Source organism: Streptomyces sp. NPDC059092, assembly GCF_042756365.1.
Classification (GTDB): domain Bacteria; phylum Actinomycetota; class Actinomycetes; order Streptomycetales; family Streptomycetaceae; genus Streptomyces.
Genome location: NZ_JBHZEJ010000017.1, coordinates 1 through 115,343, shown reverse-complemented (window position 1 = coordinate 115,343; position 115,343 = coordinate 1). Strand labels below are relative to the sequence as shown.

Below are 115,343 nucleotides of genomic sequence, written 5' to 3'. Positions count from 1 at the left end.
GGACTTGAGGCGACGCTCCACTACAAGAGCGTCCCCGGCACCGACGTGATCCTGCGCTGGACCGAGCTGGTCTGCACCGGGCCGGACGAACTGCGCCTGGAACGCTTCGACTCGGCCGCCGTGAACATCCCCGTGACGGCCGGCGCCCGGCTCACGTACCTCACCGGCCAGTGGGCCCAGGAGTTCCAGCGCACCCAGCTCGAACTGACCCGTGGCCGCTTCGAGATGGCCTCCACCCAGGCCGTGCCCGGCCACGCGTACGCCCCCTGGCTCGCCGTCCAGGACGCCGCGCACCCTGACGGGACCACCGGCGTCCCCACCTACGGTGTCGCCCTGGAGTGGCCGGGGAACTGGCACATCACCACCGACGCCGAGCCCGGCGGCGCGGTCCGCGTGCGTGCCGGACGGCTGCCCCACGAGGGCGCGGTACGGCTCGCCCCCGGCGCCTCCCTCACCACCCCGAAGCTCGCCTGCGCCTTCAGCGCGGACGGCCTCGACGGTCTCGCCAGGGTCTGGCACCGCTACGAGCGCGGGCTCACCGGCGAGCGGACGCGCCGTACCCGCAAGGTCCTCTACAACTCGTGGGAGGCCACCGGCTTCGACGTCGACGCCGACAGCCAGCTCGAACTGGCCAGGATCGCCGCCGACATGGGCGCCGAGCTCTTCGTCGTCGACGACGGCTGGTTCCCCGGACGTGCCGACGACACGGGCGGCCTCGGCGACTGGCGCCCCGACCCGGTGTCCTTCCCCGCCGGGTTCGACGACTTCGTCGGGCAGGTCCGGGCCCTCGGCATGGACTTCGGCCTCTGGGTGGAGCCCGAGTGCGTCAGCCCGCGCTCCGAGCTGTACGCCGAACACCCCGAGTGGGTCTACCGGGTGGAAGGCCGCCCCGCCCGCCTCGTCCGCAACCAGCTCCTGCTCGACCTCGGCCGCGAGGACGTCCAGGAGTTCGTCCTCGCCACCTTCGACCGGCTCCTCGGCGACCACGCGATCAGCTATCTCAAGTGGGACATGAACCGCCCGCCGACCGAACGCGGCCGGCCCGGCGGCGGACCCGCCGAGGAACTGGACCTCGACGCCGCCCACGTCGCCGGCTATCTGCGCGTCCTCGACCACCTCCGCGCCCGCCATCCGCACGTCACCGTCGAGGGCTGTTCGGCGGGCGGCGGCCGGATCGAGCACGCCACCCTCGCCCGTACGGACGTGGTGTGGCCCAGCGACAACACGGCGCCGCTCGACCGGCTCGCCATCCAGTACGGCTATCTGCACGCGCACGCGCCGCACACCATGAGTTCCTGGGTCACCGACTCGCCCGGCGTCTTCGACCCGCGCCCCCGCTCGCTCGCCTTCCGCTTCGTCAACGCGAGCGCCGGTGTCCTCGGGATCGGCGCGGACATCCGCACCTGGAGCGCGGAGCGGCGCGCCGAGGCCGCGCGCTGGGTCGCCCGTTACAAGGAGGTCAGGGAGGTCGTCCACCACGGCGAGGCGCGGCTGCTGAACACCCCCGCCGACGCCACCTGCGGCATCCAGTACGAGGAGCCCGGCGGCGGCCGGATCGTCGTCACCGCCCTCAGCACCGGACGGCTCGACGGGGCGCCCCTGGTCCCCGGCCGTCCGGCCAGGCTCCGGCTGCGCGGCGTGGACCCGACGGCCCGGTACACCGACGCCGCGTCGGGCGAGACGTACGGCGGGGCCCATCTGACGCACTACGGGCTGCCGTTCGCGTGGACCGCGGAGTACGACGCCGAACTCGTCGTGCTGGTAAGGCAGTAGCCGGCGGGCACCACCGGGGCGCGCGTACCCGAGGTCGTAACCTCGGCAGGACAGAGACCGTCGTCCTCGAAGGCCAAGGAGTCGTACCGTCCCATGCGCCCCACGAACGGAACCGCACGCTTCACCGACCGGGTCGCCGTGGTCACCGGCGCCGCCTCGGGCATCGGCGCCGCCACGGCCGGCCGCCTCGCCGCCGAGGGCGCCTCGGTCGTCCTCGCCGACACCGACGCGGAGCGCGGTGTGCCCACCGCCGCGCGGATCCGCGAGGAGGGCGGGCGGGCCGCGTTCGTGCTGGCCGACGTCGCCGAGGAGGACGGCTGGGACCGTGTCGTCACCGCCGCCCACACCTTCGGACCCGTGGACGTCCTGGTCAGCAACGCGTACACCGTGGAGGTCACGGCGGCGCACGAGATGACCCTCGCCTCCTGGGAACGGCAGCTCGCCGTCAACCTCACCGGCGGGTTCCTCGGCTTCAAGGCGGTCCTGCCCGACCTGCGCGCCCGGCACGGAGCCGTGGTGCTGACCTCGTCCGTCCACGCACACCGGGGCGTGCCCGGCCACCCCGCCTATGCCGCCTCCAAGGGCGCCCTGCTCTCCCTCTGCGCCCAACTCGCCGTGGAGTACGGTCCTGAGGTACGGGTCAACGCGGTCCTGCCGGGCCCGATCCTCACCGCGGCCTGGGACGGGGTCCCCGAGGAGGAGCGGGCGCGCAGCGCCGCCGGGACCGCGGCGGGCCGCTTCGGAACCCCCGAGGAGGTCGCCGCCGCGATCGCCTTCCTCGCCGCCCGGGAAGCCTCGTACATCACCGGATCGAGCCTGCTCGTGGACGGCGGGTGGAGCGTCGTGAAGGCATCCGCCTGAGGCTCGCCGCGCCGTCCACGCGAGCCGCCGAACCGCTACCCGCGCTGCCGCGCCGGACGCTGCGCGGGCACCGTACCCGTACTTCCACCCGCCCCCGTACCGCCGTCCGCCCACGCGGGCGCCGTTCCGGTGAGCTGGCAGACCATCAGGTAGAAGGGGATCGGCGGGGTGTACGGGGTGGGCGCCTGCGGCCAGTGGATCAGCTTGGGGTGGACGGCAGGCACGGTCGTACCCCTGATGTAACGCGCCGGGGACGGCCAGGTCAGATCGAGGTCGGAGCCCGCCGGGACGATCCACCACCACCAGTCGGTGTCCGCGAAGACGCAGCCCGTCCTCGGCAGCCGGCCCATCAGCCGGAAGCCGTGCTCCGCGGGCACGCCCACGGCGTCGCACCCCAGGGAGGCCGGCAGCGTGGCCGGCACGGGCAGCTCGACCCCGCGCGGGGTGGTGTCACGCAGGCCGCGGGCCAGTCGATGGAGCGCGTTCCTCAGCACGGCGGCTCCGTTCCGCGCGGTGCCTCCGTCGCGCGCGCGGGACGGGCGCCGTGCGGCAGCGGCCGGCCGGCGCCGTGCGGCGCGGAGCCCGCGTGCGGCAGTTCGGCCCAGACGACGCGCCCGGGACCGTAACCCGATGTGTCGTGGGCTCCCCAACCGCTGCACATCGAGTCGACGAGGAATAGCCCCCGACCGCCCTCGCCCTCCGCCTCCCCCTCGGCCGTGCGGTGGAGCTGGGGCCCGGTGGGGCCGTATCCCTGGTCCTCCACCGCTATCCGCAGGCGTCCCTCGTCCTCGCGTATCTCGCAGATGACGCGGCTGCCCGCGGCGTGCACGATCGCGTTGGTCACCAGCTCGGACACGACGAGGACCGCGGTGTCGCGGGTCTCCTCGTCGAGGTCCCAGAGGGCGAGGCGGGCCTGTATGAGCTGTCTGGCGCGTCCGACGGACTCCGCGTGGGCCGGCAACCGGAACCCGTAGCGGCGGACTGCGTTGCCAGGGCACAGGGCGGTGAGCTGGGGGGTGAGCGCGTTACCAGGTGCCACGACCGATTCCTAACGGTGGGGGAGCAGCGGATGCGTGCAAGACCTCTCCCATGGCAGAGCGCGACAACCGCGTGAACTGGTTCACCGGTCCACTGTCCACCCGCCGAGGACACTTGGCAAGTAGCACTCTGAAAAATTCAGAGTGGCATGTTCTTCGTCCGGGCGGCATGGCAGACTGCTGGTAACCGTGCGTGGGAAGGACCCGAAAGTGAGTGAACCGCGGTCGGCCCCGACCGTGGGCCAGGTCGTACTCGGCAGACGTCTGCAGGACCTGCGCGAGCGCCGCGGCCTGAGACGCGAGGAGGCCGCCAAGCTCCTGCGGGTGGCTCCGGCCACGATCCGCCGGATGGAGACGGCCGAGGTCGCGCTCAAGGTCCCTTACGTACAGTTACTGCTCAGGGCGTACGGAGTGCCCGAGGAGGAGGCGGAGGCCTTCGTCGAGCTGACGGAGGAGGCGAACAAGCCCGGCTGGTGGCAGCGGTTCCACGACATCCTGCCGGACTGGTTCAGCATGTACGTCTCCCTGGAGGGCGCGGCGTCCCTCCTACGGGCGTACGAACCCCATTTCGTTCCCGGGCTGCTCCAGACCGAGGAGTACGCGCGGGCCGTCATGCACGCGGGGGCCGTGGGGCAGGCTCAGCCGGAGGAGATCGAACGGCATGTGGCGCTCCGCATGGAACGCCAGTCGCTCCTGACACGTACCGACGCACCCAGATTCTGGGTGATCATGGACGAGACCGTGCTGCGCCGCCCCGTCGGGGAGGATCCGCAGGTCATGCGGGCACAGATCGACAGGCTTCTGGAAGCCTCCGAGATGACCAACGTGACCCTTCAGATCGCGGAGTTCTCCAGCGGACACCACCCGGGCACCTACGGGCCGTTCGTACTTTTCCGTTTTGCCGTGCCGGAGCTGCCTGACATGGTCTACAGCGAGTACCTGACGGGTGCCGTCTACCTCGACGCACGTCCCGAAGTGGCCACCCACCTCGAGGTCATGGACCGGATGGCGGCCCAGGCAGCAACTGCACAACGCACGAAGGAGATCCTCAAGGATGTCCGCAAGGAGCTGTGAATGGACCCCATATACAACGGCATGCCCGCCGGCGACCTCGGCAGCGAAGGCTGGCACAAGCCGTGGAGCGGCGGCAACGGCGGCAACTGCGTCGAGGCCATGAAGCTGGCCGACGGCCGGGTCGCCGTGCGTCAGTCCGCCGATCCCGGCGGGCCGGCGCTGATCTACACCACGAGTGAGATCGCCGCCTTCATCCAGGGCGCCAAGTCGGGACAGGCGGACTTCCTGCTCACGTGACCCGCCGCCGTACCGGGAAGGCCGGCGGCGGCACCCAAGCTGTCACTGAATCACGGGGAGCGCGGCGTCGCAGCACTTTCAGGTGCGCTGCGGCGCCGCGCTGTATTGAGGGGGGTCAGGCGCCCACCCTGCGCTTGTTCCAGACGTCGAAGCCCACCGCGGCCAGCAGCACGAGGCCCTTGATGACCTGCTGGTAGTCGGTGCCGATACCGACCAGCGACATCCCGTTGTTCAGGACGCCCAGCACCAGACCGCCGATGATCGCGCCGAAGACCGTGCCGACCCCGCCGCTCATCGACGCGCCGCCGATGAACGCGGCGGCGATGGCCTCCAGTTCGAAGTTGATGCCGGCCTGCGGCACCCCCGCGTTGAGCCGCGCCGCGTAGACGACACCGGCGAGCGCCGCCAGTACACCCATGTTGACGAAGACCAGGAAGGTGACGCGCTTGTCCTTGACGCCGGACAGCTTCGCCGCAGCCTGGTTGCCGCCGAGCGCGTACACATGGCGCCCGACGACCGCGTTGCGCATGACGTAGCCGAAGCCGATCAGCAGCGCCGCCAGCAGCAGCAGGACCACCGGCACACCCCGGTAGCTGGCCAGCGTCATGGTGAAGGCCAGCACCGCGGCCGCCAGCGCCACCAGCTTGACGACGAACAGGTTGAGGGGCAGGACCTCCAGGTCGTACGCCTGCTGCCGGCGCCGGTCCCGGAACTCCTGGAAGAGCGCGAACGCCAGCAGCGCCAGCCCCAGCAGCAGCGTCAGGTTGTGGTAGTTGGTGGAAGGGCCGACCTCCGGGAGATAGCCGGTGGAGATCTTCTGGAAGCCCTCGGGGAACGGTCCGAGCGAGCGCGACCCCAGGAAGATCTGCGTGGCGCCGCGGAAGATCAGCATGCCGGCGAGGGTGACGATGAACGACGGGATGCCGACGTACGCGATCCAGAACCCCTGCCAGGCCCCGGCGACCGCGCCGATCAGCAGCCCCAGGATCAGGGCGGGGACCCAGGGCATGTCGTGTTCGACCATCATCACCGCGCAGGCCGCGGAGACGAACGCCGCCAGCGAGCCGACCGACAGGTCGATGTGGCCCGCGATGATCACGATCATCATGCCGATGGCCAGGACCAGGATGTAGCTGTTCTGGAGGACCAGGTTGGTGACGTTGTTCGGCTTGAGGAGGACGCCGTCCGTCCATATCTGGAACAGGACGACGATCAGGCCGAGCGCGACGAGCATGCCGTACTGCCGCATGTTGCGGCGTGCGGCCTCCATGAGCAGCGCCCCCGTCGCGGAGCGCCCGGAGGGAGGCGTCGGTGGGGCGTCCTTCGGTGTGTCGCCTTTCGGCGTGTCGGTGGTGACCGGGCCCATGTCGACTACCTCGTGTTCTTGGTCATGTGGCGCATCAGTACTTCCTGGGTCGCTTCCGCCCGCGGGATCTCACCGGTGAGCCGGCCGGCCGCCATCGTGTAGATGCGGTCGCACATGCCGAGCAGCTCGGGGAGTTCGGAGGAGATGAAGACGACCGCCTTGCCCTCCGCGGCGAGCTGGTCGATGACGGTGTAGATCTCGTACTTCGCACCGACGTCGATGCCGCGGGTGGGCTCGTCGAGAATCAGCACATCGGGACCCGCGAAGATCCATTTGCTGAGCACGACTTTCTGCTGGTTGCCGCCGGAGAGCCGTCCGACCTGCTCGAACACCGTCGGCGTCTTGATGTTCATGCTCTTGCGGTACGACTCGGCGACCCGGCTCTCCTCGTGCTCGTCGACGATCCCGCGCCGGGCCACCTTGGACAGCGCGCCCAGGGTGATGTTCCGGCCGACGGTGTCGATGAGGTTGAGGCCGTACTGCTTGCGGTCCTCGGTGACGTACGCGATCCCGTGGCCGACGGCCTCGGGCACCGTCCTCGTCCGGATCTCCGTGCCGTCCTTGAGGACCGTCCCGCTGATGTTGCGGCCGTAACTGCGGCCGAACACGCTCATCGCCAGCTCGGTGCGCCCGGCGCCCATCAGCCCCGCGATACCGACGATCTCGCCCCGGCGGACCTCGACCGAGACCCCGTCCACGACCTTGCGCTGCTGGTCGATGGGGTGGTGCACGGTCCAGTCCCGGACCTCCAGGGCGGGCCGCGCCTCCGGATCGCCCTCGTACGGGGTGCGTTCGGGGAAGCGGTGGTCGAGATCGCGGCCGACCATGCCCCGGATGATCCGGTCCTCGGTGGTCGACTCCGCGCCCACGTCGAGCGTCTCGATGGTCCTGCCGTCCCGCAGGATGGTGACGGAGTCCGCCACCTCGGAGATCTCGTTCAGTTTGTGCGAGATGATGATCGAGGTGATGCCCTGATCCCTCAACTCCTTGATGAGCCGCAGGAGCTGGGCGCTGTCGCTGTCGTTGAGCGCGGCCGTCGGCTCGTCCAGGATCAGCAGCTTGACCCGCTTGGCGAGCGCCTTGGCGATCTCCACCAGCTGCTGCTTGCCCACGCCGATGTCGGAGACCCGGGTCTGCGGGTGCTCGTCCAGACCCACCCGCTTGAGCAGCTCGGCGGCGTGCCTGAGCGTGTCGTTCCAGCTGATGAAGCCCCGGCTGGCGTGCTCGTTGCCCAGGAAGATGTTCTCCGCGATCGACAGATAGGGGATGAGGGCGAGTTCCTGATGGATGATGACGATGCCCTGGGCCTCGCTGGCCCTGATGTCCTTGAAGGCGCAGGCGGAGCCCTCGAAGAGGATCTCCCCCTCGTAACTCCCGTGCGGGTGGACCCCGCTGAGCACCTTCATGAGCGTCGACTTGCCCGCGCCGTTCTCGCCGCAGATCGCGTGCACTTCGCCCGGGGCCACGGTCAGGGTGACATCGGAGAGCGCCTTGACCCCGGGGAAGGTCTTGATGATGGAACGCATCTCCAGGACGGGGGCCGCCGCACCGGCCGCCCCCGCCGTACCGACTGGAAGGGTCACTTCAGGTCCTCGGCCTTGAGGTAGCCGGAGTCCACCAGTTCCTTCTGGTAGTTGGACTTGTCGACGCCGACCGGCTCCAGCAGGAACGCCGGGACGACCTTGGACTTGTTGTCGTACGACTTCTCGTCGTTGACCTCGACCTTCTTGTCCTTCAGCATCGCGTCCGTCATCTGGGCGGCGGTCTTCGCCAGCAGGCGGATGTCCTTGTAGACCGTCATGGTCTGCTGGCCGGCGACGATCGACTTCACCGAGGCGACCTCGGCGTCCTGCCCGGTGACCAGCGGATACGGCTTCGCCTTCGTCCCGTAGCCGTCGGACCTGAGCGACGACAGGATGCCGATGGAGATTCCGTCGTACGGGGAGAGGACCGCGTCCACGTCCTGGGAGCCGTACGCCCTGGTGAGCAGGTCGTCCATCCGCCGCTGTGCCGTGCCGCCGTCCCAGCGCAGGGTGGTGACCTGATTCAGCTTGGTCTGTCCGCTGCGGACGACGAGCTGCTTGTCGTCGAGGAACGGCTTGAGGGTCTTCATCGCGCCGTTGAAGAAGTACTGGGTGTTGTTGTCGTCGGGGGAACCGGCGAACAGCTCGATGTTGAACGGGCCCTTCTTGCCGCCCTCCTTCAGGCCCAGCTTGTCGATCAGGTAGGTGGCCTGGAGGACGCCGACCTTCTCGTTGTCGAACGACGCGTAGTAGTCGACGTTCTTGGTGCCGAGGATCAGCCGGTCGTACGAGATGACCTTGATCTTCTGATCGGCGGCCTGCTGGAGCACATCGCTCAGGGCGCTGCCGTCGATGGCCGCGACGATCAGGACGTCCACGCCCTTGGTGATCATGTTCTCGATCTGTGCGACCTGTTGGGCGACATTGTCCTCGCCGTACTGGAGGTCGGTCTTGTAGCCGAGCTTCTTCAGTTCGGTGACGACGTTGTTGCCGTCCGCGATCCAGCGCTCGGACGACTTGGTCGGCATCGCGATGCCGACGGTGGAGCCCTTGCCGCCCTTGGTGTCGTCCTTGCTGCCGCCCTCACCGCTCTGCCCGCAGGCGGCGAGTGAGAGCACCAGGGAGAACGCGGTGACGGCGAGTGCGGCTCGGCGAGTTCGCATGGGTACATCAGTCCTTGTCGTCGGTCAGCGGAAAGCGGTTGAGCGGGCCCGGCAGCCGGGAGCCGAGCGGCGACATGCCGCCGTCGGCGCCGTGGCGGCCGAGCAGATCGAGGACGAGCCTGCCGCGCCGTACCCGTTCCCGGGCGCTGCTGAGGGCGGTCTCGCGGAGTTGGGCGCCGAAGGGGTAGATACCCGGGGACTTCGACAGGCCGAACTTGAGGTACAGCGGGGCGCCGCGCCGGATCAGCTCCGCCGCCTCGTACATCCGGACGTAGCCGCCGAGGTCGTCGGGGGCCTCGATGTAGAGGTCCATGGGGGCGCGGCTGACCCGGCGGATCTCGGTGAAGTGCGCGAGCGCGAGGTCCGAGGGGATGTTGACCGAGTCGGCCCCGAGACGCTCGAAGACCGCGTACGCCGCCGGGTTGACGGGCCCGATCAGCGCCGACACCTTGAACGTGGTGTCGGCGGGCAGCACGCCCCGCTCACGCAGCCCGTGAAGGGTCCACAGCACGCCCTCGTCGGCGACGAGCAGGCACTTCACCCCGAGTCCGGTGGCGCGCAGCGCGTCCTCGACACAGCCGGCCAGCGCGTCGTGGCCCCGGGCGCGCAGCCCCGCCCCGCCGGAGTCCGTACGGGTCGAGCCGCCGATGTCCCAGGTGCCGCGCGGCCCGGTGAACAGGCACAGTTCGATGGAGCGTGAGGCGCAGGCGTCGACCATCTCGGTGATCTCGGCGTCGGTGAGCATCCACACGCCACTGCCCTGGCTGACGCGGTGGACGGGCACATCGAGCCGGTCGGACTCCTTGAGGACCTCGGCCAGGCTCTCGGGGCCTTCGACGGAGGGGATCTCGGTCCGCCACAGCCCCCCGTCGGGGAAGGCGTGCGCGGAGGCGTCCGCGGGGCTGAGGGCGGGCGCGGCCAGGCCGAGCGTGGCGAGCGCCTGCTCGCCTGGACGGCGGGGGGCGGGGGCTGATGCTTCGGTCACGGACGAGTCCTTCGGTTCGGTCCTACGCGTCGGTCGTGCGCGTCGGGCGTGTGCGGTGTGCTCGGTGGTACGAGGGGTGGGCACGGGCCGGTGGTGCGGCGGTGCCCCGCGAGTGGTGCCGAACGCCCGGTCATGGCCGCAGCAGCACCTTCCCGGTACCCGGATCGCCCCCGCCGACCAGCGCCACGGCCTCGCCGAAACGCTCCAGCGGGAACTCGTGGGTGATCAGCGGCCCCGGGTCGAGCACCCCGGAGGTGAAGGCCCGTACGGCGAAGGCCCAGGCGGCGGACGGCGCCCCGAAGACGCCGTGCACGGTGAGTTGACCGAGCGTCAGCAGGGCCGGGTCGATCCCGGTCGCGCCGGGCGCGAACATCCCGGTGAGCACCACCCGGCCGCCGCGCCGCGCCAGCAGACAGGCCGCGGCGGCGGTGCTCGGCGCCCCGGCGGTCTCCACGACGAGGTCGTAACGCCCGTGCGCCTCCTTGGCCTCCTCCGGCGTGCCGGAGTCCGCCGCCCCGAACTGCCTTGCGGCAGCCCCGCGTTCGGCCCGGGGATCGATGACCGTCAGCTCGGCGGGGGAGGTGGCGGCCAGCAGCTGGACGGCGAGCAGCCCCAGCGTTCCCGCCCCGACCACGGCGATCCGCTCGCCCGGCTCGGGACGGCAGGTCCGCACCGCCGCCGCCACCACCGCGGCCGGCTCCAGCAGGGCGGCGGCCCGCAGGTTGGCATCGTTGTCAAGGAGGTGCAACAGGCGGGCCGGAACGACGACATGGTCGGCGAACGCGCCCGGCACGGTGAAGCCCGTCTCCTCGTACCCACCGGTGCACAGCGAGGTCTCGCCCGTGCGGCAGCGCGCACAGGTCCCGCAGGCGCGGAACCCCTCGGCGACGGTCCTGCGCCCAGCCAACTCCGGTGCCACACCGGGGCCGACCGCCTCGACGGTTCCCGACCACTCGTGCCCCGGCGTCACCGGGTAGCGCACGTAGGCCGGGTCGCGGTGGCCGTCGTACACCTCCCGGTCGCTCATGCAGATACCGGCCGCCGCCACGCGTACCCGTACCTCGCCGGGTCCTGGTACGGGCACCGGGCCGGTCACCAGGCGGTGGGCACCGGGGCGGTCGACGACGACCGATCTGCCGGTCGCCGCCGGCCCGGCGGACGTGTCTCGGCCCGCCGGGGACCGGTCGTTCATCGGGGCTCCTTCGGGTCGCGCTTCTCCCAGCCCTCGGCCCAGAGGTCGAACCGCGCCTGCTGCTGCGGGAATTCGGCCGCCGCGTCGACGTCGAACTCTACGCCCAGACCCGGCGCGTGCGAGATCTCGAAGCAGCCCGTCTCCGGGTCGACCTGCGGGGCGCCCTTCACGACCTTCTTGATCTCCGCGTCGGCGAAGTCGTTGAAGTGCTCAAGGATCTTGAAGTTCGGGGTGCAGGCGGCCACTTGAAGGCTCGCGGCGGTCAGCACCGAGCCGCCGACGTTGTGCGGCGCGATCAGCGTGTAGTGCGTCTCCGCGGTCGCCGCCAGCTTCCGCGTCTCCAGGATGCCACCGATGTGACCGACGTCCGGCTGGATGATGTCGGCGGCCTGCGACTCGAAGAGCTCCCTGAACTCGATCCGGTCGTGGATGCGTTCACCGGTCGCGATCGGCAGGTCGACCTTCTCGGCGACCTTGCTCAGCGCCTTCAGGTTCTCCGGCGGCACCGGCTCCTCCAGCCAGGCCGGGGCGTACGGCGCCAGTTCGCGCGCCAGCCGTACGGCCGTCGAGGGGCTGAACCGGCCGTGCATCTCCAGCATCAGCTCGGACTCGGGCCCGATCGCGTCCCGTACGGCCTCGATCAGCGCCACGGCCTCGTTGCTCGCCGCCCGGTCCAGCTCGAAGTGGCCGGTGCCGAACGGGTCGATCTTCAGGGCCCGGTAGCCGCGCGCGATCACGGCCTGGGCCGCCTTGTGGTAGGCGTCCGGGGTGCGCTCGGTGGTGTACCAGCCGTTGGCGTACGCCTTGACCCGGTCGGTGACCTTCCCGCCGAGGAGCTGCCACACCGGCACGCCCAGCGCCTTGCCCTTGATGTCCCAGCAGGCCATCTCGACGACCGCGATGCCCGACATCACGATCTCACCGGCGCGTCCGTAGTCGCCGTACTTCATCCGGCGTACGAGATCCTCTACCGCGAAGGGATCCGATCCACGAAGATGGTTGGCCTCGGCCTCACGCAGATAGCCGATGAGGGCGTCCGTCCTGCCGAGCATTCTCGTCTCGCCGACGCCGGTGAGACCTTCGTCGGTATGGACGAGGACGTAGGTGAGGTTACGCCACGGCGTACCGACGACGTGCGTGCTGATTCCCGTGATGCGCAAGACAGGTCCCCAGGGTGTGTTCGGTATTTCGTCACACGTTCGAAATCGTGGCGTGACGGTATTCAGACCCTCCGAGGGGTGTCAATGGGTAGCGCGGCGGTTAGCCTGTGTTCGTCATTCCGGCCGCTGGCCGAAGTACCGAACGAGACGGATGGGTGGTCGGCCATGGGACGGCTCGTTCCCGCGGTGACGCGGGCCCTGGACATTCTCGAACTGTTCCTGGAGGGCGACGGGACGCTCTCCGCGCCCGATGTCATCCGCAAACTCCAACTGCCGCGCACCACCGTGCACGAGCTGATCACCACACTCGCCGCCCGCTCCTACCTGGCACCCGTCCCAGGACAGCCCGGCCGCTACCGGCTCGGCGTGCGCTCCTACCAGCTCGGCAGCCGGTACGCGGAGCAGCTCGACCTCGCGGCCGAGGGGCGGCAGGTCGCCCGCGAGGTCGCCGAGACCTGCGACGAGACCGTCCACGTGGCGATCCTGGAGGAGACCGACGTCATCTACATCGCGAAGGTGGACTCCACGCACGCGGTCCGGATGGTCTCTGCCGCCGGGCGCAGACTGCCCGCGCACTGCACCTCGGTCGGCAAGATGCTGCTCGCCTCGCTCTCCGAGAGCGAGCTGGCGGCCCGTATCGACGGCCACGCGTTCATCGCGATGACCCCGGACAGCATCACCGATCCCGAGGCGCTGCACGCGGAGCTGGCGGGCATCAGGGAGCGGGGTGTCGCCGTCGAACACCGCGAGTCGAACCCGGACGTGAGCTGCGTGGCCGCGCCGGTACGGGACCGGGCGGGCCGGGTCGTCGCGGCCCTGTCCATCTCCGTACCGATGATCCGCTGGAGCGACGAGCGCGAGGAGGAGCTCTCACAGCTCGCGGTGAAGGGCGCGGGCGCGCTCTCCGTACGCCTCGGACACCGGGGCCGGCCCTGACGGCGGAGCACGACAGGTGAGCGCGGGGCGCAGCCGGGCGAGGCGGTGAGGTGGGAGGGCCGGAAGCGGGCGCGGGCGGAGTGCGCGGGAAGTCCCCTATTGTCACAACAATCTGACGTCGGAGGTGCCTGTCACCCTTACGGCGGATATTCTCGCCCCGTGAACACCCCTGATCCCACGGCCCTCAAACTCTCGGTGAACCGGTCGAGTCCGGTGCCGCTCTACTACCAGCTCGCCCAGCAGCTGGAGAGCGCCATCGAGCACGGCAGGCTCTCCCCGGGCAGCCTGCTCGGCAATGAGATCGAGCTGGCCGGACGGCTCGGGCTCTCCCGCCCCACCGTCCGGCACGCCATCCAGACCCTGGTCGACAAGGGTCTGCTGGTCCGCCGCCGGGGCATCGGGACGCAGGTCGTGCACAGCCAGGTCAAGCGCCCGCTGGAGCTGAGCAGCCTCTACGACGACCTGAGGGCGGCCGGCCAGAGCCCCACCACGCGCGTCCTGCGCAACGCGACGGAGCCCGCCTCCGCCGAGGTCGCCGCCGCGCTCGGGGTCGCCGAGGACAGCGAGGTCGTCGTCCTGGAGCGGCTGCGGCTGAGCCACGCCGAGCCGATGGCGTACCTGCGTAACTTCCTGCCTCCGGGGCTGGTACGCCTGGACACCGAGGAGTTGGAGGAGACCGGCCTCTACCGTCTGATGCGGGCCGTCGGGATCACCCTGCACAGCGCCCGGCAGACGGTCGGCGCGCGCAACGCCACCGCGCCGGAGGGTGAGAGCCTGGACGAGGCCGAGGGCGCCGCACTGCTGACGATGCAGCGCACGACGTACGACGACACGGGCCGCGCCGTCGAGTACGGCACCCACATCTACCGGGCCTCGCGGTACGCCTTCGAGTTCCAGCTCCTCGTCCAGTCCTGACCGTCCGGTGGGCCGTATCCGTCCCGGGTGCGGTCCCGCACGGTCGGGGGCGACGGCCCTCCGTCAGCCGGCCGGCAGCGCCGCCACGGCCGCGAGCAGCGTGTCGGCGGCGGCCTGGAGCCCTTCGAGCCGGCCCAGTTCCAGATCCTCGTGCTCGATGTTGACGGCCATGTCCGGGTCGATCCGGCGCAGCGCGGCCAGGAACTCCGTCCAGTACGCGGTGGAGTGGCCCCGTCCGACCGCGACGAACTGCCACGGGGCGTCCGCGGGGAACTCGTTGAGCAGATAGCGCCCGCCGAGACCGATGAGGCCCACCCTGCCCGGCGCCTCCGGAGTGGGCGTACGGAACCGGTCGTCGAGGACCCCGTGCAGCTTGACGTGGTCCTCGTTGATCCGTACGTCCTTGGCCGCCGCGTGGAAGACCCGGTCGCCCAGGTACGCGATGGCGACCAGCGGCTCCATGCCCTGCCAGAAGAGGTGGCTCGGGTCCATCTCGGCGCCGATGTGGGTGGATCCCACCCGCTCGATCAGCCGCATCAGGGTGACGGGGTTGTAGACGAGGTTGTGCGGGTGCATCTCGATGGCCACCCGCACGTCCGCGCGCCGGGCCAGCTCCTCGATCTCCTTCCAGAACGGGACGGCCACCTCGTTCCACTGGTAGTCGAGGACCTCCGTGGCCCCGCTGTGCCACGGCTCCACCGTCCAGGCGGGGGTGAGCCCGCCCGGGTGCGCCTGGGGCTGGCCGGACATGGTGATCACGTGGCGTACGCCCAGCAGCCCGGCCAGCTCGATCGCGGTGCGCAGATCGCGGGCGTGCTTGGTGCCGACCTCCGGGTCGGGGTGCAGGGGGTTGCCGTTGACGTTCAGCGCGGTCAGCTCCACGCCCGCCGCGTCGAGCCGCGCCAGGAACTCCTTACGGGCCCGCTTACTGGCGAGCAGGGCGTCGACGGGGACGTGAGGGGCGGGAAGGAAGCCGCCGGCGTTCAACTCGACGGCGGTCAGACCCAGTTCGCGGACCACTTCAAGGACCTCGTCGAGGGTCCTGTCGTGCAGGCAGGCGGTGTAGGCGCCGAGTTTCATGGGGCGTTCTCCGTATCGGTGGAAGGCTCGAAGAGGGGTTCGCTCGACACTGGATCGATCCAGTAGCGACTATGTGGCGGCCCGCCGCCCGCTGTCAAGAAGTCGCGGCGCGCGGTTCCCGTTCCGGAGCGTCCCGGTCCCGGCTCAGCCGGCCGTACGGGGGCGCGCGGTGCTCGCCCGTACCACCAGGTGCGGGCTGATCACCACGTCCCGGGGCTTGCCGCGTCCGCCGTCCAGCCGCTCCACCGCCGCCTGGACGGCGAGTTCGGCCATGCGCTCGGCGTCCTGGGAGAGCGTGGTGAGGCTGATGTGGGCCAGGCGTGCCAGCGAACTGTCGTCGCAGCCGACGACGGAGACATCGGCCGGCACCCGTACCCCGGCCCGCAGGAAGGCGTCGAGGAGACCGGTGGCGCAGCGGTCGTTGTAGGCGATCACGGCGGTGGGCAGGGTGCCCCCGGCCAGCAGCGTACGGGCCGCTTCGGCGCCGGAGGTCTCGTTGTGGTCGCCGGGGATCACCCGGATCTCCTCGGCCAGCCCGCGCCGCCGCATGGCCTGGCGGTAGCCCCTGCGCCGCTCGACCGCCATCGACGCCCGGCCGCCGTCGATATGGACGATGGCGCGGTGCCCGAGGCCGACGAGGTGGTCGACGGACTGGCGCGCGCCGTCCATCTCCGCGATGTGCACGGAGTCGACGGTCTCCGCCGTGGCGCCACGGCCGATCGTGACCACCGGGATCCGCCGGCCGAGCTCCGACAGCTCCTCAGCGGTGGTCTCGGGGCCGAGCAGGATCAGCGCCTCGCTGCGGTAGGCGATCAGCCGCTCGACGGCCTTGCGTTCGTCGCGGGTGGGGGCCAGGGCGCTCAGTGAGACCTCGTAACCGGTCTCCTCGGCCGACGCGTAGATCCCGTCCACGAGGTCGGCGTGGAAGGCGTTGCGGGTGTCGAGCACGACGCCGAGCAGCCGGCTGCGGCTGCTGCGGAGCAGGCGCGCGGTGGGGTCGAGACGGTAGCCGATCTCGTCCGCGGCCCGCAGCACCTTGTCCCGGGTCCCGGGGCTGGCGCCCGGCTCGCCGCGGAAGACCAGGGAGACCAGCGACCGTGACACTCCCGCCCGCGCCGCCACGTCCCGCATCGTGGCGCGCCTGCCCCGGCCGCCCCCGGTCCGCTCCACGCGGCCTCCCGCCTCTGTCGTCACCCGGCTCTTGACACTGATGGTGACACAACCCCATGGTCGGGATCTGGATCGATCCACCTGCCAAGCAACCCGCTCCGGGGCCGACAGGGCCTGTCGAGGGGTGACGTCACCGTGGCCTTCCCGCACCTCGGTGCACCTCGACGTTATCGTGCCGTTACGTCCGGATGAAGTGTTGTCCTGACAAACCATTGACACCGGGCCCCCGCTGGAGTTTGCTCCAGTCCAGTCAACGGCGACGTTTCCGGCCCTGGCCGAAAACACCGAACGGGCCTCTGTGCCGTATCCCTCCGCCGCGGTCCGGTGGGCTCGTGCCCTCCTCTCCGCCCACTCACTCCGTGAGGTGCAGGACGATGAATCGCACTATCCGTTCCCGACGCTCCCGCAGAACCGTCGCCGCGGCGGCCGTCGGTATGACGGCGGTCCTCCTGGCCGCGGGCTGTTCCAGCGGGTCCGGTGGCAAGAAGGCCCAGGAGGACCAGAACACCGCCACGTCGGGCAAGGCGACCACCGCCCGTATGAAGATCGCCATGGTCACCCACGCACCGCCCGGCGACACCTTCTGGGACATCGTCCGCAAGGGCGCCCAGGCCGCGGCGGCCAAGGACAACGTCGAACTCGTCTACTCCAGCGACGAGAAGGCCGCCGACCAGGCCAACCTGATCCAGAACGCCATCGACCAGAAGGTCGACGGGATCGCGGTCACCGCGGCCAAGCCCGAGGCGATGAAGGAGGTGCTCGCCAAGGCGGAGCGGGCCGGTATCCCCGTCGTCGGCTTCAACGCCGGTCTCGACGACTGGAAGGAGCTCGGGCTCCGGTCGTACTTCGGGCAGGACGAGCGCGTCGCGGGCGAGGCGTTCGGCAACCGCCTCAACGAGGTGGGCGCCAAGCATGACATCTGTGTCATCCAGGACCAGGGGCATGTCGCCCTGGAGGCCCGCTGCGCGGGTGTGAAGAAGACGTTCAAGGGCAAGACCGAGACCCTCTACGTCAACGGAAAGGACATGCCGTCGGTGAAGTCGACCATCGAGGCCAAGCTCCAGCAGGACAGGTCGATCGACTACGTCGTCACCCTCGGCGCCCCGTTCGCGCTCACCGCGGTCCAGTCCGCGAAGGACGCCGGCGGCAAGGCGAAGGTGGCCACGTTCGACCTGAACAAGGAACTGGTCGGCGCACTCAAGGACGGTGACGTGGCCTTCGCGGTCGACCAACAGCCCTATCTCCAGGGCTATCTGGCGGTCGACGGCCTCTGGCTGTACAAGAACAACGGCAACTTCAGCGGAGGCGGCGCCGAACCGGTCCTGACCGGACCCGCGTTCGTGGACGAGACGAACATCGACAGGATCGCGGAGTTCGCCGAGAAGGGAACCCGGTGATGAGTGTGGAGTCCGCGGTGGGCCCGGCGGCGGATCCGGCCCCGGCGGCGACGCCGGGACCGCCCCCACCGCCGGGCGGTGGGCAGGACGGCCGCACGGCCCGGCGCTCGCCGGTGCACCGGCTGCTGGGCCGGCCCGAGATCGGCGCGCTGATCGGCGCCGTCGTCGTCTACGTCTTCTTCTTCTCCGTCGCGCCGACCTTCCGGCAGTTCGACTCGCTGAACACCGTGCTCTACCAGGCGTCGACCATCGGGATCATGGCGCTGGCCGTGGCGCTGCTGATGATCGGCGGGGAGTTCGACCTGTCGGCCGGTGTCGCCGTGGTCACCTCCGCGCTCACCGCCTCCATGTTCGCCTTCCAGCTCTCCATGAACGTCTGGGTCGGCGTGGTCTTCGCGCTGGTGGTCTCCCTCGCCGTCGGGGCGTTCAACGGATTCCTGCTCGTCAGGACCGGTCTGCCCAGCTTCCTGGTCACCCTCGGTACGTTCCTGATGCTCCAGGGCGCCAACCTCGCGGTCACCAAGCTGATCACCGGCAATGTCGCCACCGACTCCATCCGCGACATGGACGGCTTCGACCAGGCGCGCAAGGTCTTCTCCTCCGAGATAGCCGTCGGCGGGACCGATGTCCGGATCACCGTGGTGTGGTGGGTGGTCTTCGGTGTTCTGGCCACCTGGGTGCTGCTGCGGACCAAGTACGGCAACTGGATCTTCGCGGTCGGCGGCAATCAGGACAGCGCGCGCGCCGTCGGTGTCCCGGTGACCTTCACCAAGATCACCCTCTTCATGATCGTCGGTTTCGCGGCCTGGTTCGTCGGTATGCACCAGCTCTTCGCGTTCAACACCGTCCAGTCGGGCGAGGGCATCGGCAACGAACTCCTCTACATCGCCGCCGCGGTGATCGGCGGCTGCGTACTGACCGGCGGTTACGGCTCGGCCTTCGGCCCGATGGTCGGCGCGTTCATGTTCGGCATGGTCACCCAGGGCATCGTCTACGCCAACTGGAACCCCGACTGGTTCACCTTCTTCCTCGGCGCGATGCTGCTCGTCGCCGTCCTCCTCAATCTGTGGGTACGCAAGCAGGCGACCCGGAGGTGAACCCCATGGCAACCACCACGACAGCCCAGGGCGAGAGCACCGGCCGCGGCGGCGACGAGCCGATCGTCGAACTGCGCGGTGTCGGCAAGAGTTACGGGAACGTCCGCGCCCTGCACGGCGTCGACCTGACCGTCAGGCCCGGCCGGGTGACCTGCGTACTCGGCGACAACGGCGCCGGCAAGTCCACCCTGATCAAGGTCATATCAGGGCTCCACCAGCACACCGAGGGTGAATTCCGCATCGACGGCGAGCCGGTCCGGCTGACCACCCCGCGTGAGGCCCTGGGCCACGGCATCGCCACCGTCTACCAGGACCTCGCCACCGTACCGATGATGCCGGTGTGGCGGAACTTCTTCCTCGGCTCCGAGCTGACCCGGGGCCGCTGGCCGGCCAGGATGCTCGACATCCCGAGGATGAAGAGCGTCACCGACCGGGAGCTGCGCAACATGGGCATCGTGCTCGACGATCTCGACCAGCCCGTCGGCTCGCTCTCCGGCGGCCAGCGGCAGTCCGTGGCCATCGCCCGCGCCGTCCACTTCGGCGCCCGGGTGCTGATCCTGGACGAGCCGACCGCCGCGCTCGGCGTCAAGCAGTCCGGGGTCGTACTCAAATACATCGCCGCCGCCCGGGAACGCGGTCTGGGCGTCATCTTCATCACCCACAACCCGCACCACGCCTACATGGTCGGCGACCACTTCACGGTGCTGCGGCTCGGCACCCTCGAACTCAGCTCCGCGCGCAGCGAGGTCAGCCTGGAGGCACTCACCAACCACATGGCGGGCGGCGCCGAACTCGCCGCGCTCAAGCACGAGTTGGCGCAGGTGTCCGGGGTGGACGTGGAAGGGCTGCCGGAAGCCGCCGGAGCGGATGACGGCACGCGGTGACACGACGGACCGCACGCGGGACGCCCGGGGCGGCCTAGGCTGTGCACCGACGGGTGGCGGCTCGGCAGGCCGAGCGGCCCGGCCACCCGGCACCGAACGCCCGTCTCGTCCCGTCCTGTCCTGGAGCACAGCACCACATGGCCCGACGCCCCGCACGCACCCGTCGCCCCGGCCGATCCGTCCCGCCCGCGGGGGCGGGGCCACGCGTCACCGACGCCTCGCCCTGCCCCTGCGGAGCCGGCGCCGCGTACGGCGCGTGCTGCGGGCGGTTCCACACCGGATCAGGGACGCGGCCCCCCGCCGCGGCGCCCACCGCCGAGCTGCTGATGCGCTCCCGCTACAGCGCCTTCGCCGTACTCGACGCGTCGTACCTGCTCAGGACCTGGGACCCCGCCACCCGCCCGGCCCGCCTCGACCTCGACCCCGCCACGCGCTGGCAGGGGCTGGAGATCCTGGCGACCACCGACGGCAGCGCCTTCCACACCACCGGCACGGTCACCTTCCGCGCCCGCTTCACCGACGCGGGCGGGCCGGGCGAGCTGCGTGAGTGCAGCCGGTTCGCGCGGCACGACGGCGCCTGGGTCTATGTGGACGGCACCTTCTAGGGCCGCGCCGTCGAGAGCGTGGAGCCGGCGGGGACGGCCGCCCGGCCGGACAGGTCCTGTGCCAGGTCCTCGGCCAGCAGCCGCTTCGCGATCGCGTCGACCGCGCGCCGCAGCTCGGTGCCGCTGGGGCGGCCCCGGTCTGCGTCGAGCTGTTCGTTGAGCCAGTGGGCCCACGCGGTATTGATCACGGCGGCCTCCCGGGCGCCCGCCTCCGTGTGGGCGAGCATGTTCCCGGTCCGGCTCAGATAGCCCTCCTCGACCATCCGGTCGAAGACCGGGAACACCACCTCGGGCGGCAGCCGGTGGCGCTCCGCGATCAGCCCCAGACCGGCGTGGCCGACCATGCGGGTGAACAGCTCGACCTGCATCACGGCCCACGCCCCCGCGATGTCCAGCCGGGTGTCCGCGGAGAGCATGATCCGCCGCGCGGTGTCCCGCCGCGTGGAGCGCAGGATCTTCGCGACGGACAGCTCCAGCAGCCGCTCCGAGTCACCGGAGCTGACGGGCGAGCCGAACCCCTCACCCATGTCGGTGGAGGCCGCCCGCGCCGAGTCCCGTAGCTTCACCTGCTTGAGGAAGAGCGCCACGACGAAGCCGAGGAGCGCCACCGGCACCGTCCACAGGAACACCGTCTGCAACGCGTCCGTGTACGCCCTCACGATCGGCCCGGCCTGCGCGGACGGCAGTGCGTGCAGCCCCTCCGGGCTCCCCGCCGCCTTCGCGACGGCCGCGGGGTCCGCCCCGGGGCCCGCCGCCCGTACCGCCCCGGCGATGCCCGTCCGGAGGTTCGGTCCGAGGGCGTTGGCGTAGATCGTGCCGAAGACCGCCGCGCCGAAGGCGCTGCCGAGCGTACGGAAGAAGGTCACCCCGGACGTGGCCGTGCCGAGGTCCGCGTACTCGACGGTGTTCTGCACCGCGATCGTCAGCACCTGCATGACCAGCCCGATCCCCAGGCCGAGCACCAGCATCGCCCCCGACTCCCGCCACACCCCCGAGTCGGGCCCCATCCGCGACAGGAGGTAGAGCCCCGCGGCCATCACCAGCGAGCCGACGATCGGGAAGATCCGGTACGCGCCCGTCCTGCTGACCACGTTGCCGCTGAGGACCGAGGCGATCAGCAGGCCGAAGACCATCGGCAGCGTACGGACGCCCGAGATGATCGCCGAGTCGCCGTCCACGTACTGGAGATACGTCGGCAGGAAGGTCATCGCCCCGAGCATCGCGAAGCCCACGATGAAGCTCAGGACCGAGCAGACCGTGAAGACCGGGTTGCGGAACAGCCGCATCGGCAGCATCGGTTCGGCCGCGCGCGTCTCCACCAGGCAGAACAGCGCGAGCGCGACGACACCGCCGACGAACAGCCCGAGGATCACCGGGGAGCCCCAGCCGTACTGGTTGCCGCCCCAACTCGTCGCCAGGATCAGGGAGCCGGCCCCGATCGCCACCAGCGCGATGCCCGGGTAGTCGATGACGGGGCGGGAGACGGCCTTGACGGACGGGATGGTCCGGGCCGCCGCGACGACCACGCCGATCGCGATCGGCACATTGATGTAGAAGGCCCAGCGCCAGGTCAGGTTGTCCGTGAACACCCCGCCGAGCAGCGGGCCGATGACCGTCGACACCCCGAAGACCGCGCCGATCGCCCCCTGGTACTTGCCGCGTTCGCGCAGCGGGATGACGTCCGCGATCAGCGCCATCGCGGTGACCATCAGCCCGCCGGCGCCGATGCCCTGGAGAGCGCGCCAGGAGATCAGCAGCGTCATGTCGGTGGCGAGACCGCAGAGGAACGAACCGGTGATGAAGACGATCGCGGAGATCTGGAAGACCAGCTTCCGGCCGAAGAGATCACCGAACTTGCCGACCAGGACCGTGGAGACCGTCTCGGCGAGCAGATACGAGGTGACCACCCAGGACATGTGGGCGGCGCCGCCCAGGTCCGAGACGATCGTCGGCAGGGCCGTGCCGACGATCGTCTGGTCGAGCGCCGCGAGCAGCACACCGAGCATGATCGTGGCGAAGACGATGTTCCGCTGCCGCCCGTCGAGCACGGGCGGCGTGGGGGCGGACCCCCGCGCCTGCTTCGTCGCCGGAGGTCCGGTCTCGCTGGCTGAGGTCACCCCTGCACGGTCACACCGCTGCCGTACGGACGCATGCGGGGTAGGCCAGACCGGTGAGAACCCCGGCCCCGGCCGCGACGGCGGCTCACCGCCCCGCCAGCACCTCCGACAGGTCGTACCGCACCGGCTCCTCCAACTGCGCGTACGTACAGCTCGCGGGGGTACGGTCCGGGCGCCACCGGCGGAACCGCGTGGTGTGCCGGAACCGGTCGCCCTCCATGTGGTCGTACGCCACCTCGCACACCCGCTCGGGCCGCAGGGGGAGCCACGACAGGTCCTTCGTCCCGGACCAGCGGCTCGGCCCGCCGGGCAGCCGGGCGCTCTCGTGCGCGGACTCCTCCGTCCACGCCGCCCACGGATGGCCGTCGGCGCTCTCCATGCGCAGCGGCGCCAGCTCCGCCGCCAGCTCGGCGCGGCGCCGCATGGGGAACGCGGCGCAGACCCCGACGTGCTGGAGCGCGCCCGCGGCGTCGTACAGGCCGAGGAGCAGCGAACCGACCACAGGACCGCTCTTGTGCTCCCGGTAGCCGGCCACGACGGCGTCCGCGGTCCGCTCGTGCTTGATCTTGTACATGGACCGGGTGTCGGGGCGGTACGGCAGGTCGAGGGGCTTGGCCACCACCCCGTCCAGACCGGCCCCCTCGTACCGATCGAACCACTCACGCGCCACGTCGATCTCGGTGGTGGCGGGCGCGAGATGGAGGGGCGGACGCGCGGGGGAGAGCACCGCCTCCAGCGCCTCCCTGCGGCGTGCCTGGTCCAGGTCGAGCAGCGAGGCGTCGCCGAGCGCCAGCAGATCGAAGGCGACGAAGCTCGCCGGGGTGCGCTCGGCGAGCAGGTCCACCCGGGACTTGGCCGGATGGATCCGCTCCGTGAGCTGTTCGAAGTCGAGCCGGTCGCCGTGCACGATCACGATCTCGCCGTCGACGACACACCGCTCGGGCAGCTCGGCGAGCAGGGCCGTGACCAGCTCGGGGAAGTAGCGGGCGAGCGATTTCCCGGTCCTGCTGCCGATGACGAGGTCGGCGCCGTCGCGGTGCACGATCGCCCGGAAGCCGTCCCATTTGGCCTCGTACTGCATACCGGGCGGGATACGGGCCACGGACTTGGCGAGCATCGGTTTGACGGGTGGCATCACCGGCAGGTCCATGGAGCGATTGTCGGCCAGAACCTCCCGGGGCGCCCGACATGTCCGTGTGGCGCCGCCCGGGATGTCCCGGGCGGCACCACACGGCACGTTCCGTGTGGCGCCGCCCGGCGTGTTCCGCGTGGGGCCCTCCCGTGATGCGCTCCACGCGCCCCCGTCCTACCGTGGCTCCATGGGCGCGGTGGTGGAGCTGGAGGCGGACGGCAGGACCGTACGGCTGTCCAGCCCCGACAAGGTGTACTTCCCGGAGCGCGGCTTCACCAAGCTGGACGTGGCGCGCTACTTCCTGGCCGTGGCGCCCGGGATCACCCGCGCGCTGCGCGACCGCCCGACCACCCTGCAACGCTTCCCCGAGGGGGTCGACGGTGAGTCCTTCTTCCAGAAGCGGGCCCCGAAGAACCTCCCCGACTGGATCCCCACCGCACGCATCGAGTTCCCCAGCGGGCGCTCGGCCGACGAGATCTGTCCGACGGAGCCGGCCGCCGTCCTCTGGGCGGCGAACCTCGGCTGTCTCACCTTCCACCCCTGGCCGGTACGGCGGGACGCCACCGACCACCCCGACGAGCTGCGCATCGACCTCGATCCGCAGCCGGGCACCGACTTCAAGGACGCGGTCGGAGCCGCCCACGAACTCCACGCGTTCCTGTCCGAGCAGGGGCTGCACGGCTGGCCCAAGACCTCCGGCGGCCGGGGCCTGCACGTCTTCGTGCCGATCGAGCCGCGCTGGACGTTCACCGAGGTACGGCGGTGTGCCATCGCCGTCGGCCATGAACTGGAGCGGCGGATGCCGGGCCGGGTGACCACCGCGTGGTGGAAGGAGGAGCGCGGCGAGCGGATCTTCGTCGACTACAACCAGACCGCGCGCGACCGCACCATCGCCTCCGCCTACTCCGTACGCCCGCGGCCGCACGCCCCGGTCTCCGCGCCGCTGCGCTGGGCGGAGCTGGACGACGTGGCGCCGGACGACTTCGACCTGGCGACGATGCCGGTGCGCTACGCCGAAGTGGGCGATGTGCACGCGGAGATGGCGGACCGGCCGCACCGCCTGGACGGGCTGCTGGAGCTGGCCGACCGGTACGAACGGGACCACGGGCTGGGGGACATGCCGTACCCGCCGGACTATCCGAAGATGCCGGGGGAGCCGAAGCGGGTCCAGCCGAGCCGCGCCAGGCACGAGGAGACGTAGTACCCGGACACAGAGGTGTGTCCCCTCTCCGCCGAGAGGGGACACACCGTCAGCGGGCCGCGATCGCGGTCGTCACTCCTTCGCGGTCACAGCTCCTTGATGCGGATGTCGCGGTACGAGATGACGTCCGTCGTGCCGTGGACCTGGAGCCCGACATGACCGGTGGCGTACCGCCGGCCGTCCGTGCCCGGGTCACCCGCGCGTTCCGGGTAGAAGGTCTGCCCGCCCACGTTGTCGAACTCGTTGATCAGCACACCGTTGCGCAGGATCGTGTAGTGCTGGCCCTCCACCCGGATCTCGTAGTCGTTCCAGGTGCCCTTCGGGGTGACGCCCGCGCCGCCCAGCCCCACACGGTCGAAGCCGTAGACCGAGCCGGTCTTGTACAGGTCGCCGTCCGGGCGGTCGAGGATCTGGATCTCGTGCCCGTAGTTGATGGCGACCCACTCGGGCCGGGACTCCTCCGGGTGGTTGTGGACGTTCGGGAAGCGGACGAAGACACCGCCGTTGGCGTTGCCGTTGCCCGGGGCGTCGTCGCGGAACTGCAGCTTCAGCGAGAAGTCGCCGTAGGTGCGCTGCGGGAACCACAGCATGCCCATGCCCTCGACGGTGGTGCTGCTGGTGATGGCACCGTCGCCGCTCAGCGCGAACTTGCCGCCGCCGACCTGCTCCCACTTGGCCAGGGAGCCGGCCGTTCCGTCGAAGAGAGCGCGGTAGCCCTCGGTCTGCCCGGGGGTGCCGATCTTCGACTGCTTGGCGGCCTTGGTGATCTTCTTGAACTCGCGGTCGTCGATGACGTTGTCGGACAGCAGCTTGTCGAGCACGCTGTCGACGTGCTTGAGGAAGAGGGCCTGCGAGGTCCACTCCTTCTCGTCCTCGATCAGCTCGTTGACCGTGCACCGGTTACGGGTCAGCCGGTTCGGCACGCCCGAGTCGACCGTGCCCACGATGACCGTCAACCGCTCGTCGAACTCCGGGCAGTTGGGCGCCGGGACGCCGCCGCTCTGCGCGACGGTGAAGGAGAGCTGTTTGGCCTGCGCGGTGTTGCCCGCCTTGTCGGTCGCCCGGTAGGAGAGCGCGTGGTAGCCGACGCGGTCGACGACGACGGGCGTGGTGTACGCGAGGTAGGGGCCACTGTCGAGCGAGTACTCGATCCGGTCCACCCCCGACTCGGCGTCGGTCGCCGTGACCGTCACCTTCGCGCTGGTGATGTAGGCGCCGTTGGAGTTCTTGTCGCCCGTCACCACCGCTCCGGTCACCGGCGGGGTGGTGTCCTTGACCGGCGGTGCCACCACCGAGAACGACACCGACTTGGCCGCCGCCGCGTTGCCCGCCTTGTCGGTGGCGCGGTAGCGGACCGTGTGCGTACCGACCTGGTGCACCATCACCGGGGCGGTGTACGGCTGCCAGGCGCCGTCCGCCCCGAGCGCGTACTCGATGGTGTTGACGCCGGAACCGGTGTCGGAGGCGGTGACGGTGACCGTGGCCATCGACAGGTAGTTGCCCGCCCCGTCCCGGTCCCCGCTCACGGTCGCCGAGGTCTCCGGCGCGGTGGTGTCGTCGGTCGGCGGGGCGACCACGGTGAACGCGACGGACTTCTCCTCGGCCGCGTTGCCCGCCTTGTCGGTGGCGCGGTATCTGAGGGTGTGTTCGCCGACCTGGTCGACCACCACCGGGGTGGTGTACGGCTGCCACGGCCCGTCCGCGCCGACCGCGTACTCGGTGGTCGCCACTCCGGACCCGTCGTCGGTCGCCTTCACGGACACCGTCGCGGAACCGACGTACGCGCCGTCGGCGTTCTGCTGGCCCTCGACCTTGGCCGAGGTGGTGGGAGCGGTGGTGTCGTCACCGCCTCCTCCCTCGGTCACGGTGAGCACGCCGGTCATCGTGAGGTGCCCCGGGATGACGCAGTGGAAGCGGTACTTGCCCGGGGTCAGGTTGACCTCGGTGGTGTGCTTGCCGCCTTTGGCGTCCCCCGGGTTGGCCAGGATGTCCAGCGTCACGTCGTTGTTGTACTCGGGATCGAACGTGTCGAAGGTGAGGGTGTGCGGCATCCCGGTGGTGTTGCCGGTGGCCGTGCTGTTCTCGAAGACGATCGTGGTCGGCCCGGCCACCGCGGTGGTCGGGAAGCTCAGGTACTTGTCGATGGGGTCGCCCGCGGTCCAGGTCAGTACCTGGGCCGCCGCCGTACTCGCACCGGCGCGCCCCTCGTCGCCGGGGCCGGCGGGCCGCCCGTACGCGGCCGTGGAGGTCAGTCCCAGCACCATCAGGAACGCGCCCACCAGGGCCGTCCACAGGCGTGGCGACCGGTGTGCCCACAGGCGGCGCCCCGGTCGGTGTCTCAACTCGCGTCTCACTGCGCCGCCTTCCGTGCGAGGTCACCGGCGGCCGGGGTCGGCTCGCCGCCCTTGTAGGTCACGCGCCACAGCGCGGACTGGGAGTCCGAGGTGAAGAAGCCGCGCCCGTAGTCCAGGACGTACAGCGAGCCGTCCGGGGCGAACTTCCAGTCCATCAGGTTGCGGATGCCGCCCTGACCGACCGGGATGATCTTCTTCAGGGACTCGGCGTGCACCGGCAGCCCGCCCTTGCCCCCGGTCTTCGGATCGGTCACCACCGCGTGACGCGGGCTGTCCGCCGCGTCGTAGAAGTCACCGACGAACCACTTGCCGTCCCAGTACTCCGGCCACTTCGCGGCGCTCGTGCTCTGCGCGTCGTACCGGTACACCGGGCCGTTCATGGTCGCCTGGCCGCCGCCCTTGAGCCACGGCAGGAGGAAGGTGGACTCGCTCGCCTTGTAGCTGGGGACGCCGTTCGCGTCGCGCGGGAAGTCCGGGGCACCACCCTGCGGCGAGTACCAGATGGTGTTGCCGGTGATGGGCGGCAGGTTCACCAGGCCGTCGTTGTTGGGGGACTCGTTCTTCGGGGCGGCGCAGTTGTACCACCCCAGCGGCTTGGACGGATCGGGCAGATTGCGGTCCCGGTAGGGCTGGTTGTTGCCCATGCAGAACGGCCAGCCGTGGTTGCCCGCCTTGGTGATCATGGAGAAGGTGTCGTACTTCGCCGGACCCCAGGTGGTGCTCGGCGCGCCGGCGTCAGGACCGACCCAGCCCGCGTACAGGGTGTCGGTCTTCCGGTCGACGGAGATCCGGGACGGGTTGCGCACGCCCATCACGTAGATCTCGCCGCGGGTCTTGCCGCCGCCCTCGGCCTGCTCCTTGCCGGTGAAGAGGTTCCCCTCCGGCAGGGTGTACGTGCCGTCAGCCTCCGGGTGGACGCGCAGGATCTTGCCGTTGAGGTTGTTGGTGTTGCCCGCGGTACGGCGCGCGTCCGCGAAGGAGACGCCCTTGTACGAGGGCTGCGGGTTGTTGCCGGAGTAACCGTCGCTGAAGCCGGAGGAGTTGTTGTCGCCGGTCGCGATGTAGAGGTTCCCCTTCGAGTCCCAGGCCATCCCGCCGCCGGAGTGGCAGCAACTGTGCACCTGCACCGGCCACTTCAGCAGGACCTTCTCGGAGGCGAGGTCCAGCTTGGCCGTCGCGCGGTCCAGGGTGAAGCGCGAGACGCGCCGCTCGGCGATCTGCGTGTCACGGTTGAGCTGCGCGTGCGGTGTGTAGTGCAGGTACACCCAGCCGTTGGTCTCGAAGGCGGGGTCCAGCTCGATCCCGAGCAGCCCCTCCTCGACCTTGACCAGCTCGTCGCCGCCGCCCTTGTTGCCGAAGACGCTGAGGGAGCCCGCGAGCGTCACCTTCTTGGTCTTCGGGTCGTAGACGTGGATCTGCCCCTGGCCCTTGCCGATGTCCGGGTTGTTCCAGTCGGTCACCACCGGGGCCGCGTTGTCACCGCCGCCGCGCCCGATGTACAGCACGCGCCCGTCGGGTGCGACGACCATGCCGTGCGGCTCGCCGATCTGGTCCTGCTGACCGGCCTGGTTGGGCTGGGTGACGCGCTCCGCCGTGTAGTTGGAGTCGATCGTCGCCTTGCAGTCGGCGCGTGAGATCCGCGTCGTCCAGTTGAGGGCGCCCCGCAGGTGGTCGCGGAAGTCCGTCTCCGCGTACGAGTCGGCCGTACCGCCCATGCCGGTGTAGAAGGACCGGCCGCCGGCGTAGTCACGGCACCAGGAGATCGGGTGGTCGGCGCCGTTGGCCCCGGTCGCCGGCTTGTAGCTGGCCTCCCTGACCCGGGCGACCGTGTGCACCTTGCCGGTGGGGTTCGCCGACCAGTTGAACCACTTGTCGGGCCGCTTCCACTCCAGCGGAAGGTTCTTGGTGGCGGGATTCAGCCGGTCACCGATCTCGACCGTCGCACGCTGGACGGTGCTCGGGGCACCCGTCGGCCGGGCCCCGATCAGCCCCGTGAACCAGTCCGAGTACGGCTCGGTACGGGCCGCCTCGTGGATCCCGAGGAAGCCGCCGCCCGCGTTCATGAACGCTTCGAGGCCCGCCTCCTGCGCGGGGTCGAGCACATCGCCGCCGCCCGTGAGGAAGACGACCGCGTTGTACTTGCCGAGCTTGGTGGCGTTGGTGAAGACGGAGGGGTCGTCCGTGGCCACGGTCTTGAACCGTTCGGCCGCGGGACCCGACAGGCCGATCGACTCGATGGCCTCGATACCGGCGTTGACGACCGGTGACTCCTCGGTGGCCGAGGCGTGGAAGACGAGCACCCTCACGTTCTCGCCGCCGGGCGGCGACGGAAGGGACAACGTTGTCGGCGCCGGTTCGGGATACGGCCTGGCGGTCGCGGTGTTGGAGCCGAGCAGCGACGCCGCCAGGGCGCCTGCCGCCAGGGCCGCGGCCACGCCACGTCTTGATCTCCTGGACCTCTTCGGACTCGTGGCTCTCGGGAATCTCGACCGGTGATGCGGTGCAGGCTGCATGTGTTCACCCACCCCTCTCTGGTCACAGTCTTGGGACACGGTCGTGCGGGCATGTCGTGCGGGCACAGCAACAGCGCCTGAAACTAGACCTCTTTCGTCGGCGCGCCAATAGGTACGACCGCAATCCCACCAACTTTGTCCTGAGTGTGGATAAACAAAGTTCCCTGGACTACCGTGTGGCCGTCCCCGGGGCCTCATGCGCCCCGCAAACGTCCGTACGGCACTGGGGAGTTCACGATGGCCATGGACCGAAGGAGCTTCAACCGGCGCCTGCTCGCGGGAGGCGCGGTCGCCGCGACCGGGGCGACCTCCCTGTCGGTCGCCGCCGCGTCGGCCCCCGCCGCGACGGCGGCGGACACCCCGCCCAGAACCGCTCCGGCGGGCGGCCAGGTGCGCCGTATCAGCCTGTACGCCGAGAATCTGCCCAACGGCCAGATGGGGTACGGCTTCGAGAAGGGCAAGGCCACCATCCCGGGGCCGCTGATCGAGCTGAACGAGGGCGACACCCTCCACATCGACTTCGAGAACAACTGCGATGTCGACGTCAGTCTCCACCCGCACGGCGTGGACTACGACATCGCCAACGACGGCACCCGGATGAGCCGCAGCCATGTCGAGCCCGGCGGTACCCGTACGTACACCTGGCGCACCCACGCCCCCGGCAACCGCAAGGACGGCACCTGGCAGCCGGGCAGCGCGGGCTACTGGCACTACCACGACCACGTCGTGGGCACGGACCACGGCACGGGCGGCATCCGCAAGGGGCTGTACGGTCCCGTCGTGGTCCGCAGGAAGGGTGACATCCTGCCGGACAAGCAGTTCACCATCGTCTTCAACGACATGACGATCAACAACAAGCCTGGTGCCCAGAGCCCCAACTTCGAGGCCACGGTCGGCGATCGCGTCGAGGTCATCATGATCACGCACGGCGAGTTCTACCACACGTTCCATATGCACGGGCACCGCTGGGCGGACAACAGGACGGGCCTGCTCACCGGCCCCGACGACCCCAGCCGGGTGATCGACAACAAGATCACGGGCCCGGCGGACTCCTTCGGCTTCCAGGTCATCGCGGGCGAACGCGGGGGCGCGGGCGCCTGGATGTACCACTGCCATGTCCAGAGCCACTCCGACATGGGCATGGCCGGCCTGCTGCTGGTCGCCAAGCCGGACGGCACGATCCCCGGGTACGAGCCGCACCACCCGGCGGCCTCCGGCGACGCGAAGGCGGACCACGCGGGCCACTGACACCCGCCCGCAGGGCACGGCGCGCGCCACCCGTCCAGGAGGCGGGGACGTCCCCGCAGGGGGAGACTCGGAAGGAGAGCACGGGACCTCACGAAGGAGCGCGCGCCATGCTCACGTCCCCCTATGTCAACGGCTCCCCGGTCTGGGCCGACCTCGGCACCCCGGACATCGACGGCGCGGCCGCCTTCTACCGAGGGCTCTTCGGCTGGGAATTCCGGCCCGCGGGGCCCGGTACGGGCGGCTACGGCATGTTCCAGCTCGGTGACCGGACCGCGGCGGGCGGCATGCCCATGACGGCCGAGCAGGGCCCGCCGTCCTGGTCGCTGTACTTCCGTACGTCCGACGCCGACGCCACCGCCAAGTCCGTACAGGACAACGGCGGTTCCGTCGTCGCCGGGCCCATGGACGTCATGGACATCGGCAGGATGGCCGTCCTCGCCGACCCGGGCGGCGCCGCCTTCTCGATCTGGCAGCCCGGCACCAACCATGGCCTGGATGTCGTCAACGAGCCGGGCAGCCTCTGCTGGGCCGAGCTGTACACCGCCGACGAGCCCACCGCGTACGCCTTCTACCAGGCCGTCTTCGGCTGGGAGTCCTCCGGTATGCCGCTGCCCGACGGGAGCGGCACGTACCGCATGGTCCATCCGGCAGGGCAGGGCCCGGACGGCATGTTCGGCGGGTTCGTGACGCTCGGCTCGGATCCCAGCGAATCGGGCGGCGCGCCGCACTGGCAACTGTACTTCGCGGTCACCGAATGCGACGCTACGGTGACGGCGGGCCGGGAGCTCGGCGCCACGGTGCGGATGGCACCGACCGACATCGAGGGCGTCGGACGGTTCGCCAAGCTGGCCGACCCCGCCGGGGCGCGGTTCGCGATCCTCCAGGGCGTGGCCCGGGACGCCTGATCAACAGAGCCCGTCCGCTGGGTCGTTGAGGGTTCGTCCATCATTCGTTTATCGCGGACGGGCAACCTGTGCGGCATGCCGATCAACATCATCACCAGCACCACCCCGACCGATGAACTCTCCTGGCAGGAGAGCGCGTTGTGCGCCCAGACGGGGCCCGAGTTCTTCTTCCCCGCCCCCGGCTCCTCCACCCGTGAGGCCAAACGGCTGTGCGGCGCCTGCGAGGGGCGGGTGGCCTGCCTCCAGTACGCCCTCAACCACGACGAGCGGTTCGGGGTCTGGGGCGGGCTCTCCGAGAAGGAGCGGCAGAATCTGCGGCGCCGGAGCGGCTGACCGCGTCCGGCGCGCTCGGGCGCCGCACGCCGCCCCTCCGGCACCGGCCGGTCGCACCGTGCTGACCGGTCACACCGCGTCGATGCGGAACGCCTCTCCGTACACCTGCCAGCGCAGCGGCAGCCGCAGGTCCATGTTGCCGTCGCCCAGGAAGACCCGCTGTGCGGTGTCGATGCGGGAGGAGTCCCGCTGCGCAGTGACGGGCTTCGTCCTGATCACGGCCTTGCTCGCGTCGAGGAAGGTGCCGAGGTACGCCTTCTCGTCGCCGCCCTCGGCCGCTGTCTTCGCCTTCTTCATGGCCGCCTGCCGGATGCCGTAGAAGCCGTGCGCGTCGAGCCCCGGGCCGTGCAGGACCATCGCGTCGTAGTAGATGAACTGACCGAGCGTGCCGAGGCCGTCCATCTTGGCCAGCCGGACGGCCGGGTCGAAGTACAGCGTGTCCCGGGTCCGGTCCTGCGCGACGCGGAAGTCCTCGGACTTCGCGGCCTCGGCCCAGGCGTCCCGGAAGCCGGGGTCCAGGCCCTCGTGCGAGTCGGTGCCGTCCACCGCGCGCAGCGCCGGGAGGTAGGGCGCGAGCGGATTGTCCGGGTGGGACTTCGTGTACGACTCCACGAGTTGCCGCATGTCGTTGGTGCCGGAGCAGAAGCCGATGATCCCGGCCGTGTAGCCGTTGCCGTCCCCGAGGTCCTCGATGGCGCCGTACTGGCCGCGCCAGTCGAGCGTGGAGTTCTCCGCGCTGGCCACGAGGCGTGCGGCGATCTCCTTCTGCGCGGGAGCCGCGAGTCCTGGCGGCAGCTTCTCGATGTGCTCCTCCCGCTTCTCCCGCTCCTCCGTGTCGCCCGAGAGAAGCGGGTTGGGGGCGCCGCTCTGTCCGGGGAACTCCGGTGGATGGTCGGCGAGCACCCCCGAGTCGCCGTCGCCGCCGCCGAAGAGGACGACGGCGGCGACCAGGACGGGGGCGCCTATGAGGAAGAGGCGCGTAACAGGCTTCATCCGGCACAGCGTACGGCGCACGGGCGCGCGGTCCGAACCGTACGCCCCCTTACGTGCCGCGCGCCCCCTCGTCCGCCCGCGTGCTCGCTTCCGTCCGCGCTGTCAGCCTGCGGCGCGCGCTGCCATCCGGGCCTTGCGGGTGGCGAGCTTCTCGTCGAACTTGCTCGCCTCGGCGTCCAAACCGCCCATGTACAGGCCCAGTTCCTCCTGGGCCTTGAGGCCCTCGGAGCCGAGACCGCTTATGTCCATGACCTTCAGGTAGCGCAGCACGGGCTGGAGCACGTCGTCGTGGTGGATGCGCATGTTGTAGATCTCGCCGATGGCCATCTGCGCGGCGGCGCGCTCGAAGCCGGGCATGCCGTGTCCGGGCATCCGGAACTGCGTGACCACGTCGCGGACGGACATCATCGTCAGGTCCGGGGCGATCTCGAAGGCGGCGCCCAGCAGGTTCCGGTAGAAGACCATGTGCAGGTTCTCGTCGGTGGCGATGCGCGCCAGCATCCGGTCACAGACCGGATCGCCCGACTGGTGGCCGGTGTTGCGGTGCGAGACGCGGGTCGCCAGTTCCTGGAAGGCGACGTACGCGACGGAGTGCAGCATCGAGTGGCGGTTGTCGGACTCGAAGCCCTCCGCCATGTGCGCCATCCGGAACTGCTCCAGCTTGTCCGGGTCGACGGCGCGCGAGGCGAGCAGGTAGTCGCGCATCACGATGCCGTGCCGGCCCTCCTCCGCGGTCCAGCGGTGCACCCAGGTGCCCCAGGCGCCGTCGCGGCCGAAGAGGCTGGCGATCTCGTGGTGGTAGCTGGGGAGATTGTCCTCGGTCAGCAGATTGACCACGAGCGCGATCTTGCCGATGTCGGTGACCTTCGACTGCGCCGGCTCCCAGGCCTCGCCGTTCTCGAAGATGCCGGGGAAGTTGCGGCCGTCGGACCAGGGCACGTACTCGTGCGGCATCCAGTCCTTGGCGACTTTGAGATGGCGGTTGAGTTCCTTCTCCACCACCTCTTCCAGCGCGTACAGCAGTCGGGCGTCGGTCCACGCGTCCGAACTGCCGAGGTGGGGAGAGGTGATCGACACGGGTGCTCCAGGGGGACGGGAGTTTTACCTACGGGTTCGTAGGTTACGACACCGTAGGTTAAGGCCCGAGTAAGGGAGAGGCCAAGCCCGCTCCCTGGATCACCTCACGATCGCCTCGGATCGCACACCGGTCACGGGCCTGTCACCTGGAGTGAACCCCCAGGTCAGCAGTGGTTGCCCGACGGTACGCGGGTGCGGCGTAGCGGCTCGCGCTCCTCAGGCGTACAACTCCCGCAGCCGCACCGAGAGACAGGTCACGCACCCTTCGAGCTTCTCGAACTCACTGATGTCGACCGGCACCGGCTCATGGCCGAGGTCCGAGAGCAGTGCGGCGGTCCGCGGCGCGCTCGCCGAGATCAGCAGCTTCCCGCCGCCGAGCAGCACGACGTGCCCGCCCGACTCCTCCGGTACGGAGAGCCGCCGGGGGAAGAGCGACCAGGCGTCCAGCAGCGGTTCGAAGCCGATGACGGTGGAGTCGGGCAGCGCCGTCACCGCGGACTTGAGATGCAGCACCTTGGTGACGGGTACGGCCACCACCCGCGCCCCGAGCGGTTCGAAGGCCGCGCGGAGCTGCCGTACCCCCGCCGCGTTCGTCCGGCCGCCCTGCCCGACGTAGACCGTGTCGCCCGTCTTCAGGACGTCGCCGCCGTCGAGGGTGCCGGGCTCCCGGATCCGGTTGACCGAGCAGCCGAGCCGGACCAGCTCCGCCTCCACGGCGGCGGTCTCGGGGCGGCGCGAGAGGGCGCCGGGCCGGGAGATCAGCGCGACGTTGCGGAACATGACGACGGTGTCCTCCACGAACACCCCGTCCGGGCAGTCGTCGGCCGGATCCACCTCGACCGTCTCCCAGCCGTGCGCGCGCAGTGTCGCGCCGTACCGTTCCCACTGCTCGACCGCGAGCGCGGTGTCGACCGGGGTCCGTCTCAGATGGGTGACCAGCCCCTCGGCGAGGCGCGGGCCAGGGCGTCGGATCAGGGCTTTCCTGCTGGGCACGATCGTTTCTCCACATCGTCCGGGGCGGGTGGCCGGCCGGGGCGGTACGAGGCCGGCCACCCGCCCATCATCACCCGTGCCCGGCCGCCCGCACCTCCTCCGCGTCGGTGTCCCGCAGCGCGCCGTCGAGCAGCAGCCAGCGGGTGATGCCGATCGACTCCAGGAACGGCACGTCGTGGCTCGCCACGATCAGCGCGCCCTGGTACGACTCCAGCGCCGCGGTGAGCCGGCGGACGGACGCCATGTCCAGGTTGTTCGTCGGCTCGTCGAGCAGCAGCAGCCGCGGCGCCGGTTCCGCGAGCAGCAGCGCGGCGAGCGAGGCCCGGAACCGCTCACCGCCCGAGAGGGTCCCGGCCGACCGGTCGGCCCGCGCGCCCTTGAAGAGGAAGCGCGCCAGCCGGGACCTGATCTGGTTGTTGGTCGCCTCGGGCGCGAGACGGGCGACGTTCTGCGCCACGGTGAGCGTGTCGTCCAGCACATCGAGCCGCTGCGGCAGAAAGCGCAGTGGCACATGGGTCAGCGCCTCGCCGGACTCCGGCGCCAACTCCCCGGCGACGGTGCGCAGCAGGGTCGTCTTGCCCGCTCCGTTCCGGCCGACCAGCGCGATCCGCTCGGGGCCGTGGATCGCGTACTCGCCGCTGACCTCGGCCCCGTACCGCAGCCGCAGGTCGCGCAGGGTCAGCACGCCGCGCCCGGGATGGACGACGGTGTGCGGCAGTTCGATACCGACCTCGTCGTCGTCCCGTACCGCGTCCACCGCCTCGTCCAGCCGCTCCTTCGCGTCGGCGAGCCGCTCGGCGTGCAGGATGCGATGCTTGCCCGCGGATTCCTGGGCCGCCCGCTTGCGCCCGTTCATGACGATCCTCGGTTCACGCTTGGTGTCGGACATCTTCTGTCCGAATCGCTTACGCCGGGCCAACTTCACTTGTGCCTCGGCGAGTTCGCGCTTCTGGCGCTGCACGTCGGCCTCCGCGACCCGCACCGTACGGGCCGCCGCCTCCTGTTCCTGGGCGAGTGCCTCCTCGTAGGCGGAGAAGCCGCCGCCGTACCAGCGGACCTCGCCGTCGCGCAGATCGGCGATCTGGTCGACGCGCTCCAGCAGTTCGCGGTCGTGGCTGACCACGACCAGGACACCGGACCAGGAGTCGACGGCGTCGTACAGCCGCCGCCGGGCGTGCAGATCGAGGTTGTTGGTCGGCTCGTCCAGCAGCAGGACGGCGGGCCGGGCGAGCAGCAGCGCGGCCAGGCCGAGCAGGACGCACTCGCCGCCCGACATCTCACCGACCGTCCGGTCGAGACCGAGCCGGCCGAGGCCGAGGTGGCCGAGGGTGGCGTGGGCCCGTTCCTCCACGTCCCAGTCGTCACCGACGGCGGTGAAGTGCTCCTCGCTCGCGTCGCCCGCCTCGATGGCGTGCAGCGCGGCGCGGGTCGCGGCGATACCGAGGGCTTCGTCCACCCGCAGAGCGGTGTCGAGCGCCACGGTCTGGGGGAGGAAGCCGACCTCGCCGGCGATCCCGACCCGGCCGGCGGCCGGGGTGAGGTCACCCGAGATCAGCTTCAACAGGGTTGATTTACCGGACCCGTTGAGGCCGATGAGCCCGGTCCTGCCGGGCCCGATCGCGAGCTGGAAGCCGTCGAACACCTCCGTCCCGTCGGGCCAGGCGAACGAGAGGGCGGTGCAGGTGATGTGGGCGGGGGCAGCGGACATACGCGTCTCCGGTTGCTGCGAAGGTTCAGGGGTCAGGGCAACGGATGGAGACACCGCGAGAAGGAGGGAAGTCCAGGTCGAGGGGACGGCTCGGCAGCCGAGGTCACACACGGGGCGGACAGCCGGAAGGAAAGCACGGCTGTGCGGCACGGTGTCTCAGGACCTCAGATGCGCAACGGTCCACTCCGATCGACGACAACAGGACCGCGGGACACGCTACGGAGCCGGCCGGCGCCGGTCAAAGGAATTGAAGGAATCAAAGGTCGAAGGAGCGCGAGGGAGGAGCCGGTGGAGCGGGCAGGGCAGGACGCTTCCGGGCAGGACGGTGCCGGGCGTGGCGCGGGCGCCGTCAGCGCGCGTCGCGCAGCAGTTCGGTCAGATCGTGGTCCAGGTCGAGATAGAGATGCTCACGGCCGGCCGGGACCAGGCCCTGCGAGCGCTCCAGGAAACGGCGCAGCTCCGAGGTGCGCAGATGGACCATCGCGGTCCCCTCGGGCGCGTGGAACTCCAGGACCGTGCGGCCGTAGCCGAAGGGCCGCACCCGCACGTCGCCGACGCCCACCGCCTCGGTCATCCCCGTGGCCAGCAGCTCACGGGAGAACTCCCAGGTGACTTCGGTGCCTTCGAGCGTCGCCGGGGGCGGGAACTCCATCCGTACGGCGAACGGATCGGCCCGGTCGTAACAGAGCGTCGCGGGGACGGTCTCCATCCGGGGAGTGGGCGAGACCAGCCGGGCCTGCACGGCCTGTTCGATGACGGGCGACATGTCCTGCTCCCCTTCGTCGGATCCGGACTGCGCCGGGCTCATCCGTACGGGTCCGGCACCGACGTCGCACCGCTTCGTACGGGAGAGGGACCGGGTGCGGCCCTCTCCTACAGGGAAAGACGGCGGAGCCGCTCAATACGTGCTCCGAATCGGGAGTGAGCTGTGTCACCGTACGGTGATCTGCGTCACACTCCCCGGTGAGTGGCGGCCGGGTGCCCCGACCTGAGGACGGCGCGCCGCCACCCGGACCCCACCCGGCGCGCGCCGCTCGCCCGGGGCGCCGTGCCGCGAACTCCGGCCCTACGCCTGCTCCTCACGGTAGGGGGCCAGCTCGGGCGCGGTCTTCGTCGCCGTGAACTCGGTGATCCGGTACGTGCAGACGTCGCCGGTCACGAACGGGTCGGCCGCCACCAGCCGTTCGACCGCGGCCCGGTCGTCCCCGACCGCCAGGATCACCCCGCCGTCGCGCGGGACCTTGCGGCCGGAGGCGATGAAGACACCCGTCGCGTACGACGCGTCCAGCCAGGAGACATGCGCGCCGAGGAGCGATTCGACGCGTTCGACGGGGGCGGTGTAGGTCAATTCCAGTACGAACATGATCGTCAGGTTAGCCAGGGTGACCGCCACGTAGGCTGTCGCCACCATGGAAACGATCAGGACACCCGCCGACGAGGCCGAGGCGCGCGCCGTCCAGGACGCACTGCGCGGGCGCGTCGTGCTCGGCGAAGCCGGCCCGCCGCCCGGTACGGGTCTGGTGACCGGCGTGGACGTGGCCTACGACGACGAGCGGGACATCGTCGCCGCCGCGGCCGTCGTCCTCGACGCGGCCACTCTCGCCGTGGTCGACGAGGCCACCGCGGTCGGCCGCGTCGCCTTCCCGTACGTTCCCGGCCTGCTCGCCTTCCGCGAGATCCCGACCGTGCTGGCCGCCCTCGACGCGCTCACGGCGGGGCCGGGGCTGATCGTCTGCGACGGTTACGGCCGGGCCCACCCGCGCCGCTTCGGGCTCGCCTCCCACCTCGGTGTGGTCACCGGGCATCCGGTGATCGGCGTGGCGAAGAACCCGTTCACCTTCTCGTACGCGCCGCCCGGCGCCCGGCGCGGCGACTCCTCGCCGCTCCTCGCCGACGACGGGGAGGAGGTCGGCCGCGCGCTGCGCACCCGGGAGGGCGTGAAGCCGGTGTTCGTCTCGGTCGGCCACCGCGTCGATCTCGCCACCGCCTGCGCGCACACCCTGCGGCTGGCCCCCGACTACCGCCTCCCTGAGACCACCCGGCGGGCCGACGCGCTCTGCCGCGAGGCCCTGCGCGAGGCGGTCGCGCGGGGCGCCGGCGGAGGCACGGCGGACCCGGAGATCTGAGTACGCGTACGGATGCGGCCGCCCGGTCCTGACCGACAGGATCTGATCATGACAAACAGCCGAGCCGCGCTCAGTACGGCCCACACCCACGCTCCCGCCCGAACCTCCGCCCCTTCCCCGGCCCGCGAGCGCGGCAGGTCGGCCGTGCTGCTGGTGGCCGTGGTCGTCGGGGTGATCTGGCTCGGCTCGATGATCTACACCATCGCCGACTGGGCGACCGGCCTGTAGCTCCATGGACCACGTGGCCGAGGCCCGTGCGTCGCGCCGCCCCGGCTTGGCCGAACACCCGGTCCACGGCATAGGCTCGGTACAGGGCTAAGCGCTTGCTCTGCCCCGTTCCGCGCAAAGCCCTGCGCGGAACGGAACGTGTTCTCGGCGCCACCGGGTGTGTCAACGGTGGTGCCCCACCGCTGGGGGCCAGATGACAGGGACAACGGACGGTCCGCTGACCGGCGTACGCGTGGTCGAGCTGGCCGGGATCGGGCCAGGCCCCTTCGCCGCGATGACGCTCGCCGACCTCGGGGCCGACGTCGTACGGATCGACCGCCCGGGCGGCGCCGGGCTCGGTATCGACCCGGCGTACGACCTCACCAACCGCAACAAGCGGTCCGTGCTGATCGACCTCAAGGCCCCGGACGGCGCGGCCCGTGTCCTCGATCTGGTCGAGCGCGCCGACATCCTGATCGAGGGGTACCGCCCCGGCGTCGCCGAGCGCCTGGGCGTCGGCCCGAAGGACTGCCTCGACCGCAACCCCCGGCTGGTGTACGGCCGGATGACCGGCTGGGGCCAGGAGGGACCGCTCGCCGACCGGGCGGGGCACGACATCGGCTACATCGCCGTCACCGGCGCACTCTCCATGATCGGCAAGGCCGAGGAGCCACCCGCGCTCCCCGCGAACCTGCTCGGGGACTACGCGGGCGGCGCGCTCTACCTGGTCATCGGCGTGCTCGCGGCGCTCCAGCACGCCCGTACCCCGGACGGTGCGGGTCAGGTCGTGGACGCCGCGATCGTGGACGGCACCGCCCATCTCACCACCATGATCCACGCCATGATGGGCGCGGGCGGCTGGCAGGACCGGCGCGGCGCCAATCTGCTGGACGGCGGCAGCCCCTTCTACGGCTCGTACGAGACCTCCGACGGCGCGTACATGGCGGTCGGCGCGCTGGAGAAGCGCTTCTACAACGAGTTCGTCGAACTGCTCGGGCTGACCGGCGAGGTCCCCGACCGCAGGGACTTCGCCCGCTGGGACGAGCTGCGGGCCGCCGTGGCCGCCCGGTTCAAGACACGGACCCGCCGCGAGTGGACCGCCGTCTTCGCCGGCTCCGACGCCTGCGTCGCCCCCGTACTCTCGCTGCGCGAGGCGCCCGACCACCCCCACCTCGCGGCCCGTGGCACCTTCACCGACCACGCGGGGATCCGTCAGCCCGCACCGGCGCCCCGCTTCTCCGCCACCCCGGGTTCGGTACGCCGCCCGCCCGCGCGGCCGGGGGCGGACGCCGCCGAGGTCGCCCGCGACTGGGACCTGCCAGAACGGCCCGACCTGCCCGACCTGCCGGAAGGGCACGGCCCGGCCTGATCCGGCCCGGCCAGCAGGAGGGGCCCCCGCCCCTCGAACTCTCCGCAACGGAAGGCAGCCGCCGTGAGCACCGAAGCGTTCGTCTACGAAGCGATCCGCACCCCGCGCGGTCGCGGCAAGGCCGACGGGGCCCTGCACGGCACCAAGCCCATCGACCTCGTCGTCGGCCTCATCCACGAGCTGCGCCGCCGGCTGCCCGGACTCGACCCGGCCGCCGTCGACGACATCGTGCTCGGCGTGGTGAGCCCGCTCGGCGACCAGGGCTCGGACATCGCCCGTATCGCGGCCCTCGCCGCCGGACTGCCCGACACGGTCGCCGGGGTCCAGGAGAACCGCTTCTGCGCGTCCGGCCTCGAAGCCGTCAACCTGGCCGCCGCCAAGATCCGCTCCGGCTGGGAGGACCTGGTCCTCGCGGGGGGCGTCGAGTCGATGTCCCGCGTGCCGATGGGCTCCGACGGCGGCGCCTGGGCGATGGACCCCATGACCAACTACGCCACCGGCTTCGTGCCCCAGGGCATCGGCGCCGACCTGATCGCCACCCTCGGCGGCTACAGCAGGCGCGACGTCGACGAGTTCGCGGCGCTCTCCCAGGAGCGGGCCGCCGCGGCCTGGAAGGAAGGCCGCTTCGCCCGCTCCGTCGTCCCCGTACGCGACCGCAACGGGCTCACCGTCCTCGACCGCGACGAGCACCCGCGCCCCGGCACCACCGTCGACTCGCTCGCCGCGCTGAAGCCGTCCTTCGCGGGCATCGGCGAGCAGGGCGGCTTCGACGCCGTCGCCCTGCAGAAGTACCACTGGGTCGAGCGGATCGACCACGTCCACCACGCGGGCAACTCGTCGGGCATCGTGGACGGCGCGGCCCTCGTCGCCATCGGCTCACGGGAGACGGGGGAGCGGTACGGGCTCACCCCGCGCGCCCGGATCGTCTCCGCGGCGGTCTCCGGATCCGAACCGACCATCATGCTGACCGGACCGGCCCCCGCCACCCGCAAGGCCCTCGCCAAGGCCGGGCTGACCATCGACGACATCGACCTGGTGGAGATCAACGAGGCATTCGCCGCCGTCGTCCTGCGCTTCGTCGACGAGATGGGGCTCTCCCTGGACAAGGTCAACGTCAACGGCGGCGCCATCGCGCTCGGCCATCCCCTCGGCGCCACCGGCGCGATGATCCTCTCCACCCTCGTCGACGAACTGGAGCGCAGGGACCAGCGATTCGGCCTCGCCACGCTGTGCGTCGGCGGGGGCATGGGGGTCGCCACCGTCATCGAGCGTCTCTGACCGTCTCTGACCGGCCGTCGTCCCTTCTCTCCCGCTACGGAGCAGCAGCATGAGCGAGCCCACCGCCCCGCCGCACGCCACGCCCACCGCCACGCCCGCGCCGGGCGCCATTCGCTGGGAGCGGGACGCGACGGGCGTCGTCACTCTCGTCCTGGACGACCCCGACCAGTCCGCGAACACCATGAACCAGGCGCTCAGGGACGCTGTCACGGCCGTCGCCGACCGTGCGGAGGCGGAGCGGGACACCATCCGCGGCATCATCGTCACCTCCGCCAAGAAGACGTTCTTCGCGGGCGGTGACCTCAAGGACATGATCAAGCTCGGCCCCGGCGACGCCCAGCGGGTCTTCGACAGCGGCATGGCCGTCAAACACGCCCTGCGCCGGATCGAGACCCTCGGTAAACCGGTCGTCGCCGCCATCAACGGCGCGGCGCTGGGCGGCGGTTACGAGATCGCCCTCGCCTGTCACCACCGTATCGCCCTCGACGCCCCCGGCTCCCGGATCGGGCTGCCCGAGGTCACCCTCGGACTGCTGCCGGCGAGCGGCGGGGTCACCCGTACCGTACGGCTGATGGGCCTCGCGGACGCCCTGCTCAAGGTGCTCCTCCAAGGCACCCGGTACTCCCCCCGGCGGGCGCTGGAGGCCGGCCTGGTCCACGAGGTCGCCGCCACCACCGAGGAGATGCTGGCCCGGGCGCACGCCTTCATCGACGCGCACCCCGAATCCCACCAGCCCTGGGACCTCACCGGCTACCGGATTCCCGGCGGTACGCCGTCCACCCCCCGCCTCGCCGCCCAACTGCCCGCCTACCCGGCGAACTTGAAGAAGCAGCTGGCCGGCGCCCCCTACCCGGCGCCGCGCGACATCCTCGCGGCCGCCGTCGAGGGCGCGCAGGTCGACTTCGAGACCGCGCAGACGATCGAGGCGCGCCACTTCACCGAACTGGTCACCGGACAGACCGCCAAGAACATGATCCAGGCGTTCTTCTTCGACCTCCAGGCCGTCAACTCCGGGGCGAGCAGGCCCCAGGGCGTCGCGCCGCGCGAGGTCCGCAAGGTCGCCGTGGTCGGCGCCGGGATGATGGGCGCGGGCATCGCCTACTCCTGCGCGCGAGCGGGCCTCGACGTCGTCCTCAAGGACGTCTCCGAGGAAGCCGCCGCCCGGGGCAAGGCGCACGCGGAGAAGCTGCTCGCCAAGGAGCTCGCCCGGGGCCGTACGACCGAGGCGGACCGCGACGCGCTGCTCGCCCGGATCACCCCCACCGCCGACCTGGCGGAACTGGCCGGCTGCGACGCCGTGATCGAGGCGGTGTTCGAGGACACGGTGCTCAAGCACCAGGTGTTCCAGGAGATCCAGGGGATCGTCGAGCCCGACGCGCTGCTCGCCTCCAACACCTCCACCCTGCCCGTCACCGTGCTCGCCGAGGGCGTGTCGCGCCCGGCCGACTTCATCGGACTGCACTTCTTCTCACCGGCCGACAAGATGCCGCTGGTCGAGATCGTCCGAGGGGAGCGGACCGGGGACGAGGCGCTGGCCCGCGCCTTCGACCTGGTGCGCCGCATCAAGAAGACCCCGATCGTCGTCAACGACGGGCGCGGCTTCTTCACCTCCCGGGTCATCGGGCACTTCCTCGACGAAGGCGTCGCGATGATCGGCGAGGGGCTGGAGCCCACCTCCGTCGAACAGGCCGCCGCGCAGGCGGGCTACCCGGCCAAGGTGCTCGCCCTGATGGACGAGTTGACGCTCACGCTGGGCCGCCGGATCCGCCAGGAGACCAGGCGCGCGGTCGAGGAGGCCGGAGGCCGCTGGACCGGACATCCCGCGGACGAGGTCGTCGACCGGATGGTGGACGAGTTCGGGCGCCCGGGACGCGCGGGCGGCGCGGGCTTCTACGAGTACGGCGAGGACGGCGAGCGTCTGCGCCTCTGGCCGGGGCTGCGGGAGCACTTCGGCACCGGCGACACCGACGTCCCACTGCGCGACATGGGGGAGCGGATGCTCTTCGCCGAGGCGCTGGAGTCCGTCCGCTGCCTGGACGAGAACGTCCTGACCTCGGTCGCCGACGCCAACATCGGCTCCATCCTGGGCATCGGCTTCCCCGGCTGGACGGGCGGCGTGCTCCAGTACATCAACGGGTACGAGGGTGGCCTGCCCGGCTTCGTGGCGCGCGCCCGCGAACTGGCGGAACTGTACGGCGAGCGGTTCGCGCCGCCGGCGGCGCTGGTAGCGAAGGCGGCGGAGGGCGAGACGTTCAGCGACACGTGAGAGACCTTCGGCGACACGTGAAGGGGAGAGCGGGCCGGGCCGTGAAAGGCCCGGCCCTCACGCCTCGGCGGTCGTCAGATAGGCGATGACCATGTCGCCCAGCATGGTGCGGTAGTGCTCGCGCCGGTCCGGGGCGGTGAGGTCACGCCCGAAGAGGGTGCCGAAGGTGTGCCGGTTGGCGACCCGGAAGAAGCAGAACGAACTGATCATCGCGTGCAGGTCGAGGGCGTCGACCTCGGCGGTGAAGACCCCCTGCGCCCTGCCCTCCTCCAGAATGCGGCGGATGACCTCGATGGCGGGGGAGTTGAGCGAGCCGAGCGTGGCCGCGGACTTGATGTGCTCGGCCTCGTGGATGTTCTCGATGCTGACCAGCCGGATGAAGTCCGGATGCGCCTCGTGGTGGTCGAAGGTGACCTCGGATAGCCGCCTGATCGCGGACTCCGGGTCGAGATGCTCGACGTCGATGCCCTGCTCGATGGTGCGGATCACCCCGTACGCCCGCTCCAGGACGGTGGTGAAGAGCCGTTCCTTGCTGCCGAAGTAGTAGTAGATCATCCGCTTGGTGGTGTGGATGTGCGCGGCGATCTCGTCCACCCGGGCGCCCGCGAAGCCGACCCGGGCGAACTCCCGCGTCGCCGCGTCGAGGATTTCCTCGCGGGTCCGTGCCGCGTCCCGGGTCCGTGTGACGGGCGGGGTCGGCGGGGGGACAGCGGTTGCCATACGGCTCCTCGGGGCGTCGGGCCGCGTCGGGCACGGTACGTCCCAGTCTATCGAGACGCCCTTGCACCGCCCGGCCGCGCCGCTTCCGCCGTACACCGCCCGGCCGCGCCGCCCCGCCCGGCCGCGCCGCCCCCGCTGCCCCCGCTGTCTCCCGCGCCGGGCCTACGTGGCGGGCGCCCCGGCGAGGTCGGTGAGATCGGCGAGCATCCTCTCCGTATGCGGCTCTCGTCCCGTGAAGAGCCGGAAGGCGTCGGCTGCCTGGAAGACGGCCATGGCGCCGCCGTCCAGCGTCGGGCAGCCGATCTCCCGGGCCAGCCGCAGCAGTTCGGTGTCGAGCGGCCGGTAGACGACCTCCGCCACCCACAGCCCGGGTCGGAGCAGCCCGGCGGGCAGCGGCAGCCCCGGGTGTCCGGCCATGCCGGTGGGCGTGGCGTGGACGAGACCGTCGGCGTCGGCGAGGCGCGCGGCGAGCCACGGCGTCGCGACGGCGCTCGCCCGCCCGGCGCCGAAGCGGTGGTTCAACGCGACGGCGAGCGCGGTGGCCCGGACCGGGTCGGTGTCCGCCAGGGCGAGCCGGTCCACGCCGAGGGTGAGCAGTGCGTGGGCGACGGCGGCGCCGGCCCCGCCGGCCCCGAGCTGGACGACCCGCCGGGTGGCGACGCCCGGCAGGCCCCGGGCGAAGGACCGGGCGAAGCCGGTGACGTCCGTGTTGTGACCGGTCGCCCGGCCGTCCCGGAGGACGACGGTGTTGACCGCGCCGAGCGCCGCCGCCGCCGGATCCACCTCGTCCAGGTGCTCGATCACCAACTGCTTGCAGGGATGGGTGATGTTGAGCCCGTCGAAGCCCAGCGAACGGGCCGCCCGCACCAGTTCGCCGACCTCTTCGGGGCGCACCCCCAACACGTCGATGTCGAGGGTGCGGTAGAGCAGGCGCAGCCCGTGCCGGTCCGCCTCCCGCTCGTGCAGCGCGGGGCTGAGCGACGGGCCGATGCCCGCCCCGATCAGACCGGTGAGGTACGAGGTCCCGGTCATCGGGCGGCCTCCGCCAGCCGGGCCAGGTGCGCGAGGCCCAGCGCGTAGCCGTGCGCCCCGGCCCCGCAGATCACGGTGTCGGCGACGGCGGAGACGTACGAGTGGTGGCGGAACGCCTCGCGCCGGTGGATGTTGGACGGGTGCACCTCCACGACCGGGAGGTCCACGGCGGCGAGCGCGTCGCGCAGCGCCACCGAGGTGTGGCTGTAGCCGGCCGGGTTGATCACGATGCCGCGGTGAGCGGTGCGCGCCTCCTGCACGGCGTCGATCAGCACACCCTCGTGGTTGCTCTGCCGGAAGTCGACGCGCAGGCCGTGTCCGGCCGCGGTGGTGCGGCACAGCGCCTCGATGTCGGCGAGCGTGTCCGTGCCGTACACCGCCGGCTCCCGCAGGCCGAGCAGATTGAGATGGGGGCCGTTGAGGACGAGTGCGGAGTTCTCCGGAGTCCGGTCGGACGAATGCGGCATCGTGATCTTTCTTCCGGTGGGGGGCGGGGTGAGGAGGTCAGGCGGATACCGACGTGGTGGCCTGGGCGCGCTCCGGGGCTGTCCCCGGTCGGGCGCCGAGCTCCGTCGTCGGCACCTTGAACGTCTCCCGGCCGGTCAGGACGGCGAGCGAGCTGAGGGCGCAGAACGCGGCCGTGAAGATCGCGACACCGACCCAGTCGTCCCCGTCGGGGCCCGCGATCCGCGCCGCGAAGCTGACGGCGAACCCGGCGACGGCGAAGCCGATCTGCGTACCGATCGCCATGCCCGAGAGCCGTACCCGGGTGGCGAACATCTCCCCGTACAGGGAGGGCCAGATGCCGTTGGCCGCGCTGTAGACCACACCGAAGAACGCGATGCCGGCGAGGAGCACCAGCGGGTAGGAGCCGGTGGAGATCGCCCACAGATAGACGAAGACCATCACGCCGGAGCCGAGCGAACCGATGAGGAAGACGGGCTTGCGGCCGATCCGGTCCGAGAGCTTCGCCCAGAGCGGGATGGCGAGCAGGGCCACCGCGTTGGCGGCGACACCGACCCAGAGCATGGCCGTCCTGTCCATGCCCACGGCGTCGCCGGTGGCGTACGACAGCGCCCAGACGGTGAAGATGGTGGAGACGGTCGCGATGGTGGCCGCGGCGACGACGCGCAGCACATCGGCCCAGTGGTGGCGAAAGAGATGGACCAGCGGCAGTTCGTCCGGCGTCCGGCCCGCGGACTCACGCTGGAAGACGGGGGTCTCCTCCAGGTTGCGCCGGATGAGATAGCCGGCCACCGCGACGAAGGCGCTCAGCAGGAACGGGATCCGCCATCCCCACGTGTAGAGCTGGTCGTCGGGGAGCGCGGCGACCGGGATGAAGATCAGGGTGGCGAGGATCTGGCCGGCCTGCGTCCCGTTCAGCGTGAAGCTGGAGTAGTACCCGCGCCGGTGCTCCGGCGCGTGTTCCAGCGTCATCGAACTGGCGCCGGCCTGCTCGCCCGCGGCCGAGATCCCCTGGAGCATGCGCATCAGGACCAGCAGGACGGGCGCCGCCGCCCCGATCTGGTCGTACGTGGGCAGACACCCGATGAGGAACGTGGAGACGCCCATCAGGATCAGTGTCAGGACCATCACCCGGCGCCGGCCCAGCCGGTCGCCGATGTGCCCGAGGAACAGCGCGCCGAGCGGCCGGGTCGCGTACGCCACGCCGAAGGTGCCGAGTGAGATCAGCGTCGCGGTCGCGGGATGGTCGGGGTTGAAGAAGACCCTGGGGAAGATCAGGGCCGCGGCGCTGCCGTAGATGAAGAAGTCGTAGTACTCCAGCGCGCTGCCGATCCAGGCGGCCACGGCGGCCTTGCGGGGCTTGCCCTGCGGTGTCGGGGACGGTGCCGGGGCGTCGGGCGGGTGAGCGGACACGCGTACTCCTCTGGGGGAGGGGATCCGGGCGGGGACGGAGCCGAAGGCGGGGATGACGGAGGGGAGGGGGACGGAGGCGGGGATGACGGCGGGTCGGACCGGTCCGGGGCGCTAATTAACGTACTGGATAGTTAATTACGTTGGGGAGGATCCTGGGACCGGTGCCCGAAGCTGTCAAGACATCGCGCGGAAACCCTCCCTGTCGCCGCAGCCACCCCACCTCCTCCGGAACGCGCTCACCCCCCGGACGGGTGAGTCCGGGGGGTGAGCGCGGTGGGGCCGGAGAGGCCGGTGGGAGGGGAAAGGGCTCAGCCGATGGAGCCGCGCCCGATGACCTGCGCGTACCAGCGCGCGCTGTCCTTGACCGTACGGCGCTGGGTCGCGAAGTCGACATGGACGATGCCGAACCGCTTGCTGTAGCCGTAGGCCCATTCGAAGTTGTCCAGCAGCGACCAGAGGAAGTAGCCGCCCACCGGCGCGCCGTCCGTGATCGCCCGGTGGACGGCGCTGAGGTGGGAGTGGAGGTAGGCCACGCGCTCGGGGTCGTGGACCGCGCCGGACGGGTCCGCGTAGTCGTCGTACGCCGCGCCGTTCTCGGTCACCATCAGCGGGGTGCCGGGCAGTTCGTCACGGAGCCGGGTGAGCAGTTCGTACAGCCCGTCGGCGTCGACCGGCCAGTCCATGGCGGTACGTGGCCCGGGAGCCGGTGCGAAGCGGACGTGGTCCTCGGCGCCCGGCCACGGCGAGGGGGTCTCCGAGGAGCCCGCGGCGACGACGGTGGGGGAGTAGTAGTTGATCCCGAGCGAGTCGATGGGCGCGGAGATGGTCTCCAGGTCGCCGTCCTGGACGAACGACCAGTCCGTCAGCCCGGCCGTGTCGGTGACCAGGTCCTGCGGCAGCCGCCCGTGGAAGACCGGGTCGAGGAAGATCCGGTTCCCCACGGCGTCGATCCTGCGCACCGCGTCGAGGTCCGCCGGCGTGTCGGTGAGCGGGCGCAGCGCGTGCAGGTTGAGCGTGAGCGAGATCTCGGCCTTGCGCGGCAGCGTGTCGCGCAGCGCCCGGACGCCCAGTCCGTGGGCCAGGTTCAGGTGGTGGGCGGCGCGCAGCGCGGCGACCGGATCCGTACGCCCGGGGGCGTGCACCCCGGAGGCGTAGCCGAGGAAGGCCGCGCACCACGGCTCGTTGAGCGTGGTCCAGGTGGCCACCCGGTCGCCGAGGGCCTCACCGACGAGGCGCGCGTACTCCGCGAACCGCCCCGCCGTGTCCCGCTGCGGCCAGCCGCCCGCGTCTTCCAACTCCTGCGGCAGATCCCAGTGGTAGAGCGTGGCGACGGGCCTGATGTCCGCCGCCAGCAGTGCGTCGGTCAGCCGCCGGTAGAAGTCGAGGCCGCGCTGGACGGCGGGGCCGCGCCCGGTGGGCTGGACGCGCGACCAGGACACCGAGAAGCGGTAGTCGGTGACGCCCAGTTCCTTGAGGAGCGCGACGTCCTCGTCCATCCGGTGGTAGTGGTCGGCGGCGATGTCACCGGTGTCGCCGTTACGGACCCGGCCGGGCGTCCGGCTGAAGGTGTCCCAGATGGACGGGGTGCGGCCGTCCTCGGTGGCGGCGCCCTCGATCTGGTACGCGGCGGTGGCCGTGCCCCATCGGAAGCCGGTGGGGAAGCGGGCCTCCACGGCGGTCTGAGGGCGAGCGTCGACAGCGGTCATGAAGAAGGGCTCCCGTGAGTGAGCGACGGAACGGTGGGGGTACGGGTGGAGCGGTGGGGGGATGCGGGTGACGCGGGGCGGGGCTCAGCCCTTGACGGCGCCCTGCATGATGCCGCCGACGATCTGCCGGCCCAGCAGGCCGAAGACCAGCAGCACCGGCAGGGTGCCGAGCAGGGTGCCCGCCATGATCACGGACTGGTCGTGCACATAGCCGCCGCCGAGCTGGCGCAACGCCACCTGGACGGTCGGGTTCTGCGAGGAGAGCGCGATGATCGGCCAGAAGAAGTCGTTCCAGGCCGCCATGAAGGTCAGCATCCCGAGCACGGCCATCCCGGGCCTGGCGATGGGCACCACCACCGACCAGAAGATCCGCGCGGTGGAGGCGCCGTCGACCCGGGCGGCCTCGATCAGTTCGTCGGGCAGCGACTGCACCAGGTACTGCCGCATGAAGAACACCCCGAACGCGGAGACGAGTCCGGGCAGGATCACGGCCTGGAGCTGGTTGACCCACTGGAGTTCGGCGATCAGCATGAACAGCGGGATCACCCCGAGCTGCGGCGGGATCATCATCGTGCCGATGGTGACGGCGAGCAGCACACCGCGCCCGCGGAAGCGCAGCTTGGCGAAGGCGAATCCGGCCAGGGTGCAGCACAGTACCGTCCCCACCGTGATCGATCCCGAGACGATCAGCGAGTTGAGGAGCGCCTTGCCGATGTCGGCCTCCTCCAGCACCGCCTGGAAGTTGTCGATGAGGTGGGGGCCTGGCAGCAGGGTCGGCGGCACCTTCGCCAGATCGGCGTTGGAGCGGCTGGCCGCGACGATCGTCCAGTAGAACGGGAACGCGGAGAAGAGCAGCGCGACGGTCAGGATCGCGTACGAGAGCCATCCGCCGTGCATCGTGCGCCCGGCGCGGCTCCGGCGCCGTACGGACGCGATCGGTGGTTCCTCCCCGGCCTGCGGGGACGGTGGGGTCGGCGGCGCGGTGAGTGTGGTCATCGCCCGGCCTCCTTACGCGAACGGCGGCGCGCGACCAGGGCGTTGATGCCGACGAGGATCAGGATGAGCAGGAACATCACCCAGGCGATCGCGGCGGCCCGGCCGAGGTGGAAGAAGCCCCAGCCCTGCTCGTACAGGTAGAGGCCGAGTGTCTGGTACTGGTGCGAGATGCCGCCGGAGATGGACCCTTCGAAGAGCAGGGGTTCACCGAAGAGCTGGGTGGCTCCGATGGTGGAGACGACGACCGTGAAGACGATCGTGGGGCGCAGTCCCGGCAGTGTGATGTGGAGGAACTGCCGCCAGCGCGACGCCCCGTCGACCTCGGCGGCCTCGTACAGCTCGCCGGGGATGGACTGCATGCCCGCCAGATAGATCAGCGCGTTGTACCCGGTCCACCGCCAGATCACGATGGTCGACACGGCGATCTGCGAGGCGACGGTGCCGGTCTGCCAGTCCACCGGGGAGATGCCGACCAGCCCCAGCACGTAGTTGACCAGACCGAAGTCGCGTCCGAAGAGCTGGGCGAAGACCAGGGTCGCCGCGGCCACCGAGGTCGCGTACGGCAGCAGCATCGCCGTACGGATGAACGTCCGCCCGCGCAGCTTGTAGTTGAGGAGATGGGCCAGCCCCAGAGCCATCACGAGCTGCGGCACCGTGGAGAGCACACCGATGGTGAAGGTGTTGCGCAGCGCGGTCCAGAAGTACGCGTCGGTGAAGATCGCCGTGTAGTTGCCGAGTCCGCGCCACTCCATGTCGCCGGGCGTCTGCAACTCCACCCGGTAGAGCGAGACATACGCCGTGTAGAGCAGCGGGAAGAGCCCGAAGGCGGCGAACAGGGTGAAGAAAGGGGCGAGATAGGCGTACGGCGAGAACGCGCGCCAGGAGCGGCGTACGGCGGACGCCCGGGACGCCGGAGGGCCCGGCGCGGGCGGCGGCGCCGCCTTCGCGGTGGCGGTGAGGGTCATGGATCGGCCTTCGCAAGCGGGGAAGAGGAGAACCGGGGTGGGGGGTGTGCGGGACGGTTCCGGCCGGCCCTGGTCGGGGCCGGCCGGGAAACCGCGTCAGCCGATGACGTTCTCGACGCCCTTCTTCGCCGTCGACCACGCCGCGCCGGAGGCCTTGCCCTTGCGTTCCACCTCGCTCAGCGCGTTGGTGATCTGCTGGGCGACGTTGGCGTCATGGACGCCGAGGACCTGTACGGGCGCGGCCTTGGCGGCGTCACCGAAGATCTGGCCGGTCGGCGCGCCGGAGAAGTACGGGTCCTTCGTGTCCGCGATCTGCGCGATGGCGCCGGTGGACGACGGGAAGATGCCCTGCTTCCGGAAGAGCTTGGCCTGCTGCTCGGGCGCGGTGAGCCACTTGATCAGCTCGTACGCCTCCTTCTTGTGCTCGGCGGCACGCGGTACGGAGAGGTACGAGCCGCCCCAGTTGCCCGCCCCGCCGGGCAGCGCGGCGATGTCCCACTTGCCCGAACCGGTCTCGCCCGCCTGGCCCTTGATGTAGCTGAGCATCCACGCCGGGCACGGAATGGTGGCGAACGAGCCCGCCGCGAACGCCTGGTTCCACTGCGGCGACCACTGGTCGAGCTTGGCGCTCAGCCCGGCGTCCGCGGCCTTGACCGAGGTGTCCCAGGCGGTCTTCACCGCCGGGTTCTGCTCGTAGACCAGCTTGCCGGAGGCGTCGTAGTACCGCTCCTCCTCCTGACCTATCATGATCGAGTAGAGGCTGCCGACGCTGTCGAGCCAGGCGCTCTTCGCCGGCGCCTTCGCCATGTACTCCTTGCCGAGCGCGAGATAGCCGTCCCACGTGGACCACTTCTTCGCCAGCTCGGTGCGGTCGGTCGGCAGCCCCGCCTTCTTGAACAGGTCCGAGCGGTAGCACATCGCCTCGGGCCCGACATCGGTGCCCAGACCCAGGATCCGGCCGTCCTGTGTCGTCGCCGCCGACCACTTGGCCTCGGCGAACTGGTCCTTGAGCGTGTCCGCGCCGTACTGCTTCAAGTCTTCGAATTTGTCGGACTGCTGCTGGGTGACCGAGGCGATCCGTCCGACCTCCACCCCCTGCACATCGGCGAGCCCGCCGCCGCCGGCCAGCCGGGTCTGGAGGGACTTCCAGTAGTCGGCCTCGTCCTCGGTGTCGCTCTGCTTGATCGTGATGTCCGGGTGGAGCTTCTGGTACTCCGCGTAGAGCCCGGCCTCCTTGTAGCCGAACGATCCGAAGAGGTCGACGGTCAGCGAGACCTTGCCTCCCGCGCTGTCGGAGGTCCCTGAGGAACCTGACCCGCAGGCGACGAGCAGTGCCCCGGAGAGCACGACCGCACCGAGACGGACCGCGGCCCTGCTGGCGGCTCGGGCGATGGGCATGAGAAGCCTCCCTTGGCTTCGGAGTACACACGAGAGCCGATTGAGAGCGCTCTCAGAATCTGGGGTGGAGCGTGCCCCGGAGCGGACCGCCCCGTCAAGACTCGAACGCGTAACGGATGCCGGAGCGCGGTAACTCGCCTCTGTGTCCGACGTATTGACACTTCTGTTTCAGAAGTTTTACGTTTCCTGGCGTCTGAGAGCGCTCTCGAACGCTCGACGTCCCACCCCCCACACCCCGTCACCCCTGTGCCCCACAACCCCACCATCCCCGCATCCCCCCACAACACCCGTGAGGTGCCGCCCATGTCCGTCACCCGTGCCAGACCAGCCGCCGCGCTGATCCTGGTCAGCACCCTGGCCGCCATCGGCCTCGGCCCCGCCGCCTCGCCGGCCGTGGCCGCCAACGTCCCTGTCGGAGCGGGCAGTTACTCGGACACCCGGCCCGCCGGCACGTCCGGCCCCACCACCAACACCGGCACCCCCGTCACCCCCAAGGTGACCGAGGCCGCCCGGGACAAGCCGGTGCCCACCAACGACTGGTGGTCCTCCCTCGCCTTCCAGCGGTACGGCGACAACCCGTACTCCACGCCGATGTACGGCCACCCGCTCACCTATCAGGCGACCTCGGGCGGTCTGGAGGTCGGCTACCCGACCACCCCGGCGATCGTCGGCGAGGGCCGTCAGTACGAGTACGCCCACAAGGCCGATCTCACCCTGGGCCTGACCGGGCTCAACTCGCCCGACACCAAGGCCGACGACTGGTCGGACTGGACGGTGACGCCCTACTGGTCGGACGGCGCCCGCACCCTGCGGACCACCATCGGCCACGGGCTGCCCTACGTCTACGCGAAGGGCTCCGGCGGCGACGCGCGGATCACCACCGCCGTCGCGCCCACCGTCTTCGCCGACGACGGCAACGTCCTCGGCATCACCGTCGCCGGCCACCACTACGCCCTGTTCGCGCCCAGCGGCAGCGACTGGTCGGTCGCCGGCTCCACCATCACGGCCGGGCTCGGTGCCAAGGACTACTTCTCCCTCGCCGTCCTGCCCTCCACCGACGCGCTCGCTGCGTACCGGAAGTACGCGTACAGCTTCGTCACCGGCTCCGAGGTGAGCTGGAGCACCGACGCCGGTAAGGTCGGGGCGACCTACCGGCTCAGCACCGAGCCGCAGGAGGGCACCGAGACCGGCACCCTCCAGGCCCTCTACCGGCACCAGTGGCTGCACACCACCGACGCGCTGACCCCGTACACGTACGTCTCACCGCGCGGCACGATGAAGGTCCGCGAGGCCACCTCCTTCACCACGAGCCAGCAGTCCTCCGGGGTGCTGCCCGCACTGCCCGCCACGGGTGGCGTGGACCGGGCGCGGCTCAAGGGCTATCTGGACGAGGCGGCGGGCGCGGCCGATCCGTTCTCCGGCGCGACCGACACGTACTGGACCGGCAAGGCGCTGGGCCGCCTTGCCCAACTGGTGCCCATGGCCGACCAGATCGGTGAGACCGCGACCCGCGACAAGCTCCTCGGGCTGCTCAAGGGCAGGCTGGAGGAGTGGTTCACGGCGGGCGGCGCCGGCGAGTTCAGCTACGACAAGCAGTGGAAGACGCTGATCGGCTACCCGGCCTCCTACGGCAGCGACACCGAGCTGAACGACCACCACTTCCACTACAGCTACTACGTCTACGCGGCGGCGATCGTCGCCCAGTACGACCAGGCATGGGCCGCCGACGCCGCCTGGGGCTCGATGGTGAAGACGCTGGTGCGCGACACCGCCAACCCCAGCCGCACCGACGACGCCTTCCCGTTCCTGCGCGGCTTCGACGTGTACGCGGGCCACAGCTGGGCCTCCGGACACCAGGGGTTCGCCGCGGGCAACAACCAGGAATCGTCCTCGGAGTCCACCAACCTCAGCGCGGCCCTGGTGCTCTGGGGCTCCGCCACCGGCAACGCCGAACTGCGCGACCTGGGAAGCTACTTGCTGGCCACCGAGTCCGAGGCGATCGCCCAGTACTGGTTCGACGCGGACCAGGAGGTCTTCCCGTCCTCCTTCGGCCATGACACGGTCGGCATGGTGTGGGGCAGCGGCGGCGCGTACTCCACCTGGTGGACCGCCAACCCCGAGGAGATCCACGGCATCAACGTCCTTCCCGTCACCGGGGGTTCACTCCACCTGGGCCGCGAGAAGGAGGCCATCCGGCGCAACCTCGCCGAGATGGAGAGGGAGAACGGCGGCCCCGCCGTCGAATGGCGCGACATCCTCTGGGAGTTCGAGGCGCTCGCCGACCCCGCGGCGGCCAAGGCCAAGTGGGACGCGGGCGGCGCGGACTACACACCGGAGGCCGGTGAGTCCAGGGCCCACACGTACCACTGGATCGCCACCCTGGACGCGCTCGGCGCCCCCGACGCGACCGTGACCGGATCCGTGCCCACCTCGGCCGTCTTCAGCAAGAACGGTGTACGGGTCCACGCGGCGCACAACTTCGGCGCGACCGCCACCACCGTCACCTTCTCGGACGGTACGACGCTCGACGTGCCGGCCCGGTCGACGGCGACGAAGTAGCCACCGCGACCAAGTGGCCACGGCGACGAAACGGTTGCCGTGACGGAGCAGCTCACGGCGACGAAGCAGTCACCGTGACGGAGCAGCGGACACCCCGCCGGCGGACCCACACCGTTCGCCGGCGGATCCGCGCCCTTCGCCGCTGCGCGGATCCATCGGTACGGCGGGACACGGCTCAGGCCGAGTCCCGCCGTACCAGTGTGGTCGGTGTGATCACCGAGGCGGGCGCGGCGGAGCCCTCCCGGTCCCGGTCCAGGCCGCGCAGCAGCAGCCGCGCCATCAGCCGCCCCTGCCCGTCGACGTCCTGCTGGACGGTGGTCAGCGCCGGATCCGTGGCGCCCACCACCGCGTCCATGTCGTCGAAGCCCACCACCGCCACATCGCCGGGCACCGAGCGGCCCCGCTCCTTGAGCACCCGCAGCGCGCCCGCCGCCATCAGGTCGTTCGCGGCGAACACCGCGTCCAGACCGGGGCACCGGTCCAGCAGCTCCGTCATCGCCCGTGCCCCGCTCTCCTCGGTGAACGCGCCCGCCGCGACCAGCGCGGGATCCCCGTCCATCAGCACGTCCCGGTAGCCGTCGAGCCGGTCCGTGGCCGAGGTCTGGTCCGGCGGACCCGCGATGTGCGCGATCCGTCGCCGCCCCAGGTCCCGCAGATGGCGCACGGCCTGCCGGGCACCGCCGCGGTTGTCGGCGTCCACGTACGGCACGACCTGCTGGTCCGCGGCCGAGGTCCAGCTCGGCCGGCCCCCGTAGACCGTCGGGATCCCGGCCCGCTGGGTGATCGCCGGGATGGGGTCGTCGGTGTGCAGGGAGAAGGCGAGCGCGCCGTCGACATGGCCGCCCGCCAGATAACGGGCGATCCGGTCGTAGTCGCCAGGACCCTCCAGCAGCAGAAGCACCAACTGGGTGTCGTGCGCGGTCAGTTCCTTGCTGATCCCGCGGATCTGCTGGGAGAAGAAGGGGTCGGAGAAGATCCGGATCTCCGGCTCCGCGATGATCACGGCGACCGCCCCGGTGCGCCGGGTGACCAGGGAGCGCGCCGCGTGGTTCGGTACGTACCCCAGCTCGTCGACGGCCCGCCGTACCTTCTCGACCAGCGGGCTGCGCACCCCCGCTCCGCCGTTGACGACCCGGGAGGCCGTGGCCCGGGAGACACCGGCGCGCGCCGCGACGGCTTCCAGAGTGGGGCGTGCCCCAGGGGTCGGCTCGGACACGACGTGCGCTCCTCGTCGGTGGATACGGCGGACCGTACGGTGGCGGCGCCCGCGCGCAGGCGGGGTACGGCAGCCGGACGGACCCCCAGACTAGCCGCTGACCATGGCGCCTGAGAGCGCTCCCATTCCCCCGCGGTCCCCGGACATTTCCCCGATGTCCTCCTGATGTCTCCCTGATCCCGGGACTGCCCTCTTTTGAACGGGAGTTGACCGGGGTAGCTTCCGCCTCATGGAGATCCGGCCGCGGGCTGCCCGCAGATCATTCGGACGCTGGTCGCGTGGAGCGCTCGCCGCGGCGGCCTCCGCCGCGCTGTTCGGGGTGCTGCTCACCCCCGCCACGGCCCAGGGAGCGGAGCCGGGCACGCCACCCGGGCCCAGTGGTCAGCGGGCCGAGGAGAGCCGTCCGGTCTACTCGTACGAGGACGCGGTCAGGGAGTCGGTCTGGGTCGACACCGGCCTCGACGGCGACGGGGACGGCAGGACCGACCGCGTCGCCGTCGACATCGTCCGCCCCCACGAACCCGCGCTCCAGGGCCGCAGAATCCCCGTGATCATGGACGCCAGCCCCTACTACTCCTGCTGCGGACGCGGCAACGAGAGCCAGAAGAAGACCTACGACGCCAACGGCGACCCGACCGGCTTCCCCCTGCACTACGACAACTACTTCGTCCCGCGCGGCTACGCCTTCGTCGCCGTCGACCTGACGGGCACCAACCGCTCGGACGGCTGCGTCGACACCGGCGGGCGCTCCGACGTCCAGTCCGCCAAGGCCGTCGTCGACTGGCTGAACGGCCGCGCCCGCGCGTACGGCAGCCGCACCGGCACCGACCCCGTACGGGCGGAGTGGACCACCGGCGCCACCGGCATGATCGGCAAGAGCTACGACGGCACCATCGCCAACGGCGTCGCCGCCACCGGCGTCAAGGGGCTCAGGACCATCGTCCCGATCGCCGCCATCTCCTCCTGGTACGACTACTACTTCGCCCAGGGCGCGCCCCTCTACGACTCGGGCCCCGACTGGCTCTCGGACTACGTGGAGAGCCCCGAGGCCCGTACCCGCTGCCAGGCGGTCCAGCAGCGGCTGGTCGACGGCGCCCCGCGCAGCGGCGACATCACCCCGCTGTGGGCCGAGCGCGACTACGTGAAGAACGCGTCCAAGGTGAAGGCCAGCGTCTTCGCCGTCCACGGCACGCAGGACCTCAACGTCCGCACGAAACACCTCGGCCAGTGGTGGGACGCGCTCGCCGACGCGGGCGTGGAGCGCAAGATCTGGCTCTCCCAGACCGGCCACGTCGACCCGTTCGACTTCCGCCGCGCCACCTGGGTCACCACCCTGCACCGCTGGTTCGACCACTACCTCCTCGGCTACGAGAACGGCATCGACCGCGAGCCCATGGCGGACATCGAGCGCGCCCCCGACCGGTGGACCACCGACCGGGTCTGGCCGCCGCGCACCACCGCCACCACCACCCTGCGCCCGGCGAGCGGCGCCCTGCCCGGCGTGGGCACGCTCGGCCGTACCCCCGCCGCGCCCGGCTCCACCGAGACCTTCACCGACGACCGGCGCCTCGGCGAGGACGACTGGGCCACCGACGTCGACCGTTCCACCCCGGCCAAGACCGGCTTCGTCACCCGCCCCCTCAGCCAGGACCTGCGGCTGTCCGGCTCCTCGAAGGTGACCGTCACCGCCACACCGTCCACCTCGACCGCCCATCTCTCCGCCGTCCTGGTCGACCTCGGCCCCGACACCATCCGTGACTACGGCGCGTCCGGCGAAGGCATCACCACCCTCACCGAACGCACCTGCTGGGGCCCGAGCACCACGGCGGACAGTTCCTGCTACCGGGAGACCGCGGCCCGCACCGTGGACGTGGGCCACAACGTCGTCAGCCGGGGCTGGGCCGATCTGGGCACCTACGCGTCGGCGGAGCGGGGGCGCCCGCTCACCCCCGGCACGCCATACACGATCACCGTCGAACTCGCCGCGACCGACCATGTCGTTCCCGCCGGGCACCGGCTCGCGCTGATCGTCGCCGGTACCGACCGGGGTCTCATCGACCCGCCGTCCACCACCCCCACGCTCACCGTCGATCTGGCCCGCACGGCCGCGTACGTCCCGTTCGTCGGCGGCGCGAAGGCGTTCACCCGCGCCACCACCGGCGCCGTACCCCCGCACAGCGTTCCTCGCGAGCCTCTGACCAGCGGCGTGACCGAGCCACGCCCGACCTCTCCGATCCCGGGGGACCGCATCCGATGAGGACGACGACGGAGATGAGGACGACGATGGAGACGAAGACGGCCGCCCGGACGGCCACGCGGACGACGCGACGTTCCACCGCACGCGCGCTTTCCCCCGCCCTGCTCCGCCGCGTCCCCGGACTGCGCACCCTCGTCCTGGCGGCATCCTCGGTGGCCCTCGTCCTGCCGACCGCCACCGCCCCCGCACACGCCGTTCCCACGGCGGCCGGAATCGCGTCCGCCGCTGCCGCGTCCTCCGCGCCCCGTACCGGCTTCGAGACCAGCGACGGCGCCCGGTGGACCAGCGAGGCCGAGGAGCGGGAGTTCCTCTCCGCCGTCGCCCGGGGCGGCGACCGCGTCTCCCTGCGCACGATCGGCACCACCGGACAGGGGCGACCGCTCCAACTCGTCGAACTCGGCGCCCGGCACGCCCCCGTCACCGTCTTCCTGGTGTGCAGCCAGCACGGCAACGAACCGTCGGGACGCGAGGCGTGCCTCACCACCGTCCGCGACCTCGCCTACGCCGAGGACCGGGAGACGCGGCGCTTCCTCGACCGTACGAACGTCCTCGTCCTGCCCACCGCCAATCCGGACGGCAGGGCCGCCGACACCCGAGGCAACTCCGACGGCGTCGACATCAACCGCGACCACGTCGAACTGGCCACCGCCGAGGCTCGTGCCATGGCCGCCGTCCTGCGCGACCGCGCCCCGGACATCGTCTACGACCTGCACGAGTACGGCGCCACCCCGCCCTACTACGACAAGGACCTCTTCGACCTCTGGCCGCGCAACCTCAACACGGCCCCCGGCGTCCACGACGCGTCACAGAGCCTGTCCGAGCGGTACATACGCCCCGCGGCGGAAGCCGCGGGTCACTCCACAGGCACCTACGGCATCTGGACCGACCCGGTGACCGGCGATCCCATCCGGCAGACCGCGGGCGACGGCCAGGAACGCATCCTGCGCAACGCGGCGGGCGTCAAGCACTCCGTCAGCCTGCTCATCGAGAGCCGCGTGAACCCGCTGACCGACGCCGAGAAGGCCGACCCGTCCCTCAACAACCGGCGCAGGGTGACCAGCCAGCTCGACTCCCTGGGCGGTCTGTTCTCCTTCACCGACGAGCGCCGGGCGCGGATCGCGGCGGCTACCGCAGCCGCCCGGCTCGCCGGACTTGAGGACCGGGGCCCGGTCTATCTCGGGGGCGCCGACAACGACCCCGCGACGCCCGACCGGATCATCCAGAACCCGCCCTGCGGCTACCGGCTCGACGCCGGGCAGTACGCGGAGGTCAAGGACGAACTCGCGCTGCACGGAGTGGTGTCGCTGCCCACCGGGAAGGGCGCGTTCGTACCGTTGCGCCAGTCCCAGCGGGCGCTGGCGGCGCTGCTCCTCGACGGGCGGGCCGACCACCACCTGACCGCGGCCACCCCCGCCGCCTGCTGACCCGACAGGCCAGGGCCCCGGAGGCCGGGGACACCAGGAAGCGGGAAGCCGGCGGCCGGACCCGGAACACGCCACGGGATCCGGCGCCGGCCCGCTGCTCAGCCGACGGCCAGCAGCGCGGCCTCCTCGGCGCACCCCCACGCCACGGTGACGCCCGCGCCTCCGTGACCGTAGTTGTGCACCAGCCGCCCATCACCGGGCAGCGGTACGGCCTCCAGCCGCACCCGGGGCCGGGCGGGCCGCAGCCCCACCCGGTGCTCCAGCACCCGCGCGCCCGCCAGCGCGGGCACGACCCGCGCGCAGTGCGCCACGATGGTGTCCGCCTCCTCCTGGTCGGGGCCCAGATCCCAGGAGTCCTCGGTCGCCGTCCCGCCGAGCAGCACCCCGTACGGCTGCGGCAGCACGTACGTCATCTCACTCGCGCCCGGCAGCGTGCCCACGAACCACTCCTCGATCCCAGGGTTCTCCACGATCACCACCTGCCCGCGCACCGGATGGACCGACACGTCCGGCACCAGCTCCCGCGCGCCCAGCCCCGTGCAGTCCACCACCACGGACGCCACGGCGGCCGGCTCGCCGAAGTCCGTGACCGGGCGCCGCTCGACCGTGCCGCCCGCCGCCCGCAGCCGCGCCTTCAGATATCGCAGGTAGACCGGCATGTCGATCAGCGGGACCGTGGCCCGCAGCCCCTGGCCCACCCCCTCGGGCAGCTCGTCGGGGCGGGCCTCGCGCAGCCCCCGCACCCGGGACGTCCAGCTCCCGAGACCGTCGAGCGGGGTGTGCGCCATCAGCCCCGGCACGCTCCGTACCCCCGTACGCTCCGCGTCCCGCGCGAGCGCCTCGTACCGCTCCAGCGACAGCTCCAGCCAGGGGCCGACCTGCCGGGCCGGCTCGATGCGGTACGGCCAGACCAGCGCCCCGGCCACCGCCGACGTGGTCCTGGCCACCGGATCGCGGGTCCACAGCACCACCCGCCGGCCGCCCTCCGCCAGCACCACCGCCGTCGTCAGCCCGATGACCCCACCGCCGACCACCACCACATCGCACGTTCCGCCGCTCATGCTCCGACCCTATAAGGCCGGAGGAGCGCTCCGAGCCCCTTCAATATCCGCTGGACGGCGCCGCGTTGCCCGCGAGACCCTGCTTTCCCGCCCCCACCTGTGGGACCACCACCCGACGACGCCCTCGGACGAGCCGCGCCGGTGGGCTGCCGCGACCGGCACTCCGCTACGATCGGACGCTCTGATGACTGCCACACTTGTAGCCAAGGACCTCGCCGCGGGACACGGCGACCGCTCGCTCTTCTCCGGGCTCGACCTCGTCGTCGCACCCGGCGACGTGATCGGGCTCGTGGGCGCCAACGGCGCGGGTAAGTCCACCCTGCTCCGGCTGCTCGCCGGACTCGACACGCCCGAGGACGGGGAGCTGCGCCTCTCGCCGCCCACCGCCGCCGTCGGCCACCTCCCGCAGGAGCCGGAGCGGCGCGCGGGGGAGACCGTACGGGACTTCCTGGGCCGCAGGACCGGCGTCACCGCCGCGCAGACCGCCCTGGACGAGGCCACACAGGCGCTGGTCGACGGCGCGCCGGGCGCGGACGACGCCTACGCCGTCGGCCTGGAACGCTGGCTGGCCCTCGGCGCCGCCGATCTCGACGAGCGCGCCGAGGAGACCGCCGCCTCGCTCGGCCTCACCGTCGGACTCGACCAGCCCATGACGACCCTCTCCGGCGGCCAGGCCGCCCGCGCGAGCCTCGCCTCGCTGCTGCTCTCCCGGTACGACATCTTCCTGCTGGACGAGCCGACCAACGACCTGGACCTCGACGGCCTCGAACGCCTGGAGAAGTTCGTCACCGGGCTGCGGGCCGGCACGGTCGTCGTCAGCCACGACCGCGAATTCCTCGTCCGTACGGTGACCAAGGTCCTCGAACTCGACCTGGCCCAGCAGAAGATCACCCTCTTCGGCGGCGGTTACGACGCGTATCTGGAGGAGCGCGAGCGGGCGCGGCGCCACGCCCGCGAGGAGTTCGAGGAGTACGCGGACAAGAAGTCGGCCCTGGAGACCCGCGCCCACACCCAGCGCGCCTGGATGGAGAAGGGCGTCAAGAACGCCCGGCGCAAGGCGCCCGACAACGACAAGATCGGCCGCAACCTCCGTACGGAGTCCACCGAGAAGCAGGCCGCCAAGGCCCGCCAGACGCAGCGGCTGATCGAACGCCTCGATGTGGTCGAGGAACCGCGCAAGGAGTGGGAACTGCGGATGGAGATCGCCTCGGCGGACCGCTCCGGCGCGGTCGTCGCGACGCTGAACAGTGCCGAGGTGACCCGTGGCGGCTTCCACTTCGGCCCCGTCACGCTCCAGATCGACCGCGCCGACCGCGTCGCCATCACCGGCGTCAACGGCAGCGGCAAGTCCACCCTGCTCGCCGCGCTCCTCGGCCGGCTGCCGCTGGACAAGGGCCACGCCACTCTCGGCTCCGGCGTGGTCGTCGGCGAGGTCGACCAGGCCCGCGCGCTCTTCCACGGCCAGGGGACCCTGCTGGACGCCTTCCGCCCGGCCGTCCCCGACACCGAACCCGCCGAGATCCGTACGCTGCTCGCCAAGTTCGGCCTCAAGTCGGACCATCTGCTGCGCCCCGCGACCACCCTCTCCCCGGGCGAACGCACCCGCGCGGCGCTCGCGCTCCTCCAGGGCAGGGGCGTGAACCTCCTCGTCCTGGACGAGCCGACGAACCATCTCGACCTGCCCGCGATCGAACAGCTGGAGTCGGCGCTCGACTCCTACGACGGCACCCTCCTGCTGGTGACGCACGACCGCAGGATGCTCGACGCGGTCCGCACGGCCCGTCGCCTCGACGTGTCGGCGGGCAGCGTCACCGAGATCTGACGGCGGACCCCGGCGGTGGGACGCCGGGCCCCGGCACCCACCGGGCGCCAGCCCCCTGTGCTCCACCGGGCGCCGGGTCCCCGTGCTTCACCGGGCGCCGGGCCCTGGCACGCACGCCACCGGGCGCCGGGCCCCTGCGCTCCACCAGACGCCGGGGCCCGGCCCGCCGCCAGGCTTCAGGCCCGGCCCGCCGCCAGGCGTCGGGCTCCGGCGCCCGTCGGGCGTCAGCCCCGCCGGCCGCCCCCGCCGCCCTTCGGGTCCGTCAGCCCGGCCCGCCGCAGGGCGTCCGCCATCGCGCTGTTCGCCGGCGGCGCCGCCGCGGCCTGGCGCCCGCCGCCGCTCCTGCCCCCGCTGCCCACGCCGCCGCGGCCACCACGCTCGCCACGGCCGCCCTGCCGCTGCTGCGGCGGCCGGCCACCGCCGCCCGACCGGTCCCGTTCCGGCTTCGCGGCACCCGCCTCGTCGTCCAGGCGCAGCGTCAGGGAGATCCGCTTCCGCGGCATGTCGACGTCCATCACCTTCACCCGGACCACGTCGCCCGGCTTCACCACCTCACGCGGGTCCTTGACGAAGTTCTTCGACATCGCGGACACATGGACCAGCCCGTCCTGATGCACCCCGACGTCCACGAACGCGCCGAACGCCGCGACATTCGTCACCACACCCTCCAGCACCATCCCCGGCGCCAGGTCGCCCAGCTTCTCGACGCCCTCCTTGAACGTGGCCGTCCGGAACGCGGGCCTCGGGTCCCGCCCCGGCTTCTCCAGCTCACGCAGGATGTCCGTCACGGTCGGCAGCCCGAAGGAGTCGTTCACGAAGTCCGCGGGCCGCAGCGACCGCAGCACGGACCCGTTCCCGATCAGCGACGCGACGTCGCCGCCGGTCGCCTTCACCATGGTCCGCACCACGGGGTACGACTCGGGGTGCACGCTCGACGCGTCCAGCGGGTCGTCGCCGCCGAGGATACGGAGGAAGCCCGCGCACTGCTCGTACGCCTTCGGGCCGAGCCGGGCCACGTCCTTGAGCGCGCGCCGCGACCGGAAGGGACCGTTCGTGTCGCGGTGGGCGACGATGTTCTCGGCGAGCCCCGCGCCGATGCCCGAGACCCGCGAGAGCAGCGGCGCGGACGCGGTGTTGACGTCCACCCCCACCCCGTTCACGCAGTCCTCCACGACCGCGTCGAGCGAGCGGGACAGCTTCACCTCGGACAGGTCGTGCTGGTACTGGCCGACGCCGATCGACTTGGGGTCGATCTTCACCAGCTCGGCGAGGGGGTCCTGGAGACGGCGCGCGATCGAGACCGCGCCACGGATCGTCACGTCGAGATCAGGCAGCTCCTGCGAGGCGAACGCGGACGCCGAGTACACCGAGGCGCCCGCCTCGGAGACCATCACCTTCGTGAGCTTCAGCTCCGGGTGCCTGGCACACAGGTCGGCGGCGAGCTTGTCGGTCTCGCGGGACGCCGTGCCGTTGCCGATGGCGATCAGGTCGACCGAGTGGAGCTCGGCCAGCCGCGCCAGCTTCGCCAGCGACTCGTCCCACTTGTTCGCGGGGACGTGCGGATGGATCGTGTCGAAGGCGACGACCTTGCCCGTCGCGTCGACCACGGCGACCTTCACACCCGTACGGAACCCCGGGTCGAGACCGAGCGTGGCGCGCGTCCCGGCCGGCGCGGCCAGCAGCAGGTCGCGGAGGTTCGCCGCGAAGACCCGCACCCCCTCGTCCTCGGCGGCCGTCCGCAGCCGCAGCCGCAGATCGATACCGAGATGGACCAGGACCCGGGTGCGCCACGCCCACCGGACCGTGTCCCCGAGCCACTTGTCGCCGGGGCGGCCCCGGTCCGCGATGCCGAAGCGCCGCGCGATCATGTTCTCGTACATGGTCGGGCCCGGCAGCTCCGAGGGCTCCTCGGGCTCCAGGACCAGATCGAGGACGTCCTCCTTCTCACCGCGGAGCATCGCCAGCACGCGGTGCGAGGGCAGTTCCGTGAACGACTCGGTGAAGTCGAAGTAGTCCGCGAACTTGGCGCCCGCCTCCTCCTTGCCGTCCCGTACCTTCGTCGCGAGCCGGCCCCGTGTCCACATCCGTTCGCGCAGCTCACCGATGAGATCCGCGTCCTCGGAGAACCGCTCCGTGAGGAGGGCACGCGCGCCCTCCAGCGCGGCGGCCGGATCCGCGACGCCCTTGTCCGTGTCCACGAACGCGGCGGCAGCGGCGAGCGGTTCCACCGAAGGGTCGCTCAGCAGACCCTCGGCAAGGGGTTCAAGACCGGCCTCGCGGGCGATCTGCGCCTTCGTCCGCCGCTTGGGCTTGAACGGCAGATAGATGTCCTCCAGCCGCGCCTTGGTGTCGGCGGCCCTGATCCGCCCCTCCAGGGCGTCGTCCAGCTTGCCCTGCTCGCGTACGGACTCCAGGACCGCGGCCCGCCGCTCCTCCAGCTCCCGCAGATAGCGCAGCCGCTCCTCCAGGGTGCGCAGCTGCGCGTCGTCGAGCGATTCGGTGGCCTCCTTGCGGTAACGCGCGATGAACGGCACCGTCGATCCGCCGTCGAGCAGCTCGACGGCCGCCTTCACCTGCCGCTCGCGTACGCCGATTTCCTCGGCGATCCTGCCTTCGATGGACGTCGTCACGATCACGCTCCGCTGTTCTGTGGTCCGGCGCCTGCATTGTGGCAGGTGGCACCGACATCGGTGGGCAGGACCGGGGGGCGAGTACGGCGCCGGGCGCGGTATCGGCCACCGGCGCCGTGGCAGGAAAGGCGGGGTATTCGTCATTGCGGACATCCGCCCCCGGGGCAAGGATGGGAACCATGACAGAACGATCCGTCCTGGTCGTCCTCTTCGACCAGGTGCAGAGTCTCGATGTGACGGGCCCCGTGGAGGTGTTCGCCGCGGCCAACGCCATGGCCGGGGGACCGGCCACGTACCGGATCCGTACCGCCTCGCTGGACGGCGCGCCGGTCCGCACCTCCAGCGGGCTCACGCTCGTCCCGGACACCACGCTCACCGCCGCGCCCGACCCGCACACCCTTCTCGTGCCCGGCGGCCCGGGCACCCGGAGCCCCGATCCGGACCTGGTCGACTGGCTGCGCGAGCGGGCGCCCGGCGCGCGGCGCCTGGTCTCGGTCTGCACCGGCGCCCTGCTGCTCGCCGCCGCGGGGCTGCTCGACGGGCGCCGCGCCACCACCCACTGGCGGGCCACCGAACTCCTGGCCAGGAAATACCCCGCCGTGGACGTCGACCCGGACCCCATCTACGTGCGCGACGGGCACATCGCGACCTCCGCCGGGGTCACCTCCGGCATCGACCTCGCCCTCGCCCTGGTCGAGGACGATCTCGGCCGCGAGATCGCGCTCGCCGTCGCCCGCGGCCTCGTGGTCTTCCTGCGACGCCCCGGCAACCAGGCACAGTTCAGCGCCCAGCTCGCCGCCCAGACCGCGCGCAGCGAGCCGCTGCTGGCGGTGCAGAGCTGGATCAGCGAACACCCCGGCGACGATCTCTCGGTCGAGGCGCTGGCCGGACGCGCCCGTCTCTCGCCCCGCCACTTCGCGCGCGCCTTCCGCTCCGAGACCGGCACGACGCCGGGCCGCTACGTGGAGCGCGTGCGGCTCGAACACGCCAGACGGATGCTGGAGGAGAGTGCCGACGGGGTCGAGGAGATCTCCCGCTCCTGCGGTTACGGCACCCCGGAGGCCATGCGCCGCGCCTTCGTGAAGACCCTGGGCACCGCCCCCGCCGAGTACCGCCGCCGCTTCCGCCCGGCCCCGGGGCCCGACCCTGCCCGAACGACCTGACCTGTTCTGACAAGAAACAACCGAAAGGCTCCGATGCAGATCGGCATTCTCCTCTTCGAAGGCTTCACCGCGCTCGACGCCATCGGCCCCTACCAGATCCTGAGCAGCGTCCCCGGCGCCGAGACCGTCTTCGTCGCCGAGGAGACGGGCCCCGTGCTCGACCACGTCGGGGCGCTCTCGTTCCTCGCGACCGCGACGCTCACCGAGGTCACCGCCCCGGACGTGCTCGTCGTGCCCGGTGGTCCGGGCCAGAGCGCTCAGATGACGAACGGGCCGCTGCTCGACTGGCTGCGCGCGGTGGACGTCACCTCCACCTGGACCACCTCCGTCTGTACCGGCTCGCTGCTGCTCGCCGCCGCCGGGCTGCTCGACGGGCGCCGGGCCACCTCCCACTGGCTCGCTCTCGACGCACTGCGCGAGTACGGGGCCGAGCCGACCGGCGAGCGTGTGGTCATCGACGGCAAGTACGTCACGGGGGCCGGGGTCTCCGCCGGGATCGACATGGCGCTCACCCTGGCCGGTTCCCTGGTGGACGACCGGTTCGCGCAGTTCGTCCAGCTGGGGACGGAGTACGACCCGCAGCCGCCCTACGACGCGGGCTCGCCGGAGAAGGCGCCCGCGGACCTGGTCGAGGAGATGCGGGCCGCCGCCCGCTTCACCGCTGCGTCGGGCGGCTGAACACCGGCGCGCGACGCTCCAGGAAGGCGGCGACACCCTCCGCGGTGTCGCCGCTGGAGCGCGCCCGCTCCGCCCAGTACGCCGCCCGGTCGGCCCGGCCCGAGACGAACTCCTTGGCGGCCTCCTGCGTCAGCCGCGAACGCGAGAGCAGGACCCGGGTGAACTCCGCGACGCGCTCGGCCAACTGCCCGGCGGGCAGCACCTCGTCCACGAGCCCGGTGCGCAGTGCTCGCTCCGTGTCGATCAACTCGGCCGAGAACAGCAGGTACTTGGCCGTCGCCGGCCCCACCAGCGCGGCCAGCCGCCGGGTGGAGGACTCCGGGTAGACGATCCCGAGCCGCGCCGGAGTGACCCCGAACGAGGCGCCCGCCTCCGCGAACCGCAGATCGCACGCGGCGGCGAGCTGACAGCCGCCGCCCACGCAGTGGCCGCGCACGGCGGCGAGCGTCGGCCGGGGGAAGGCCGCCAGCGCCTCCTCGGCCCGTACGGCCAGCACCTGCGGGTCCTCGCCGGCCGGGCCTGCGCCGCCCGGCAGGCCCGGGCCGCGCAGGGAGGAGATGTCGGCGCCCGCGCAGAACGTGTCCCCCGCCCCGGTCAGCACCAGCGCCCCGACGGCCGGATCGTCCGCCAGCCGCCCGAGCAGCGGCGGCAGTTCCCGCCACATCGGCGCCGTCATCGCGTTGCGTTTGGCGGGGTGGTGGATCACCACGGTCGCGATGCCGTCCTCGACCGTGTGCGCAAGCTGGGGCTCCATGAGCCGGATGCTATCCCCGCGACTACGAGGAACGCCGCGAGCCGATCTTCGGCCGACAGTGAGCGATCAGGAACGGGCGCGGACTCGGCTCCTCGGCTCTCAGGCGATCACACTTCGCCAGATAGAGCTGACTTTTGTTCAGTGAACCGGTGTCGAACATGTTCTTGGTCAAGACTCGTTCCCGGATGGGAGCAACGAGAGAGCGCACCGGTCGATCCGAAGGTGGGAGCCACGGAATGGAGAGCGGCGGAAGTGTTCCGGTCCGGCCCCGGTCGTACGAAGGGGTCTGGCGCTTCACCGTCCCCGCGCTCGACGTCTCCGTGCCCCGGGCCAGGCGCACCGTACGCGAACTGCTGGGGCGGCAGCGCGTGCCCGTCAGGGCCGGGGTCGTGGACGGGGTGCTGCTCGTCCTCTCCGAGCTGGTCACCAACGCCGTACTCCACGCCGCCCTGCTCTCGCCCGAGATCGCCGTGGAGGTGGCCGTCGGCGCCGGGTGGATCCGGGTGTCGGTCGAGGACAACCATCCCTACCGGCCTACCGCGCTGGAGACCGACCACGCCAGGACGGGCGGACGCGGACTGCTGCTGGTCCGGGAGATCACCCGGGAGGCGGGCGGTGGATGCGCCGCCGAGCACACCGCGGAGGGCGGGAAGATCGTCTGGGCGGTGCTCCCCTTCGACCAGGGGCCGCAGGGCCCGGCGGACCGGGGCGACCCGGCGGACCGGGGCGACCTGCCGGGCCGGGGCGACCTGCCGGGCCGGGGCGACCTGCCGGGCCGGACGGATCCGGCCGGCCCCGGCGGGGTCACCAGCCCCCGGCCGCCCCGGTGAGCTCCCGGAACGCCGGGCGCGCCGTGTCCAGCACGGTCATGAACCAGGCGGAGAACGGCGCCGAGCCGTGCAGCTCCGTCAGCTCCGCGGGGGTGACGAACGCGGTCTCCTTGATCTCCTGCGGATCGGGCCGCGGCGCCCCCTGCGCCAGCCCGACGAAGAGGTGGTTGTACTCCTGCTCGACCAGCCCCGAGGCCGGGTCCGGGTGGTTGTAGCGCACGGTGCCGGCCTCCGCGAGCAGGGAGGGCGACATGCCCAGCTCCTCGTGGGTACGGCGGGCCGCCGCGGCGAAGGGCGCCTCATCCGGGTACGGATGGCCGCAGCAGGTGTTCGACCAGACGCCGGGGGAGTGGTACTTGGTCAGCGCGCGGCGCTGGATCAGCAGCCGTCCCCGCTCGTCGAAGAGGAAAACCGAGAACGCCCGGTGCAACTGGCCGGGTGGCTGGTGAGCCGAGAGCTTCTCGGCCGTGCCGATGGTGTTGCCGTCCTCGTCTACCAGTTCCAGCATGATCGTTTCTTGTGCGGCGGTCGACGAGCTGTTCGTCGCGGTGACTGGTGTGGTCGGCATAACCATCCTTCGCTTCGGGCCTCGGTGGCCAAGTCTGCCGTACACAAAAGCCCGGTGTCCGCACTTCGGGCGTGTGGCATGTTCGTTCCATGCCACACACCACGGTGCGGGTGTCCGGCGGCTCAGTGGCAGAGCTTCGCCTCGTGCTCGGCGTGCCCCCGGGGTTCGAGCTGGAAGGTGCAGTGTTCGACGTCGAAGTGATGGCCGAGGCATCCTTGCAGGTCATGGAGCATCTTTTCGTGCCCCACCGCGTCCAGCGCGTCCTGGTCGACCACCACGTGCGCGGAGAGAACCGGCATCCCGGACGTGATCGTCCAGGCATGGAGGTCATGGACGTCCGCCACCCCGGGCAGGGCGAGCATATGTGCGCGTACCTCACTCATGTCCACGTCCTTGGGCGCCGCCTCCAGCAGGACGTTCAACGTCTCCCGCAGCAGCTTCACCGTACGTGGAACGATCATGAGCCCGATGAGCAGCCCCGCGATCGGGTCCGCGAGCTGCCACCCGGTGGCCAGGATGATCCCGGCGGAGACCAGCACGGCGAAGGAGCCGAGCGTGTCCGCGAGGACCTCCAGATAAGCGCCGCGCACATTCAGGCTCTCGCTCTGCCCCCGCGTCAGCAGGGAGAGGGAGACGAGGTTGGCGGCCATGCCGATCAGCGCGAAGACGATCGTCAGCCCGCCCCGGGTCTCGGGCGGTGTGATGAAACGCTCGACGGCCTCGTAGAGCAGATAGCCGCCGACGCCGAGCAGCAGCAGACAGTTGGCGAGGGCGGCGAGGATCTCGGCCCGCGCGTAGCCGAAGGTGCGGAACTCGTCCGCGGGTCTGGCCGCGAAGTGGATCGCCAGCAGGGCCATGCCGAGCCCCACCGCGTCCGTCGCCATGTGGGCCGCGTCGGCGATCAGGGCGAGGGAGTCGGAGACGATGCCGCCGATGATCTCCACCACCATCACGGACAGCGTGATCCCCAGCGCGATCCGCAGCCGGCCGCGGTAGGCCGCCGTCGTGGTGCCCGACGGCGGCCCCCCGTGGGTGTGCCCGTGGTTGTGCCCTGCCCCCATGAGGACGCCTCCCGGTCGTCTGACGAGTGCTGACCCCGTCAGTCAACTACGGGTGGGGGGTATCGGGCAACACGGCAGTGAACACCGTTGTCATATGCTCTGACCTGCGGAAATGATGCCAGGTCAGAGCGGTGCGCTGCGTGCTGATCGCAGGATCATCCGATCGGGGCCACCGGGTGGCGCAACCGCCAGCCCTCCCACGCCGACTCGACCATCGCCCGTACGTCGCGGCCGGCCGTCCACCCCAGCTCCCGGGTGGCCACCTCGACGGAGGCGACCGCCCGCGCGGCGTCCCCGGGGCGGCGAGCCTCGGTCACCGCCTCCGTACGGTCCCCGGTGACCTCCGCCACCAGACCGGCCAGCTCGCGCACCGAGACGCCCTCGCCGCGGCCGATGTTCACCGTCAGGTCGTGGCCGCCGGGGTGCCCGGCCAGGTGGCGTGCGGCGGCGAGATGGGCCTCGGCGAGATCGGCGACATGGATGTAGTCGCGTACGCAGGTGCCGTCCGGTGTCGGATAGTCCGCGCCGAAGATCCGGGGCGCCTCGCCCCTGCTGATCCGGTCGAAGAACATCGGGATGATGTTGAACACCCCGGTGTCCGCGAGTTCGGGCAGCGCCGTGCCCGCCACGTTGAAGTACCGCAGACACCCCGTGGAGATTCCGTGTGCCTTGCCGGCCGCCCGGACCAGCCACTCGCCCGCGAGCTTGGTCTCCCCGTACGGATTGATCGGGACGGCGGGCGTGTGCTCCGTGATCAACTCCACATCGGGCACCCCGTACACGGCCGCGGAGGAGGAGAAGAGGAAGCGCCGCACCTTCGCCGCCACGACGGCGTCCAGCAGCACCGTGAGCCCGTACAGATTCTCCCGGTAGTACGTCAGCGGCTGCTCGACGGACTGGCCGACCTGCTTCTTCGCCGCGAGATGGACCACACCGGTGACCCCGTGCCCGGCCAGCACCCGGTCGACGGCCTCCCGGTCCAGCAGCGACGCCCGGACCAGCGGGATCTCCGGCGGCAGCCGCTCGGCGAAGCCGCTCGACAGATCGTCCAGCACGACGACCCGTTCCCCCGCCGCCGTCAGGGAGCGCGCCACATGTGCCCCGATATAACCCGCTCCGCCTGTGATCAGCCATGTCATGCCGTCACCCTAATGCTCCTTCCTGCGCTCCTCCCGGCCCTTCTCCCGATGCTCCTCGGCGCCCACGGTTTGTAGGGCGGACCCCGGATCGACAATGATGATCTCCCCACGGGCCGCTCCCGGCCCTGACGAGGGTGTCCGGGACCGCCGTCCCGTACGGAACAGGGCGTAAACGGGCGATGAACTCGCCCTTCCGTTCATCCGATAGCCTCTGCCGACGTGCCGCCACCCGGATCCCGGGGCCTGCCGCCGCGCACCCAGCCCTGTCAGTGCCAAGGAGTGAGTTCGCCTGTCGACCGCCATCGTCACCGGTGCTCCGGTACCCGGATCGCCGCTCGAAGGCGATCTGCGGTCCCTGGGCTTCGACGTACGGACCGCGTCCGGCGCCGATGAGGCCCGGAGCCTGCTCACCGCGGCCCCCGCGTCCGAGCGCGTCGCACTCGTCGACGCCCGCTTCGTCGGCCATGTCCATGCCCTGCGCCTGGCTCTGACCGATCCGCGCTTCCCCGCCGCCGCGGTCCCCGGGGCGCTCACCGCCCAGCCCGCGGCCCGGGCCGCGCTGCTGACCGCGCTCACGGCCGTGCACGGGGACACGGCCGACGCGCCCGTGGCCGACCGGGCCGCCACCGCGCTCGACGCCGCGGGCACCGCCGTCACCCGCCCCGAGCTGGGGTCGCTCGTCGCCGCCGTACCCGCCGACGCGCCCGCCCGCCAGCAGGCCGAGGCGGCCGTCGCGGCCGTCGACGACGAGGCCGTACGGCTGCGCTCCGCGGTGAAGGCCCGCGACGGCTTCTTCACCACGTTCTGCATCAGCCCCTACTCCCGCTACCTCGCACGCTGGTGCGCCCGCCGGGGCCTCACCCCCAACCAGGTCACCACCGCGTCGCTGATCACCGCCCTGATCGCGGCGGCCTGCGCGGCCACCGGCACCCGCGGCGGCTATGTCGCCGCCGGGGCGCTGCTGCTCTTCTCCTTCGTCCTGGACTGCACCGACGGGCAGCTCGCCCGCTACTCGCTCCAGTACTCCACGATGGGCGCCTGGCTCGACGCGACCTTCGACCGCGCCAAGGAGTACGCGTACTACGCGGGCCTCGCCCTCGGCGCGGCCCGGGGAGGCGATGACGTCTGGGCGCTCGCGCTCGGCGCGATGGTCCTCCAGACCTGCCGCCACGTCGTGGACTTCTCCTTCAACGAGGCCAACGTCGACAGCACGGTCAGCACGGCGGCCGGCGGCAACGGCAAGGCCGTCGTCGGCACCCCCACCGCCGCGCTCTCCAGCAGGCTCGACAGCGTCGGCTGGACGGTCTGGGTACGGCGCATGATCGTGCTGCCGATCGGCGAGCGCTGGGCGATGATCGCCGTGCTCACCGCCCTGACCACACCCCGGATCGTCTTCTACGCGCTCCTCGTCGGCTGCGGCTTCGCCGCCTGCTACACCACCGCGGGACGCGTCCTGCGCTCCGTGACCCGCAAGGCCGTGCGTACCGACCGGGCCGCCGGCGCCCTCGCGGACCTCGCCGACTCGGGACCGCTCGCCGAACTCGTCGCCCGGGTGCTGCGGCGCCCGGCCCGCGCGCTCCCCGGGGCGCTGCCCTTCCTGATCGCCCTGGCGGGCGGCGTCACGGTCGTCGCCGCGGCGGCCTTCGCCCCGCTGGGGACCACCGGGCCGGGTGAGCCGCGCTTCGACGCCGCCGTGCTCCTCGGCGGCGCCCTGGTGTACGTCCTGACCTCGGGGTTCGCCGTCGCCCGCCGGATGGGCGGCGCGCTCGACTGGCTCATACCGCCGGTCTTCCGGGCGGCCGAGTACGGCACCGTTCTGGTGCTCGCCGCCCGCGCCGACGTCCCCGGCGCGCTGCCGGCGGCGTTCGGGCTGGTCGCGGCGGTCGCCTACCATCACTACGACTCGGTGTACCGCGTCCGCGGCGGCTCCGGCGCCCCGCCCCGGGGGCTCGTCCGGGCGCTGGGCGGACACGAGGGCCGCACCCTGCTGGTCGCCCTGTGCGCCGCCTTCTCCACCCGCGCCTTCGACCTCCCGCTGGAACTGACGGTGCTCGCCGTCGCCGTGGCACTGATCGCGCTCGTGGAGTCCATCCGGTTCTGGGTGTCCTCCGGAGCCCCCGCCGTACACGACGAAGGAGAACCCGCATGATCGGCCTCGTACTCGCAGCCGGAGCAGGACGGCGTCTGCGCCCCTACACCGACACGCTGCCCAAGGCCCTCGTGCCGGTCGATCCGGCGGGGGAGGGCACCACCACCGTCCTCGACCTGACCCTGGGCAACTTCGCGGAGGTCGGGCTGACCGAGGCCGCGATCGTCGTCGGCTACCGCAAGGAGGCCGTGTACGAGCGCAAGGCCGCCCTGGAGCAGAAGTACGGCCTCAAGCTCACCCTCGTCGACAACGACAAGGCCGAGGAGTGGAACAACGCGTACTCGCTGTGGTGCGCCCGGGACATCCTGGCGCGTGGCGTGATCCTCGCCAACGGCGACACCGTCCACCCCGTCTCCGTCGAGAAGACGCTCCTCGCCGCGCGCGGCGAGGGCCGCAGGATCATCCTCGCCCTCGACACGGTCAAGTCCCTCGCGGACGAGGAGATGAAGGTCATCACCGACGGTGAGCGCGGCGTACGCCGGATCACCAAGCTGATGGACCCGGCCACCGCCACCGGCGAGTACATCGGGGTCACCCTCATCGAGCCCGAGGCCGCAGCCGACCTCGCGGACGCACTCAAGGCCACCTTCGAGAAGGACCCCGACCTCTACTACGAGGACGGCTACCAGGAACTGGTGAACCGCGGCTTCACCCTCGACGTCGCGCCCATCGGGGACATCCCCTGGGTCGAGATCGACAACCACGCCGACCTCGCGAAGGGCCGGGAGATCGCGTGCCAGTACTGACCCGGCTCATCCCGTCGCCGGTCGTCGTGGACATCAGGCCCGGCGCCATGGACGACCTCGCCGGGCTCCTCGCCGACCAGCGGATCTCCAGCTCGGGAAAGCTCTCGATCGCCGTCAGCGGCGGCTCGGGGCAGGCGCTGCGCGAGAGGCTCGCGCCGGTGCTCCCCGACGCCGACTGGTACGCCGTGGCCGACGGCACGATCGACTCGGCGGTCCGGCTCGCCGACGACATCAAGGGCAAGCGGTACGACGCCGTGGTGGGCCTCGGCGGCGGCAAGATCATCGACGTGGCGAAGTACGCGGCGGCCCGGGTCGGGCTGCCCATGGTGGCCGTCGCCACCAACCTCTCGCACGACGGCATCTGCTCGCCCGTCTCCATCCTCGACAACGACAACGGCCGCGGCTCGTACGGCGTCCCGACGCCCATCGCCATGGTCGTCGACCTCGACGTCATCCGGGACGCGCCGGTCCGCTTCGTCCGCTCCGGCATCGGGGACGCGGTCTCCAACATCTCGGCCATCGCGGACTGGGAGCTCTCGCACCGGGTCAACGGCGAGCCGGTCGACGGACTGGCCGCCGCCATGGCCCGTACGGCGGGGGAGGCCGTGCTGCGCCACCCCGGCGGGGTCGGCGACGACGAGTTCCTGACCGTGCTGGCCGAGGCGCTGGTCCTCTCCGGCATCGCGATGTCGATCAGCGGGGACACCCGCCCCTCGTCCGGCGCCTGCCATGAGATCAGCCACGCCTTCGACCTCCTCTACCCGGGCCGCTCCGCGCTCCACGGCGAACAGGTCGGCTTCGGTGCCGCCTTCGCCATGCGGCTGCGCGGCGCCGAGGAGGAGTCACTGCTGTTCACCGAGGTGCTACGGCGCCACGGCCTGCCCGTGCTGCCCGAGGAGATCGGCTTCACCGTCGACGAGTTCGTACGGGCCGTCGCCTACGCGCCGCAGACCCGGCCGGGCCGTTTCACCATCCTTGAGCACCTCGACCTGTCCACCGACCAGATCAGGGACGCGTACGCCGACTATGCCTCGACCCTCAGTAGCTGAACTCCGCCCGGTCGTCCACCCGGAAGGAGTGAAGGACCGGCGCAGTGGTGAGCACTGGGCGGGACGCCTGTACATGCGGGAAATCTCGCTGCACATCGACCCGTACCTGGTGAACACCCGGATCACGCCCAACCAGCTCACCTACCTCATGGTGGTGGTGGGGATCATCGGCGGCGCCGCGCTGCTGCTGCCCGGCCTGCCGGGCGCGATCCTCGCGGTCGTCCTCTTCCAGGTCTATCTGCTGCTCGACTGCGTCGACGGCGAGGTGGCCCGCTGGCGCGGACAGACCTCCATCACCGGCGTCTACCTCGACCGGATCGGCCACTACCTCTGCGAGGCCGCGCTGCTGGTCGGCTTCGGGGTGCGCGGCGCCGACGTGTTCCACCAGAACGGCACCTCCACCAACTGGCTGTGGGCCTTCCTCGGCACGCTCGCCGCGCTCGGCGCGATCCTGATCAAGGCCGAGACCGACCTGGTGGACGTGGCCAGGCAGCGCAGCGGACTGCCCGCCGTCAAGGACGAGGCGTCCGTGCCGCGCTCCTCCGGTCTCGCGCTGGCCCGCCGCGCCGCCGCCATGCTCAAGTTCCACCGGCTCGTCGGCGGCATCGAGGCCAGCCTCTTCATCCTCGTGGTGGCGATCCTCGACCAGATCAACGGCGACCTGTTCTTCACCCGGCTCGGGATCGCGGTCCTCGCCGGCATCGCCCTGCTCCAGACCCTGCTCCACCTGGTCTCCATCCTGGCGTCCAGCAGGCTGAGGTGAGTGACATGCGGCCAGGGCCTGTCCGGCGGATCTTCGCGGGCCCGCGACGCCTGGCACGGCACCTCGCCGCGTTGTCGGACTCGTCCAAGTACGTCCAGGCCATCGAGGGCGACGCCGATCCTCCGCCTTGCGACGCACCGCACCGGACGCCGCGGGCTGATCCGCAAAGATCCACCGGACAGACCCTCGGCGCGGTGATCATCACGATGGGTGACCGCCCCGGCGATCTGCGTGCGCTGCTCGACTCCGTCCTCCGCCAGGACGGCGACCCGGTCGAGATCGTCGTGGTCGGGAACGGTGCCCCGGTGGGCGCCGTTCCGCCCGGCGTACGGACCGTGGAGGTGCCGGAGAACCTCGGCATCCCCGGCGGCCGCAACATCGGCATCGAGGCCTTCGGGCCGGCCGGCTCCGACGTGGACGTCCTGCTCTTCCTGGACGACGACGGGCTGCTGCCCCGGACCGACACAGCCGCGCTGATCCGCGACGCCTTCGCCGCCGACCCCGTCCTCGGCATCGTCAGCTTCCGGATCACCGACCCGGAGACCGGCCTCACCCAGCGCCGGCACGTGCCCCGGCTGCGCGCCTCGGACCCGCTGCGCTCCTCCCGCGTGACGACCTTCCTCGGCGGCGCCAACGCCGTACGGACGAAGGTCCTCGCGGAGGTCGGCCCGCTGCCCGAGGACTTCTTCTACGCCCACGAGGAGACCGACCTCGCCTGGCGGGCCCTGGACGCGGGGTGGATGATCGACTACCGCGCGGACATGGTGCTGAACCACCCGACGATGCCGCCGTCCCGGCACGCCGTCTACCACCGCATGGTGGCCCGGAACCGGGTCTGGCTGGCCCGCCGTAACCTCCCCGCCCCGGTCGTCCCGCTCTATCTCGGAGTATGGCTGCTGCTCACGCTGGTGCGCCGGCCGTCCGTGCCCGCCCTGAAAGCCTGGTTCGGGGGGTTCCGGGAAGGCTGGGCGACCCCGTGCGGTCCGCGGCGCCCCATGAAGTGGCGTACGGTATGGCGGCTGACCCGGCTGGGCCGACCGCCTGTCGTCTGACAAGCTCAGTTCTGAGAGCATCGGATCAGGGTCTGAATACCCGGGGCCTGGCCGTCCGCGCCTGTGCCCGACCGGCCGCGCATCTTGAACACGAAAGTTTCAACTTGTGAGTGACACAACCCATGAGGGCGCGATCGCTGTGAGCGCCCCCCCTTCGCCCGACGACGGTCTGTCATCGGCGGAGCTCGCCGCCAAGTACGGCCTGTCGGTGAGCGGTGCCCGGCCAGGGCTGCGCGACTACGTCCGGCAGCTCTGGGGCCGTCGGCACTTCATCCTGGCCTTCTCCCAGGCGAAGCTCACGGCCCAGTACAGCCAGGCGAAGCTGGGGCAGCTCTGGCAGGTGGCGACCCCGCTGCTGAACGCCGCTGTCTATTACCTGATCTTCGGGCTGATCCTCCAGACCAAGCGGGGCATCCCGCAGGAGGTCTTCGTCCCGTTCCTGGTGACCGGCGTCTTCGTCTTCACCTTCACCCAGAGTTCGGTGATGGCCGGGGTCCGCGCCATCTCCGGGAATCTGGGGCTCGTCCGGGCCCTGCACTTCCCCCGGGCGTCGCTGCCGGTCTCCTTCTCCCTCCAGCAGCTTCAGCAACTCCTTTTCTCCATGGTCGTCCTGGTCACGGTGGCGGTCATCTTCGGGAGTTATCCGAGCCTGAGCTGGCTGCTGATCCTGCCCGCCCTGGCGCTCCAGTTCCTCTTCAACACCGGCCTGGCGCTGATCATGGCGCGACTGGGCAGCAAGACGCCCGACCTCGCCCAGCTCATGCCGTTCGTGATGCGCACGTGGATGTACGCGTCGGGCGTGATGTTCTCGATCCCGATCATGCTCAAGGGCAAGCCGGGCTGGATCGCCGACGTGCTCCAGTACAACCCGGCCGCGATCTACATGGATCTGGTCAGGTTCGCGCTGATCGACGGGTACGGCTCGGAGAATCTGCCCGCGCACGTCTGGCTCGTCGCACTGGCCTGGTCCGTGCTGATGGGCATCGTCGGTTTCGTGTATTTCTGGAAGGCTGAGGAGCGGTACGGCCGTGGCTGAGGACAACAAGCAGGGACGCGTCCCCACGGTCATCGCCGACGATGTGCACATCGTGTACCGCGTCAACGGCGGTGGCGGCGGCAAGGGCAGCGCGACCGCGGCCCTGAGCCGCATACTCCGCCGCGACAAGGGGGAGTCGCGGGGCGTCCGCAAGGTCCACGCCGTGCGGGGCGTCACCTTCACCGCGTACCGCGGCGAGGCGATCGGCCTGATCGGCACCAACGGTTCCGGCAAGTCGACCTTGCTGCGCGCCATCGCGGGGCTGCTGCCCGCCGAGAGCGGCAAGGTCTTCACCGACGGCCAGCCGTCGCTGCTCGGCGTCAACGCCGCGCTGATGAACGACCTGACCGGTGAACGCAACGTCATCCTCGGCGGTCTGGCCATGGGGATGTCGCGTGAACAGATCCGGGAGCGCTACCAGTCGATCGTCGACTTCTCCGGCATCAACGAGAAGGGCGACTTCATCACGCTCCCGATGCGCACGTACTCCTCGGGCATGGCCGCCCGGCTCCGGTTCTCCATCGCCGCCGCCAAGGACCATGACGTCCTGATGATCGACGAGGCGCTGGCCACCGGTGACCGCAAGTTCCAGATCCGTTCCGAGCAGCGGATCCGCGAACTGCGCAAGGAGGCCGGCACGGTCTTCCTGGTCAGTCACAGCAACAAGTCGATCAGGGACACCTGCGACCGTGTGCTGTGGCTGGAGAAGGGCGAGCTGCTGATGGACGGTCCGACCGACGAGGTCATCAAGGCGTACGAGAAGGAGACCGGCAAGTAGGCCGGGACGCCCGAGAGGTATGACAACGCCCCCGCCCCAGCGATCGGACGGGGGCGTTGTCATGGCGTGAACCGGCGTTGTCATGGCACAAACCGATCACAGCGGGTCAAAGATCGGTCAAGTCCGGTGGGTCGGGGGAAGGTTGGCAGGTATTGCCGCGTTCTTGTCATACGACCAACACCCCGACGTGTTCCTGTTGGCCGTACAACGTAAGCTGGGTCGGACCGATTCGCGGCAAGTGAGGCGGTACCCACGGGCGATCCGGCCGTCAGCAGGCCTCCGCTACTCGGAGGCGCGGGCGGCGTGTCCGAAATGGGATGTATTGGGTTGGCAGTGTAGAACGGGAGATGTGACGGCAATGACGGAAAATCTCCAGCTCCGCGATGATTCCGCCGTCCGCGTAACGGGTAGCGCGCAGTGACGGGCCCCCCGGATGTGCGCCCCGACCACTCCTCGCGCGCCACGCTCGACAAGGCCGCGGACGAGAACTTCCCCGTGGCCCCCTTCTTCCTGCCGCGCGCCTGGCGCGACGACCTGATGGCGGTGTACGGGTACGCCCGCCTCGTCGACGACATCGGTGACGGCGATCTCGCCCCCGGCGGCGCCGACGCCCGCCACCTGGGCGTCGCCCCCGCCCTCGCCGACGACAGGACCGCGGTGCTCGACGCCTTCGAGACCGACCTGCGGCGGGTCTTCGACCCACACGGCGACGCCCCCGGCCATCCGCTGCTGCGCGCCCTGGCCCCGACGGTACGGCGCCGCTCCCTGCCCCTCGATCCGTTCCTCGGACTGATCGAGGCCAACCGCCAGGACCAGATGGTGCGGCGGTACGAGACCTACGACGACCTGCTCGCCTACTGCGAGCTCTCCGCCAACCCGGTCGGCCGCCTCGTCCTCGGGATCACCGGCACCGCGAGCCCCGAGCGGCTGCGCCGCTCCGACGCCGTCTGCACGGCACTCCAGATCGTCGAACACCTCCAGGACGTGACCGAGGACCTCGGCCGCGACCGGATCTACCTCCCCGCCGAGGACATGAAGCGCTTCCATGTCACCGAGGCGGACCTGGCCGTTCCCACCGCGAACGCCTCCGTACGCTCCCTGGTCGCCCACGAGGCCGAGCGCGCCCGGCTGCTGCTGGACGAAGGCACCGCCCTGGTGGGCAGCGTCCACGGCAGGCTCCGCCTCCTCCTCGCCGGATTCGTGGCGGGAGGGCGCGCCGCCCTCGCGTCGATCGCGGCGGCCGGGCACGATGTGCTCCCCGGGCCGCCCAAACCCACCAAGCCGCGTCTGCTGCGTGAAGTGGGAGCTGTTTTGCGAAGTGCGCACAGAGAGGGGTGAGCCGGAACGTGGAGGGACAGACGCCGATGTCCGCGCCGGTACTGGCGGCCTACAGCTACTGCGAGGCCGTCACCGGGCAGCAGGCCCGTAATTTCGCCTACGGCATCAGGCTGCTGCCGACCGACAAGCGGCAGGCCATGTCCGCGCTGTACGCCTTCTCCCGGAGGGTGGACGACATCGGGGACGGCACGCTCGCGCCCGAGGTCAAGCAGTCCCGGCTCGAAGAGACCCGGGCGCTGCTGGACCGGGTCAGGGCGGGCGAGGTGGACGACGACGACACCGACCCCGTGGCGGTGGCCGTCGCGGACACGGCACGCCGCTTCCCGGTGCCCCTCGACGGGCTCGACGAGCTGATCGACGGCGTCCTGATGGACGTCAGGGACGACACGTACGAGACCTGGGACGACCTCAAGGTCTACTGCCGGTGTGTCGCGGGCGCCATCGGCCGGGTCTCCCTCGGCGTGTTCGGCACCGCGCCCGGCGCCCCCGGGGCCGAGCGCGCCGCCGAGTACGCCGACACGCTGGGCCTCGCCCTCCAGCTCACCAACATCCTCCGGGACGTCCGCGAGGACGCGGCCAACGGCCGTACGTACCTGCCCGCCGACGACCTCGCCAAGTTCGGCTGCTCCGCCGGGTTCCACAGTGCCACCCCGGCGCCGGGCGCCGACTTCGCCGGACTGGTCCACTTCGAGGTCCGCCGCGCCCGCGCGCTCTTCGCCGAGGGCTACCGGCTGCTGCCGATGCTCGACCGGCGCAGCGGCGCCTGCGTCGCCGCCATGGCCGGCATCTACCGCCGGCTGCTCGACCGCATCGAGCGCGACCCCGAGGCCGTGCTCCGTGGCCGGGTCTCGCTCCCCGGCCACGAGAAGGCGTACGTCGCCGTGCGCGGGCTCTCCGGCCTCGACGCCAGGACCATCTCCCGGCAGGCCGTCAGGAGGCGCGGCTGATGCGGGAGCCGAGACCGGTCGCCCCCGCTTCGTCGCACGCATGTCCGCACGAAGGATGCTCAACCTCCCGTGGAGATGACGCGTCCCTGACTGCGGAGGGCTCCACGGCACCGCACCGCCCCACGGGTCCGACAACAAGGGGGAACGCATGACAACGGCCGACGGAGGCCGGGCCCGCCGCGCCGTGGTGGTCGGCGGCGGGCTCGCCGGAATCACCGCAGCCCTCCAGCTCGCCGACGCGGGCGTACGGGTGACCCTCCTCGAAGGCCGGCCGCGCCTCGGCGGACTCGCCTTCTCCTTCCGCCGCGGGGACCTCACCGTCGACAACGGCCAGCACGTCTACCTGCGCTGCTGTACCGCGTACCGCTGGTTCCTCGACCGGGTGGACGGCGCCGCGCTCGCCCCCCTCCAGGACCGCCTCGACGTCCCCGTCCTGGACGTCGGCGGGAGACGGCCCCGGCTCGGCCGGATCCGCCGCACCGCCCTGCCCGTACCGCTGCACCTCGCGCCCGGACTCGCGGCGTACCCGCACCTCTCGCTCGCCGAGCGCGCCTCCGTGGCCCGTGCCGCGTTCGCCCTCCAGCGGCTCGACCTCACGGACCCCGCGCTGGACGGCACCGACTTCGCCACCTGGCTCCACCGCCACGGACAGTCGGCCCGTACGGTCGAAGCGCTCTGGGACCTCGTCGGGGTGGCCACCCTCAACGCCACCGCGCCGGACGCCTCCCTGGCGCTCGCCGCGATGGTCTTCAAGACCGGGCTGCTCTCCGAGCCCGGCGCCGCCGACATCGGCTGGTCCCGTGTCCCGCTCGGCGACCTGCACGACACCCTGGCCCGCAAGACCCTGGACGCGGCAGGTGTACGCACCGAGCTGCGCGCCCGGGCCGGCGCGGTCACCCGCGCCGCGGACGGCGGCTGGCACGTCGACCTGGACGGCGAACGGCTCGACGCGGACGCCGTCGTCCTCGCCGTACCCCAGCGCGAGGCCCACGCCCTGCTGCCCGAGGGCGCGCTCGACGCCCCCGACCGGCTGCTGGAGATCGCCGACGCGCCCATCATCAACCTGCACGTCGTGTACGACCGCCGGGTGCTGCGCCGCCCGTTCTTCGCCGCACTGGGCTCGCCCGTCCAGTGGGTCTTCGACCGGACCCACGCCTCGGGACTGACGGACGGCCAGTACCTGGCGGTCTCCCAGTCCGCCGCCCAGGACGAGATCGACACCCCGGTCGCGGAGCTGCGCGCGCGCTACCTCCCCGAACTGGAACGGCTCCTGCCCGCCGCGCGCGGCGCGGAGGTACGGGACTTCTTCGTCACCCGGGAGCGGACGGCGACGTTCGCCCCCGCCCCTGGCGTGGGACGGCTCCGCCCGGATGCCCGTACCCGCGCCCCCGGCCTCTTCCTGGCCGGCGCATGGACCGCCACCGGCTGGCCCGCGACGATGGAGGGCGCGGTGCGGAGCGGCCTCGACGCCGCGGGCGCCGCTCTCCCCGCACTCGGACACCGCCATCACCACCCCTTGCAGGAGGCGGTATGAGCCCGAGTACTGCACCGACGAGTACTGGAACAAGAGGAGAGACCGTGCCGACCGTGCCCCCGGCCCACCCGGTTGTCGACACCGCGGACGTCTACGCGCTGCTGGAACGGGGACGGACCCTGTCCACGCCCGTGCTGCGCGCCGCCGTCGACCGGCTGGCCACCCCCATGGACACCGTCGCCGCCTACCACTTCGGCTGGATCGACGCCGAGGGCCGCCCCGCCGACGGCGACGGCGGCAAGGCCGTCCGCCCCGCGCTCGCCCTGCTCTCCGCGGAAGCGGCCGGCGCCGCCCCCGAGAAGGGCGTCCCCGGCGCCGTCGCCGTGGAACTCGTCCACAACTTCTCGCTGCTGCACGACGACCTGATGGACGGCGACGAGCAGCGCCGCCACCGCGACACCGTGTGGAAGGTGCACGGCCCCGCGCAGGCCATTCTTGTCGGTGACGCCCTGTTCGTCCTGGCCAACGAGGTGCTGCTGGAGCTGGGCACCGTCGAGGCGGGCCGCGCCGCCCGCCGGCTGACCACCGCCACCCGCAAGCTGATCGACGGCCAGGCCCAGGACATCTCCTACGAGCACCGCCAGCGGGTCACCGTCGAGGAGTGCCTGGAGATGGAGGGCAACAAGACCGGCGCGCTGCTCGCCTGCGCCGTCTCCATCGGCGCGGTCCTCGGCGGCGCCGACGACCGCACGGCCGACACCCTGGAGTCGTACGGACACCACCTCGGCCTCGCCTTCCAGGCCGTCGACGACCTGCTCGGCATCTGGGGCGATCCGGAGGCCACCGGGAAGCAGACCTGGAGCGACCTGCGCCAGCGCAAGAAGTCCCTGCCGGTCGTCGCCGCGCTCGCCGAGGGCGGACCGGCCTCGGAACGGCTCGGTGAACTGCTCGCCGCCGACGCCAAGAGCAACGACTTCGAGAGCTTCTCGGAGGAGGAGTTCGCGAACAGGGCGGCGCTCATCGAGGAGGCGGGTGGCCGCGAGTGGACCTCCCAGGAGGCCCGCAGGCAGCAAGCCATCGCCATCGAGGCCCTGGATCACGTGGACATGCCGGAAAAGATCCGCGCGCAGCTCGTCGCACTCGCGGACTTCGTCGTCGTACGAAAGAGATGATCACCATTCCCATATGACCGCAGTCGCCGTCCTGCGCCACCGGCACCGGACGACGGAGACCCCAGGCACAGCAGAAGAACACCACTGCACGAAGGGGAAGCCATGACAGCGACGACCGACGGAAGCACCGGGGCCCTGGGACCCCGCGCAACCTCGGCCAGCGGACCGACCGACACCACCACTCTCCCCGCCGCGGACGGTGACCTCCGGGTCGCCGCCGAGCGGGCCACCGCACGATCCGTCGAGCACCTGCTCGGCCGGCAGGACGCCCAGGGGTGGTGGAAAGGGGACCTGGCCACCAATGTGACGATGGACGCCGAGGACCTGCTGCTCCGTCAGTTCCTGGGCGTGCAGGACCCCCGTACCACCGAGGCGGCGGCCCTCTTCATCCGCGGCGAACAGCGCGCCGACGGCACCTGGGCCACCTTCTACGGAGGTCCCCCCGAACTCTCCGCCACCATCGAGGCCTATGTCGCGCTGCGGCTGGCCGGGGACCGGCCCGGCGACCCGCACATGGCGCGCGCCTCCCAATGGGTACGGGACCACGGCGGGATCGCCGCGAGCCGGGTCTTCACCCGGATCTGGCTGGCCCTCTTCGGCTGGTGGAAGTGGGACGACCTCCCCGAACTGCCGCCCGAACTGATCTTCCTGCCCAAGTGGTTCCCGCTCAACATCTACGACTTCGGCTGCTGGGCCCGGCAGACCATCGTGCCCCTCACCATCGTCTCCGCGAAGCGGCCCGTACGGCCCGCCCCCTTCGCCCTCGACGAACTCCACGCCGACGCGGCCCGCCCCCACCGGCCGCTCGCATCCGTGACGAGCTGGGACGGCGCCTTCCAGCGGCTCGACAAGGCCCTGCACGCCTACCACCGCTTCGCACCGCGCCTGCTGCGCCGTACCGCGATGAACGCCGCCGCCCGCTGGATCATCGAACGGCAGGAGAACGACGGCTGCTGGGGCGGGATCCAGCCACCCGCCGTCTACTCCGTCATCGCCCTGCACCTGCTCGGCTACGACCTCGACCACCCGATCATGCGCGCCGGACTCGAATCGCTCGACCGGTTCGCGGTCCGGCGCGAGGACGGCGCCCGGATGATCGAGGCGTGCCAGTCCCCGGTCTGGGACACCTGCCTCGCCACCATCGCGCTCGCCGACGCGGGACTGAGCCCGGACCACCCCGCCCTGGTCAAGGCCGCCGACTGGATGATCGGCGAGCAGATCGTCCGCCCGGGGGACTGGGCGGTGCGCAGACCCGGACTCGTCCCCGGCGGCTGGGCGTTCGAGTTCCACAACGACAACTACCCCGACATCGACGACACCGCCGAGGTCGTCCTCGCGCTGCGCCGGGTCGGTCACCCCGACCCCGACCGGGTCGAGGCGGCCGTCGACCGCGGCACCCGGTGGAACCTCGGCATGCAGTCGCGCAACGGGGCCTGGGGCGCCTTCGACGCCGACAACACCAGCCCGTTCCCCAACCGGCTGCCCTTCTGCGACTTCGGCGAGGTCATCGACCCGCCGTCCGCCGACGTGACCGCGCACGTCGTCGAGATGCTCGCCTACGAGGGCAAGTCCCACCACCCCGCCACCCGGCGCGGCATCGAGTGGCTGCTCGCCGAACAGGAGACCACCGGCGCCTGGTTCGGCCGCTGGGGCGTCAACTACGTCTACGGCACCGGGGCGGTGGTGCCCGCCCTCACCGCGGCCGGACTGCCGCCCTCCCACCCCGCGATCAGGCGCGCCGTCACCTGGCTCGAATCCGTCCAGAACGAGGACGGCGGCTGGGGCGAGGACCTGCGCTCCTACCGCGAGGAGAAGTGGATCGGGCACGGTGCCACCACCGCCTCCCAGACAGCCTGGGCGCTCCTCGCCCTCCTCGCCGCGGGGGAGCACGGCAGCGAGGCCGTCGAACGGGGCATCGCCTCGCTCGCGGCGACCCAGTGCGAGGACGGCTCCTGGGACGAGCCGTACTTCACGGGCACCGGCTTCCCGTGGGACTTCTCCATCAACTACCACCTCTACCGGCAGGTCTTCCCGCTGACGGCGCTCGGCCGCTACCTCCACGGTGAACCGAAGGCCCTAGCCACCCGCTCCGGCGTCCGACAGGGCATCTGATGGAGCGGTCCCCAGGACCGTCCGTCCGTCCCGGTACGCCGCTGCTGATCGCCTGCGCGCTCTCCATCGAGCGCTTCGCCCTGCGGGGTTCGGGGCGGGGCGCCGCGGCGGGCCCCGTCACCGTGCTCCGTACGGGCATGGGCCCCAGGAACGCCGAGCGCGCCGTGGTGCGCGCGCTCGCCGGGCCCCGGCACGCCGACGCGGCCGTCATCGCCGCCGGATTCTGCGCCGGGCTCACCCCGGGGATGAACCCGGGCGACCTGATCGTCGCCGATGAGACCCGCGACCGGTACGGCACCGCCCCCTGCACGGGCACCGGCCTCCTCGTGGACGCGCTGACCCGGGCCGTACCGGGGCGCACGGTCCACACCGGCCCGCTGACCGGCTCCGACCACGTCGTACGCGGTCAGGAACGGTCCGCGCTGCGCGCCACGGGGGCGCTCGCGGTCGACATGGAATCCGCCGCCACGCTGCGGTGCGCCCTGGCCGCCGGGCCACGCCCGGTTGCGGCCGTCCGGGTGGTCGTGGACGCTCCGGAGCATGAGCTCGTCCGTATCGGCACAGTGCGCGGTGGAATATCGGCTTTCCATGTTCTTCGTGCCGTCCTTCCAGCTTTCTATGAATGGCACCGTTCTTTGCTGCTCCCCAGGAGGTGAGCTAGATGGCCATGCCACTCCGTCAGACCATCAGGGTCGGGACGTACCTCTTCGAACAGAAGCTCCGCAGGCGTGAGAAGTTCCCGCTGATCGTCGAGCTGGAACCCCTCTTCGCCTGCAATCTGGCCTGCGAGGGCTGCGGCAAGATCCAGCATCCCGCCGGGGTGCTGAAACAGCGCATGCCCGTGGCCCAGGCCGTCGGGGCGGTGCTGGAGTCCGGGGCGCCCATGGTCTCCATCGCCGGCGGCGAACCGCTGATGCACCCCCAGATGGACGAGATCGTCAGGCAGCTCGTGGCCCGGCGGAAGTACGTCTTCCTCTGCACCAACGCCATGCTGCTGCGGAAGAAGATCGAGAAGTTCACCCCCTCGCCCTACTTCGCCTTCGCCGTGCACATCGACGGACTGCGCGAGCGGCACGACGAGTCAGTCGCGAAGGAAGGGGTGTTCGACGAGGCCGTCGCCGCGATCAAGGAAGCCAAGCGGCGCGGATTCCGGGTGACCACCAACTCCACCTTCTTCAACACCGATACCCCGCAGACCATCATCGAGGTGCTCAACTACCTCAATGACGACCTGAAGGTGGACGAGATGATGATCTCGCCCGCCTACGCCTACGAGAAGGCCCCCGACCAGGAGCACTTCCTGGGTGTCGAGCAGACCCGGGAGCTGTTCAAGAAGTCGTTCGCCGGCGGCAACCGGGCGCGCTGGCGCCTCAATCACTCGCCGCTCTTCCTGGACTTCCTCGAAGGCAAGGCCGACTTCCCCTGCACCGCGTGGGCCATCCCCAACTACTCGCTCTTCGGCTGGCAGCGCCCCTGCTACCTGATGAGCGACGGTTACGTCCCGACGTACCGTCAGCTCATCGAGGAGACCGACTGGACCAAGTACGGCCGTGGCAAGGACCCGCGCTGCGCCAACTGCATGGCGCACTGCGGCTACGAACCGACCGCCGTCCTCGCCACCATGGGCTCCCTCAAGGAGTCCCTGCGCGCGGCCCGCGAAACGGTCGTCGGAACCCGGTGACGGCATGACCACGGGAGAGCCGGCGGCGCGGGGACCCCTCGCGCCGCCGGCCCCGCCGGTCGCGCGCCGCGTCCAGGGAGGACGGCGGGCGCCCTCGGAGGCTCCCGCCGCCACCGTGAGCTCAACGAATCCGAGAGGGGTCCGAGCGTGTCAGTCTTGGAGCACATCCGGGGGCCGCACGATCTCAAGGCACTGACGGCGAGCGAACTCGACGAACTGACCGGGGACATCAGAGCGTTCCTGATCCAGGCGGTGGCGAGGACCGGGGGCCATCTCGGGCCCAACCTCGGGGTGGTGGAGCTGACCGTCGCCCTGCACCGGGCCTTCGACTCGCCCGCCGACCGCATCCTGTGGGACACCGGCCACCAGGCGTACGTCCACAAACTCCTCACCGGCAGAAAGGACTTCTCCAAACTGCGGAGCAAGGGCGGCCTCTCCGGCTACCCCTCCCGCGAGGAGTCGGAGCACGACGTCATCGAGAACTCGCACGCCTCCACCGTGCTCGGCTGGGCCGACGGCCTCGCCAAGGCCAGGGAGGTACTCGGCGGGGAGGACCATGTCGTCGCGGTCATCGGGGACGGCGCCCTCACCGGCGGCATGGCCTGGGAGGCGCTGAACAACATCGCCGCCGCCAAGGACCGCCCGCTGATCATCGTCGTCAACGACAACGAACGGTCGTACGGGCCGACGATCGGCGGCCTCGCCGACCATCTCGCCACGCTCCGCACCACCGACGGCTACGAGAGGTTCCTCGCCTGGGGCAAGGAGGTGCTGCACAACACCCCCGTCGTGGGCCGGCCCCTGTACGGGTCGCTGCACGGGGCGAAGAAGGGGTTCAAGGACGCCTTCGCCCCCCAGGGGATGTTCGAGGACCTCGGCCTCAAGTACGTCGGACCGATCGACGGCCACGACATCGCCGCCCTGGAGTCGGCGTTCCACCGGGCCAAACGCTTCCACGGCCCCGTACTGGTCCACTGCCTCACCGAGAAGGGCCGCGGCTACGCCCCGGCGCTGGAGGACGAGGCGGACCGCTTCCACACCGTCGGGGTGATGGACCCGCTTACCTGCGAGCCGCTGACACCGGCCGCGGGCCCCTCCTGGACGTCGGTGTTCCGCGACGAGATCGCCGAGATCGGGGCGGAGCGCCCCGACGTCGTGGCGATCACGGCGGCCATGCTGCACCCCGTGGGGCTGACGAAGTTCGCCGAACGGTTCCCCGACCGGATCTGGGACGTGGGGATCGCGGAGCAGCACGCGGTGGTCTCCGCCGCGGGACTCGCCACCGGCGGACTCCATCCCGTCGTCGCCGTCTACGCGACCTTCCTGAACCGCGCCTTCGACCAGCTGCTGATGGATGTCGCCCTGCACCGCCGCGGAGTGACGTTCGTCCTGGACCGGGCCGGGGTCACCGGGGTGGACGGCGCCTCGCACAACGGCATGTGGGACATGTCGATGCTCCAGTGCGTGCCAGGACTGCGGATCGCCGCGCCGCGCGACGCCGGCCAGCTGCGCGCCCAGCTCCGCGAGGCCGTCGCCGTCGACGACGCGCCGACCGTGCTGCGCTTCCCCAAGGAAGCGGTGGGACCGGTGATCCCCGCGGTCGGGCGCGTCGGCGGTATGGACGTCCTGCGCCGGGCGCCGGACGGCACCGCTGACGTGCTCCTCGTCGCGGTCGGCGCGCTCGCACCGGTCTGCCTCGGCGCCGCCGAGCTCCTCGCGGAGCGCGGCATCGGCTGCACCGTGGTCGACCCGCGCTGGGTCAAACCCGTCGACGAACAGCTCGCGCCGCTGGCCGAGCGGCACCGGCTGGTCGCGGTCGCGGAGGACAACTGCCGTAGCGGCGGCGTGGGTTCGGCCGTCGGCCAGTCGCTGCGCGACGCGGGGGTCGACGTACCGCTGCGTACCTTCGGCATCCCCGAACAGTTCCTGGCACACGCCAAACGCGGCGAGGTGCTGGCCGACATCGGCCTCACCCCGGTCGAGATCGCGGGGCGGATCACCACCGCCCTGACGGGCAAGGAGAGGGCGCGATGAACGGATCCCCCCAGCCGGGTCCGCCGGGCCGGCCGGCGCCGTCCAAGGGGTTCGACCTGCCGAGCCTCCTCGCGGAGCGCGGCGCCGAGCGTTACGAGCTGCACACCAGACACCTCAACCACCAGCTCCCGCGCATGCTGCACACCATCGGCTTCGACCGGGTCTACGAGCGGGCCGAGGGAGCCTACTTCTGGGACGCGGACGGCAACGACTACCTGGACATGCTCGCGGGCTTCGGCGTGATGGGCCTCGGCCGGCACCACCCCGTCGTACGCAAGGCCCTCCACGACGTCCTCGACGCCTCCCTCGCCGACCTCACCCGCTTCGACTGCCAGCCGCTGCCCGGCCTCCTCGCCGAGAAACTGCTCGCCCACAGCCCGCACCTGGACCGGGTGTTCTTCGGCAACAGCGGTACGGAAGCCGTCGAGACGGCCCTGAAGTTCGCCCGGTACGCCACCGGCCGCCCCAGGATCCTCTACTGCGGCCACGCCTTCCACGGGCTGACCACAGGATCGCTCTCCGTCAACGGCGAGGACGGCTTCCGCGACGGCTTCGCGCCGCTGCTGCCCGACACCGCGATCGAGCTCGGCGACCTCGACGCGCTGGAGCGGGAGCTGGCCCGCGGCGACGTGGCCGGGTTCGTCGTGGAGCCGATCCAGGGCAAGGGCGTCCACGCCGCGCCGCCCGGCTTCCTGCGCGCCGCCCAGGAACTGCTGCACCGCCACAAGGCGCTGCTCATCGCCGACGAGGTGCAGACCGGCCTCGGCAGGACCGGCGACTTCTACGCGTACCAGCACGAGGAGGGGGTCGAGCCGGATCTCGTCTGTGTCGCGAAGGCGCTCTCCGGCGGCTACGTGCCCGTCGGCGCGACCCTCGGCAAGGACTGGATCTTCAAAAAGGTCTACTCCTCGATGGACCGGGTCCTGGTCCACTCCGCGAGCTTCGGTTCCAACGCCCAGGCCATGGCGGCGGGGCTGGCCGTTCTGTCGGTGCTGGAGGACGAGGAGATCGTCGCGGGTGTACGGGCCACCGGCGAGCTGCTCAGATCCCGGCTGGCCGCCCTCGTCGACCGGTACGAGCTGCTGCACGAGGTACGCGGCCGAGGACTGATGATCGGCATCGAGTTCGGCCGGCCGAACTCGATCAGACTGCGTGGGCGTTGGACGATGCTCCAGGCCGCCCGCAAGGGTCTCTTCGCCCAGATGGTCGTCGTACCGCTGCTCCAGAAGCACCGCATCCTCACCCAGGTCTCCGGCGACCATCTCGAAGTGATCAAACTGATCCCGCCCCTGATCATCGGGGAACGCGAGGTGGACCGCTTCGTGGCCGCCTTCACGGCTGTGATGGACGACGCACACGGCGGGGGCGGACTGATGTGGGACTTCGGCAGGACACTGGTGAAGCAGGCCGTCGCCAACCGGTAGGGGACGGCTGGGAGACGGGGCCAGGCCTCGCCCACGTCCCGGTGGCCTGGCTGGTTCGTCCCGGACGCTTTTGCCTCCGAGGTAAGAAATTTGCCTCGGAGGAAAGTTCCTGGCGCAATGGACACATGAGCACACCCCCCGCCGGAGAGGCGGCCGACGCGCTGCCCGACCAGCTTCCCGACGTCGCGCCGCGCCTGCGTGAACTGCGCCGTGGCCGCCGGCTCACCCTGGAGGCCGCCGCCCGGCGGGCGGGGCTCTCCCCCGCCCATCTCTCCCGGCTGGAGACCGGCCGCAGACAGCCCTCCCTGCCCATGCTGCTGGGGCTGGCCCGGATCTACGGGACGACCATCTCCGAACTGCTCGGCGAGACACCGCCGGAGCGCGAGCCGATCGTCCGGGCCGGCCGGGCCGAACCCGTCGAGGCCGACGGCTGGACGTACCACCAGGCGGGCGGTCCCGGCCGCGCCATGCAGCCACTGCGGCTGGAAGTGCCGTACGGGGCTCAGGGCGACCTGGTCCGGGTGCACCCCGGGGAGGAGTGGCTGTACGTCCTCGACGGCCGGCTCCGGCTGAGCCTGGGCGACGCCCTGCATCTGCTCGGCCCCGGGGACAGCGCGCACTTCGACTCGCTCACCCCGCACCGCATCGCGGCGGCCGGCCCCGAGGGGACCGAGCTGCTGTTCGTCCACACCCTGCTCCAGAGCCCGACCGCGGACCTGTGCCTCGGTGGCCCGGTCCATCCCGCCTGACCTGCTGAGAGAGGCCTTCGCCATGTCGGAGACAGAGCACCCGGTGCCTCGTGAGGGAGCGCCGGAACATGTGATGAACGAGGAGAAGACGTTCCCGCGAGGGCTGGTGATCCGGCTCTTCGCCTATCTGGTGGCCGGCCATATCTTCGCGGCCTTCCTCTATCTCCTCTTCCACCTCGGAGCCCAGGGGCAGTGACGGCCCGGTACGCGACGGAACGCGGCGGCGTCAGCCCTCGTCCAGGAGGCGGGCGCGCAGCCGTTCGCGGGTCTCGGGCGTGAGGCCGAGGCCGTCGGACAGATAGCGGTCGGTGGAGCCCCAGGTCTCCCCGATGGCTTCGAAGGCGGCGGCGAGGTATCCGGCGCGGGCGTCGAAGAGCGGGCTGAGCAGCGCCATCGCCTCGCCCGAGGCCGCGCCGGGCGTGCGGTCGGCGCGGCGGAAGGCGTAGCGGCGGTGGGGGTCGTTCGACTTGAGGTAGTCCGCCTCGATCGCCTCCGGCTCGACGCCGACCGCGAGCAGCGCCACGGCGACCGAGATGCCGGCCCGGTCCTTGCCCGCCGCGCAGTGCAGCAGGGCCGGGAGGCTGTCCGCGGCGAGCGCGTGCAGCAGGCGGCTGTGCTCCGCGGTGCGCTGCGTGACGATCGCGCCGTACGAGCCGGTCATCCGGGCCGCCGCTCTGCCGTCCCCGAGGAGCGAGCGGAGCTGGTCGAGGTCGCCGTGCCGGACCATCCGCCAGAACTCGGCGCCGTCGGCCGGGTCGGAGAGCGGGATGTTCACGTGGCGTACGCCCGTCAGCTCCACGTCCGCGCCGTCGAGCTTCAGATCGGCGGAGTTGCGGAAGTCGAAGATCGTGTGCAGACCCAGGCCGGCGAGGAAGACGGTGTCGTCGGCGGTGGCGTGGGCGAGATGTCCGCTGCGGTAGAGCGCGCCGTACCGTACCCGCCGTCCGTCCACGGTCGGCAGGCCGCCGACATCACGGAAGTTGCGTACTCCGGACAGCTCGGGCTCGGTGGACGGGACCTGCGGTGACTGCTGCGTCACGCCTGCTCCTCCAGGTCTGCCGTCGGCGCTGTTCGCCGGCGGAGTCGGTTGCTGACCCTACGACATCTGTTCGGAGGCTGATCGGTTCCGCGCGGTGGTGCGGGAGCGTCCGCGTACGGACAGGACGCGAGGGGAGGAAACGCCCAAACAGGCATCTATCCGGATTGACTGATTCCATATAACCTGCCCCGATCGAGGGGGAGATGGGTGTCGCCGGGTGAGCAGGATCATATCCGTGACGTTCCGTGGCGGCGGGGCGAAAGGGAAAGGCCACCTCGAAAGGGATTTGGAGGGAGGCCTCCACGCAGGGTGACCGGCGATCTTCCGCCGGAGAGGAGTGTGCGCCGCCGACGGAAAAGGGTGGCTTGTTCCGGCCGTCCCACTCGCCTACGTTCACCCTCAATCCGAGCGGAACGCCGAATCCTGCCGCCGCCTCGGGGACACCATCCACCCATTCACGCGTGGCAGGAGCGGGGGACCCAGGTAGTACGCCGTTCCGGTGCTCCGGCATCAGGGACGGCTCGGGGTGAAGTCGCGCACCATGCGCGGCCGGGCATCTCCAGCCCGAACCCGACAGCTCACCTCGCAGGCGCCGGAGAGGAATTCGCCATGCCCGCGAAGGGTAAGCACCGCCGTCCGAGGACCAACCCGTTCTCGCGCGGATTCATCGCCGCCGGAACCGGTGGCGCCGCCATCGCGCTGCCGCTCATCGGCGCCACCGGCGCGCACGCCGCGCAGCAGGCCGCGCCCGCCGCCGCCCCGCAGGCCGCGCCCGCCGCCGCCCCGCAGGCCGCGCCCGCCACCGCGCACACCGCCCAGAAGCTGCCCGCCGCGGCGCCGCAGGGGGCCGCCGCGACGCAGGTGACGCGGTCGGCGGACACGAGTGTGCACACGTACGCGGTGGTCGCGGGTGACTACCTCTCCAAGATCGCTGACGAGCAGAACGTGCGGGGCGGCTGGCAGCGGCTGTACGAGGACAACCGCCAGGCCGTCGGCGCCGACCCCGGGCTGATCCACCCCGGCCTGAAGCTCACCATCGGCGGCAAGCCCGCGACCGCCCGCTCGGAGGCGCCCACCGCCTCGAAGTCGTCGAAGACCTCGAAGCCGTCGAGGGCCTCCGAGCCGTCGAAGCCGTCGTCGAAGGCCGCCTCGTCCGGCAAGTCCTCCACGGCGGCCAAGAGCGCGGCGCCCGCCGCCAACTCCGCCGCGCGGAGCAGCGCTTCCGGCTTCACCCTGCCGGTCGACGGCGTCGGTGTCGGTACGGCGTACCGCGCCGCGGGCGGAAGCTGGTCCAGCGGCTACCACACCGGTGTGGACTTCGTGGCCTCCACCGGCACCACCGTGAAGGCGGTCGGCGCGGGCACCGTCGTGACCGCCGGCGACGGTGGCTCGTACGGCAACCAGATCGTCATCCGGCACGACAACGGGATGTACTCCCAGTACGCCCACCTCTCGTCCCTCTCCGTCTCGGCCGGCCAGAGCGTCACCCCGGGCCAGCAGATCGGGCTCTCCGGGGCGACCGGGAATGTGACGGGACCGCACCTGCACTTCGAGATCCGCACGGGACCGGACTACGGCTCGGACGTCGACCCGCTGGCCTTCCTCCGGCAGAACGGCGTCTCCATCTGATCCGTCCGGTTCCACCGTGACACCCGCTTTTCTCCGCGCGGCCCGGCACCGAATGTGCCGGGCCGCACGGCTTTTCGCTATTCCCACTTGAATGAAAATTGACCGATGGCATTTCTCACCCCGCGTCAACCCTTGCCTACGGTCGCGTAGGTCACATCGCCGGGTGGAAAATACTCTGCTGTGGCAGACGATTCGAGAGCAAGAAGAGACAAGGTATTCGGGTCGTACGCGGCGATCGGTGACAGCTTCACGGAGGGCGTGGGAGATCCAGGACCCGACGGTCTGTTCGTCGGCTGGGCGGACCGGCTCGCGGTCCTGCTCGCCGACCAGTTCCCGGTCTCCGGTGCGACGGCCGACCCCGTACACGGCGACTTCCGCTACGCCAACCTCGCCGTACGCGGCCGGCTCCTCGACCAGATCGTCGCGGAGCAGATCCCCCGGGCCAAGGAACTCGCCCCGGACCTGGTGACCTTCTGCGCGGGCGGCAACGACATCATCCGCCCCGGCACCGACCCCGACGATGTCGCCGAGCGCTTCGAGCGGGCCGTCGCCGACCTCACCGACGCCGTCGGCACGGTCGTGCTGGCCACCGGCTTCGACACCCGCCGCGTGCCCGTTCTGCGCCATCTGCGCGGCAAGATCGCCACGTTCAACGAACACACGCGGGCCATCGCCGACCGCTACAACTGCCCCGTGCTCGACCTCTGGTCCTTCAGGACCGTCCAGGACCGGCGGGCCTGGGACGGCGACCGGCTGCATCTCTCGGCCGAGGGACACACCCGGGTCGCGCTGCGCGCCGGGCAGGTGCTGGGCGTCGACGTCCCCGCCGACCCGGACCAGCCGTGGCCGCCGCTGCCCCCGCGCGGCACGCTCGAAGTACGGCGCGACGACATCCACTGGGCGCGCGAGTACCTGGTGCCCTGGATCGGGCGCAGGCTGCGCGGCGCCTCGTCCGGCGACCACATCGAGGCGAAGAGGCCCGACCTGCTCCCGCTGAAACACTGACGCGGCCCCGGGTCCCGGGCGGCGGGGGCGGCCCCGCGTGACCTCACGCCCCCGCCGGGATCCGCTCCAGCACCCCGCCCGCGAAGACGTCGTACAGCGGCAGCGTCTCCAGATGGACATAGCCGATATGGCAGTCGCACACCGCCAGTGGGCAGGCCCGGGGCGCGAGGGCGCGACGGTACGAGCCGTCGTAGAGATTGCCCAGTTCGGCGCGGACGAAGTGGCAGCGCCGTACCGTACCCTCACCGTCCACCGAGATCACCGACTCGCCTGTCCGGCACGGCAGCCCGGCCGAGCGGTGCGGATGGCGGCTGTACGGGAACAGTGGATCCAGCGCCGTCCACCGCGCGGCCTCCTCGTCCGTGTAGGAGTGCCCCTCGGCCGCGTTGATCCACAGGTAGACGTGCGGGGGCAGCTCGGCGCGCAGCCGGCGCGCGTGCTCCAGATGCGCGTCGAGGCCGACCACCCCCACGCTGAACCGGACGCCGCGCTCCGCCAGTTCGCGGGCCTTCGTCAGGAAGCGGCCGTACGGCGTCTGCCCCGGGTGGTACGTGCACCACAGGGCGAGCTTCGCCGGGTCGGCGTCCGCCAGCCGGTCCGTGCGGAAGCTGAGATTCGTCTGGACGGCGACCCGGCGGATGTGCGGCAGCAGCGACAGCTCGGTGAGCGCCCGCTGGTACCAGGAGCGGACCATCCCCTCACCCCAGGGCGTGAACAGCACGGAGAGCCGGTCGTCCGTCGCGGCGGCGGCCCACGCGGTGAACCGCTCCAGGGCCGCCCGGTCGGCGCGTAGCTGCTCACCACTGTCCCGCCGCTTGGCGAACGGACAGTACGGGCAGTCGTAGTCGCAGGAGGCGAGCGGCCCGCGGTAGAGGATCGTCAGGTCCATGGGGCTCCCTTCGGGGCGTCGGTCCCCACGAGGCGGGTGGCCAGGGCCGCCCGCCTCGTGAGGGCTACTTCGATGCGTACGCGGCCATCGCGGCCCGTACGGAGGGCGAGAACAGCGCGGGGCCCAGCGCGTCCGAGTGCGCGAGCCCCTCGGGGGAGAGCCGCAGCAGCCCGGGGCCCGCGCCGGCGTCCAGCCAGCCGAGGCCGGCGAACCGGTCCAGCTCGGGTCCGAAGTCCTCGCCGGGTTCGGCGCCGAACCGCGCGCGGTACTCGGCCACCGCCATGCCCCGGGCCTGGAGCAGCGACTGGAGCAGATGGCGGCGGCGCGCCTCGTCCCCGTCGACGCGTCGGCCCACCTCGGCACGGGAGAAGTCCGCCGTCTCCGTGTAGGCGTCGATGATGGCCCGTATCTCGCTCATGCCGACGGCGTAGTCGAAGGAGTAGTGGAGACGGGAGGTGTACGAGCGGGCCCCGCAGCCCAGGCCGATCATGCCGTCGGTCTGGCAGGCGTAGTCCTCGGCGCCCTGGGACGGCGCGTCCCGGCGGCGGAACATCCGCATGGACACCTGTTCGTACCCCTCGGTGAGGAGATGGTCACGGCCCTGCCGGTAGAGACTCAGCCGCTGCCGGTCCCACTGGGCGTCACCGCCCGCGCCGAGCCTGCCGAGGCCGGTGAGCGGCCGTACGTACAGGGGGTAGAGATACAGCTCCTCGGGCCGCCAGGCGAGCGCGGCGTCCAGCGAGTGGCGCCAGGTCGCCGGGGTCTGGCCGTCGATGCCGTAGATGAGGTCGATGTTCAGGACGGGGATCCCGGCGTCCCTGATCCGGCCGAGGGCGGCCTCGACCTCGGCACGGCGCTGCGGGCGTACGGCGGCCCGCGCCTCCGCGTCCACGAAGCTCTGGACGCCGATGCTCAGCCGGGTGGCGCCCCGGTCGGCGAGGACGGCCAGCCGGTCCGCGGTCGCGGTGGCCGGGGAGGTCTCGACGGAGAGCGGCACGGCGCGCAGATCGGCGTCCATCCGCTGCTCGGCGATGTCGCAGAGCCGCTCCAGCTCGCCCGCGTCCAGATAGGTGGGCGTACCGCCGCCGAAGGCCGCGGCGGCGAACCGCACCGGCCCCTCGGCGCCCCCGCTCGCGTCCAGCGCGTCACGGACCGCCGTCGCCTGCCGGTCCAGCGCGTCCAGATAGCGCGTCGTCAGCTCCCCGGGCGCGCCGATCCGGGTGAAGAGATTGCAGAAACCGCAGCGGACCTCGCAGAACGGGATGTGCAGATAGAGGGAGAGCGCGTCCTTGCGCTCACCGGCCCACTCGGCGGCCAGCGCGGGGCGGTCGCCGAGCGGGCGGTACGCCGTCTTGTGCGGATAGGCGTAGACGTAACTCTCGTACGGACGCGGCGTGGTCGCCGGGGGCGTGGGCGACAGCGATGTGGTCATGAGGCGGTCCCGTGCTCAAGGAAGAAGTGGGCGTACGGCACCGTCCAGACGGACGGGTGGCCCAGCCGGTGGCCGCTCCAGCCGTCGTCGCCGTAGGCGGTGCCGTGGTCGGAGCAGACGATCGCGAAGCACCGGCGGCGGCTGCTCGCGGCGGTGAAGAGCCGGCCGATGTGCCGGTCGACGTATTCGAGCGCGGCGGCGTGCGTGGCGCGGGTGTCGCCCGCCTCCTGGGTGGCGCCCGGCCGGTGGAACCAGTTGGGCTGGTGCAGCGCCGCCACATTGACGAAGAGGAACAGCCGCCGCTCCCGGTCGAGTCCCGCGACGACCTGCTCGGCGCGGGCGATCTGCGCCTCGAAGGAGACCGGGGACGCCACGCCGAACTCCGGCTCCCAGTGGCTCTCCTGGAACATTCCGGGCAGGACGGAGCCGAGAGCGCCCCGCCGGTCGAAGAAACCGACGCCGCCGACGCAGACCGTGCGGTAGCCGGCCGCAGCGAGGCCCGAGACCAGGTCCGGTGTGTCGTAGACGAACGTCCCGGCGGCCGTCGACTCGCTGCCGCCGAAGCGCGCGGCGAACAGCCGGGGGTGCGGGCCCTGGGCGGCGGGGGTCGGCAGGAAACCGGCGAAGATCGCCTGGTGCGAGGCGTAGGTGAAGCTGCCCGGGGCATGCCGCTCCTCCCAGCGGCCGGCCGGCAGATGGCGGGCGAGGTTCGGGATCCGGCCCGCCGCGGCCAGCTCGCACGCCACGTCGAAGCGCAGCGTGTCGAGGGTGACGAGCAGCAGGTCGTCCCGCCCGACGACCTCGTTCATGTCGGGTGAGGGGGCGGGCGACGCCTCGGGGCGGGGGGACGTCATGCGGGATCCCCGCACGTGGGGCGCTCCGCCGCACGGTCCGCCCGGCGGGACAGGGCCGCGAGCTGCGCCGCGTAGGTGTCCAGCCCCGCGGCCTCGCGCTCCGGCAGCCCGCCGAGGCCGGGCAGCAGGTCGCCGAAGGCGTTCACCTCGGCGACGGCGTACCGCCGCCAGCTCGGGTCGGGCATCAGATCCACCCCCACGCAGTGGGTCGCGGTGAAGCACGCCGCCGCCTGTTCGCAGATCGTGAGAACGGCGGAGAAGCTGCCGCCCGCCGCGCCGATCGTGGACCGGACCGCGTCGAGATCGCCTCGCGCCCCGCCGAGATGGAGGTTGGTCATGGGCGAGGCGCTGGTACGGACGACCGCGTGCGTGGCACGTCCCGCGACCACCACGACACGCAGATCGGCCGCGCGCCCGTTCTGCGTCCCCTTGGACACCCACTGCTCGATGTGCAGCCCGTCCGGCGCGAGGGTGTCGATGATCGCCGCCACCTCACGTTCGGCCGTGTAGCGGCGCACCCGCAGGGAGTTGAAGAGGCGGCCCGCGCCGTCCAGCTCCACGGAGGTGATCGCGCTCACCCGGCCGGGGCCCGCGATCTGCACGGCGAGCACCCCGGAGGCCGAGGAACCGTGGGCGATCTTGACGAACGCCCGGCGCAGCCCGGCCCCCGCCATCCGGGCCCGTACGTCGTCCCAGCCCGACACGGCGGGTGCCGCCGCGCCCGAGGTGGGCGACAGCGGGACCCGTACCCCCGCCTCGTCCAGCACTCCGTGCGTGAGGCGCTTGTCGAAGAGGACCGCCAGCTCGTCCGGGTCGTCGAGCAGGTCCGCCCCGGCGGCCGTGGCCGCCCGGCCCAGATCGCGGGACGCCGCCGTGAACCGCTCGTACCAGCGGCCCGTGCCCTCGACCCGCGTCTGGTCGTCCGTGCCGCGCAGCAGCCGGTCCACCTCGGGGTCCTCACCGGGGGAGTCGATCCGTACGGTCTCCCCGGCGCCGAACACGGCCCGGCCGCGCAGCACATCGAGCCAGCCGACCTCCCGGGCGGGTGCCAGCCCGGCGGCGCGCACCGCGTCCTGGAACAGGGATATGCGGCGGTTTCCGGGGATCCCCACCACGGTCAGTCGTGGCGCCCGGTCCTGGCCGCCGTTGAAGGAAGGCATCGTTACTCCGCCACCGCCACGTAGCGGTGCTCCATGTCGTCCCAGTCCTCCGCTTCCTCGACCTCCGAGAGGTCGACCTCCACCCCGGCAGCGCCGAGCGTGGCGCTCAGCCTCTCCCGCATCGCCTCGCTCACGAAGTGGTGATGCAGGTCGAGCTTCTTGAGATGGGTGAGCGGCTGGCCGCCGATGAGGGCTTCCGCGCCCTCGTCGCCGAGAGTGCCCATCGAGAGGTCCAGACTCTCCAGACGGGCCACGACGGGCGCGCCGGCCAGCGCGATCGCGATCTCGTCCTGGATGACGCTGTTGCGCAACGCCAGATGGCGCAGCCGGGGGAGCCGGGAACCGGCCAGGACGGGCGCCAGGTCGGCCACGGTGGCGTCCGCGCCGTAGCCGTCCGAGCCGAGCCAGAGATCCAGGGACTCCAGCGCGGGCAGGTCGCTCGCACCGATGCCCCGGACCACCTCGGCCCGCAGGCCGCCCGTCTCGATCCTGAGCGAGCGCAGCCGCTCGTGCCGTACGGCGGGGAACTTCAGGCCGTTTCCGCCCCGCGCCCCGAACTCCTCCAGCTCCGGGAAGGCGTCCAGCAGCGGGGTGAGCAGCCCCTGGTTGATCCAGGAGATCTCGCAGTCCATGGACGTCATGTCACCGATGAACAGGGCCCGCAGTCCGGGCAGCCGCTCGCGGGCCGCGACCAGGGCCGACACCACCGGCTCAGGGCCCGATTCGTACGCGTCGCTCCACGAACCGACGATCAGCGCCCTGACGCCGGTGGTGTCGACGCTCGCCGTGAAGCGGGCGAACGCCTCCTCCCACGCCTCCGGCGACTCGTAGGAACCGACCGAGATCCGCCAGGCCACCGAGTCCGCGTCCGGCAGCTCCTCGGTCCCATCGGGTTCGGGGAAGCCGCACACGGGCAGGCCGCACAGCTCCCGCAGGTAGTGATTGACGGTCATGACGAACGCTCCAGACACCGGCGGGCAGTGATCGGCTGATGTGGAGAAGTTCTACCAAGCGCCACTGACAACTCCGGTCGCCGGGGCACGGCCGGCCGGCCGTGCGACGCCGGCCGGTGGGGCGCGGCCCCGGGCGGCCGGGACCGCGTTGTCAGACCCTCCGCCTAGCGTCGTTCACAGGTCGGCGCACCGTGCGCCGCCGGTCGAGGGGAGAGCCATGTTCAGGCAGGGAGACGTGCTCATCGTGCCCGTCGCGGAGGAATCCGTGCCGCCGTATCTCGTGGCAGCCGAGAAGGCGCCCGGTGAGCCGAGGGACGCGCGCGGCCGGCTGGTCCTGGCGCTCGGCGAGGTCACAGGACACGCGCACGCGGTGCCGGGCCCCGGCCGGCTGATCCGGGAGTCGGGCGACATGGCGGGGCCGGTGTTCCTGCACCTCCCGGACGGCGGACGGGTGGTGCACGAGGAACACGCGGCGATACCGCTGCCCAAGGGCTGGTTCCGGGTGGTGCGCCAGCGCGAGTACGTGCCGGGCGCGGTGCGCGTCGTCGCGGACTGAGCGGACGCGGGGGCGTCGTGGTGGGCGGCGATGACGGCAGTGACAACGGGCAGCGGACAACGAGCAGCGGACGGCGGGCGGGGATGACGGCGAGCGGGGCGATGACGATGAGCGGGACGATGACGGCGAGCGACATGAGCACATGGCGGGCCGTCGCGGCGGCGACCGGCGCCGCGGACCGGCGCGCCGCCGAGCAGGGGGTACGGCTCGCCTACCGCAGTGCGGGACTCACGGAACCGGAGCGGATCATCTGGGCCGGATCGCCCCTGGCCGGCGCGCGGGCCGCGCTGCGGCTCACCGGGGCCGGGCGGTCCGTGCGCGACGAGGTCCGCACGTACCCCTGGGCGCAGGAGCGGCGCAGGGTGCACGACACGCTGGGCCCGGACGGCTGGGCCCAGCACTGGAACGCCACCGGGGCCCGGCTCTGGAACGCCACCGGGGCCCGGCTCTGGGACGTCACCCGGGCGCTCGCCGACCGGATACGCGCCGGTGTCCTGGACGCGGTCGAGGAGGGCACCGGGGAGACCCCGGAGCCCGGAGGGACCGGACCGGCCGGGGCGCCGGGACCGGCGCTGAAGGAGCGGGGGGAGGGAACAGGCGACGCGGGTGCGCCCGGAGAGCGGGCCATGATCCGGTCGGTGCTGCTCGACGCGGTGCTGGGCCAGCACGACGCGGCCTGGCTCGCCGCCTTCGACGGCCGGGGCGAGCGGCTGGCGGGCCTCGCCGAGGTGGCGCGGCACGCGGGCTGGTGGTGGCCGTACGCACACGCGGTGGTGATCTGCGAGCGTCCCGCCGTCCTCCACCGCGACGAGGCGGGGCGGCTGGACCGGGGGGACGGTCCGGCCATCGCCTACCCGGACGGCTTCGCCCTGTACGCCTGGCGCGGGATGCCGGTCCCCGCCGCGTTCCTCGAAGAGCTGACCTCGCTGACCCCCGAGCGCATCCGCGAGGAGCCCAACGCCGAGCTGCGCCGGGTGATGCTGGAGTACTACGGCTTCGACCGCTATCTGAGCGAGTCGGGCGCCCGCCCCGTCCACCGGGACGAGACCGGGGTCCTGTGGCGGATCGCGCTGACCGGCGACGAGGACATCGCGATGGTCGAGGTGGTCAACTCCACGCCGGAGCCGGACGGCACCCACCGCACCTACTGGCTGCGGGTGCCGCCCACGGTCCGCTCGGCGAGGGAGGGCGTGGCCTGGACGTTCGGGCTCGAAGCGGAGGCGTACGCACCGGCGCGCCAGACCTGAGCCGCGCCGGGGGCGGCGTCCGCCCCGGAACGGGGGCGCGCCCGGGCGCAGCGGCGGATGCGGCGGTCCCGGCCCCCGGGGCGTCACACCTTGACGGCGAGCAGCTCGTCCCGGCCGATCAGAGCCTCGCCGCCCTCGGCCGTACAGGCGTACGCGCCGGCGATCGCGCCCAGCGCCGCGCTCCGTTCGAGGTCCAGGCCCGCGAGGCGCCCGTACAGGAATCCGCAGACGTAGGCGTCACCCGCGCCGTTGGAGTCCACCACCGGCGCGGGCGGGACGGTCGCGGGCACCGGGCGCGGGGTGCGCCCGCCCTCGCGGGTCATCAGGTACGAGCCGCCCGCGCCCGCCGTCGCGATCACCGCCTCGGCCCGTCCCTCGCGCAGGATCTCCCGCATCACCGAGGCGATCCGCTCGCCCGCCCCGGCCGCGCTGAGGAACACCAGGTCGGAGCGGAAGGCGAACTCCCGGTGGTAGTCGTCGAGTCCGTCCCAGTCGTGCAGATCGGTGGAGACCGGGACCCCGAGCGCTTCGAGGTCGTCGAAGAGGAAGCGGGTGAAGTGGGTGATCGAGAGGTGGACGTGACGGGCGCGCCGCAGGTGCGGCAGGTAGAACTCGCGCGGCATCCGCAGATCTTCGGGGTCCCTGGCGTCGTGGAAGGACATCCGGCGCCCTGTCTTGTCCACGAGGTTGACCGCGCGCCGGGTGCCTTCCGGCGAGATCAGCGTCTCGAAGTCCACATCGCCCGCGGCGAGCCGCTCCCTGACCTGTACGCCGGTCCAGTCATCGCCCACGAAGTCGAGGAACTTGACGTTCAGTCCCAAGTTCCGGCAGCCCAGCGCCACATTGCCACCCGTGTGCCCGGCCCATTCACGGATCGGCCCCACCGGGACGGAATCGGCGAGCGGCACCGGCAGCGAATCGACCCGGACGACGGTATCCACCCCGCTGCCCCCGACGACCAGCACGTCGTGGCGGAACTGGTCGCTCTGATCGGTCTGCGGCTGCGTCACAGTCTCCCTTTCACGGTCCGGACGGTCCGACCGGCCCCCAGTATGGCCGTACCGCCCGTCCCCGCGAAGGGACCGCCCCCGCCGCTCCACCGCCGTCCCGTCCCCGCCCCGTCCCTATGGCGTCCCCGTCCTGTCCTCGCCGTCCGGCGCTCTCCGGGAGAGCACGCGAAACTCTCCGGGAGATCACACGAATCGGGGGCATGAGCGGGAATCCCCGGGGCAGTGACGAACGTTGGACGGGCGTACGCGGGAGGGGGTGGGAGTGATCAATTCGAGTCATTTCACCCCGCACCGATGAATACTCCCGTCCATAATGGGACAACACCGAACCTCCAGGAGGTGCTGTGACAGGCGCTGGTTCCCCCCTTTCGTTGCGCTCCCGGCTGCGCTCGCTGCGATCCGCGGCCTTCGGGGCCGACTCGGCGGGGGAGAGACTGGAGCGGATCCACCGCTCGCCGAACTTCGCCGACGGGGTGTTCCAGAACCCCGTGGGGGCAAGGACCAGACCGTCCGGGGCCTCGGGGATCGAGTTCGCGAAGATCTACTTCCAGAAGGAGGCGCGGGCCCGGCGCTCCCCGATCGGCACCATCCCCGTGCACCCCACGACCCTCGCCGACCTGGCCGCGCCCCCGGCCTCGGGCCTGCGGCTCACCTGGATGGGGCATTCGAGCGTCCTCGCCGAGATCGACGGCCGGCGGGTGCTCTTCGACCCGGTGTGGGGTGAGCGCTGCTCGCCGTACTCCTTCGCCGGCCCGAAGCGGCTGCACCCCGTTCCCGTACCGCTCGCCGCGCTCGGTCCGGTCGACGTCGTCGTGATCTCCCACGACCACTACGACCATCTCGATCTGCCCACGATCCGTGCCCTCGCCTCGACCGACACCCTCTTCGCCGTGCCGCTCGGCGTCGGAGCCCACCTGGAGAGCTGGGGCGTGCCCGCGTCCCGGCTGCGCGAGCTGGACTGGAACGAGTCCACCGAGGTCGCCGGCATCCGCCTCACCGCCACCCCCGCACGTCATTTCTGCGGGCGCGGTCTGCGCAATCAGCAGCACACCCTCTGGGCCTCCTGGGTCGTGGCGGGGCCCGAGCACCGGATCTACCACAGCGGCGACACCGGCTACTTCCCCGGCTTCACGGACATCGGCGCCGAGCACGGGCCCTTCGACGCCACGATGATCCAGATCGGTGCGTACAGCGAGTACTGGCCCGACATCCACATGACCCCGGCCGAGGGCATGCGCGCCCATCTCGATCTCCAGGGCGGCCGGCCCTCCGGCGTGATGATGCCGATCCACTGGGGGACGTTCAACCTCGCCCCGCACCCGTGGGCCGAGCCCGGCGAAGGCACGGTCGAGGCCGCCGCCGGGGCGGGCGCCGGACTCGCGCTGCCGCGCCCCGGCCAGCCCTTCGAGCCCACGGGGGGCGCGGTCCCTGACGCCCCGTGGTGGCGCTCGGTGGCAGCCCCGCCGGCCGGAGGCTGGCCGGAGTACGCGGCGGCGGCCCCTGACGCGCTGGTCACCTCGGCCGGGACGGTCGCGGCCACCGGGAAGCCCGCCACCGGGAAGCCCGCCACGGGAAAGACGGAGGAGACGGCCGAGAGCGCGTCACCCGCGTAGGACCGGACGGGGCACGGCCCCGGTGGCGTGCGTACGGCGGCGACGGCCGCGTACGCCACCGGAGCCGTGCCCCGTCCGTGGGCCAGGCCCCGGCGAGGCGCGGCTCCGTACCGTCACACCAGGACGACCCGAACCCCGCGCTCCTCGAAGCGGGCGGTCCGCCGCGCCGCGCCCGTGTCGGTGATCAGCGTCCCGATGTCCTCCACCGGGCAGATCCTGGCGAACGCGCGGGCGCCCAGCTTCGAGCTGTCCGCCACCACCACCAGCGTCCGCGCCCGCTCGGCGAGCAGCGCGTTGACGCTCGCCTCGTGCTCGCTGTGCGCGCCCGCGCCCTCCTCCGCGTCCACGGCGTCCACCCCGAGGAAGGCGAGGTCCAGACTGACCTCGCCCAGGATGTGCCGGGCCAGCGGGCCGACCAGTTCGTACGACTGGTGCATCGCGACCCCACCCGTCGTGACGACCTTGATGTGCGGCCGTACCGCCAGCTCATGGGCGATGTTCAGCGCGTTCGTGACGAGCGTGACCGCCGGTTCCTCGGCCGAGCCCCTGAGATCGGCGCGGGTGGCGATGGCGCGGGCCACCTCCGTCGTCGTCGTACCGCCGTTCAGCCCGACGACCATCCCCGGCTCGACCATCGCCGCCGCCGCCCGCGCGATGCGCTCCTTCTCCGAGGCGTGCCGCACCGCCTTGTAGCGCAGGGGCAGTTCGTACGCGACGGAGTGGGCCACCGCACCGCCCCGGGTGCGCGTCAGCAACTGCTGCTCGGCGAGGTGGTCGAGGTCGCGGCGTACGGTCGCGACGGACACCCCCAGCTCGGCGGCGACGGCCTCGACCTCGACCTGGTGCCGCTCGGTCAGCAACTCCAGCAGGGCCGTGTGCCGCTCGTGGCGATTCACCGCATCACCGCATCCTTCTCGACGTCGACCGGCCGGGTCCTGCCTGCTCCCGGGCCGCCCCTGAGCGTACCGTGCAAGGTGATGCTTGTTTCTGATTGGAATGCTGCTCTAACATGCAGAAAAAATCATCCTTACGTAATGAACGGTCATGGGACCGGGAGCGGAGAGCACACATGGCTCAGGCGACACATGTGGAGACCGAACTGGCCGACCAGCCCGCCTGCTGGCGCCGGGCCGCCGCGCTCGCCGACGACCGGAAGGTGATCGACGCGCTGCCCGCGCCCGGGGAGCGCGTCGCCGTCGTCGGCTGCGGCACCTCGTACTTCATGGCCCGTGCCTACGCGGCCCTCCGGGAGGGCGCGGGGCAGGGGGAGACCGACGCCTTCGCCGCCTCCGAGTTCCCTTCGGGCCGCCGCTACGACCGGATCGTGGCCCTGACCCGTTCCGGCACGACCACCGAGGTGCTCGCCCTGCTCGCGGATGTCCGTGGCACGACCCGTACGACCGCGATCACCGCGGACCCGGCCACGCCGATCCGGGACGCCGCCGACGACCTGATCGTCCTGGACTTCGCCGACGAACGGTCCGTCGTCCAGACCCGCTTCGCGACCACGGCGCTCACGCTGCTCCGGGCCCGTCTCGGGCTGCACAGCGACGCCGTGGCCGTGGACGGGGAGACGGCCCTCGCGCAGCCGCTGCCCGACTCCCTCCTGGAGTGCACCCAGTTCACCTTCCTCGGCCGGGGCTGGTCGGTCGGGCTCGCCGAGGAGGGCGCCCTCAAGATGCGGGAGGCCTCGCTCTCCTGGACCGAGGCGTACCCGGCGATGGAGTACCGGCACGGCCCGATCAGCATCACCACCGAGGGCACGGCGACCTGGATGCTCGGGGACGCCCCCGACGGCCTGGCGGAGCAGGTCACGGCGACCGGCGGGCTGTGGGTGGCGGGCGGCCTCGACCCGCTGGCCGAACTGGTACGGGTCCAGCGGCTCGCCCTCGCGCTCGCGGGGCGGCGCGGACTCGACCCGGACAGCCCGCGCCACCTCACCCGCTCGGTGATCCTCCCGGCGTCGTAGGGAGCCGTCCCGGAAAGGGAGTTGAGCGCGACGATTCGGCCCGGTGCCTCGCACCGGGCCGAACGCGTGTCGCCCCTGGGCTATTTCGGGCTGATGTGCGATGCCTCATACCGGAGCGGGATGCTCTGTGGGCAACTTTGTCAACTGCCCGCCGTGAATGACCGCTTGGCGACTACCGTGTGTGCTCGGTGATCAACGGAGGGCTCATCCGGCATGCGCCGGTCCTGCCGCTGCGCCGTGAACCAGAAGACCGCCGCCGCACCAGCACCAGCACGCATGCCGATCCTGGGGCCCCACGTACCGAGGACACAGATGTCTCAACTTCGCGCACCCGTCGCGCGGCCGGAACGCCGAGAGGGCGGGCGGCACGGCCGCCCCGGCTCCCGGTCGCTCCCGTCCGCGGCCCGGGCGGACGCGGCGACCCCGCCGGACGCCCGTATACGGCCGCACCTCCTGCGCGCCGAACTCCTGCGCACCGCCGTCCTGCCCGCGATAGTCGCCTCGCTGAGCGGCGCGGCGGCCGTGGTGCTCGTCCTGCGCACCACCACGGCGGAACCCACCGTCCCGGTCTGGACGGCCCTGTTCGGCACCGCGCTGCTCGCCTTCGCGGCCATCGCGGCGGCGGCCCTGGGAGCCGACCGCACCGCGCGGACCGTCCTCGGCCGGTGCAACGCGCTGCGCCGCGCCGGCGCGCGCCGGCAGGCCGAACTGCGCGCCGTCGTCGAGCAGCTAGGACGGGGCGAACGCGTGCCCGCGCGCCCCGCGCCGCCCACCGCGACCGGCCACGGCGGCGACGAGTTCGACCTGCTCGCGGCGGAACTCGGCCGCTCCCACGAGGCCGCGATCGGCGCCGTGACCCAGGCGTCGCGGCTCTCCAGCAGCGTCGGCAACGAACAGAAGGTGGAAGTCTTCGTCAACCTGGCCCGCCGCCTTCAGTCCCTCGTCCACCGCGAGATCCAGTTGCTGGACGACCTGGAGAACGAGGTCGAGGACCCGGAGCTGCTGAAAGGTCTCTTCCAGGTCGACCATCTCGCGACCCGGATCCGCCGGCACGCCGAGAACCTGGCCGTCCTCGGCGGGGCGATCTCCCGGCGGCAGTGGAGCAGACCGGTCACCCTGACCGAGGTCCTGCGCTCCGCCATCGCCGAGGTCGAGCAGTATCCACGGGTCAAGCTGGTACCGCCGATCGAGGGCAGCCTGCGCGGCCACGCCGTCGCCGACGTCATCCATCTGCTGGCCGAACTGGTCGAGAACGCCACCCTGTTCTCGTCCCCGCACACCCAAGTGCTGCTCCGCGCCCAGCAGGTGACGGCCGGGCTGGCGATCGAGGTGGAGGACCGGGGGCTCGGCATGCACCTCACCGAGCAGAAGAAGATGAACGCGCTGCTCACCGACCCGGACCAGGTCAATGTCGCGCACCTCCTCCAGGACGGGCGGATCGGCCTGTTCGTGGTGTCCGCACTGGCCCGCAGGCACGGGATCGCGGTCCGGCTCCAGACCAACATCTACGGCGGGATCCAGGCCGTACTGGTACTGCCGCGGACGCTGCTCGGCGCCGACCCCGGCGACCACCCGGATCACGCCGGGCGGCCGGAGCCGGACGTCTCTCCCGTACAAGGTTCTCCGGCACAGGGCTCCCCGGCACCGGCCCCTCCCGCGCAGGGCCCTCCCGTACAGGAGAGCACCACCCAGCCGCCCGCGTATCCGTCGGCGCCCCCGCCCGCGCCGCCCGCCCCGCCGTCCCCGGCGGCTCCCGGCGGGCCCGCGCCCCTGCCCGTACGGACCGCCCACGCCGAGCGGCCCACCCCCGCCGACGCCCGCCCCGGCGCCCGCCACGCCGGGCGGCCCGAGCAGCCGCCCGGCCCCGTGATCCCGGTCAGGCCCGCCGTCGAACCCACCGGCGACGGCATGATCCGCGGTCCCGCGAGCCGGCCACTCCTGCCCAGGCGCCGGGGGCAGGAACACCTCGTACCGCAGTTACGGGACGCCCCCGCGCCGGCCCCCGCCGGTGAGCCCGCGCTCCACGATCCCGGTCTGATGGCCGCCTTCCGGCGGGGCATCGGCCTCGCCGAATCCCAGCCCACCACGCGGCCCACGGGAGCGGCACCCCCTTCCGAACTGCCGGAATCACCGCGCCACGACACCACCCCCAAGGAGTAGATTCACCATGGCGAGCGATGTGCCGACCGGCCATGTCTCCGACCTCGACTGGCTGTTGAGCGGTCTGGTCCAGCGAGTCCCGTACACCCGCAGCGCGGTGCTGCTCTCCTCCGACGGACTGGTGAGGTCCGTACACGGCCTGGACCCCGACAGCGCCGACCACATGGCGGCCCTCTCCTCCGGCCTCTACTCGCTGGGCCGCAGCGCGGGCATCCGGTTCGGTGACGGCGGTGAGGTCCGCCAGGTCGTCGTGGAGCTGGACTCCACCCTGCTCTTCGTCTCCACGGCGGGGTCCGGCACCTGTCTGGCCGTGCTGGCGGGCCGCGAGGCGGACGCCGCGGTCCTCGGCTACGAGATGGCGATGCTGGTCAAGAGCGTACGGCCCTATCTGGCGACGCCACTGCGGCACGGGGCCGGTGTCACACCGAGCGCCACGGGGCACTGACCGTGCCCCTGTCCACGGACGGGCCGTGGCTCGACGACGCGGCGGGCCGGCTCATCCGCCCGTACACCGTGAGCGGCGGCCGGACCCGCCCGACGGCGGCCCTCGACCTGCTGACGCTCGTGGTCTCCACCGGGACGCTGCCACAGCCGCACCTCGGCCCCGAGCACACCCAGGCCGTCGTCCTGTGCGCGGGGCCGACCTCCGTCGCGGAGATCGCCGCGCACCTCCGGCTCCCCGTGACGGTGACCAAAGTCCTCCTCTCCGATCTGGTGGAGTGCGGGGCGATCACCGCACGGCCGCCGGACACCTTCGACCACCCCACCGACCGTTTCCTGCTGGAGGCAGTGCTCGATGGTCTACGACGACAGCTCTGACCCCTATTCCGGCTCCCAGCCCTTTCCCACCGCCCTGAAGGTCCTTGTCGCGGGCGGGTTCGGCGTCGGCAAGACGACCTTCGTGGGGGCGGTCAGCGAGATCGCGCCTCTCAGTACGGAGGAGTTGCTGACCCAGGTCAGCGCCGCGACCGACGACCTGACCGGTGTCGAGACCAAGACATCGACCACGGTCGCGATGGACTTCGGCCGGCTGACGCTCGACGAACGGCATGTGCTGTACCTCTTCGGCACGCCAGGACAGGAACGCTTCTGGTTCATGTGGGACGAACTCTCCCGGGGCGCGCTCGGCGCGATCGTGCTCGCCGACACCCGGCGGCTCGACTACTCCTTCTCCGCGGTGGACTTCTTCGAACAGCGCGGCATCGGGTTCGTCGTCGCCGTCAACGAGTTCGACGGCTCGTACCGTTACGACCCGGAGGAGGTGCGGGCCGCGATAGACCTCAAACCGGAGGTGCCGATCGTGCTCTGCGACGCCCGTATCGCCAGCTCCGGCATCCGGACGCTGGTCACACTCGTCCAGCATCTCCTCACGGCGTCCCCGGCCCCCACGCCGTCTCCCTCCGCGACCCCGGTCCCGTACCGGGAGTCCCCGGTGGCCTTCGCGCCGGCTCCGGCACCGGAGCTTGCCGAATGAGGCCGTCGGCGGCGATCGTCCCGAGCGACGGAGTGTGCGGATGAGGTACGACCCGATCGCCCGGCTGCTGCTCACCCCCGTCGACCAGGAAGCGCCCCAGCGCGCGGTGCGGCTGCGCGGGCTCGGGCTCGGCGAACGCCCGGAACCGGCCCTCGACGCCTTCGCCGGGCAGATGGCACAGATGGCGGGCGCTCCCTACGCCATGGTCAACTTCCTCGACGAGGAACGGCAGTTCTTCGCCGGACTGCACACCCCACAAGGCTGGGCCGAGGAGCGCCACAAGTCCCGTGACCACGGCTACTGCCCCTATGTGGTGGTACGGCGCAAGGCGCTGGTCCTGGAGGACGTCCGCGACTTCCCCCGCTTCGCCGGGAACGCGCTCGTGGACGAGACCGGCATCCGCTCCTACCTCGGAGCACCCCTCATCGACCGTACGGGGATGGCGCTGGGCACCGTCTGTGTGGCCGACACCGAGCCGCGCCGGTGGGGGCGCGCCGGGCTCGACACCATCAAGGCGTGCGCGGCGCAACTGATGTCGCAGATCCACCGCAGGGAGGACGGCCTGGCCTAACCTCGGAACAGCCTCTTGACCACACGGACGGGCAGTCACTAGCGTGACGGATCATCCTGCCGGAAAGCGCTTTCCGGGTCTCGGTCCTTTCCGGGTCCCGGCCTCCGAGTCCGGGCCGAGCGTCGGCCGAAGCACTTCGCGGCAGGTCCCCCGAAGAGTGTCCCCCCAAGGCGCAGCGCACGTGACAACTACCCGGTTGGCCCGAGGAGTTCACAGTGAGCCAGAGCGTCCTGCCCGCCCCTCCTTCCCCCGCGCCGCAGCGTGTCAGACCGGGTGCCGGGGAGCGGATCGCCCGCGTCGTCGAGGCCGGTAAACGCCCCGCCGCACTTCTGGTCGGCTGTGGTGTGCTCTGGTGGGCGATCGCCGCCGCCGAGCTGGTCGAGCCGTATCTCGTCCCCTCGCCCGGTGCCACGCTCGACGTGCTGACGGGGAAGGCGGGTTACCTCTGGCAGCACACCTGGGTGACGACGTACGAGACACTGCTCGGCTTCCTCATCGCCGCCGTGGTCGGTGTGCTCGCCGCGGTGGTGATGGTCCGCTCGTCGGCCGTGGAGCGCACGCTCTACCCCCTGCTGCTCTTCGCCCAGGTCGTGCCGAAGATCGCCGTCGCACCGCTGTTCGTTGTCTGGCTCGGCTTCGGGATCACCCCGAAGATCCTGATCGCCGTCCTCATCGCCTTCTTCCCTGTGGTGATCTCGATGGTGACCGGTCTCAAGGCGGTCGATCCGGAGATGCTCCAGCTCTCCGCGACGATGGGCGCGAAACCCTGGCAGACCTTTGTCAAGATCCGCTTCCCGGCCTCGCTGCCCCATCTCTTCTCCGGGCTCAAGGTCGCCGTGACCCTCGCGGTGACGGGTGCGGTCGTCGGTGAGTTCGTCGGCGCCAACGAGGGTCTCGGCTATGTGATCCTCCAGGCGAACGGCAATCTCGACACCCCGATGCTCTTCGCGGGTCTCCTCGTCATGTCGCTGATCGGTGTTGTCCTCTTCGCACTGGTCGAGGCCGCCGAGAGGCTGCTGCTGCCCTGGCACGCGAGCCGTCGGGACCCCGACGTCACCACCACCTACTGAGCACGACCCGCACCGCGCACGACCCGCACCGCGCACGACCCGCACGGCGCGCGGCACGTACTGGGCACGACATGTACTGAGCACGACTCGCCCCCGTTCCGGGAAGGGCCAAGCCATGCACCCGCGCAGACTCCTGATCGGCCTCGTACCGCTGTTCCTGATCGCCGCCACCGCCTGTGGAGAGGACGGCGCGGGGACCACCACCAGTGACTCCGGCAAGAAGCTCGACGAGGTGACCCTGACGCTCAACTGGTATCCGTACGGCGAACACGCGCCGTTCTACTACGGCAAGCAGCGGAAGATCTTCGAGAAGCACGGCATCGATCTGACGATCAGGGCCGGCCAGGGTTCGCAGAAGACCGTGCAGGCGACCGCCGCCGGACAGACCGACTTCGGCTGGGCCGACACCCCCGCCGTGCTCAGCGGGGTGGACCAGGGCGTCCGGGTGAAGAGCCTCGGGGTCTTCCTCCAGACGACGCCGTCGTCCGTGCAGTTCTTCGAGAGCGAGAACGTCGACACGCCGGCCGACCTCAAGGGCAAGACCATCGCGGGCACGGCGGGTGACGCGCTCACCAAGACCTTCCCGATCTTCCTGGAGAAGAACGGGCTGAAGGAGTCGGACGTCACGGTCCAGAACACGGACCCGGCGGGCAAGATCGCCGCGGTGATCTCGGGAAAGACGGACGCGCTGCTCGGCTACGCCAGCGACCAGGGCCCGACCATGAAGGACAAGGCCAAGAAGGAGGTCTCGTACCTCCGCTTCTCCGACCACGGGCTCAACTTCTACTCCAACGGACTGATCGCCGGCCGGCAGATCCTCGCCGAGCGGGGCGACCTGGCCCGGCGCATGGTGCGGGCCGTCAGCGAGTCGTGGGCGGCGGCCGAGAAGGCGCCCGGGCCGGCTGTCGCCGCGATGGGCGGGGCCTCGGAGCAACTGCCGCCAGCGAACGTCCTGTCGGAGCAGTTCACCACGACGGTGACCCTGCTGCACACCGACGAGACACGCGGCAGCGCCCCGGGTGTCAACACCGAGGGCGACTGGCAGCGGACCATCGACATCTTCGCGCGGGCCGGTCTGGTGAAGAGCCCGAAGGCCGTACAGGAGTACTGGGACAGCGGCACGGCGCTGAAGGGATAGGGCGGAACACACCATGGCCAGGAACGCGAAGCTCCAGGATCCGGCGGCGCGGCAGGACGGCGCGCCCCACACCACCTTGCCCCCGGGCGCGCCCGCGGTCAGCCTGGACCAGGTGGCGGTCCGGTTCCGTACGAAGAAACGCGAGGTCACCGCCTTGCACGAGGTCTCGCTCGATGTGGCGCCCGGGGAGTTCGTCGCTCTCGTCGGGCCATCCGGCTGCGGCAAGTCCACACTCCTCAAACTCGTGGCGGGCCTGCTGACCGCGTCCGAGGGCGCCGTACGGCTGCACGGCCGGCCGGTCGAGGGGCCTCGGCACGACATCGGCTATGTGTTCCAGCGCGCCGCGCTGCTGGAATGGCGCACCGCCCGCCGCAACATCCTGCTCCAGGCGGAGATACGGCGGACGGACGCCGCCGCGGCCCGCGAGCGCGCGGACGAACTCATCGCGATGACCGGGCTCACCGGGTTCGAGGACGCGTATCCGCACGAACTCTCCGGCGGCATGCAGCAGCGCGTCGCGCTCTGCCGGGCGCTGCTCCACGCGCCGCCCGTGCTGTTGATGGACGAGCCCTTCGGGGCGCTCGACGCGCTGACGCGGGAGCAGCTCAACATGGAGCTGAACCGCATCTGGCGCGAGACCGGCACCACCGTGCTGCTCGTGACCCACTCCATCTCGGAAGCGGCCTATCTGGCCCAGCGGGTGGTGGTGATGAGCCCGCGCCCCGGCACGATCACGGAGATCATCGACGTGGGACTGCCGGCGGAACGGGAGTACACGCAGACGCTCGGGCGCCCCGAGTTCCGCACGGCGACGACCAGGATCCGAGGACTGCTGGGGGCGGCTTCCGCGCCGGAGTGACGCGCCGCGCCGTCGGGGCCCTGACGCCGGTTCCGCTGACCGGCCGCGCATACGGGCGAGCCACGCGCCGGTCGGGGCG

The 115,343-nt window shown here is 71.4% G+C and carries 100 protein-coding genes, 1 pseudogene and 1 riboswitch (1 of these 102 running past the window's edge); of the genes and pseudogenes, 58 read left to right on the top strand and 43 right to left on the bottom strand.

The features are described 5' to 3' along the window. On the top strand, positions 1-1,773 hold the 3' portion of the coding sequence (locus ACFXPL_RS13430; RefSeq protein WP_384917346.1) for an alpha-galactosidase. The gene continues 312 nt to the left of window position 1, outside the view; only the last 1,773 of its 2,085 coding nucleotides appear in the window; its start codon lies beyond the left edge, outside the window; its stop codon occupies positions 1,771-1,773. A gap of 93 nt (positions 1,774-1,866) precedes the next feature. Further along, positions 1,867-2,634 (top strand): SDR family NAD(P)-dependent oxidoreductase, encoded by a 768-nt coding sequence (locus ACFXPL_RS13425; RefSeq protein ID WP_384917298.1) that lies wholly within the window; start codon positions 1,867-1,869, stop codon positions 2,632-2,634. Between the two features lie 35 nt (positions 2,635-2,669). Here ACFXPL_RS13425 and ACFXPL_RS13420 read toward each other — a convergent pair whose 3' ends face one another. Both ACFXPL_RS13420 and ACFXPL_RS13415 read right to left on the bottom strand, forming a co-directional pair. Continuing rightward, entirely contained in the window at positions 2,670-3,128 is a 459-nt protein-coding gene (locus tag ACFXPL_RS13420) for a hypothetical protein (protein WP_384917296.1), read from the bottom strand. Further along, on the bottom strand, positions 3,122-3,673 hold the full coding sequence (locus ACFXPL_RS13415) for an ATP-binding protein (protein WP_384917293.1): 552 nt from the start codon (positions 3,671-3,673) through the stop codon (positions 3,122-3,124). The genes ACFXPL_RS13420 and ACFXPL_RS13415 overlap by 7 nt, the downstream gene beginning before the upstream one ends. Before the next feature lie 208 nt (positions 3,674-3,881). On the opposite strand from ACFXPL_RS13415, the gene ACFXPL_RS13410 reads away from it, so the two are divergent. Next, a complete protein-coding gene (locus tag ACFXPL_RS13410) occupies positions 3,882-4,745 on the top strand; it encodes a helix-turn-helix domain-containing protein (RefSeq protein WP_384917290.1) in 864 nt (287 codons plus the stop codon). After that, positions 4,746-4,982, top strand: coding sequence for a DUF397 domain-containing protein (locus ACFXPL_RS13405; protein ID WP_384917287.1), 237 nt, complete (start codon positions 4,746-4,748; stop codon positions 4,980-4,982). It abuts the gene before it with no gap. Between the two features lie 115 nt (positions 4,983-5,097). On the opposite strand, the gene mmsB is transcribed toward ACFXPL_RS13405, so the two are convergent. The 6 genes from mmsB to ACFXPL_RS13375 form a co-directional block, all read right to left on the bottom strand. Beyond that, positions 5,098-6,348: a multiple monosaccharide ABC transporter permease gene (mmsB, locus tag ACFXPL_RS13400; RefSeq protein ID WP_384917284.1), complete on the bottom strand. Its 1,251-nt coding sequence runs from the start codon at positions 6,346-6,348 to the stop codon at positions 5,098-5,100. Positions 6,349-6,353: 5 nt separating this feature from the next. Next, positions 6,354-7,874, bottom strand: coding sequence for a multiple monosaccharide ABC transporter ATP-binding protein (gene mmsA, locus ACFXPL_RS13395; RefSeq protein ID WP_384917343.1), 1,521 nt, complete (start codon positions 7,872-7,874; stop codon positions 6,354-6,356). Between the two features lie 53 nt (positions 7,875-7,927). Next, the gene (gene chvE / locus ACFXPL_RS13390) at positions 7,928-9,034 is read right to left on the bottom strand and encodes a multiple monosaccharide ABC transporter substrate-binding protein (protein WP_384917281.1); all 1,107 of its coding nucleotides are present in this window, start codon (positions 9,032-9,034) and stop codon (positions 7,928-7,930) included. A 7-nt stretch (positions 9,035-9,041) separates the two neighbouring features. Next, positions 9,042-10,019 (bottom strand): hypothetical protein, encoded by a 978-nt coding sequence (locus tag ACFXPL_RS13385; RefSeq protein WP_384917278.1) that lies wholly within the window; start codon positions 10,017-10,019, stop codon positions 9,042-9,044. A 130-nt stretch (positions 10,020-10,149) separates the two neighbouring features. Then, a complete protein-coding gene (locus ACFXPL_RS13380) occupies positions 10,150-11,211 on the bottom strand; it encodes a zinc-binding dehydrogenase (RefSeq protein WP_384917275.1) in 1,062 nt (353 codons plus the stop codon). Further along, a complete protein-coding gene (locus ACFXPL_RS13375; protein WP_384917272.1) occupies positions 11,208-12,371 on the bottom strand; it encodes a mandelate racemase/muconate lactonizing enzyme family protein in 1,164 nt (387 codons plus the stop codon). The genes ACFXPL_RS13380 and ACFXPL_RS13375 overlap by 4 nt, the downstream gene beginning before the upstream one ends. Before the next feature lie 165 nt (positions 12,372-12,536). Here ACFXPL_RS13375 and ACFXPL_RS13370 point away from each other — a divergent pair, with 165 nt between their 5' ends. Together ACFXPL_RS13370 and ACFXPL_RS13365 are read left to right on the top strand one after the other, a co-directional pair. Then, positions 12,537-13,307 carry an IclR family transcriptional regulator gene (locus tag ACFXPL_RS13370; protein WP_384917269.1) on the top strand — a complete coding sequence of 257 codons (771 nt, stop codon included), beginning with the start codon at positions 12,537-12,539 and terminating at the stop codon, positions 13,305-13,307. 159 nt (positions 13,308-13,466) lie between these two features. Next, positions 13,467-14,222, top strand: a complete 756-nt coding sequence (locus ACFXPL_RS13365) for a GntR family transcriptional regulator (protein ID WP_384917267.1) — start codon at positions 13,467-13,469, stop codon at positions 14,220-14,222. A gap of 63 nt (positions 14,223-14,285) precedes the next feature. On the opposite strand, the gene ACFXPL_RS13360 is transcribed toward ACFXPL_RS13365, so the two are convergent. Both ACFXPL_RS13360 and ACFXPL_RS13355 read right to left on the bottom strand, forming a co-directional pair. Next, positions 14,286-15,302, bottom strand: a complete 1,017-nt coding sequence (locus ACFXPL_RS13360) for a sugar phosphate isomerase/epimerase family protein (RefSeq protein ID WP_384917264.1) — start codon at positions 15,300-15,302, stop codon at positions 14,286-14,288. Positions 15,303-15,446: 144 nt separating this feature from the next. Next, entirely contained in the window at positions 15,447-16,472 is a 1,026-nt protein-coding gene (locus ACFXPL_RS13355) for a LacI family DNA-binding transcriptional regulator (protein ID WP_384917261.1), read from the bottom strand. A 374-nt stretch (positions 16,473-16,846) separates the two neighbouring features. Between ACFXPL_RS13355 and ACFXPL_RS13350 the strand changes: the two genes are divergently transcribed. The 4 genes from ACFXPL_RS13350 to ACFXPL_RS13335 all read left to right on the top strand — a co-directional run bounded on the left by ACFXPL_RS13350 (position 16,847) and on the right by ACFXPL_RS13335 (position 20,455). Beyond that, entirely contained in the window at positions 16,847-17,869 is a 1,023-nt protein-coding gene (locus ACFXPL_RS13350; protein WP_384917258.1) for a sugar ABC transporter substrate-binding protein, read from the top strand. Continuing rightward, on the top strand, positions 17,869-18,966 hold the full coding sequence (locus tag ACFXPL_RS13345) for an ABC transporter permease (protein WP_384917255.1): 1,098 nt from the start codon (positions 17,869-17,871) through the stop codon (positions 18,964-18,966). The genes ACFXPL_RS13350 and ACFXPL_RS13345 overlap by 1 nt, the downstream gene beginning before the upstream one ends. A 5-nt stretch (positions 18,967-18,971) precedes the next feature. After that, positions 18,972-19,850 carry an ATP-binding cassette domain-containing protein gene (locus ACFXPL_RS13340; RefSeq protein ID WP_384917252.1) on the top strand — a complete coding sequence of 293 codons (879 nt, stop codon included), beginning with the start codon at positions 18,972-18,974 and terminating at the stop codon, positions 19,848-19,850. Between the two features lie 137 nt (positions 19,851-19,987). Continuing rightward, entirely contained in the window at positions 19,988-20,455 is a 468-nt protein-coding gene (locus ACFXPL_RS13335; protein ID WP_384917249.1) for a YchJ family protein, read from the top strand. Here ACFXPL_RS13335 and ACFXPL_RS13330 read toward each other — a convergent pair. Next, complete coding sequence (locus ACFXPL_RS13330; RefSeq protein WP_384917247.1) at positions 20,452-22,572, bottom strand: MDR family MFS transporter; 2,121 nt, start codon at positions 22,570-22,572, stop codon at positions 20,452-20,454. The genes ACFXPL_RS13335 and ACFXPL_RS13330 overlap by 4 nt on opposite strands. An 85-nt stretch (positions 22,573-22,657) precedes the next feature. Then, positions 22,658-23,722, bottom strand: a complete 1,065-nt coding sequence (locus tag ACFXPL_RS13325; RefSeq protein ID WP_384917244.1) for an ATP-dependent DNA ligase — start codon at positions 23,720-23,722, stop codon at positions 22,658-22,660. 169 nt (positions 23,723-23,891) lie between these two features. Between ACFXPL_RS13325 and ligD the strand changes: the two genes are divergently transcribed. After that, entirely contained in the window at positions 23,892-24,905 is a 1,014-nt protein-coding gene (gene ligD, locus ACFXPL_RS13320) for a non-homologous end-joining DNA ligase (RefSeq protein WP_384917241.1), read from the top strand. A gap of 86 nt (positions 24,906-24,991) precedes the next feature. On the opposite strand, the gene ACFXPL_RS13315 is transcribed toward ligD, so the two are convergent. Together ACFXPL_RS13315 and ACFXPL_RS13310 are read right to left on the bottom strand one after the other, a co-directional pair. Further along, positions 24,992-27,169 carry an OmpL47-type beta-barrel domain-containing protein gene (locus ACFXPL_RS13315; RefSeq protein WP_384917340.1) on the bottom strand — a complete coding sequence of 726 codons (2,178 nt, stop codon included), beginning with the start codon at positions 27,167-27,169 and terminating at the stop codon, positions 24,992-24,994. 86 nt (positions 27,170-27,255) lie between these two features. Then, positions 27,256-29,772, bottom strand: a complete 2,517-nt coding sequence (locus ACFXPL_RS13310) for a ThuA domain-containing protein (RefSeq protein WP_384917239.1) — start codon at positions 29,770-29,772, stop codon at positions 27,256-27,258. A 243-nt stretch (positions 29,773-30,015) separates the two neighbouring features. On the opposite strand from ACFXPL_RS13310, the gene ACFXPL_RS13305 reads away from it, so the two are divergent. The 3 genes from ACFXPL_RS13305 to ACFXPL_RS13295 all read left to right on the top strand — a co-directional run bounded on the left by ACFXPL_RS13305 (position 30,016) and on the right by ACFXPL_RS13295 (position 32,258). After that, on the top strand, positions 30,016-31,020 hold the full coding sequence (locus ACFXPL_RS13305) for a multicopper oxidase domain-containing protein (protein ID WP_384917337.1): 1,005 nt from the start codon (positions 30,016-30,018) through the stop codon (positions 31,018-31,020). Positions 31,021-31,127: 107 nt separating this feature from the next. Further along, positions 31,128-31,925, top strand: a complete 798-nt coding sequence (locus tag ACFXPL_RS13300; protein WP_384917236.1) for a VOC family protein — start codon at positions 31,128-31,130, stop codon at positions 31,923-31,925. A 75-nt stretch (positions 31,926-32,000) separates the two neighbouring features. Further along, entirely contained in the window at positions 32,001-32,258 is a 258-nt protein-coding gene (locus tag ACFXPL_RS13295; protein ID WP_384917233.1) for a WhiB family transcriptional regulator, read from the top strand. Positions 32,259-32,327: 69 nt separating this feature from the next. On the opposite strand, the gene ACFXPL_RS13290 is transcribed toward ACFXPL_RS13295, so the two are convergent. The 6 genes from ACFXPL_RS13290 to ACFXPL_RS13265 form a co-directional block, all read right to left on the bottom strand. After that, positions 32,328-33,251, bottom strand: coding sequence for a chitosanase (locus ACFXPL_RS13290; RefSeq protein WP_384917230.1), 924 nt, complete (start codon positions 33,249-33,251; stop codon positions 32,328-32,330). Between the two features lie 102 nt (positions 33,252-33,353). Continuing rightward, entirely contained in the window at positions 33,354-34,328 is a 975-nt protein-coding gene (locus ACFXPL_RS13285; RefSeq protein WP_384917227.1) for an acyl-ACP desaturase, read from the bottom strand. Between the two features lie 216 nt (positions 34,329-34,544). Then, positions 34,545-35,321 carry a dimethylargininase gene (gene ddaH, locus ACFXPL_RS13280; RefSeq protein ID WP_384917224.1) on the bottom strand — a complete coding sequence of 259 codons (777 nt, stop codon included), beginning with the start codon at positions 35,319-35,321 and terminating at the stop codon, positions 34,545-34,547. Between the two features lie 70 nt (positions 35,322-35,391). Further along, positions 35,392-37,029: an ATP-binding cassette domain-containing protein gene (locus ACFXPL_RS13275; RefSeq protein WP_384917221.1), complete on the bottom strand. Its 1,638-nt coding sequence runs from the start codon at positions 37,027-37,029 to the stop codon at positions 35,392-35,394. Between the two features lie 349 nt (positions 37,030-37,378). Next, on the bottom strand, positions 37,379-37,795 hold the full coding sequence (locus ACFXPL_RS13270; protein WP_384917218.1) for an SsgA family sporulation/cell division regulator: 417 nt from the start codon (positions 37,793-37,795) through the stop codon (positions 37,379-37,381). A gap of 300 nt (positions 37,796-38,095) precedes the next feature. Further along, positions 38,096-38,392, bottom strand: coding sequence for a YciI family protein (locus tag ACFXPL_RS13265; RefSeq protein WP_384917214.1), 297 nt, complete (start codon positions 38,390-38,392; stop codon positions 38,096-38,098). A 46-nt stretch (positions 38,393-38,438) separates the two neighbouring features. On the opposite strand from ACFXPL_RS13265, the gene ACFXPL_RS13260 reads away from it, so the two are divergent. The 5 genes from ACFXPL_RS13260 (at position 38,439) to ACFXPL_RS13240 (ending at position 44,275) form a co-directional block, all read left to right on the top strand. Beyond that, positions 38,439-39,155, top strand: coding sequence for an endonuclease V (locus ACFXPL_RS13260; RefSeq protein WP_384917211.1), 717 nt, complete (start codon positions 38,439-38,441; stop codon positions 39,153-39,155). Positions 39,156-39,203: 48 nt separating this feature from the next. Then, complete coding sequence (mmpA, locus tag ACFXPL_RS13255) at positions 39,204-39,383, top strand: morphogenic membrane protein MmpA (RefSeq protein WP_384917208.1); 180 nt, start codon at positions 39,204-39,206, stop codon at positions 39,381-39,383. 193 nt (positions 39,384-39,576) lie between these two features. Further along, positions 39,577-40,731, top strand: a complete 1,155-nt coding sequence (locus tag ACFXPL_RS13250; RefSeq protein WP_384917205.1) for a CaiB/BaiF CoA transferase family protein — start codon at positions 39,577-39,579, stop codon at positions 40,729-40,731. 63 nt (positions 40,732-40,794) lie between these two features. Further along, entirely contained in the window at positions 40,795-42,009 is a 1,215-nt protein-coding gene (locus ACFXPL_RS13245) for an acetyl-CoA C-acetyltransferase (RefSeq protein ID WP_384917202.1), read from the top strand. A gap of 49 nt (positions 42,010-42,058) precedes the next feature. Continuing rightward, positions 42,059-44,275 (top strand): 3-hydroxyacyl-CoA dehydrogenase NAD-binding domain-containing protein, encoded by a 2,217-nt coding sequence (locus tag ACFXPL_RS13240; RefSeq protein WP_384917200.1) that lies wholly within the window; start codon positions 42,059-42,061, stop codon positions 44,273-44,275. A 57-nt stretch (positions 44,276-44,332) separates the two neighbouring features. On the opposite strand, the gene ACFXPL_RS13235 is transcribed toward ACFXPL_RS13240, so the two are convergent. The 8 genes from ACFXPL_RS13235 to ACFXPL_RS13200 form a co-directional block, all read right to left on the bottom strand. Further along, the gene (locus ACFXPL_RS13235) at positions 44,333-44,995 is read right to left on the bottom strand and encodes a TetR/AcrR family transcriptional regulator (RefSeq protein WP_384917196.1); all 663 of its coding nucleotides are present in this window, start codon (positions 44,993-44,995) and stop codon (positions 44,333-44,335) included. Positions 44,996-45,157: 162 nt separating this feature from the next. Further along, on the bottom strand, positions 45,158-46,027 hold the full coding sequence (locus tag ACFXPL_RS13230) for a shikimate dehydrogenase (protein WP_384917194.1): 870 nt from the start codon (positions 46,025-46,027) through the stop codon (positions 45,158-45,160). Further along, a complete protein-coding gene (gene aroQ, locus ACFXPL_RS13225) occupies positions 46,024-46,494 on the bottom strand; it encodes a type II 3-dehydroquinate dehydratase (RefSeq protein ID WP_384917191.1) in 471 nt (156 codons plus the stop codon). Before aroQ ends, ACFXPL_RS13230 begins: the two co-directional genes overlap by 4 nt. Positions 46,495-46,531: 37 nt before the next feature. Further along, the gene (locus tag ACFXPL_RS13220; protein WP_384917189.1) at positions 46,532-47,905 is read right to left on the bottom strand and encodes an MFS transporter; all 1,374 of its coding nucleotides are present in this window, start codon (positions 47,903-47,905) and stop codon (positions 46,532-46,534) included. Between the two features lie 308 nt (positions 47,906-48,213). After that, the gene (locus ACFXPL_RS13215) at positions 48,214-49,611 is read right to left on the bottom strand and encodes a GH1 family beta-glucosidase (RefSeq protein WP_384917186.1); all 1,398 of its coding nucleotides are present in this window, start codon (positions 49,609-49,611) and stop codon (positions 48,214-48,216) included. 84 nt (positions 49,612-49,695) lie between these two features. Further along, positions 49,696-50,607 carry a carbohydrate ABC transporter permease gene (locus ACFXPL_RS13210; RefSeq protein WP_384917183.1) on the bottom strand — a complete coding sequence of 304 codons (912 nt, stop codon included), beginning with the start codon at positions 50,605-50,607 and terminating at the stop codon, positions 49,696-49,698. Beyond that, positions 50,604-51,572, bottom strand: a complete 969-nt coding sequence (locus ACFXPL_RS13205; protein WP_384917180.1) for a carbohydrate ABC transporter permease — start codon at positions 51,570-51,572, stop codon at positions 50,604-50,606. Before ACFXPL_RS13205 ends, ACFXPL_RS13210 begins: the two co-directional genes overlap by 4 nt. A 96-nt stretch (positions 51,573-51,668) precedes the next feature. Beyond that, entirely contained in the window at positions 51,669-52,970 is a 1,302-nt protein-coding gene (locus ACFXPL_RS13200) for an ABC transporter substrate-binding protein (RefSeq protein WP_384917177.1), read from the bottom strand. A gap of 303 nt (positions 52,971-53,273) precedes the next feature. On the opposite strand from ACFXPL_RS13200, the gene ACFXPL_RS13195 reads away from it, so the two are divergent. Beyond that, positions 53,274-55,529 (top strand): glycosyl hydrolase, encoded by a 2,256-nt coding sequence (locus tag ACFXPL_RS13195; RefSeq protein ID WP_384917174.1) that lies wholly within the window; start codon positions 53,274-53,276, stop codon positions 55,527-55,529. A 175-nt stretch (positions 55,530-55,704) separates the two neighbouring features. On the opposite strand, the gene ACFXPL_RS13190 is transcribed toward ACFXPL_RS13195, so the two are convergent. After that, positions 55,705-56,745, bottom strand: a complete 1,041-nt coding sequence (locus ACFXPL_RS13190; protein ID WP_384917172.1) for a LacI family DNA-binding transcriptional regulator — start codon at positions 56,743-56,745, stop codon at positions 55,705-55,707. Positions 56,746-56,974: 229 nt separating this feature from the next. Here ACFXPL_RS13190 and ACFXPL_RS13185 point away from each other — a divergent pair, with 229 nt between their 5' ends. Both ACFXPL_RS13185 and ACFXPL_RS13180 read left to right on the top strand, forming a co-directional pair. Beyond that, positions 56,975-59,002, top strand: coding sequence for a Xaa-Pro dipeptidyl-peptidase (locus ACFXPL_RS13185; protein ID WP_384917169.1), 2,028 nt, complete (start codon positions 56,975-56,977; stop codon positions 59,000-59,002). Between the two features lie 26 nt (positions 59,003-59,028). Next, positions 59,029-60,426, top strand: a complete 1,398-nt coding sequence (locus tag ACFXPL_RS13180) for a M14 family metallocarboxypeptidase (protein WP_384917166.1) — start codon at positions 59,029-59,031, stop codon at positions 60,424-60,426. 98 nt (positions 60,427-60,524) lie between these two features. Here the strand turns inward: ACFXPL_RS13180 and ACFXPL_RS13175 are convergent, their stop codons facing one another. After that, positions 60,525-61,487 carry an FAD-dependent oxidoreductase gene (locus ACFXPL_RS13175; RefSeq protein ID WP_384917163.1) on the bottom strand — a complete coding sequence of 321 codons (963 nt, stop codon included), beginning with the start codon at positions 61,485-61,487 and terminating at the stop codon, positions 60,525-60,527. Positions 61,488-61,671: 184 nt separating this feature from the next. On the opposite strand from ACFXPL_RS13175, the gene ACFXPL_RS13170 reads away from it, so the two are divergent. After that, a complete protein-coding gene (locus ACFXPL_RS13170) occupies positions 61,672-63,309 on the top strand; it encodes an ABC-F family ATP-binding cassette domain-containing protein (protein ID WP_384917160.1) in 1,638 nt (545 codons plus the stop codon). Positions 63,310-63,533: 224 nt separating this feature from the next. Here ACFXPL_RS13170 and ACFXPL_RS13165 read toward each other — a convergent pair whose 3' ends face one another. Then, on the bottom strand, positions 63,534-65,939 hold the full coding sequence (locus tag ACFXPL_RS13165; RefSeq protein ID WP_384917157.1) for a Tex family protein: 2,406 nt from the start codon (positions 65,937-65,939) through the stop codon (positions 63,534-63,536). 179 nt (positions 65,940-66,118) lie between these two features. Here ACFXPL_RS13165 and ACFXPL_RS13160 point away from each other — a divergent pair, with 179 nt between their 5' ends. Together ACFXPL_RS13160 and ACFXPL_RS13155 are read left to right on the top strand one after the other, a co-directional pair. After that, complete coding sequence (locus ACFXPL_RS13160) at positions 66,119-67,102, top strand: GlxA family transcriptional regulator (protein WP_384917154.1); 984 nt, start codon at positions 66,119-66,121, stop codon at positions 67,100-67,102. Positions 67,103-67,135: 33 nt separating this feature from the next. Continuing rightward, positions 67,136-67,780, top strand: coding sequence for a DJ-1/PfpI family protein (locus ACFXPL_RS13155; RefSeq protein WP_384917151.1), 645 nt, complete (start codon positions 67,136-67,138; stop codon positions 67,778-67,780). On the opposite strand, the gene ACFXPL_RS13150 is transcribed toward ACFXPL_RS13155, so the two are convergent. After that, on the bottom strand, positions 67,758-68,534 hold the full coding sequence (locus ACFXPL_RS13150; RefSeq protein ID WP_384917148.1) for an enoyl-CoA hydratase/isomerase family protein: 777 nt from the start codon (positions 68,532-68,534) through the stop codon (positions 67,758-67,760). The two genes, ACFXPL_RS13155 and ACFXPL_RS13150, sit on opposite strands and share 23 nt — an antisense overlap. A gap of 236 nt (positions 68,535-68,770) precedes the next feature. On the opposite strand from ACFXPL_RS13150, the pseudogene ACFXPL_RS13145 reads away from it, so the two are divergent. Next, positions 68,771-69,208: pseudogene (locus ACFXPL_RS13145) on the top strand (ATP-binding protein); the annotation flags it as partial. Between the two features lie 130 nt (positions 69,209-69,338). On the opposite strand, the gene idi reads toward ACFXPL_RS13145, so the two are convergent. From idi to galE, 3 genes are all read right to left on the bottom strand, one after another. Next, a complete protein-coding gene (idi, locus tag ACFXPL_RS13140; RefSeq protein ID WP_384917145.1) occupies positions 69,339-69,932 on the bottom strand; it encodes an isopentenyl-diphosphate Delta-isomerase in 594 nt (197 codons plus the stop codon). 122 nt (positions 69,933-70,054) lie between these two features. Next, the gene (locus ACFXPL_RS13135; RefSeq protein WP_384917142.1) at positions 70,055-70,993 is read right to left on the bottom strand and encodes a cation diffusion facilitator family transporter; all 939 of its coding nucleotides are present in this window, start codon (positions 70,991-70,993) and stop codon (positions 70,055-70,057) included. Positions 70,994-71,148: 155 nt separating this feature from the next. After that, positions 71,149-72,132, bottom strand: coding sequence for a UDP-glucose 4-epimerase GalE (galE, locus tag ACFXPL_RS13130; protein WP_384917139.1), 984 nt, complete (start codon positions 72,130-72,132; stop codon positions 71,149-71,151). A gap of 289 nt (positions 72,133-72,421) precedes the next feature. Between galE and ACFXPL_RS13125 the strand changes: the two genes are divergently transcribed. The 18 genes from ACFXPL_RS13125 (at position 72,422) to ACFXPL_RS13040 (ending at position 92,832) form a co-directional block, all read left to right on the top strand. After that, the gene (locus ACFXPL_RS13125) at positions 72,422-74,281 is read left to right on the top strand and encodes a DUF5941 domain-containing protein (protein ID WP_384917334.1); all 1,860 of its coding nucleotides are present in this window, start codon (positions 72,422-72,424) and stop codon (positions 74,279-74,281) included. Then, positions 74,278-75,027, top strand: coding sequence for a sugar phosphate nucleotidyltransferase (locus ACFXPL_RS13120; protein WP_384917136.1), 750 nt, complete (start codon positions 74,278-74,280; stop codon positions 75,025-75,027). Before ACFXPL_RS13125 ends, ACFXPL_RS13120 begins: the two co-directional genes overlap by 4 nt. Then, the gene (locus tag ACFXPL_RS13115) at positions 75,015-76,076 is read left to right on the top strand and encodes an iron-containing alcohol dehydrogenase family protein (RefSeq protein ID WP_384917133.1); all 1,062 of its coding nucleotides are present in this window, start codon (positions 75,015-75,017) and stop codon (positions 76,074-76,076) included. Before ACFXPL_RS13120 ends, ACFXPL_RS13115 begins: the two co-directional genes overlap by 13 nt. Then, positions 76,054-76,839 carry a CDP-alcohol phosphatidyltransferase family protein gene (locus ACFXPL_RS13110; RefSeq protein ID WP_384917131.1) on the top strand — a complete coding sequence of 262 codons (786 nt, stop codon included), beginning with the start codon at positions 76,054-76,056 and terminating at the stop codon, positions 76,837-76,839. Before ACFXPL_RS13115 ends, ACFXPL_RS13110 begins: the two co-directional genes overlap by 23 nt. Before the next feature lie 206 nt (positions 76,840-77,045). After that, positions 77,046-77,891 (top strand): glycosyltransferase family 2 protein, encoded by an 846-nt coding sequence (locus ACFXPL_RS13105; protein ID WP_384917331.1) that lies wholly within the window; start codon positions 77,046-77,048, stop codon positions 77,889-77,891. Positions 77,892-77,997: 106 nt separating this feature from the next. Further along, positions 77,998-78,927, top strand: coding sequence for an ABC transporter permease (locus ACFXPL_RS13100; protein WP_384917128.1), 930 nt, complete (start codon positions 77,998-78,000; stop codon positions 78,925-78,927). Then, complete coding sequence (locus ACFXPL_RS13095) at positions 78,920-79,705, top strand: ABC transporter ATP-binding protein (protein ID WP_384917124.1); 786 nt, start codon at positions 78,920-78,922, stop codon at positions 79,703-79,705. Before ACFXPL_RS13100 ends, ACFXPL_RS13095 begins: the two co-directional genes overlap by 8 nt. A 417-nt stretch (positions 79,706-80,122) precedes the next feature. Continuing rightward, positions 80,123-81,043: a squalene synthase HpnC gene (hpnC, locus tag ACFXPL_RS13090; RefSeq protein ID WP_384917121.1), complete on the top strand. Its 921-nt coding sequence runs from the start codon at positions 80,123-80,125 to the stop codon at positions 81,041-81,043. Beyond that, complete coding sequence (gene hpnD, locus ACFXPL_RS13085) at positions 81,040-81,990, top strand: presqualene diphosphate synthase HpnD (protein ID WP_384917118.1); 951 nt, start codon at positions 81,040-81,042, stop codon at positions 81,988-81,990. Before hpnC ends, hpnD begins: the two co-directional genes overlap by 4 nt. Before the next feature lie 148 nt (positions 81,991-82,138). Beyond that, positions 82,139-83,524, top strand: a complete 1,386-nt coding sequence (gene hpnE, locus ACFXPL_RS13080) for a hydroxysqualene dehydroxylase HpnE (RefSeq protein ID WP_384917114.1) — start codon at positions 82,139-82,141, stop codon at positions 83,522-83,524. After that, positions 83,521-84,636, top strand: a complete 1,116-nt coding sequence (locus tag ACFXPL_RS13075) for a polyprenyl synthetase family protein (protein ID WP_384917110.1) — start codon at positions 83,521-83,523, stop codon at positions 84,634-84,636. The genes hpnE and ACFXPL_RS13075 overlap by 4 nt, the downstream gene beginning before the upstream one ends. 102 nt (positions 84,637-84,738) lie before the next feature. Next, complete coding sequence (gene shc / locus ACFXPL_RS13070; RefSeq protein WP_384917107.1) at positions 84,739-86,748, top strand: squalene--hopene cyclase; 2,010 nt, start codon at positions 84,739-84,741, stop codon at positions 86,746-86,748. Next, positions 86,748-87,404, top strand: coding sequence for a 1-hydroxy-2-methyl-2-butenyl 4-diphosphate reductase (locus ACFXPL_RS13065; RefSeq protein ID WP_384917105.1), 657 nt, complete (start codon positions 86,748-86,750; stop codon positions 87,402-87,404). The genes shc and ACFXPL_RS13065 overlap by 1 nt, the downstream gene beginning before the upstream one ends. Positions 87,405-87,409: 5 nt before the next feature. Then, on the top strand, positions 87,410-88,429 hold the full coding sequence (gene hpnH, locus ACFXPL_RS13060) for an adenosyl-hopene transferase HpnH (RefSeq protein WP_384917102.1): 1,020 nt from the start codon (positions 87,410-87,412) through the stop codon (positions 88,427-88,429). Between the two features lie 147 nt (positions 88,430-88,576). Then, positions 88,577-90,463 (top strand): 1-deoxy-D-xylulose-5-phosphate synthase, encoded by a 1,887-nt coding sequence (dxs, locus tag ACFXPL_RS13055; protein ID WP_384917098.1) that lies wholly within the window; start codon positions 88,577-88,579, stop codon positions 90,461-90,463. Then, positions 90,460-91,887, top strand: coding sequence for an aspartate aminotransferase family protein (locus tag ACFXPL_RS13050; protein WP_384917094.1), 1,428 nt, complete (start codon positions 90,460-90,462; stop codon positions 91,885-91,887). Before dxs ends, ACFXPL_RS13050 begins: the two co-directional genes overlap by 4 nt. Positions 91,888-92,012: 125 nt before the next feature. Further along, on the top strand, positions 92,013-92,636 hold the full coding sequence (locus ACFXPL_RS13045) for a helix-turn-helix domain-containing protein (protein WP_384917092.1): 624 nt from the start codon (positions 92,013-92,015) through the stop codon (positions 92,634-92,636). A gap of 22 nt (positions 92,637-92,658) precedes the next feature. Beyond that, positions 92,659-92,832, top strand: coding sequence for a DUF6126 family protein (locus ACFXPL_RS13040; RefSeq protein ID WP_384917088.1), 174 nt, complete (start codon positions 92,659-92,661; stop codon positions 92,830-92,832). A 30-nt stretch (positions 92,833-92,862) separates the two neighbouring features. Here ACFXPL_RS13040 and ACFXPL_RS13035 read toward each other — a convergent pair whose 3' ends face one another. Next, positions 92,863-93,675, bottom strand: coding sequence for a tyrosine-protein phosphatase (locus ACFXPL_RS13035; protein ID WP_384917085.1), 813 nt, complete (start codon positions 93,673-93,675; stop codon positions 92,863-92,865). Between the two features lie 438 nt (positions 93,676-94,113). Further along, positions 94,114-94,280: riboswitch (cyclic di-AMP (ydaO/yuaA leader) on the top strand. 4 nt (positions 94,281-94,284) lie between these two features. Here ACFXPL_RS13035 and ACFXPL_RS13030 point away from each other — a divergent pair. Together ACFXPL_RS13030 and ACFXPL_RS13025 are read left to right on the top strand one after the other, a co-directional pair. Further along, positions 94,285-95,304: a peptidoglycan DD-metalloendopeptidase family protein gene (locus ACFXPL_RS13030; protein WP_384917083.1), complete on the top strand. Its 1,020-nt coding sequence runs from the start codon at positions 94,285-94,287 to the stop codon at positions 95,302-95,304. Positions 95,305-95,484: 180 nt separating this feature from the next. Then, the gene (locus ACFXPL_RS13025) at positions 95,485-96,309 is read left to right on the top strand and encodes an SGNH/GDSL hydrolase family protein (protein ID WP_384917080.1); all 825 of its coding nucleotides are present in this window, start codon (positions 95,485-95,487) and stop codon (positions 96,307-96,309) included. A gap of 43 nt (positions 96,310-96,352) precedes the next feature. On the opposite strand, the gene ACFXPL_RS13020 is transcribed toward ACFXPL_RS13025, so the two are convergent. The 5 genes from ACFXPL_RS13020 to ACFXPL_RS13000 form a co-directional block, all read right to left on the bottom strand. Next, complete coding sequence (locus tag ACFXPL_RS13020; protein WP_384917077.1) at positions 96,353-97,198, bottom strand: STM4011 family radical SAM protein; 846 nt, start codon at positions 97,196-97,198, stop codon at positions 96,353-96,355. Between the two features lie 64 nt (positions 97,199-97,262). Continuing rightward, the gene (locus ACFXPL_RS13015) at positions 97,263-98,630 is read right to left on the bottom strand and encodes an STM4012 family radical SAM protein (protein ID WP_384917074.1); all 1,368 of its coding nucleotides are present in this window, start codon (positions 98,628-98,630) and stop codon (positions 97,263-97,265) included. Then, positions 98,627-99,439 (bottom strand): STM4013/SEN3800 family hydrolase, encoded by an 813-nt coding sequence (locus tag ACFXPL_RS13010; RefSeq protein WP_384917328.1) that lies wholly within the window; start codon positions 99,437-99,439, stop codon positions 98,627-98,629. Before ACFXPL_RS13010 ends, ACFXPL_RS13015 begins: the two co-directional genes overlap by 4 nt. Positions 99,440-99,480: 41 nt before the next feature. Next, entirely contained in the window at positions 99,481-100,644 is a 1,164-nt protein-coding gene (locus ACFXPL_RS13005; protein WP_384917071.1) for an STM4014 family protein, read from the bottom strand. 2 nt (positions 100,645-100,646) lie between these two features. Continuing rightward, a complete protein-coding gene (locus ACFXPL_RS13000; RefSeq protein WP_384917068.1) occupies positions 100,647-101,597 on the bottom strand; it encodes an STM4015 family protein in 951 nt (316 codons plus the stop codon). 217 nt (positions 101,598-101,814) lie between these two features. Here ACFXPL_RS13000 and ACFXPL_RS12995 point away from each other — a divergent pair, with 217 nt between their 5' ends. Then, the gene (locus tag ACFXPL_RS12995) at positions 101,815-102,153 is read left to right on the top strand and encodes a hypothetical protein (protein WP_384917066.1); all 339 of its coding nucleotides are present in this window, start codon (positions 101,815-101,817) and stop codon (positions 102,151-102,153) included. A gap of 119 nt (positions 102,154-102,272) precedes the next feature. Then, complete coding sequence (locus tag ACFXPL_RS12990) at positions 102,273-103,400, top strand: DUF6745 domain-containing protein (RefSeq protein ID WP_384917325.1); 1,128 nt, start codon at positions 102,273-102,275, stop codon at positions 103,398-103,400. 83 nt (positions 103,401-103,483) lie between these two features. On the opposite strand, the gene ACFXPL_RS12985 is transcribed toward ACFXPL_RS12990, so the two are convergent. Next, the gene (locus ACFXPL_RS12985) at positions 103,484-104,362 is read right to left on the bottom strand and encodes a carbohydrate kinase family protein (RefSeq protein ID WP_384917321.1); all 879 of its coding nucleotides are present in this window, start codon (positions 104,360-104,362) and stop codon (positions 103,484-103,486) included. Positions 104,363-104,754: 392 nt separating this feature from the next. On the opposite strand from ACFXPL_RS12985, the gene ACFXPL_RS12980 reads away from it, so the two are divergent. Next, positions 104,755-106,023 (top strand): MBL fold metallo-hydrolase, encoded by a 1,269-nt coding sequence (locus ACFXPL_RS12980; RefSeq protein ID WP_384917063.1) that lies wholly within the window; start codon positions 104,755-104,757, stop codon positions 106,021-106,023. Positions 106,024-106,136: 113 nt separating this feature from the next. Here the strand turns inward: ACFXPL_RS12980 and ACFXPL_RS12975 are convergent, their stop codons facing one another. Continuing rightward, positions 106,137-106,919: a DeoR/GlpR family DNA-binding transcription regulator gene (locus ACFXPL_RS12975; RefSeq protein ID WP_384917060.1), complete on the bottom strand. Its 783-nt coding sequence runs from the start codon at positions 106,917-106,919 to the stop codon at positions 106,137-106,139. 173 nt (positions 106,920-107,092) lie between these two features. Here ACFXPL_RS12975 and ACFXPL_RS12970 point away from each other — a divergent pair, with 173 nt between their 5' ends. The 9 genes from ACFXPL_RS12970 to ACFXPL_RS12930 all read left to right on the top strand — a co-directional run bounded on the left by ACFXPL_RS12970 (position 107,093) and on the right by ACFXPL_RS12930 (position 115,264). Next, a complete protein-coding gene (locus ACFXPL_RS12970; RefSeq protein ID WP_384917058.1) occupies positions 107,093-107,992 on the top strand; it encodes an SIS domain-containing protein in 900 nt (299 codons plus the stop codon). Between the two features lie 312 nt (positions 107,993-108,304). Continuing rightward, positions 108,305-110,152 carry a sensor histidine kinase gene (locus ACFXPL_RS12965; RefSeq protein WP_384917055.1) on the top strand — a complete coding sequence of 616 codons (1,848 nt, stop codon included), beginning with the start codon at positions 108,305-108,307 and terminating at the stop codon, positions 110,150-110,152. A 7-nt stretch (positions 110,153-110,159) separates the two neighbouring features. Next, positions 110,160-110,597, top strand: a complete 438-nt coding sequence (locus tag ACFXPL_RS12960; protein WP_384917052.1) for a roadblock/LC7 domain-containing protein — start codon at positions 110,160-110,162, stop codon at positions 110,595-110,597. Between the two features lie 2 nt (positions 110,598-110,599). Further along, entirely contained in the window at positions 110,600-110,971 is a 372-nt protein-coding gene (locus ACFXPL_RS12955) for a DUF742 domain-containing protein (protein ID WP_384917049.1), read from the top strand. Continuing rightward, positions 110,949-111,626, top strand: coding sequence for an ATP/GTP-binding protein (locus ACFXPL_RS12950; RefSeq protein ID WP_384917046.1), 678 nt, complete (start codon positions 110,949-110,951; stop codon positions 111,624-111,626). Before ACFXPL_RS12955 ends, ACFXPL_RS12950 begins: the two co-directional genes overlap by 23 nt. 40 nt (positions 111,627-111,666) lie before the next feature. Further along, positions 111,667-112,197: a GAF domain-containing protein gene (locus tag ACFXPL_RS12945; RefSeq protein ID WP_384917044.1), complete on the top strand. Its 531-nt coding sequence runs from the start codon at positions 111,667-111,669 to the stop codon at positions 112,195-112,197. A 215-nt stretch (positions 112,198-112,412) separates the two neighbouring features. Then, positions 112,413-113,267: an ABC transporter permease gene (locus ACFXPL_RS12940; protein ID WP_384917041.1), complete on the top strand. Its 855-nt coding sequence runs from the start codon at positions 112,413-112,415 to the stop codon at positions 113,265-113,267. Positions 113,268-113,382: 115 nt separating this feature from the next. Next, complete coding sequence (locus tag ACFXPL_RS12935; protein WP_384917038.1) at positions 113,383-114,405, top strand: ABC transporter substrate-binding protein; 1,023 nt, start codon at positions 113,383-113,385, stop codon at positions 114,403-114,405. A 13-nt stretch (positions 114,406-114,418) separates the two neighbouring features. After that, positions 114,419-115,264 carry an ABC transporter ATP-binding protein gene (locus ACFXPL_RS12930; protein WP_384917035.1) on the top strand — a complete coding sequence of 282 codons (846 nt, stop codon included), beginning with the start codon at positions 114,419-114,421 and terminating at the stop codon, positions 115,262-115,264. The last annotated feature ends 79 nt before the right edge of the window (positions 115,265-115,343 follow it).

Bases quoted from the DNA above. Each gene is read 5' to 3' on its own strand.
- ACFXPL_RS13350 (WP_384917258.1), top strand. From the start codon at position 16,847: ATGAATCGCACTATCCGTTCCCGACGCTCCCGCAGAACCGTCGCCGCG.
- ACFXPL_RS13180 (WP_384917166.1), top strand. From the start codon at position 59,029: ATGGAGACGAAGACGGCCGCCCGGACGGCCACGCGGACGACGCGACGT.
- ACFXPL_RS13340 (WP_384917252.1), top strand. From the start codon at position 18,972: ATGGCAACCACCACGACAGCCCAGGGCGAGAGCACCGGCCGCGGCGGC.
- ACFXPL_RS13110 (WP_384917131.1), top strand. From the start codon at position 76,054: ATGCCTCGACCCTCAGTAGCTGAACTCCGCCCGGTCGTCCACCCGGAA.
- ACFXPL_RS12945 (WP_384917044.1), top strand. From the start codon at position 111,667: ATGAGGTACGACCCGATCGCCCGGCTGCTGCTCACCCCCGTCGACCAG.
- ACFXPL_RS13065 (WP_384917105.1), top strand. From the start codon at position 86,748: ATGGAGCGGTCCCCAGGACCGTCCGTCCGTCCCGGTACGCCGCTGCTG.
- ACFXPL_RS13005 (WP_384917071.1), bottom strand. From the start codon at position 100,644: ATGCCTTCCTTCAACGGCGGCCAGGACCGGGCGCCACGACTGACCGTG.
- ACFXPL_RS12970 (WP_384917058.1), top strand. From the start codon at position 107,093: ATGGCTCAGGCGACACATGTGGAGACCGAACTGGCCGACCAGCCCGCC.
- ACFXPL_RS13010 (WP_384917328.1), bottom strand. From the start codon at position 99,439: ATGAACGAGGTCGTCGGGCGGGACGACCTGCTGCTCGTCACCCTCGAC.
- ACFXPL_RS13030 (WP_384917083.1), top strand. From the start codon at position 94,285: ATGCCCGCGAAGGGTAAGCACCGCCGTCCGAGGACCAACCCGTTCTCG.
- ACFXPL_RS13050 (WP_384917094.1), top strand. From the start codon at position 90,460: ATGAACGGATCCCCCCAGCCGGGTCCGCCGGGCCGGCCGGCGCCGTCC.
- ACFXPL_RS12930 (WP_384917035.1), top strand. From the start codon at position 114,419: ATGGCCAGGAACGCGAAGCTCCAGGATCCGGCGGCGCGGCAGGACGGC.
- ACFXPL_RS13315 (WP_384917340.1), bottom strand. From the start codon at position 27,169: ATGGTGCTGGGACTGACCTCCACGGCCGCGTACGGGCGGCCCGCCGGC.
- mmsA (WP_384917343.1), bottom strand. From the start codon at position 7,874: ATGCGTTCCATCATCAAGACCTTCCCCGGGGTCAAGGCGCTCTCCGAT.
- ligD (WP_384917241.1), top strand. From the start codon at position 23,892: ATGGGCGCGGTGGTGGAGCTGGAGGCGGACGGCAGGACCGTACGGCTG.
- ACFXPL_RS12950 (WP_384917046.1), top strand. From the start codon at position 110,949: ATGGTCTACGACGACAGCTCTGACCCCTATTCCGGCTCCCAGCCCTTT.
- ACFXPL_RS13270 (WP_384917218.1), bottom strand. From the start codon at position 37,795: ATGTCGCCCGTCATCGAACAGGCCGTGCAGGCCCGGCTGGTCTCGCCC.
- ACFXPL_RS13325 (WP_384917244.1), bottom strand. From the start codon at position 23,722: ATGGACCTGCCGGTGATGCCACCCGTCAAACCGATGCTCGCCAAGTCC.
- ACFXPL_RS13295 (WP_384917233.1), top strand. From the start codon at position 32,001: ATGCCGATCAACATCATCACCAGCACCACCCCGACCGATGAACTCTCC.
- ACFXPL_RS13370 (WP_384917269.1), top strand. From the start codon at position 12,537: ATGGGACGGCTCGTTCCCGCGGTGACGCGGGCCCTGGACATTCTCGAA.
- ACFXPL_RS13045 (WP_384917092.1), top strand. From the start codon at position 92,013: ATGAGCACACCCCCCGCCGGAGAGGCGGCCGACGCGCTGCCCGACCAG.
- ACFXPL_RS13205 (WP_384917180.1), bottom strand. From the start codon at position 51,572: ATGACCCTCACCGCCACCGCGAAGGCGGCGCCGCCGCCCGCGCCGGGC.
- ACFXPL_RS13000 (WP_384917068.1), bottom strand. From the start codon at position 101,597: ATGACCGTCAATCACTACCTGCGGGAGCTGTGCGGCCTGCCCGTGTGC.
- ACFXPL_RS13160 (WP_384917154.1), top strand. From the start codon at position 66,119: ATGACAGAACGATCCGTCCTGGTCGTCCTCTTCGACCAGGTGCAGAGT.
- ACFXPL_RS12960 (WP_384917052.1), top strand. From the start codon at position 110,160: ATGGCGAGCGATGTGCCGACCGGCCATGTCTCCGACCTCGACTGGCTG.
- aroQ (WP_384917191.1), bottom strand. From the start codon at position 46,494: ATGCCGCATTCGTCCGACCGGACTCCGGAGAACTCCGCACTCGTCCTC.
- ACFXPL_RS13275 (WP_384917221.1), bottom strand. From the start codon at position 37,029: ATGTCCGCTGCCCCCGCCCACATCACCTGCACCGCCCTCTCGTTCGCC.
- ACFXPL_RS13195 (WP_384917174.1), top strand. From the start codon at position 53,274: ATGTCCGTCACCCGTGCCAGACCAGCCGCCGCGCTGATCCTGGTCAGC.
- ACFXPL_RS13175 (WP_384917163.1), bottom strand. From the start codon at position 61,487: ATGAGCGGCGGAACGTGCGATGTGGTGGTGGTCGGCGGTGGGGTCATC.
- ACFXPL_RS13405 (WP_384917287.1), top strand. From the start codon at position 4,746: ATGGACCCCATATACAACGGCATGCCCGCCGGCGACCTCGGCAGCGAA.
- galE (WP_384917139.1), bottom strand. From the start codon at position 72,132: ATGACATGGCTGATCACAGGCGGAGCGGGTTATATCGGGGCACATGTG.
- ACFXPL_RS13215 (WP_384917186.1), bottom strand. From the start codon at position 49,611: ATGACCGCTGTCGACGCTCGCCCTCAGACCGCCGTGGAGGCCCGCTTC.
- ACFXPL_RS13040 (WP_384917088.1), top strand. From the start codon at position 92,659: ATGTCGGAGACAGAGCACCCGGTGCCTCGTGAGGGAGCGCCGGAACAT.
- shc (WP_384917107.1), top strand. From the start codon at position 84,739: ATGACAGCGACGACCGACGGAAGCACCGGGGCCCTGGGACCCCGCGCA.
- ACFXPL_RS13335 (WP_384917249.1), top strand. From the start codon at position 19,988: ATGGCCCGACGCCCCGCACGCACCCGTCGCCCCGGCCGATCCGTCCCG.
- ACFXPL_RS13185 (WP_384917169.1), top strand. From the start codon at position 56,975: ATGGAGATCCGGCCGCGGGCTGCCCGCAGATCATTCGGACGCTGGTCG.
- chvE (WP_384917281.1), bottom strand. From the start codon at position 9,034: ATGCGAACTCGCCGAGCCGCACTCGCCGTCACCGCGTTCTCCCTGGTG.
- ACFXPL_RS13345 (WP_384917255.1), top strand. From the start codon at position 17,869: ATGAGTGTGGAGTCCGCGGTGGGCCCGGCGGCGGATCCGGCCCCGGCG.
- ACFXPL_RS12935 (WP_384917038.1), top strand. From the start codon at position 113,383: ATGCACCCGCGCAGACTCCTGATCGGCCTCGTACCGCTGTTCCTGATC.
- ACFXPL_RS13120 (WP_384917136.1), top strand. From the start codon at position 74,278: ATGATCGGCCTCGTACTCGCAGCCGGAGCAGGACGGCGTCTGCGCCCC.
- ACFXPL_RS13230 (WP_384917194.1), bottom strand. From the start codon at position 46,027: ATGACCGGGACCTCGTACCTCACCGGTCTGATCGGGGCGGGCATCGGC.
- mmsB (WP_384917284.1), bottom strand. From the start codon at position 6,348: ATGGGCCCGGTCACCACCGACACGCCGAAAGGCGACACACCGAAGGAC.
- ACFXPL_RS13250 (WP_384917205.1), top strand. From the start codon at position 39,577: ATGACAGGGACAACGGACGGTCCGCTGACCGGCGTACGCGTGGTCGAG.
- ACFXPL_RS13290 (WP_384917230.1), bottom strand. From the start codon at position 33,251: ATGAAGCCTGTTACGCGCCTCTTCCTCATAGGCGCCCCCGTCCTGGTC.
- ACFXPL_RS13360 (WP_384917264.1), bottom strand. From the start codon at position 15,302: ATGAAACTCGGCGCCTACACCGCCTGCCTGCACGACAGGACCCTCGAC.
- ACFXPL_RS12965 (WP_384917055.1), top strand. From the start codon at position 108,305: ATGTCTCAACTTCGCGCACCCGTCGCGCGGCCGGAACGCCGAGAGGGC.
- ACFXPL_RS13105 (WP_384917331.1), top strand. From the start codon at position 77,046: ATGGGTGACCGCCCCGGCGATCTGCGTGCGCTGCTCGACTCCGTCCTC.
- ACFXPL_RS13380 (WP_384917275.1), bottom strand. From the start codon at position 11,211: ATGAACGACCGGTCCCCGGCGGGCCGAGACACGTCCGCCGGGCCGGCG.
- idi (WP_384917145.1), bottom strand. From the start codon at position 69,932: ATGCCGACCACACCAGTCACCGCGACGAACAGCTCGTCGACCGCCGCA.
- ACFXPL_RS12995 (WP_384917066.1), top strand. From the start codon at position 101,815: ATGTTCAGGCAGGGAGACGTGCTCATCGTGCCCGTCGCGGAGGAATCC.
- ACFXPL_RS13425 (WP_384917298.1), top strand. From the start codon at position 1,867: ATGCGCCCCACGAACGGAACCGCACGCTTCACCGACCGGGTCGCCGTG.
- hpnE (WP_384917114.1), top strand. From the start codon at position 82,139: ATGACAACGGCCGACGGAGGCCGGGCCCGCCGCGCCGTGGTGGTCGGC.
- mmpA (WP_384917208.1), top strand. From the start codon at position 39,204: ATGACAAACAGCCGAGCCGCGCTCAGTACGGCCCACACCCACGCTCCC.
- ACFXPL_RS13260 (WP_384917211.1), top strand. From the start codon at position 38,439: ATGGAAACGATCAGGACACCCGCCGACGAGGCCGAGGCGCGCGCCGTC.
- ACFXPL_RS13150 (WP_384917148.1), bottom strand. From the start codon at position 68,534: ATGGAGCCCCAGCTTGCGCACACGGTCGAGGACGGCATCGCGACCGTG.
- ACFXPL_RS13210 (WP_384917183.1), bottom strand. From the start codon at position 50,607: ATGACCACACTCACCGCGCCGCCGACCCCACCGTCCCCGCAGGCCGGG.
- ACFXPL_RS13170 (WP_384917160.1), top strand. From the start codon at position 61,672: ATGACTGCCACACTTGTAGCCAAGGACCTCGCCGCGGGACACGGCGAC.
- ACFXPL_RS13155 (WP_384917151.1), top strand. From the start codon at position 67,136: ATGCAGATCGGCATTCTCCTCTTCGAAGGCTTCACCGCGCTCGACGCC.
- ACFXPL_RS13240 (WP_384917200.1), top strand. From the start codon at position 42,059: ATGAGCGAGCCCACCGCCCCGCCGCACGCCACGCCCACCGCCACGCCC.
- ACFXPL_RS13015 (WP_384917074.1), bottom strand. From the start codon at position 98,630: ATGACCACATCGCTGTCGCCCACGCCCCCGGCGACCACGCCGCGTCCG.
- ACFXPL_RS13200 (WP_384917177.1), bottom strand. From the start codon at position 52,970: ATGCCCATCGCCCGAGCCGCCAGCAGGGCCGCGGTCCGTCTCGGTGCG.
- ACFXPL_RS13020 (WP_384917077.1), bottom strand. From the start codon at position 97,198: ATGGACCTGACGATCCTCTACCGCGGGCCGCTCGCCTCCTGCGACTAC.
- ACFXPL_RS13305 (WP_384917337.1), top strand. From the start codon at position 30,016: ATGGACCGAAGGAGCTTCAACCGGCGCCTGCTCGCGGGAGGCGCGGTC.
- ACFXPL_RS13235 (WP_384917196.1), bottom strand. From the start codon at position 44,995: ATGGCAACCGCTGTCCCCCCGCCGACCCCGCCCGTCACACGGACCCGG.
- ACFXPL_RS13300 (WP_384917236.1), top strand. From the start codon at position 31,128: ATGCTCACGTCCCCCTATGTCAACGGCTCCCCGGTCTGGGCCGACCTC.
- ACFXPL_RS12990 (WP_384917325.1), top strand. From the start codon at position 102,273: ATGACGGCGAGCGACATGAGCACATGGCGGGCCGTCGCGGCGGCGACC.
- ACFXPL_RS13265 (WP_384917214.1), bottom strand. From the start codon at position 38,392: ATGTTCGTACTGGAATTGACCTACACCGCCCCCGTCGAACGCGTCGAA.
- ACFXPL_RS13075 (WP_384917110.1), top strand. From the start codon at position 83,521: ATGAGCCCGAGTACTGCACCGACGAGTACTGGAACAAGAGGAGAGACC.
- ACFXPL_RS13135 (WP_384917142.1), bottom strand. From the start codon at position 70,993: ATGGGGGCAGGGCACAACCACGGGCACACCCACGGGGGGCCGCCGTCG.
- hpnH (WP_384917102.1), top strand. From the start codon at position 87,410: ATGGCCATGCCACTCCGTCAGACCATCAGGGTCGGGACGTACCTCTTC.
- ACFXPL_RS13310 (WP_384917239.1), bottom strand. From the start codon at position 29,772: ATGCAGCCTGCACCGCATCACCGGTCGAGATTCCCGAGAGCCACGAGT.